Annotated in this window: 110 protein-coding genes and 1 pseudogene (2 of these 111 only partly in view); 30 read left to right on the forward strand and 81 right to left on the reverse strand. The window is 40.4% G+C overall.

Translation table 11 applies throughout. From position 1 onward, the window contains the following. The 4 genes from FPV17_RS10430 to FPV17_RS10445 form a co-directional block, all read right to left on the reverse strand. Window positions 1-824, reverse strand: partial view of a DUF2705 family protein gene (locus tag FPV17_RS10430; protein WP_144558946.1) — the 5' portion only. The gene continues 109 nt to the left of window position 1, outside the view; the window shows 824 of its 933 coding nt (coding positions 1-824); the start codon lies at window positions 822-824; its stop codon lies off the left edge, out of view. Next, window positions 821-1,738 (reverse strand): ABC transporter ATP-binding protein, encoded by a 918-nt coding sequence (locus tag FPV17_RS10435; protein WP_144558947.1) that lies wholly within the window; start codon window positions 1,736-1,738, stop codon window positions 821-823. Before FPV17_RS10435 ends, FPV17_RS10430 begins: the two co-directional genes overlap by 4 nt. Window positions 1,739-1,943: 205 nt before the next feature. Further along, window positions 1,944-3,044 (reverse strand): CdaR family transcriptional regulator, encoded by a 1,101-nt coding sequence (locus tag FPV17_RS10440; RefSeq protein WP_186370780.1) that lies wholly within the window; start codon window positions 3,042-3,044, stop codon window positions 1,944-1,946. A gap of 226 nt (window positions 3,045-3,270) precedes the next feature. After that, window positions 3,271-3,894, reverse strand: a complete 624-nt coding sequence (locus FPV17_RS10445) for a LysE/ArgO family amino acid transporter (RefSeq protein WP_144558949.1) — start codon at window positions 3,892-3,894, stop codon at window positions 3,271-3,273. Window positions 3,895-3,990: 96 nt separating this feature from the next. Here FPV17_RS10445 and FPV17_RS10450 point away from each other — a divergent pair, with 96 nt between their 5' ends. The 6 genes from FPV17_RS10450 (at window position 3,991) to FPV17_RS10475 (ending at window position 11,326) form a co-directional block, all read left to right on the forward strand. Next, on the forward strand, window positions 3,991-5,370 hold the full coding sequence (locus FPV17_RS10450; RefSeq protein ID WP_144558950.1) for an aminotransferase-like domain-containing protein: 1,380 nt from the start codon (window positions 3,991-3,993) through the stop codon (window positions 5,368-5,370). Between the two features lie 244 nt (window positions 5,371-5,614). Further along, entirely contained in the window at window positions 5,615-6,910 is a 1,296-nt protein-coding gene (locus tag FPV17_RS10455) for a hemolysin family protein (protein ID WP_144558951.1), read from the forward strand. A 188-nt stretch (window positions 6,911-7,098) separates the two neighbouring features. Further along, window positions 7,099-8,226, forward strand: coding sequence for an ABC transporter ATP-binding protein (locus tag FPV17_RS10460; RefSeq protein WP_186370781.1), 1,128 nt, complete (start codon window positions 7,099-7,101; stop codon window positions 8,224-8,226). A gap of 10 nt (window positions 8,227-8,236) precedes the next feature. Next, window positions 8,237-9,160, forward strand: a complete 924-nt coding sequence (locus FPV17_RS10465; RefSeq protein WP_437183325.1) for a carbohydrate ABC transporter permease — start codon at window positions 8,237-8,239, stop codon at window positions 9,158-9,160. Then, window positions 9,157-9,969, forward strand: coding sequence for a carbohydrate ABC transporter permease (locus FPV17_RS10470; protein WP_144558952.1), 813 nt, complete (start codon window positions 9,157-9,159; stop codon window positions 9,967-9,969). The genes FPV17_RS10465 and FPV17_RS10470 overlap by 4 nt, the downstream gene beginning before the upstream one ends. A gap of 40 nt (window positions 9,970-10,009) precedes the next feature. After that, on the forward strand, window positions 10,010-11,326 hold the full coding sequence (locus FPV17_RS10475) for an ABC transporter substrate-binding protein (protein WP_144560466.1): 1,317 nt from the start codon (window positions 10,010-10,012) through the stop codon (window positions 11,324-11,326). Between the two features lie 260 nt (window positions 11,327-11,586). Here FPV17_RS10475 and FPV17_RS10480 read toward each other — a convergent pair whose 3' ends face one another. The 7 genes from FPV17_RS10480 to FPV17_RS10510 form a co-directional block, all read right to left on the reverse strand. After that, window positions 11,587-13,296 (reverse strand): adenine deaminase C-terminal domain-containing protein, encoded by a 1,710-nt coding sequence (locus tag FPV17_RS10480; RefSeq protein WP_144558953.1) that lies wholly within the window; start codon window positions 13,294-13,296, stop codon window positions 11,587-11,589. A gap of 14 nt (window positions 13,297-13,310) precedes the next feature. Then, window positions 13,311-14,366, reverse strand: coding sequence for an ABC transporter ATP-binding protein (locus FPV17_RS10485; protein ID WP_144558954.1), 1,056 nt, complete (start codon window positions 14,364-14,366; stop codon window positions 13,311-13,313). Window positions 14,367-14,389: 23 nt separating this feature from the next. Further along, window positions 14,390-15,181 (reverse strand): ABC transporter permease, encoded by a 792-nt coding sequence (locus tag FPV17_RS10490; RefSeq protein ID WP_144558955.1) that lies wholly within the window; start codon window positions 15,179-15,181, stop codon window positions 14,390-14,392. A gap of 1 nt (window position 15,182) precedes the next feature. After that, window positions 15,183-16,007 (reverse strand): ABC transporter permease, encoded by an 825-nt coding sequence (locus FPV17_RS10495; RefSeq protein WP_144558956.1) that lies wholly within the window; start codon window positions 16,005-16,007, stop codon window positions 15,183-15,185. A gap of 26 nt (window positions 16,008-16,033) precedes the next feature. Continuing rightward, entirely contained in the window at window positions 16,034-16,969 is a 936-nt protein-coding gene (locus tag FPV17_RS10500; RefSeq protein ID WP_144558957.1) for a nucleoside hydrolase, read from the reverse strand. Between the two features lie 12 nt (window positions 16,970-16,981). Beyond that, on the reverse strand, window positions 16,982-18,028 hold the full coding sequence (locus FPV17_RS10505; protein WP_144560467.1) for an ABC transporter substrate-binding protein: 1,047 nt from the start codon (window positions 18,026-18,028) through the stop codon (window positions 16,982-16,984). 165 nt (window positions 18,029-18,193) lie between these two features. After that, window positions 18,194-18,544, reverse strand: coding sequence for a DUF2294 domain-containing protein (locus FPV17_RS10510; RefSeq protein ID WP_144558958.1), 351 nt, complete (start codon window positions 18,542-18,544; stop codon window positions 18,194-18,196). A 287-nt stretch (window positions 18,545-18,831) separates the two neighbouring features. Between FPV17_RS10510 and FPV17_RS10515 the strand changes: the two genes are divergently transcribed. The 5 genes from FPV17_RS10515 to FPV17_RS10535 are packed head-to-tail and all read left to right on the forward strand — an operon-like array spanning window position 18,832 to window position 23,475. Further along, the gene (locus FPV17_RS10515; RefSeq protein WP_144558959.1) at window positions 18,832-19,923 is read left to right on the forward strand and encodes an amidohydrolase/deacetylase family metallohydrolase; all 1,092 of its coding nucleotides are present in this window, start codon (window positions 18,832-18,834) and stop codon (window positions 19,921-19,923) included. Further along, the gene (locus tag FPV17_RS10520; protein WP_246117170.1) at window positions 19,913-21,004 is read left to right on the forward strand and encodes a DgaE family pyridoxal phosphate-dependent ammonia lyase; all 1,092 of its coding nucleotides are present in this window, start codon (window positions 19,913-19,915) and stop codon (window positions 21,002-21,004) included. Before FPV17_RS10515 ends, FPV17_RS10520 begins: the two co-directional genes overlap by 11 nt. A 2-nt stretch (window positions 21,005-21,006) precedes the next feature. Next, window positions 21,007-21,771: a 2-dehydro-3-deoxy-phosphogluconate aldolase gene (gene dagF, locus FPV17_RS10525; RefSeq protein WP_144558960.1), complete on the forward strand. Its 765-nt coding sequence runs from the start codon at window positions 21,007-21,009 to the stop codon at window positions 21,769-21,771. Beyond that, window positions 21,761-22,768 (forward strand): sugar kinase, encoded by a 1,008-nt coding sequence (locus tag FPV17_RS10530; RefSeq protein ID WP_246117171.1) that lies wholly within the window; start codon window positions 21,761-21,763, stop codon window positions 22,766-22,768. The genes dagF and FPV17_RS10530 overlap by 11 nt, the downstream gene beginning before the upstream one ends. 5 nt (window positions 22,769-22,773) lie before the next feature. After that, window positions 22,774-23,475: a GntR family transcriptional regulator gene (locus FPV17_RS10535; protein ID WP_144558962.1), complete on the forward strand. Its 702-nt coding sequence runs from the start codon at window positions 22,774-22,776 to the stop codon at window positions 23,473-23,475. Between the two features lie 76 nt (window positions 23,476-23,551). Here FPV17_RS10535 and FPV17_RS10540 read toward each other — a convergent pair whose 3' ends face one another. Further along, a complete protein-coding gene (locus FPV17_RS10540; protein WP_246117172.1) occupies window positions 23,552-24,931 on the reverse strand; it encodes an alanine/glycine:cation symporter family protein in 1,380 nt (459 codons plus the stop codon). A gap of 475 nt (window positions 24,932-25,406) precedes the next feature. Between FPV17_RS10540 and codB the strand changes: the two genes are divergently transcribed. Both codB and codA read left to right on the forward strand, forming a co-directional pair. Continuing rightward, a complete protein-coding gene (gene codB, locus FPV17_RS10545; RefSeq protein ID WP_144558964.1) occupies window positions 25,407-26,687 on the forward strand; it encodes a cytosine permease in 1,281 nt (426 codons plus the stop codon). Next, window positions 26,656-27,924, forward strand: a complete 1,269-nt coding sequence (codA, locus tag FPV17_RS10550) for a cytosine deaminase (protein WP_035398655.1) — start codon at window positions 26,656-26,658, stop codon at window positions 27,922-27,924. The genes codB and codA overlap by 32 nt, the downstream gene beginning before the upstream one ends. Window positions 27,925-27,946: 22 nt before the next feature. Here codA and FPV17_RS10555 read toward each other — a convergent pair whose 3' ends face one another. The 8 genes from FPV17_RS10555 to FPV17_RS10590 are packed head-to-tail and all read right to left on the reverse strand — an operon-like array spanning window position 27,947 to window position 36,166. Continuing rightward, on the reverse strand, window positions 27,947-29,431 hold the full coding sequence (locus FPV17_RS10555) for an AcpB/EbpR/MafR family transcriptional regulator (RefSeq protein WP_144558965.1): 1,485 nt from the start codon (window positions 29,429-29,431) through the stop codon (window positions 27,947-27,949). A 35-nt stretch (window positions 29,432-29,466) separates the two neighbouring features. Beyond that, window positions 29,467-30,114: a class A sortase gene (locus FPV17_RS10560; protein WP_060705762.1), complete on the reverse strand. Its 648-nt coding sequence runs from the start codon at window positions 30,112-30,114 to the stop codon at window positions 29,467-29,469. Window positions 30,115-30,142: 28 nt separating this feature from the next. Next, window positions 30,143-31,189 carry a WxLIP family cell surface protein gene (locus FPV17_RS10565; protein ID WP_210244255.1) on the reverse strand — a complete coding sequence of 349 codons (1,047 nt, stop codon included), beginning with the start codon at window positions 31,187-31,189 and terminating at the stop codon, window positions 30,143-30,145. Between the two features lie 54 nt (window positions 31,190-31,243). Next, window positions 31,244-31,996, reverse strand: coding sequence for a WxL domain-containing protein (locus FPV17_RS10570; protein ID WP_144558967.1), 753 nt, complete (start codon window positions 31,994-31,996; stop codon window positions 31,244-31,246). Window positions 31,997-32,021: 25 nt separating this feature from the next. Next, window positions 32,022-32,774, reverse strand: coding sequence for a WxL domain-containing protein (locus FPV17_RS10575; RefSeq protein WP_144558968.1), 753 nt, complete (start codon window positions 32,772-32,774; stop codon window positions 32,022-32,024). A gap of 15 nt (window positions 32,775-32,789) precedes the next feature. Next, window positions 32,790-33,119: an LPXTG cell wall anchor domain-containing protein gene (locus FPV17_RS10580; protein ID WP_186370782.1), complete on the reverse strand. Its 330-nt coding sequence runs from the start codon at window positions 33,117-33,119 to the stop codon at window positions 32,790-32,792. Then, window positions 33,112-35,865: a lectin-like domain-containing protein gene (locus FPV17_RS10585; RefSeq protein ID WP_144558970.1), complete on the reverse strand. Its 2,754-nt coding sequence runs from the start codon at window positions 35,863-35,865 to the stop codon at window positions 33,112-33,114. Before FPV17_RS10585 ends, FPV17_RS10580 begins: the two co-directional genes overlap by 8 nt. Continuing rightward, window positions 35,858-36,166, reverse strand: a complete 309-nt coding sequence (locus FPV17_RS10590; RefSeq protein ID WP_035398999.1) for a hypothetical protein — start codon at window positions 36,164-36,166, stop codon at window positions 35,858-35,860. The genes FPV17_RS10585 and FPV17_RS10590 overlap by 8 nt, the downstream gene beginning before the upstream one ends. 411 nt (window positions 36,167-36,577) lie before the next feature. Here FPV17_RS10590 and FPV17_RS10595 point away from each other — a divergent pair, with 411 nt between their 5' ends. Next, window positions 36,578-38,584, forward strand: coding sequence for a motility-associated ABC transporter substrate-binding family protein (locus FPV17_RS10595; RefSeq protein WP_144558971.1), 2,007 nt, complete (start codon window positions 36,578-36,580; stop codon window positions 38,582-38,584). Between the two features lie 15 nt (window positions 38,585-38,599). Here FPV17_RS10595 and FPV17_RS10600 read toward each other — a convergent pair whose 3' ends face one another. The 7 genes from FPV17_RS10600 to FPV17_RS10630 form a co-directional block, all read right to left on the reverse strand. Continuing rightward, the gene (locus FPV17_RS10600) at window positions 38,600-39,973 is read right to left on the reverse strand and encodes an aminotransferase (RefSeq protein WP_144558972.1); all 1,374 of its coding nucleotides are present in this window, start codon (window positions 39,971-39,973) and stop codon (window positions 38,600-38,602) included. 13 nt (window positions 39,974-39,986) lie between these two features. Next, window positions 39,987-41,216, reverse strand: a complete 1,230-nt coding sequence (locus tag FPV17_RS10605) for a Zn-dependent hydrolase (protein ID WP_144558973.1) — start codon at window positions 41,214-41,216, stop codon at window positions 39,987-39,989. Then, window positions 41,213-41,428, reverse strand: coding sequence for a hypothetical protein (locus FPV17_RS10610; protein WP_060705768.1), 216 nt, complete (start codon window positions 41,426-41,428; stop codon window positions 41,213-41,215). The genes FPV17_RS10605 and FPV17_RS10610 overlap by 4 nt, the downstream gene beginning before the upstream one ends. 17 nt (window positions 41,429-41,445) lie before the next feature. Next, window positions 41,446-42,858: a dihydropyrimidinase gene (hydA, locus tag FPV17_RS10615; protein WP_144558974.1), complete on the reverse strand. Its 1,413-nt coding sequence runs from the start codon at window positions 42,856-42,858 to the stop codon at window positions 41,446-41,448. Window positions 42,859-42,871: 13 nt separating this feature from the next. Beyond that, window positions 42,872-44,146, reverse strand: coding sequence for an NAD-dependent dihydropyrimidine dehydrogenase subunit PreA (preA, locus tag FPV17_RS10620; protein ID WP_144558975.1), 1,275 nt, complete (start codon window positions 44,144-44,146; stop codon window positions 42,872-42,874). Further along, entirely contained in the window at window positions 44,139-45,488 is a 1,350-nt protein-coding gene (locus FPV17_RS10625; protein ID WP_144558976.1) for an NAD(P)-dependent oxidoreductase, read from the reverse strand. The genes preA and FPV17_RS10625 overlap by 8 nt, the downstream gene beginning before the upstream one ends. A gap of 302 nt (window positions 45,489-45,790) precedes the next feature. Continuing rightward, window positions 45,791-46,489: a GOLPH3/VPS74 family protein gene (locus tag FPV17_RS10630; RefSeq protein WP_144558977.1), complete on the reverse strand. Its 699-nt coding sequence runs from the start codon at window positions 46,487-46,489 to the stop codon at window positions 45,791-45,793. 280 nt (window positions 46,490-46,769) lie between these two features. On the opposite strand from FPV17_RS10630, the gene FPV17_RS10635 reads away from it, so the two are divergent. From FPV17_RS10635 to FPV17_RS10640, 3 genes are all read left to right on the forward strand, one after another. Then, complete coding sequence (locus FPV17_RS10635; protein ID WP_060705770.1) at window positions 46,770-47,009, forward strand: helix-turn-helix domain-containing protein; 240 nt, start codon at window positions 46,770-46,772, stop codon at window positions 47,007-47,009. A gap of 249 nt (window positions 47,010-47,258) precedes the next feature. Further along, window positions 47,259-47,441 (forward strand): response regulator aspartate phosphatase, encoded by a 183-nt coding sequence (locus tag FPV17_RS22530; protein ID WP_186370783.1) that lies wholly within the window; start codon window positions 47,259-47,261, stop codon window positions 47,439-47,441. Between the two features lie 159 nt (window positions 47,442-47,600). Beyond that, a complete protein-coding gene (locus FPV17_RS10640; protein ID WP_144558978.1) occupies window positions 47,601-47,852 on the forward strand; it encodes a hypothetical protein in 252 nt (83 codons plus the stop codon). Between the two features lie 1,408 nt (window positions 47,853-49,260). Here FPV17_RS10640 and FPV17_RS10645 read toward each other — a convergent pair. Continuing rightward, window positions 49,261-50,679: an MDR family MFS transporter gene (locus FPV17_RS10645; RefSeq protein ID WP_144560470.1), complete on the reverse strand. Its 1,419-nt coding sequence runs from the start codon at window positions 50,677-50,679 to the stop codon at window positions 49,261-49,263. 622 nt (window positions 50,680-51,301) lie between these two features. On the opposite strand from FPV17_RS10645, the gene FPV17_RS10650 reads away from it, so the two are divergent. Then, window positions 51,302-51,673 (forward strand): hypothetical protein, encoded by a 372-nt coding sequence (locus tag FPV17_RS10650; RefSeq protein ID WP_035398028.1) that lies wholly within the window; start codon window positions 51,302-51,304, stop codon window positions 51,671-51,673. A 173-nt stretch (window positions 51,674-51,846) separates the two neighbouring features. Here FPV17_RS10650 and FPV17_RS10655 read toward each other — a convergent pair whose 3' ends face one another. From FPV17_RS10655 to FPV17_RS10670, 4 genes are all read right to left on the reverse strand, one after another. Beyond that, window positions 51,847-52,461, reverse strand: coding sequence for a DUF2306 domain-containing protein (locus FPV17_RS10655; RefSeq protein WP_144558979.1), 615 nt, complete (start codon window positions 52,459-52,461; stop codon window positions 51,847-51,849). Window positions 52,462-52,509: 48 nt separating this feature from the next. Beyond that, window positions 52,510-53,529, reverse strand: coding sequence for a DJ-1/PfpI family protein (locus FPV17_RS10660; protein ID WP_144558980.1), 1,020 nt, complete (start codon window positions 53,527-53,529; stop codon window positions 52,510-52,512). 86 nt (window positions 53,530-53,615) lie between these two features. Further along, window positions 53,616-54,221 carry a TetR/AcrR family transcriptional regulator gene (locus FPV17_RS10665; RefSeq protein WP_246117173.1) on the reverse strand — a complete coding sequence of 202 codons (606 nt, stop codon included), beginning with the start codon at window positions 54,219-54,221 and terminating at the stop codon, window positions 53,616-53,618. Between the two features lie 262 nt (window positions 54,222-54,483). Further along, on the reverse strand, window positions 54,484-54,789 hold the full coding sequence (locus tag FPV17_RS10670; protein ID WP_144558982.1) for a hypothetical protein: 306 nt from the start codon (window positions 54,787-54,789) through the stop codon (window positions 54,484-54,486). Window positions 54,790-55,006: 217 nt separating this feature from the next. Here FPV17_RS10670 and FPV17_RS10675 point away from each other — a divergent pair, with 217 nt between their 5' ends. Then, entirely contained in the window at window positions 55,007-55,615 is a 609-nt protein-coding gene (locus FPV17_RS10675) for a Type 1 glutamine amidotransferase-like domain-containing protein (RefSeq protein ID WP_246117174.1), read from the forward strand. Window positions 55,616-55,730: 115 nt separating this feature from the next. On the opposite strand, the gene FPV17_RS10680 is transcribed toward FPV17_RS10675, so the two are convergent. Beyond that, window positions 55,731-56,114 (reverse strand): hypothetical protein, encoded by a 384-nt coding sequence (locus FPV17_RS10680; protein ID WP_367614638.1) that lies wholly within the window; start codon window positions 56,112-56,114, stop codon window positions 55,731-55,733. Between the two features lie 652 nt (window positions 56,115-56,766). On the opposite strand from FPV17_RS10680, the gene FPV17_RS21910 reads away from it, so the two are divergent. Both FPV17_RS21910 and FPV17_RS10685 read left to right on the forward strand, forming a co-directional pair. Beyond that, the gene (locus tag FPV17_RS21910; protein ID WP_186370784.1) at window positions 56,767-56,931 is read left to right on the forward strand and encodes a hypothetical protein; all 165 of its coding nucleotides are present in this window, start codon (window positions 56,767-56,769) and stop codon (window positions 56,929-56,931) included. Window positions 56,932-57,034: 103 nt separating this feature from the next. Further along, a complete protein-coding gene (locus tag FPV17_RS10685; protein ID WP_144558984.1) occupies window positions 57,035-57,559 on the forward strand; it encodes a ClbS/DfsB family four-helix bundle protein in 525 nt (174 codons plus the stop codon). A 31-nt stretch (window positions 57,560-57,590) separates the two neighbouring features. On the opposite strand, the gene FPV17_RS10690 is transcribed toward FPV17_RS10685, so the two are convergent. The 6 genes from FPV17_RS10690 to FPV17_RS10715 form a co-directional block, all read right to left on the reverse strand. Further along, window positions 57,591-59,075 carry a glycoside hydrolase family 32 protein gene (locus tag FPV17_RS10690; protein WP_246117175.1) on the reverse strand — a complete coding sequence of 495 codons (1,485 nt, stop codon included), beginning with the start codon at window positions 59,073-59,075 and terminating at the stop codon, window positions 57,591-57,593. A 14-nt stretch (window positions 59,076-59,089) separates the two neighbouring features. Then, a complete protein-coding gene (locus tag FPV17_RS10695; protein WP_246117176.1) occupies window positions 59,090-60,925 on the reverse strand; it encodes a glycoside hydrolase family 32 protein in 1,836 nt (611 codons plus the stop codon). After that, complete coding sequence (locus FPV17_RS10700; protein WP_144558985.1) at window positions 60,926-62,530, reverse strand: ABC transporter substrate-binding protein; 1,605 nt, start codon at window positions 62,528-62,530, stop codon at window positions 60,926-60,928. An 18-nt stretch (window positions 62,531-62,548) separates the two neighbouring features. Then, a complete protein-coding gene (locus FPV17_RS10705; protein ID WP_144558986.1) occupies window positions 62,549-63,439 on the reverse strand; it encodes a carbohydrate ABC transporter permease in 891 nt (296 codons plus the stop codon). A 15-nt stretch (window positions 63,440-63,454) separates the two neighbouring features. Then, window positions 63,455-64,381 carry an ABC transporter permease gene (locus FPV17_RS10710; protein ID WP_246117206.1) on the reverse strand — a complete coding sequence of 309 codons (927 nt, stop codon included), beginning with the start codon at window positions 64,379-64,381 and terminating at the stop codon, window positions 63,455-63,457. Between the two features lie 153 nt (window positions 64,382-64,534). Beyond that, window positions 64,535-65,518, reverse strand: coding sequence for a LacI family DNA-binding transcriptional regulator (locus FPV17_RS10715; RefSeq protein WP_144558988.1), 984 nt, complete (start codon window positions 65,516-65,518; stop codon window positions 64,535-64,537). 220 nt (window positions 65,519-65,738) lie between these two features. On the opposite strand from FPV17_RS10715, the gene FPV17_RS10720 reads away from it, so the two are divergent. Both FPV17_RS10720 and FPV17_RS10725 read left to right on the forward strand, forming a co-directional pair. After that, window positions 65,739-66,626 carry a methyl-accepting chemotaxis protein gene (locus FPV17_RS10720; protein ID WP_144558989.1) on the forward strand — a complete coding sequence of 296 codons (888 nt, stop codon included), beginning with the start codon at window positions 65,739-65,741 and terminating at the stop codon, window positions 66,624-66,626. Between the two features lie 121 nt (window positions 66,627-66,747). Then, the gene (locus FPV17_RS10725) at window positions 66,748-67,506 is read left to right on the forward strand and encodes a class I SAM-dependent methyltransferase (protein ID WP_186370596.1); all 759 of its coding nucleotides are present in this window, start codon (window positions 66,748-66,750) and stop codon (window positions 67,504-67,506) included. A 48-nt stretch (window positions 67,507-67,554) separates the two neighbouring features. On the opposite strand, the gene FPV17_RS10730 is transcribed toward FPV17_RS10725, so the two are convergent. The 3 genes from FPV17_RS10730 to FPV17_RS10740 form a co-directional block, all read right to left on the reverse strand. Beyond that, the gene (locus tag FPV17_RS10730; RefSeq protein WP_144558991.1) at window positions 67,555-67,968 is read right to left on the reverse strand and encodes a hypothetical protein; all 414 of its coding nucleotides are present in this window, start codon (window positions 67,966-67,968) and stop codon (window positions 67,555-67,557) included. A 196-nt stretch (window positions 67,969-68,164) separates the two neighbouring features. Next, complete coding sequence (locus tag FPV17_RS10735; protein ID WP_144558992.1) at window positions 68,165-69,550, reverse strand: GntP family permease; 1,386 nt, start codon at window positions 69,548-69,550, stop codon at window positions 68,165-68,167. A 282-nt stretch (window positions 69,551-69,832) separates the two neighbouring features. Beyond that, complete coding sequence (locus tag FPV17_RS10740) at window positions 69,833-71,494, reverse strand: sigma-54 interaction domain-containing protein (RefSeq protein ID WP_246117029.1); 1,662 nt, start codon at window positions 71,492-71,494, stop codon at window positions 69,833-69,835. A gap of 171 nt (window positions 71,495-71,665) precedes the next feature. Between FPV17_RS10740 and FPV17_RS10745 the strand changes: the two genes are divergently transcribed. Continuing rightward, a complete protein-coding gene (locus FPV17_RS10745; RefSeq protein ID WP_144558993.1) occupies window positions 71,666-72,445 on the forward strand; it encodes a 3-hydroxybutyrate dehydrogenase in 780 nt (259 codons plus the stop codon). A gap of 155 nt (window positions 72,446-72,600) precedes the next feature. Here FPV17_RS10745 and FPV17_RS22125 read toward each other — a convergent pair whose 3' ends face one another. The 16 genes from FPV17_RS22125 to FPV17_RS10780 all read right to left on the reverse strand — a co-directional run bounded on the left by FPV17_RS22125 (window position 72,601) and on the right by FPV17_RS10780 (window position 87,492). Further along, window positions 72,601-73,062, reverse strand: a complete 462-nt coding sequence (locus tag FPV17_RS22125; protein WP_210244263.1) for a hypothetical protein — start codon at window positions 73,060-73,062, stop codon at window positions 72,601-72,603. Then, the gene (locus tag FPV17_RS22130; protein ID WP_210244241.1) at window positions 73,059-74,228 is read right to left on the reverse strand and encodes a hypothetical protein; all 1,170 of its coding nucleotides are present in this window, start codon (window positions 74,226-74,228) and stop codon (window positions 73,059-73,061) included. Before FPV17_RS22130 ends, FPV17_RS22125 begins: the two co-directional genes overlap by 4 nt. Before the next feature lie 3 nt (window positions 74,229-74,231). Further along, window positions 74,232-74,822: a hypothetical protein gene (locus FPV17_RS21920; RefSeq protein ID WP_186370597.1), complete on the reverse strand. Its 591-nt coding sequence runs from the start codon at window positions 74,820-74,822 to the stop codon at window positions 74,232-74,234. A gap of 12 nt (window positions 74,823-74,834) precedes the next feature. Then, a complete protein-coding gene (locus FPV17_RS21925; RefSeq protein WP_186370598.1) occupies window positions 74,835-74,993 on the reverse strand; it encodes a hypothetical protein in 159 nt (52 codons plus the stop codon). 39 nt (window positions 74,994-75,032) lie between these two features. Next, the gene (locus tag FPV17_RS21930; RefSeq protein WP_186370599.1) at window positions 75,033-75,227 is read right to left on the reverse strand and encodes a hypothetical protein; all 195 of its coding nucleotides are present in this window, start codon (window positions 75,225-75,227) and stop codon (window positions 75,033-75,035) included. A gap of 66 nt (window positions 75,228-75,293) precedes the next feature. After that, window positions 75,294-76,982: a hypothetical protein gene (locus FPV17_RS21935; protein ID WP_186370600.1), complete on the reverse strand. Its 1,689-nt coding sequence runs from the start codon at window positions 76,980-76,982 to the stop codon at window positions 75,294-75,296. Window positions 76,983-76,985: 3 nt separating this feature from the next. After that, complete coding sequence (locus tag FPV17_RS21940; protein ID WP_186370601.1) at window positions 76,986-78,278, reverse strand: hypothetical protein; 1,293 nt, start codon at window positions 78,276-78,278, stop codon at window positions 76,986-76,988. A gap of 12 nt (window positions 78,279-78,290) precedes the next feature. Continuing rightward, window positions 78,291-78,449, reverse strand: a complete 159-nt coding sequence (locus tag FPV17_RS21945) for a hypothetical protein (protein WP_186370602.1) — start codon at window positions 78,447-78,449, stop codon at window positions 78,291-78,293. Between the two features lie 39 nt (window positions 78,450-78,488). Beyond that, window positions 78,489-78,683, reverse strand: coding sequence for a hypothetical protein (locus FPV17_RS21950; RefSeq protein WP_186370599.1), 195 nt, complete (start codon window positions 78,681-78,683; stop codon window positions 78,489-78,491). A gap of 66 nt (window positions 78,684-78,749) precedes the next feature. Next, the gene (locus FPV17_RS22225; RefSeq protein ID WP_246117030.1) at window positions 78,750-80,201 is read right to left on the reverse strand and encodes a hypothetical protein; all 1,452 of its coding nucleotides are present in this window, start codon (window positions 80,199-80,201) and stop codon (window positions 78,750-78,752) included. 322 nt (window positions 80,202-80,523) lie between these two features. After that, the gene (ulaA, locus tag FPV17_RS10755) at window positions 80,524-81,885 is read right to left on the reverse strand and encodes a PTS ascorbate transporter subunit IIC (protein ID WP_144558994.1); all 1,362 of its coding nucleotides are present in this window, start codon (window positions 81,883-81,885) and stop codon (window positions 80,524-80,526) included. A gap of 20 nt (window positions 81,886-81,905) precedes the next feature. Then, window positions 81,906-82,172 carry a PTS sugar transporter subunit IIB gene (locus FPV17_RS10760; RefSeq protein ID WP_035397753.1) on the reverse strand — a complete coding sequence of 89 codons (267 nt, stop codon included), beginning with the start codon at window positions 82,170-82,172 and terminating at the stop codon, window positions 81,906-81,908. Beyond that, on the reverse strand, window positions 82,169-84,256 hold the full coding sequence (locus FPV17_RS10765; protein WP_144558995.1) for a BglG family transcription antiterminator: 2,088 nt from the start codon (window positions 84,254-84,256) through the stop codon (window positions 82,169-82,171). Before FPV17_RS10765 ends, FPV17_RS10760 begins: the two co-directional genes overlap by 4 nt. Window positions 84,257-84,462: 206 nt before the next feature. Beyond that, the gene (locus FPV17_RS10770; RefSeq protein WP_052008229.1) at window positions 84,463-85,299 is read right to left on the reverse strand and encodes a carbohydrate ABC transporter permease; all 837 of its coding nucleotides are present in this window, start codon (window positions 85,297-85,299) and stop codon (window positions 84,463-84,465) included. Further along, the gene (locus tag FPV17_RS10775) at window positions 85,299-86,150 is read right to left on the reverse strand and encodes a carbohydrate ABC transporter permease (protein ID WP_060706000.1); all 852 of its coding nucleotides are present in this window, start codon (window positions 86,148-86,150) and stop codon (window positions 85,299-85,301) included. The genes FPV17_RS10770 and FPV17_RS10775 overlap by 1 nt, the downstream gene beginning before the upstream one ends. Before the next feature lie 73 nt (window positions 86,151-86,223). Next, complete coding sequence (locus tag FPV17_RS10780) at window positions 86,224-87,492, reverse strand: ABC transporter substrate-binding protein (RefSeq protein WP_144558996.1); 1,269 nt, start codon at window positions 87,490-87,492, stop codon at window positions 86,224-86,226. Between the two features lie 272 nt (window positions 87,493-87,764). Here FPV17_RS10780 and FPV17_RS10785 point away from each other — a divergent pair, with 272 nt between their 5' ends. From FPV17_RS10785 to FPV17_RS10795, 3 genes are all read left to right on the forward strand, one after another. Next, a complete protein-coding gene (locus tag FPV17_RS10785) occupies window positions 87,765-88,802 on the forward strand; it encodes a LacI family DNA-binding transcriptional regulator (RefSeq protein WP_060705999.1) in 1,038 nt (345 codons plus the stop codon). Between the two features lie 164 nt (window positions 88,803-88,966). Then, entirely contained in the window at window positions 88,967-89,956 is a 990-nt protein-coding gene (locus FPV17_RS10790) for a Gfo/Idh/MocA family protein (protein ID WP_186370603.1), read from the forward strand. Between the two features lie 4 nt (window positions 89,957-89,960). Then, entirely contained in the window at window positions 89,961-90,905 is a 945-nt protein-coding gene (locus FPV17_RS10795) for an aldo/keto reductase (RefSeq protein WP_144558997.1), read from the forward strand. Window positions 90,906-90,964: 59 nt separating this feature from the next. On the opposite strand, the gene FPV17_RS10800 is transcribed toward FPV17_RS10795, so the two are convergent. The 17 genes from FPV17_RS10800 to FPV17_RS10880 all read right to left on the reverse strand — a co-directional run bounded on the left by FPV17_RS10800 (window position 90,965) and on the right by FPV17_RS10880 (window position 107,245). Further along, the gene (locus FPV17_RS10800) at window positions 90,965-91,153 is read right to left on the reverse strand and encodes a hypothetical protein (RefSeq protein WP_035397740.1); all 189 of its coding nucleotides are present in this window, start codon (window positions 91,151-91,153) and stop codon (window positions 90,965-90,967) included. Then, a complete protein-coding gene (locus FPV17_RS10805) occupies window positions 91,150-92,238 on the reverse strand; it encodes a Rap family tetratricopeptide repeat protein (RefSeq protein WP_144558998.1) in 1,089 nt (362 codons plus the stop codon). The genes FPV17_RS10800 and FPV17_RS10805 overlap by 4 nt, the downstream gene beginning before the upstream one ends. Before the next feature lie 205 nt (window positions 92,239-92,443). Further along, window positions 92,444-93,766, reverse strand: coding sequence for a TRAP transporter large permease (locus FPV17_RS10810; RefSeq protein WP_144558999.1), 1,323 nt, complete (start codon window positions 93,764-93,766; stop codon window positions 92,444-92,446). Continuing rightward, window positions 93,767-94,276, reverse strand: coding sequence for a TRAP transporter small permease (locus FPV17_RS10815; protein ID WP_052008225.1), 510 nt, complete (start codon window positions 94,274-94,276; stop codon window positions 93,767-93,769). It abuts the gene before it with no gap. After that, entirely contained in the window at window positions 94,273-95,304 is a 1,032-nt protein-coding gene (locus tag FPV17_RS10820; RefSeq protein WP_060705996.1) for a DctP family TRAP transporter solute-binding subunit, read from the reverse strand. Before FPV17_RS10820 ends, FPV17_RS10815 begins: the two co-directional genes overlap by 4 nt. Window positions 95,305-95,415: 111 nt before the next feature. Continuing rightward, complete coding sequence (locus FPV17_RS10825) at window positions 95,416-96,756, reverse strand: FAD-binding oxidoreductase (protein ID WP_144560477.1); 1,341 nt, start codon at window positions 96,754-96,756, stop codon at window positions 95,416-95,418. A gap of 29 nt (window positions 96,757-96,785) precedes the next feature. Continuing rightward, window positions 96,786-97,115, reverse strand: coding sequence for a Zn-ribbon domain-containing OB-fold protein (locus tag FPV17_RS10830; RefSeq protein WP_060705995.1), 330 nt, complete (start codon window positions 97,113-97,115; stop codon window positions 96,786-96,788). 1 nt (window position 97,116) lies between these two features. Next, a complete protein-coding gene (locus FPV17_RS10835) occupies window positions 97,117-98,256 on the reverse strand; it encodes a thiolase C-terminal domain-containing protein (protein WP_144559000.1) in 1,140 nt (379 codons plus the stop codon). Further along, on the reverse strand, window positions 98,253-99,737 hold the full coding sequence (locus tag FPV17_RS10840; RefSeq protein WP_144559001.1) for a class I adenylate-forming enzyme family protein: 1,485 nt from the start codon (window positions 99,735-99,737) through the stop codon (window positions 98,253-98,255). Before FPV17_RS10840 ends, FPV17_RS10835 begins: the two co-directional genes overlap by 4 nt. Window positions 99,738-99,749: 12 nt before the next feature. Further along, on the reverse strand, window positions 99,750-100,217 hold the full coding sequence (locus FPV17_RS10845; protein WP_052008224.1) for a PPC domain-containing DNA-binding protein: 468 nt from the start codon (window positions 100,215-100,217) through the stop codon (window positions 99,750-99,752). A gap of 21 nt (window positions 100,218-100,238) precedes the next feature. Continuing rightward, entirely contained in the window at window positions 100,239-101,012 is a 774-nt protein-coding gene (locus FPV17_RS10850) for an SDR family NAD(P)-dependent oxidoreductase (RefSeq protein WP_144559002.1), read from the reverse strand. A gap of 39 nt (window positions 101,013-101,051) precedes the next feature. Next, on the reverse strand, window positions 101,052-101,804 hold the full coding sequence (locus FPV17_RS10855; RefSeq protein WP_186370604.1) for an IclR family transcriptional regulator: 753 nt from the start codon (window positions 101,802-101,804) through the stop codon (window positions 101,052-101,054). Window positions 101,805-101,975: 171 nt separating this feature from the next. Continuing rightward, entirely contained in the window at window positions 101,976-102,425 is a 450-nt protein-coding gene (locus FPV17_RS10860; protein ID WP_035397735.1) for a hypothetical protein, read from the reverse strand. Then, a complete protein-coding gene (locus FPV17_RS10865) occupies window positions 102,409-103,215 on the reverse strand; it encodes a DUF3100 domain-containing protein (protein WP_035397733.1) in 807 nt (268 codons plus the stop codon). The genes FPV17_RS10860 and FPV17_RS10865 overlap by 17 nt, the downstream gene beginning before the upstream one ends. An 11-nt stretch (window positions 103,216-103,226) precedes the next feature. After that, window positions 103,227-104,105 carry an NAD(P)-dependent oxidoreductase gene (locus FPV17_RS10870; RefSeq protein ID WP_144559004.1) on the reverse strand — a complete coding sequence of 293 codons (879 nt, stop codon included), beginning with the start codon at window positions 104,103-104,105 and terminating at the stop codon, window positions 103,227-103,229. A 13-nt stretch (window positions 104,106-104,118) separates the two neighbouring features. Then, entirely contained in the window at window positions 104,119-105,570 is a 1,452-nt protein-coding gene (locus FPV17_RS10875) for an aldehyde dehydrogenase family protein (protein ID WP_144559005.1), read from the reverse strand. A gap of 163 nt (window positions 105,571-105,733) precedes the next feature. Next, window positions 105,734-107,245, reverse strand: a complete 1,512-nt coding sequence (locus FPV17_RS10880; protein WP_144559006.1) for a helix-turn-helix domain-containing protein — start codon at window positions 107,243-107,245, stop codon at window positions 105,734-105,736. A 263-nt stretch (window positions 107,246-107,508) separates the two neighbouring features. Here FPV17_RS10880 and FPV17_RS10885 point away from each other — a divergent pair, with 263 nt between their 5' ends. Continuing rightward, complete coding sequence (locus tag FPV17_RS10885) at window positions 107,509-107,937, forward strand: cupin domain-containing protein (protein WP_052008230.1); 429 nt, start codon at window positions 107,509-107,511, stop codon at window positions 107,935-107,937. Between the two features lie 43 nt (window positions 107,938-107,980). Here FPV17_RS10885 and FPV17_RS10890 read toward each other — a convergent pair. Further along, window positions 107,981-109,381: pseudogene (locus FPV17_RS10890) on the reverse strand (exosporium glycoprotein BclB-related protein); the annotation flags it as partial. Window positions 109,382-109,647: 266 nt separating this feature from the next. Between FPV17_RS10890 and FPV17_RS10895 the strand changes: the two are divergent. Beyond that, complete coding sequence (locus FPV17_RS10895; RefSeq protein WP_144559008.1) at window positions 109,648-110,244, forward strand: TetR/AcrR family transcriptional regulator; 597 nt, start codon at window positions 109,648-109,650, stop codon at window positions 110,242-110,244. Then, on the forward strand, window positions 110,234-111,343 hold the full coding sequence (locus FPV17_RS10900) for a DUF418 domain-containing protein (protein ID WP_035398238.1): 1,110 nt from the start codon (window positions 110,234-110,236) through the stop codon (window positions 111,341-111,343). The genes FPV17_RS10895 and FPV17_RS10900 overlap by 11 nt, the downstream gene beginning before the upstream one ends. A gap of 90 nt (window positions 111,344-111,433) precedes the next feature. Here FPV17_RS10900 and FPV17_RS10905 read toward each other — a convergent pair whose 3' ends face one another. The 5 genes in view from FPV17_RS10905 to FPV17_RS10925 are tightly spaced (at most 15 nt apart) and all read right to left on the reverse strand, a layout consistent with a single transcriptional unit that may run on beyond the window. Continuing rightward, entirely contained in the window at window positions 111,434-111,877 is a 444-nt protein-coding gene (locus FPV17_RS10905) for a hypothetical protein (protein WP_060705275.1), read from the reverse strand. A 15-nt stretch (window positions 111,878-111,892) separates the two neighbouring features. Further along, window positions 111,893-113,425 carry an ABC transporter substrate-binding protein gene (locus FPV17_RS10910; RefSeq protein ID WP_144559009.1) on the reverse strand — a complete coding sequence of 511 codons (1,533 nt, stop codon included), beginning with the start codon at window positions 113,423-113,425 and terminating at the stop codon, window positions 111,893-111,895. Then, on the reverse strand, window positions 113,422-114,249 hold the full coding sequence (locus FPV17_RS10915) for an ABC transporter ATP-binding protein (protein WP_144559010.1): 828 nt from the start codon (window positions 114,247-114,249) through the stop codon (window positions 113,422-113,424). The genes FPV17_RS10910 and FPV17_RS10915 overlap by 4 nt, the downstream gene beginning before the upstream one ends. After that, entirely contained in the window at window positions 114,246-115,232 is a 987-nt protein-coding gene (locus FPV17_RS10920) for an ABC transporter ATP-binding protein (protein WP_144559011.1), read from the reverse strand. Before FPV17_RS10920 ends, FPV17_RS10915 begins: the two co-directional genes overlap by 4 nt. Beyond that, on the reverse strand, window positions 115,219-115,343 hold the end of the coding sequence (locus FPV17_RS10925; RefSeq protein ID WP_144559012.1) for an ABC transporter permease. The gene runs 775 nt beyond the window's last position; only the last 125 of its 900 coding nucleotides appear in the window; the start codon falls outside the window, past its right edge; its stop codon occupies window positions 115,219-115,221. Before FPV17_RS10925 ends, FPV17_RS10920 begins: the two co-directional genes overlap by 14 nt.

Genomic DNA, 115,343 nt, shown 5'->3' on the forward strand with positions numbered 1-115,343 from the left:
GAAAGAGGCATCCCATCCATAACGTATTGACTTAGATCATTGACAAACGGCAAAAAGATAGCCCAATCGTAAAAGTCCAATAATATAATGTTTGCTACTAGTCCTAGAAATTGACCGGCAATGCTAATGGCAATGGCCATAATATCACTCGAAAACATAGCTGAAATAGCAAAAGCCAACGTAGCAAGTAAAATAGTCATTGGCATGTTAGAAAGAAATACAAGAATGGATTGAAGCCAGTATGCTCTTTCTCGCACTTCTCCATCGACTACGTATAGATGAACGATTTGATTATCAAAGCCGAAAAACAATGCCCCAATAAGAAAAGATGAAATCCATAGAACGGCAAGAAAGGTAAACGCGTAAATGAGTACGGCTACATATTTTGATAGCAGTACTTTTATACGCGAAGGTGGCCGTACAAGCAACAATTTGATTGTACCTTGTTTAAATTCTGAAGAGACAATGGTTGCGGCAATCGCAATAATAAATAAACTCACAAGCATGATGACGCCATTGTTATTCATGGTGAACATCCATACACTATCTGAAACCGCATAATTTGGAGGAATATCTTGTTCAAGTCGATAGTTTGCAAGTAAAATCTGTTGATCAGCAAACGGTTCTTCTTCTCTAAACTCTTCATAATAAGTAATATCTGATTGAACGGATGCGCGCCAATCTGAATCAAATTGAAGATAGGTAGAGGCATTATGCATCAAAATAGCGGTTAATAAGGTGAGGGCTACGATGAAAATAAGCATAATCCACGTACTTATGCGTGCATTTTGCTTCATAAGTTCATTCTGAATTAATCCAATCATATGTTGACACCTTCTTTATTTGTTAAATGAAGAAAGCGATCTTCTAGACTTTCTTTCGACTGGATCACTTCTTTCACATTGACTTCGCCGCTTAATTGACGAATAAATTGTGAAACCTCATTATCGTTGAGTAAGAGAGAGAGCTTGCTTTCTTGAATCACTGCTTGATGATCGAAGTTTTTGGCGATAGCTAACGCAGAATCGAGTTGATCCTCTTGAACGCGTACTTCGAAACTAGACTGTTTTTTTTCTTCATTGCCAACAAGAATCTCTTCATGAACCATTTTACCTTCTTGAATGATCGCAAATCGATCACACATCAACTCCATCTCACTCATTAGATGGCTGGAAACGAGAACAGCTAAACCTTCTTCCTTCGCTAATTTTCGTAAGTATGTACGTATTAAGCGAATGCCTTCTGGATCAAGGCCATTTGTCGGTTCATCTAGAATGAGTAACTTAGGGCGATGTATGAGTGCTTGCGCAATACCTAAGCGTTGTTTCATTCCTAAAGAGAATGTTTTCACTTTTTTATCAATAACGTTTGTTAGCCCGACAAGTTCAATTAATTCATTGATGCGATCATAGTCAATGGCTCCATTCATTCTGGCAAAATGGATCATATTCTTTCGAGCAGTTAAATGATTATACATCTCTGGATTTTCAATAATCACACCTACATGTTTAATTGCTTCACTATAAGAAGATTGTATACTGTAACCAGATATAAATAGATCACCACTAGTTAAAGCGGAGAGACCTACCATCATTCGAATAGTTGTTGTTTTACCAGCACCATTGGGTCCTAAAAAACCAAAGACTTCTCCAGCATTAACGGTAAAGCTAACATCTTGAACAATTTGTTTACCCCGAATTGTTTTGCTTACACTTTGAAGTTCAAGTATTGAATTCACTCTCTTACCTGCCTTTCGACTTCATTCAGCGGAACACATAAAACCATTATCTTCATTGTACTATGAACGGATTTATAAAACTGTATTTGTTGGATTATTTTAGAAAAAATTTAGAAATACAGCAGGATCACACTAGAGCACATAAATGGCACTTAATAGAAATGAAAAAAAGGAAGTACGAAATGACGTACTTCCTACACGATTACTATGTGGTCTGCTCCAGTTCTTTCATCCAAAGTGCGACTTGTAAAATAAGCGATTCGTTAAATGTTTTCGGATTATAACCTGTTCGGTTAACAATGGTATTCAAGCGATATAGAAGTGTATTTCGATGTAAAAAAAGTGCGTCGGCCGTTTTTTGAATGTTTAAGTCGTTTTCAAAAAACGTCTTAAGCGTTAACGTCTGGGTATCGTTTAAATCATTAAGAACGCGGCTTGAAAACCGTTCCCGTAACGCATGGTTAATTTGATGCAATAAAGCTTTGATCTCGAATTGACTAAAAGAAATAATCGCATTTGCTTTATCCGTCATAGTTAAGGCTAGTTCACAATCTGAATAGGCTTGATGAAACTGATTTAATTCCTCAAACGATAAACTATATGAAATTGTAAACGTTGTTTGTCGGTTTTGTAGTAATGATTGAAGTGATGTCATTTGTTTAACAGCGTGATCTTCATCCATATTTGACACTACAATAACTAATTGGTTCAGGCTAATAAATCCAGCAATTGCATGATGGTGACCAAATAATTGTTCAATTTTATCGATTAATTCTTGTTTTTGAATGGTCAGCTGATGTAGCTGTATAGCGACGGCTATAAAAGGTGGCAATAGTTGTACGTCGAGCATTTCTAATCCTTGTTGAATGGTTTTATAAGAGGGGCTATGGTTTAATAATTGATCAATGACCATCTCTTTCGTGCGTTGTTTCCATTCAAGTTGAGAAGTAATAAAGGCTTGCTGAATCATAAGCTCAGTCGTCATTTTGACAAGTTCACCAACTGCTTTTAATTCATCCGGGTTACCAGTTATACCAATAACACCAATCATGTCTTTGTTAAATAAGATTGGTAAGTTTATACCGGGTATTGCCCCTTCCCACCGATTCGCTTGTGTTGGATAAATGGTCAAACTGTTACCAGTATTTAGTACTTCAACAGCGCCGCCATGAACAGTATGTAATCGAGCAGCGTCCCGTGAAGCGATAATATAGCCATCTTTATCCATAATGTTGATGTTTCGATCTAAACGTATAGATGTTTCTTGAACGATGGCATTTGCTATTTCTTTCGTCAACATAGTCATGTCTCCGTCTCCCATTAGTCGCACCTTACAAAAAAAGGATAAAATCTAGCTATTTATTTGTATGGTACAGCTACATAGCAAAGGCGTCAAGCTATAGATAGCTAAACACAAAACCGAAAACGATCGGTGCTGTTAAAGGCAATTACGTTGTACGATTCACAATCATTGAAGAGAAGAGTGAAGGTAGGGCTAGCATAGCACAAGCTCATGCCTTTCCAGTAAAGAGCTAGAGCATGTTTTTTAATGCTTGAATCCCAAAATAGAGAGCGAGAAGCCAAATGCTTACAGCAGACGCTTTATGGATCCACTTCATATACTTGCCGTGTGTGTCCATTTGCTTCAGATGACTTCCTAAATAAGCTAGCAGCGTAAATGCCATCCATGAAACGAGTATACAAGCAGTAACAAAGCTTAGCTTTTCTACCCCAATTGAATAATGGGAAGCATTTGTTCCTATTACTGCAACGGTGTCTAAAACTGCATGAGGGTTTAACACTGAGATTGATAATGCAACGACAATTTGTTTTTTTGCTGTTAGTGGTTTTTTCTTTTTTTGAACCAACTTCTCATCGTGTTTCCATATGGACCAACCAATGAAAAAGAGGAACAGGACTCCAATAAGGTAAAGCAAAGGTTGTAAAAGTGGAATCGTAAAAACGAGAATGGATAATCCTAATGCTGCAACAATGATTAGAATGGTATCAGCTACTGCTGCGGTTAACACAGCAGGCAAACTCATTGTAAATGATGATTGCGACGCTCCCTGATTAAAAATAAATAAATTTTGTGGTCCAATAGGAATTATTAATGCACTTGCAAGAATAAAACCATGAAGAAATGCACTTAGCATTCGATCACTCCTTTTCGAAAGTGTATCGAATCATGTATAGTAAAAAAACAACCAATTGGTTGAAAATTAATCCAACCAATTTTGAAGGGGAAAGACATGACTTGGAAGCCGAACCGGACAGAAAAACGTACGCTTTTTGACCAGATAAGAGCCTGGATCGTTGAGCAAATAGAGGATGGACACTGGTCTAATGGAATGCGTCTGCCTAGTCAGCGTAAGCTAGCTGAACAATTTGGTGTCAATCGCAGCACCATTATTCAAGTTTTAGACGAGTTGAAAGCAGAAGACGTGATTGAAAGCCGACAAGGTAGTGGTGTGTATGTGAAGCCAAGGGGATGGGATTTTGTATTACGCCAACAGACGCTTGACTGGCACCAACGAATAAAGCAAAGTGCGTACAAAGTAAATGCACAAACAATCCAGCTTATAAACGAGTATGAAGCACTACCTACCACAGTGCGATTAGGGACTGGTGAATTATCTCCTGAACTCATTCCACAAACAGCTTTATTAAAATCGTTTAGCGAGCTCACCTTAACGAATCAAGAACTGGGCTATTCTGAACCCTTGGGAAGCCTTCATTTGCGAAACACTTTGACGAGTTATTTAGAGCGTCGAGGAATCGTGACAAAACCTAATAATATTTTGATTGTTTCTGGTGCGGTACAAGCGTTGCAATTATTATCTTTAGGTTTGTTAGAGACTGGTACATCGATAACAACAGAAGCTGCCTCCTATATACACTCAATTCCTTCTATACCAAGCGTCTCTTTTCAAGCAAGTAATAAGAAAACGATGTATTATACAATTCCGACGCTCTCCAATCCAACAGGGAAAATCCTTACTTTAGAGGAACGTAAACGGCTAGTAGAGCGTTGTAGTGTAAATCATATGCCAGTGATTGAAGATGACGTTTACAGCGAATTAACGTTTGACGGGGCGCCACCTGCTCTAAAATCGTTTGATCGAGCTGGACAAGTTCTTTACATTGGAAGTGTGTCTAAATGTATTAGCCCAGGCATACGAGTTGGCTGGCTAGTCGGTCCAGAATCGGTCGTACGCTATTTAGCCGACTTAAAAATGCAGCTAGATTATGGAACAAGTGCGATTTCCCAACAGCTAGTTGCTCAGTGGCTTAATTCTAGCTATTTTTATGAGCACATATACAATTTACGAGCTTCATTAAAAAAGCGGGCGGACTTCACTGAAGCGATTTTGCAAAAAACAGTAGGTGATATTGCCGAGTGGGAATCGTCTAAAGGCGGTTTTTATATTTGGTTAAGGATCAAACAACCTGTTGTCACAAAATCTCTGTTTTTAGCACTATTAAAACAAAACATACTGATTAATCCAGGGTATATATATAAGCCAAATGACTATCACTATGTCAGGGTATCGTATGCATATTGTACATTAGACGAACTTAAACGAGGGTTAATTATGTTAGCAAACGAAGTGAAAAAGCGATTCATCTAATTTTGGGATAGAAAGCAAAGGCTATTGGCTGAAACAAGTTAGATTAAAAACAAGAAATAAGGCTACACTAAAAGATATCTATATAGTAGAAGAATATGATTTCGCTACAAACCCTTTCTAGTCATCCATTTGTTTTTCGTGCAAGTAAACCCTTATTTAATAGCAAAAGGATCATGGAAGGGCCTATACGTTAAGCGATACGACACGATTTTTTGGAGGTGAACTCTCGTCTAGAGGGGCTTTCTTGGATATATCTACAGTCATTAACCTTTTAGGTGTAGCACTATTAATCATTCTTACAGCTTTTTTTGTAGCATCAGAATTTGCGATTGTAAAAGTAAGAAGTACTCAGTTAGAGCCTCATATTGAAGGTGGAAGTAAGCGCGCTCTTGCCGCAAAGAAAGTTACGAGTAATTTAGATGAATATTTATCTGCCTGTCAATTAGGGATAACCATTACAGCTCTTGGAATCGGACGCTTAGCAGAACCAACCTTTGAAAGGATGCTTCATCCGATTATCGGAGAATTGTCGACGAATGAAGCGTTCGTTACAACGTTATCCATCTTTGTTTCCTTTGCATTTGCTACATTTCTTCACGTTGTAATTGGTGAGCTAGCACCAAAAACCATTGCTATTCAAAAAGCTGAGCAAGTGACACTTTTTATCGGCCAGCCACTCGTTTGGTTTTATCGATTGTTATATCCATTTATTTGGGTACTGAACGGGTCAGCTCGATTACTTATCAAAGTATTAGGGTTTAAGCCGATGAGTGAACATGAAGTACATCACTCAGAAGAAGAGCTTCGCCTCATTCTTTCAGATAGTTTAAAAAGTGGTGAGATTAATCAATCGGAATTTAACTATGTCAGTAAGGTGTTCGAGTTTGATGAACGAATAGCAAAAGAAATTATGGTACCACGTACAGAAATGGTGACGATTTCTCTTGATTATACCGATGAAGACATTCTGTCGTTAATAAAAAACCATAGCTTCACACGATACCCAGTTATAGGCGAAGACAAGGATTCAATTGTTGGAATACTGAATGTGCGTGATTTTCTATCGTCTCTTCTTTCAAAAGAAGGAAGAAATCAGCTTGGAGAGATTGTTTATCCGGTTATTACGGTATTTGAAACGGTGCGTATCCGCGATATTTTAATTGAAATGCAACAAAAACATATTCATATGGCTATTTTATTCGATGAATATGGTGGGACAGCAGGTCTATTGACCCTCGAAGACATTCTTGAAGAGATTGTTGGTGACATTCGGGATGAATATGATGTAGACGAGCCAAACGTCATTGAAGAAATAGAACCAAACCATTACCGAATTCAAGGTCAAACGCCAATTCACGATGTGAACCAAGTGCTTGCACTCGATTTAGAGTCAAATGACGCAGAAACAATCGCAGGGTGGTTGTATGAACAACAGTACGATTTAGCAGAAGGAGACGAAATTCCCTACAAGGGCTATACGTTTATTATTCGGCATTTAAATGGCAATCAGCTTCACGAAGTGGATATTTTAAAAACGTAGTAGAAAAGAAGACCATCAATTAGGTGGTCTTTTTTATGTGAAGTTTATGAAGCTCTAGCAGGGAAGATTAAAAAAACACTTCATATATCCTTTACGCAAGGTTAATCTTTCGCTTGTAAAGTTACTTGTGGAGGTGGTCGTTACAATTATTCATGGTACAGTTGATTTCATTTTCAGGAGGTACATAATTGAAAAATCACGTAGAGCTGAATCAGTTGTGTAAAAGTTATGATGGGCAGACCTTTGTTATTGAAGATGTGGGAGTAACGATTCATGAAGGCGAGTTTTTTGTTTTAGTTGGCCCCTCTGGATGTGGCAAAAGTACTTTGCTACGAATGATTGCTGGCCTCGAAAAAATCAGCGCTGGGGAGCTTAAACTTTATGAAAAAATAGCCAATCATTTATCACCGAGTGAGCGCGAACTATCAATGGTATTTCAAAATTACGCCTTATATCCACATTTAACAGTGAAAGAAAACATAGTATTCGGATTGAAGGTTAGAAAAGTTAAAAAACTCGACAGGGAAGCGCGATGCATAGAAGCTGCTGAAATGCTTGGCTTAATTCCTTATCTAGATAGGAAGCCTAGGGAATTATCAGGAGGACAACGTCAACGCGTAGCACTTGCTAGAGCAGTTGTGAGCAAGACAAAGCTTTGTCTAATGGATGAACCTCTATCAAATTTAGACGCAAAGCTAAGAGCACAAATGCGTACAGAAATTCGTCACATGCAACAAAAAGTTGGGATGACAATGGTTTATGTTACTCATGATCAGGTAGAGGCGATGACAATGGGGGATCGGATAATGGTTTTACGTGACGGGATTGTGCAGCAAATTGGTTCGCCACTCGCCATCTACAACAACCCTGTTAACCGCTTTGTTGCAACGTTTATTGGCTCACCTCCAATGAATGTCTCGAGAGCTACAATTGATCGCGTAAATGGATCCATCTATTTTGCTGCAAATCAAGTAATTCAATTAACCGAATGTGAATTAAAGAAGCTTTCAGGAGATACCATCTTTGTTGGAGTGCGTCCAGAATGTATTGGTAAAAGAGAAGGGATGGAACGTCCGATTTCGCTTGAAGTAGAAGTAGATAGCAGTGAATTACTTGGAAACGAGACGGTGATCTCTTTTTCTGTTGGTGAATCTGTGTGGAAAGCAACGTGGTCTGGCCAGTGGAGACATCAGCAAGGAGAAAAAATAAGCATTTCGTTTTCTCAGGATAAATTGTTTTTATTTGACTGTGAGACAGAAGAAACGCTTCTTGCCCCTAGCTTTAGAGATGAGGTGGTGCATCTTGGACTTAGCTGAAAGTCGCCGAGTGAATCAAAAGATCAAACAGTTGCAACAGGAAGAGAAAAAAAGCCTATGGAAACGAACGGTCAATTATAGATTGGCATTTGTTTATTTACTACCATCGCTCATTATTTTTTCAGTATTTTTATTTTATCCAATGATACGCACGTTGTATTTAAGTTTTTTCCTAACAGACGCTCAAGGGAATTCATCATTGTTTGTAGGATTTGAAAACTACCTTTATCTCCTACAGTCTGTGACGTTTCAGAAGAGTATAAGTGCAACGTTATTATTCGTTCTGTATACAGTTCCAATCGGGATAGGTATTGCCTTTATATTAGCATTACTTGCAAACGAAAAAGTGAAAGGAATTGGGTTCTTTAGAACGGTTTTTTCCTCAACATTAGGGATGTCTGTAGCGGCTTCCGCCGTCATTTGGTTATTTTTGTTTCATCCTACGGTTGGTATGTTAAACACCCTACTTGAATTCATTGGGGTATCTGCAGTTCCTTGGTTATTAGATCCAACATGGGCTTTAATTTCGGTTGCTATTACTACGATTTGGATGAATACAGGATTTTCGTTTCTCATTTTATTAGGTGGATTACAAAACATCGACCAAAATCTGTATGAGAGTGCAAGAATTGATGGAGCTACATATTTCTATAAGTTAAAACGAATTACCATTCCAATGCTGTCACCGACACTGTTTTTCATTTTTACGATTACGTTTATTCATTCTTTTCAATCGTTCGGACAAGTCGATATTCTTACAGGTGGGGGACCAGCTCATTCAACGAATTTAATTGTGTATTCCATTTATCAAGACGCATTTATTAATTATCAATTTGGCACAGCTAGCGCACAAGCTGTGATGTTGTTTTCCGTCGTGTTTATCTTAACGTTTCTTCAATTTCATTTTGGAGAAAAGAAGGTGCATTATCAATGAAAATAACAAAACTTATTTTCTTATATGCCTGTCTTTCGTGTGCTTCGTTCGTTTTTTTCTTTCCAATTCTTTATGCGATTCTTGTTAGTTTTATGAATCATGTAGATGTAATGAATCGTGTTTTTGTTCCGACAGAATTAGAATGGCGTAATTATATTAAGGTGTTTGAATCGGTACCGCTACTCCACTATTTAAAAAACAGTTTTATTGTTTCATCTGCTTTAATGATCGGGCAACTCATAGTCTGTTCGCTATCCGCATTTGTGTTTGCCTTTATTCCCTTTAAAGGAAGATCGTTCGTTTTTGCTTTGTTTCTATCGACCCTAATGATCCCCTGGGAAGCAGCGATTATTCCAAACTTCTTAACCGTGCAGCAGTTAGGTTGGATAAATTCTTATTTGAGTTTAACTGTTCCATTTTTTGCACTTGCGTTTGGAACCTTTCTATTGCGACAACATTTTAAGACGATTCCCCATGAGCTCTATGAAGCTTCTCAAATAGAGGGATTATCGCAATTTCAATTCTTTTACAAAGTGGTGCTTCCTTATGCGAAAACAAGTCTGGTCACCTTAGGTATTTATAGCTTTCTAACAACTTGGAATATGTATCTTTGGCCAATGCTTGTAACAACGAATGATTCAGTTAGGACTGTTCAAATTGGGTTGAAGCAATTGCAGACAGTAGAGGTGTCAACCGATTGGGGTGTAGTGATGGCTGGGGTTGTCGTGGTCATTATTCCAACAATGCTCTTACTATTTATAGGTCAAAAACAGCTTCAGAAAGGATTAACACAAGGCGCGATAAAATGATGAAAAGAAGAAAGGTGAGGATTTCGTGAAGAAAGCAGCGATGTTTTTATCAATGGGGATTGGTGTTAGTTTTTTAACAGCTTGTGGAGGTATAGAGGCAGAGGAGACCGCATCGCAATCACAAGGTTCTGATGAAGCCGTTGAGGTGGAGTTTTGGCACGGTATGGCTGGTGGATTAGGTGATACGTTAACCGAGCTTGTTGATGTGTACAATCAATCTCAGGATGAAGTGACAATTGTTCCGCAATTTCAAGGAACATATGAAGAATTACTAACCAAGTTTCGTAGTGTAGGTGGAACACCAGATGCACCAGGACTTGTTCAAGTGTTTGAAATTGGGACAAAGTATATGGCGGAAAGTGGTCATATTACGCCAGTTCAAGAGTGGATTGATAAAGATAGCTATGACGTTTCGCAGCTAGAAGAGAATATCTTATCTTATTACACCGTAAATGAATCACTTTACTCGATGCCGTTTAACTCTTCTACACCAGGCCTTTATTACAATAAAGATGCTTTCGCAGAAGCTGGCTTAGACCCTGAACAACCACCTGAGACGTTTGCTGAAATCAAGGATGCAGCAGAAGTATTGACGAAAGAAGGTCAATATGGTTTTTCAATTTTAGGGTACGGCTGGTTTTTTGAACAGTTACTCGCAACCCAAGGCGCTGATTATGTCAATATGGATAATGGACGTTCAGGCGATGCGACAGAAGCAATGTTTGGTCATGATGAAGGGCTACGGGTATTTGAATGGATGAATGAGATGTATGAAGACGAGACGTTTGGTTATTTCGGACAAAATTGGGACGATATTCGCGCAGCATTTCAAGCGGAGCAAGTAGCGATGATTTTAGATTCCTCTGCAGGCATTAAAGAAACAGTGGAAACGGCGTCATTTGATGTAGGAGTTGGGTTTATTCCTTACGCTGATGAGCTAGATCGACATGGTGTAGTGATTGGCGGAGGATCGATTTGGATGGCAAGCGGAATCCCAGAAAAAGAACAGGAAGCCGCATTTGAATTTTTGAAGTATTTACAAACACCAGAAGTGCAAGCAGACTGGCATGTGAATACTGGTTATTTTGCCATTCATCCTGAAGCATACGAAGAAACGATCGTACAGGAACAGCATAACAAAATCCCACAACTAAAAGCGCCGATTGAGCAATTACAAGCAACGATTCCTTCATCAGCTACACAAGGCGCTTTCATGTCAGTGTTTCCAGAATCCCGTCAACAGGTTGTAACGGCGATGGAGAACATGTTTCAAGGGACGGAGCCGGAAGCTGCATTACAACAGGCTGTTGAAGGAACAAATCGTGCTATTGAAGTATACAATCGTTCAAATCAATAAAAAGTTTCTTTAGTGCAATAGTTTTGTTTACAGGAAAGAAGTTGTCGTGTATACTGAATGTATTCTCCCTTCAAAGAGATAAACTGATGAAACAAACCGCTAATATCACAAATGTTAGCGGTTTGTTTTTTCGTTCTTATGCCAATTTTTAGAACGAAAGAAAAGAGGATAACCATAAAAGTATACGTGCAAGAAAAAAAACGTTCATGCAAGTAACATGAACGTTTATAATTTCACTTACCATATTAAATGAATAAAAACTAAACAAACAGCGAAACAACTTTTCCTTTATTCACATCTATTAAGCCAAAGTCCGTTATTTTTAATGCTGGACTAACAGGGAGAGATAGGGTGGACACCGACATAATTGGATTATAATGTTTATAACCCAAAGCTCTCATGGATTCTACAAGCTCTTTCACATCCTGTCCAACTTTATCAAGAGGGGCTTCAGATAAAATGCCACCAACTGGAAGAGGCAGGAACGCTTTAACATCATTATTATGGGTAACGCAAAAGCCACCTTGTGCTTCAATTACGGTGTTTGCTGCTTTCACCATGTCTGCTACATTTGTTCCAATAACAAGTAGGTTATGGTTGTCATGAGAATAGGTTGTAGCAATGGCACCTTCACGAATAATATCACCAGTAATAAGCCCATGAGCCCGATTACCTGTTTTTTTGTGGCGTTCAAATGTTGCAATAAGGCGACAATCCGATTTTTCCCACTCAAGTATACCGTCCTGAACAGAAAGCGAGACATGTGTTTCTTTGGTGAATGTGGAGCCATCCCTTACATTCATGACCCGAACTTTTTTCTCCTCTGGAGTGTTTTCCGTCTTAATGATGAAATCTTCAGCAGTTAAAAGAGGCAAATGAACGCTCTTATAAAAATGTGCTGGGAATTGGTCGGGACGCACTTGTTGTTTTTCTTTCAACAGGGCATCAAACACACAAACCCCATTTTTATAGACGGCTGAGAAGGAGAAATGATTGTTTTCATTAACAATGCAAAAGTCAGCAATTTTTCCAACCGCAATCGCACCACGATCAATCATGTTCATTCGCTTTGCCGGTGTGGCAGTACAAGCATAAATCACATCTTCGTAGCGCATGCCTGCTTTTACAGCTTTTTCCGCAAGTATATTTAAGTGACCTTTTTCAAACAAGACATCTGTCATAATATCATCGGTAACAAAACAAAAATGTTCACTCACATCGTGAGTCATTACATAATCAAGTACGTCATCGGTCATTGATTTTTCTTGTATTTGAACGAACATACCAGCTTCAATTCTTGCTCTCAATCCATCAACCGTTTGGTGGGTATGATCGGACCCAATACCTGAAAGCAAAATTTGATCAAGATCAAGACCAGTCAATTTCGGAACATGTCCTTCAATTGGCAAAGTTGGATAGTGTTCACGAAAATGGTTTAACACTTGATTTGTCTTTGAATCTGGGTCATGAATGACATCGACGAAGTTCATTATTTCACCGAGGCACTGAATTTGCTCTGTAGCCATTAATTCATCCATTTCTTTTATGCCAATCTCTCCACCTGTTGTTTCAAGTGAGGTAGCAGGAACAGAGCTTGGAATAGCATATAGCATATCAACGGTACAGTAGTCACTTGCTTGGATCATCGCTCGAACACCCTCAATACCAAATACATTCGCCATTTCATGAGGTTCGGGAACAATCGTTGTTACACCGTTTTGTAGCAAAGCATATGAAAATGTTTCTGGTGTAACCATAGAGCTCTCAATATGAAGGTGAATATCAATTAACCCGGGTATAATAGATTTATTGTTTGCATCGATTATCGTTTTGGCAGTAAGATTTTTAAGCTCATCTTTTGAACCAATGGCAACGAATCGTCCACCATCAATCGCAAAATCAACCTCACGAAACTGCTTCGTATAAGTATTGTAAACCTGGGCATTCGTGACAATGGTTTCAATGTGCATATATTTCACCCTTCCTATTCTACTACGACAATTTTGTTCTCTGGAAAATAAAGTGTAACGTTTCTTCCAATTTCAAGTGGCTGTCTAATTGCGGCATTCACTGTGAATGTACCGAGTGCAGTTTCAACGGTACATTGGTAGCTTCTCCCAAGAAACGTACAAATCTTGACTGTACCAGGTACATAATTGACTTGCTCAGGTGAAACGGGCTCAAGCAGTAATTCAAGATCATCTGGTCGAATGGCGCCTGTCATACCAACTTTGCTATGCTCATGCTTTTTTACATGAAATGAATGACTTCCAGCAGTTAAAAGAAGCTTGTCACCTAGATCAGAACGATTGGAAAAGTGAATAAAGTTTTTAAAGCCTATAAATTCAGCAACAAATTGGGTCTTTGGATAACGGTAAATATGTGCGGGTGTATGCAGCTGTTCAATGACACCGTTGTTCATAATGGCTACTTGATCCGAAATAGAAAAGCATTCTTCTTGATCATGAGACACGTAAACCGTTGTGATTCCTAATTCTTGCTGAATTCTTCTAATTTCTACACGCATGCTTTCTCGTAAATTTGCATCTAAATTGCTAAGTGGTTCATCAAATAAAAGCAAATCAGGCTCAATAACGAGCGCTCGAGCAATCGCAACACGTTGTCTTTGGCCACCGGATAATTCTTTTGGAAAACGGTGTTCAAAACCGATTAAATTAACGACTTCAAGAACTTGTTTCACTCGCTTTTCGATCTCTTGTTTTGACTGCTTGCGTAATTTCAACCCAAATGCGATGTTGTCAAAAACGGATAGGTGGGGAAATAGCGCGTAATTTTGAAATACAAATCCGAAATTACGTTTGGAGACAGGTACTTTTGTATAATCTTGATCCTTGAATGTGAATCGACCTGCATTTGCTTCAATAAAACCAGCAATGAGACGTAAGGTCGTCGTTTTTCCGCAACCACTTGGACCAAGCAGTGAAATGAGCTGGCCTTTCTCAATTGAAAGCTCAAAGTCTTTTAAAATAGGTTGTTTCTGATACGCAACTGTAATTTGATCTAATGATAATAAAGTCATTGTGCATCCTCCATCGTTTAAACTTAGCGTTTTGTAAAGTGGGACAATCCAACTAACCGTTCAATTAAAAACATAAATACGGCAGTAAAGATCATTAACAGCACGGAAATGGCTGCTACAGTTGGATCGAAATAATGTTCAACATAGGTCAGCATTTGGATAGGTAAGGTACTAAGCCCTGGACCTGTTAGAAATACGGAAATATCGACGTTGTTAAACGATTCAAGAAACGCAATTAATACGCCGGCTATAATACCTGATTTGATGTTTGGAATAATGACACGAAAAAAAGCGCCAATTCGACTTGAGCCTAAATTCATTGCGGCTTCTTCAATGGAAAAATCAAAATTTGCCATGCTCGATGCAATGACCCGAATAATAAACGGAAGCATTAAAATGGTATGTCCAATAAAAAGAGCTGCCTCAAGAGGTAAACTGTAGCTTACAATTAAGTAACGTAAAAAGGTAAAGCCTAAAACAGTTCCCGGTATTAAAATAGGTGAGACAAAAATGGCGTTTAAGATTCCCTTGCCGCGAAAATCAAAACGACTAAGGGCATAAGCAGCAGGAATACCTAACAGTAACGCGCAAAGATTCCCGAGAAGGCTGACGAACATTGATAGCTTAAACGTATCCATAAAGGCAGATACCGTGAAAATGTTTTGATACCATTCAAGGGAGAACCCAGTTGGTGGGAATTGTAGCACGCTTGTTGGTTCAAACGATGCGACAAAAATAATCGCAAGCGGTCCAAGCAAGAACAGAAAGATACTAAAGGTAATGAGTCCGAGAGCAAAATGATTCTGTTGATTCATTTTAAGATCCTCCTGGGTTGAGCTTAGTTGCAAGTTTTTGAAAGATCCCTGTAATAAAGAATGTCAGGACGATCATAATGGTCGCAATCATGGCGGCCGTATTCCAGTCATTCAAAGTGATGGCATTTTGATAAAGGAAGGTAGAAATGACGCGCTGCTGACCACCGAGAAGTGCTGGTGTTGTATAAGCTGTAAAACTACCGACGAAGACAAGCGTACATCCTATTAATAATCCCGGCATACAAAGAGGGAACATTACCTTTAAAAAGGCTGTTGTTTTAGATGCACCTAAACTCTCTGCGGCTCGTATATAATCGGTATCAATATTTTCCATGACACCAACAAGCGTTACAATCATAAGTGGCAAAAATAAATGAACTAAACCAATTGCTACTGCGACAGGTGTATACAGAATGGTTAATGGCTCTTGAATCATACCAATAGATAGCAGAAAATCATTTAGTAGACCGTTTCTGCCTAAAATAATCATCCAGCTAAATGAGCGTACAATAGGACTAACAAGCAACGGGAAAATTGCTAGCATAAGCAGAAGGGCTTTTTTTGATCCTTTTACTCTAGAAACATAGTAGGCTACTGGGAACGCCAGCACGATACAGCAGAACGTCGTTAATAACGCAACGTAAAGCGTCGTCCATAAAATGTCTAAGAAATATGCGTCTGTTAAAAAATTCAAGTAGCCTGATACTGAAAAGTTTCCATCCTCAACAAAAGTAGAACTTATTGTGAGGACAAGCGGAATAAGCATAAAAATTGCTAAAAATAGCAGTCCTGGAAGAAGCAAAAGATAACGTCCAGATTGTTTCAATATAGCCACCTCTTTTTAAAAACGGTTTAATGTAAATGATGTTGAATGGTTGTCAAAAAGTAAGAGATAAATGCGTCTACATCTACCTTTAACGCGACGTGAACGTTCGGTTTTTCCTGCAAGCGATCTTGCAAATCACAAATTGTTTGACCATCACATAACCGACTTGTCGTTTCAATGTCTGTATAAAGAAATTTAGTTTCACAAAGATCCGGTCGAATGGCATATGCGACAGCAAGTGGATCATGAAGAGCACAGGCTGCTACACCATTGCGTTGTTCATACCGTTCGATATAATGCGCAGTGGACGTTTTTACAAAATGTTTCACTTTTGATGTTTGAAGAGAATCGATATGAGTACGGGTAAGCAATGCCTGTCGTGTAACATCTAGTCCGATTTGCGTTAATGATGTAAAACCTGCTTGAAGTACAATTCGAGCTGCTTCCGGATCAACATACATGTTGTATTCCGCGGCAGGTGTGATATTGCCATACGTAAATGCTGCTCCACCCATGTACACTACTTTGCTTAAGAGTTGCGGTAGATCAGGACATTTTTTGACTGCTAGCGCTAAGTTCGTTAAGGGGCCAGTCATAACAAACGTGACTTCTCCTGGATACCGACGTGCTTGCTCGATCATGAAGTCAGGCGCAAAGCCAGGACTTGGCAATGTGCTAGGTTCAACATCTTGGAGCGCGCCGCCAAGTCCATTTTCACCATGAACGGACTTTTCAAAGTGAGAAGGGCGTAAAAGGGGCGTTTCCGCTCCTTTTACAACCGGGCACATTTTTCCGACCAATGCTAACACGTTTAATGTGTTCGTTGTCGCTTGTTGGAGCGAAACGTTTCCATTCACTGTTGTAATGCCTAGTAATTCAGTGTCTCTATCATTTGCTGCAAGTAGAATCCCAAGGGCATCATCAATGCCTGTATCTACATCAAGTAAAAGCTTTTGCTTCATAAAAAAGTCTCCTTAATTCGCAATTTCCCTATTCCAACGATCAATCCACTGTGCCGATTGTTCATTGACAAATTCCATATCAAGTAGTTTTAATTCATTAATGGTGTCTTCACCATACGTAATACCTTCTGCTTCGTCCGGAGAGAGCTCAACGAGTTTATTAACAGGTGAATCAATTTTTGCTTTTGCTGAAGCCTCTTGAACTTCTTTGCTTAAATGCCAATTAATAAATTCTTCAGCTAGCTCTTTATTGTCACTGCCTTCAACAACATTTACCGTGTTCAATACCGCATAAGCGCCTTCAGACGGTGTAACAAACTCTGTTCCTGGTACCGCAGCAAGTAAATCTTTTAAATACATTTCCATAAAAGGACCTGCTACAATTTCGCCTTGTGAAAACATATTCACGAAGTCGGATGTTCGGTCATATTCTTTTACGACATTAGCTTTGAGTGTAGTTAACTGGTCAAAAGCGGCATCTTCATTAAACGTGTCTTCACCAGCAACGATGGATGCTGCATCTAAAAACATCGGTCCAGTAGTAGCTGTAATATTTGGTATTGTTATATTGTTACTCAATCCTTCGTCCCATAAATCAGACCAACTAGTGATCGGCGATTCAACTTCATCAGGGTTATAGGCAATGCCAAATTGACCAACGGTATATGCTGGGCCATACTCATCGCCGAGCGGTGCTTGAGCTAGTTCATAAAGGTCATCAATTGCAGGAATTCGACTACGATCAATGTTGGCAAAAAGACCTTCATCAATACCTTGTTGGGCATAATAATCAGAAAGATAAATCACATCAATAGTAGCTGTGCCTTGTCGGATCCGGTTTAATCGCTCTGCATTGTTCCCGATATCAACAACAATGTTTACATTGTGCTCTTCTTCAAATGGTGCATACACTTCTTCATTAAAGAAATCTTCCGCAAAGCCCCATGTCGATATGACTAAATCTGTTGGTGCCTCGCCTGTGTTGGATCCTGATTGGCCACACCCTACTAAAGCTGTGATAGCCGCCATACTTAAAGTGATCGTGATACTTTTTTTCATCATTCGTTCCTCCAATGGTTTTGTTTTATCAATAAAAAAAGGAAGACACACCTGTAGTAGCGTTATCGCTCAATCTACAGACGCATCTTCCTAGTGTAAACACGCAGAAAAGCAGTCATTCATCTTCATTTAGATCTCAAACCAGAACTTGTCCAATTTGTACATCTAATCCAATATAGGGTGATGAAAAAGGATATTCGTTACAGCCCATTGTGTATGTGCATCGTAATCCCGTAAAACCACATCTATGGCTTCTGGGAAATGACGATCAAGCTGTTCGGCAAGTTTCCGCTTATAAAGAAGAGAAAGATGAAAATCAACCTCTAATTTTAACGAAGGAACTTCACCTGCAAGCGCCATCGACCGAATTGCACGCTTATGTTTTGCTTGAATGGTAACCATTTGATTCGCGATGGTTACTTTTAAAAGCGTTGTACCAACGCCAAACAACTCTCTTGATACATCATTATAAAGCTGTGCAAGAAGTTTCTTTGTATCATTACTAGCTAAATTCATCGCATCACCTTTATATGAAATCTTGTTGTATCGTTATTGTACATAAGTTTATCTAGTTGTGCAACATGAATGTTCGGTTATGAGGTGTTTTTTTTTTATAAATAGTACGATTCACCATTTAACATGCAAAAAAGCGAACATTAAGGAGCGTTATCTGTAAAATTTTTGCTGTAATTCCCATACATTATAATGTTATTTACTTTGCAGAATCTTTTCTTTATACTGACTAGTAGATTGGCTTTTTTACGTACATGCACATAAGAACCTACAGATGAGGGGAGTGAAAAATGAAACAAATTATCCGCAAAGCGCGATTTGTTGATGACAAACCAAAAGATATTGTAATGGCAGACGGGAAGTTTGTGGCGATTGTTGAGGACTATCCTGGAGAAGGAGAAGAGGTGACATTTGAGGACGATGTGTACATTTCAAGTGGCTGGATTGACCTTCATACCCATGCGTTTCCTAGTTTTCCGCCATATTGTGCAGAGCCTGACGAGATAGGATATAAAACCGGTGTTACAACCGTAGTGGATGCTGGAACGTGTGGAGCAGATCATATTGAGGCGTTCTACCAGCTTGCAAACAAAAGCATAACAAGAATCTTCTCTTTTTTAAATATTTCTCGTGCCGGTTTATCTAGGACGGATGAATTGAGTGATTTGTCTCTTATTTCAGCATCTGCAATTGAACACGCTTTGGATAGCTACCCACGTTTTATTGTTGGGTTGAAAGCAAGGATGAGCGCCAGCGTAGTCGGAACAAATAATATTCAGCCACTTCTGATGGCAAAAGCTATTCAACAGCAGAAGCCGTTAATGGTACATATCGGTAGTGCACCCCCTTGCATTGATGCGATCCTCCATGAACTGAGGGAAGGAGATATTATTACACATTGCTATAACGGGAAAGCGAATAATTTATTTACGGAGGAAGGGAAACCGCTTTTATCCTTGCAGGCAGCACGAGACCGAGGCGTTGCACTTGATATTGGTCATGGTACAGAAAGCTTTTCTTTTGAAGTGGCAGAACAAGCGTTAAGAGAACATGTACAGTTTGACACAATTAGCACAGATATTTACGAACGAAATAAACAGCAAGGTCCTGTTTACGATATGGCAAGCACACTAACAAAATGTTTAGCATTAGGCTGTTCATTAAAAACAGTTATTCAGGCAGTGACAGAGGCACCTGCACGATTAATGGGTCGAGATGATATTGGAACGATAAAAGTAGGGGCAAAAGCAGACCTCACGCTATTTAAATTAGAGCGCGGCCGTTCCTACTCATGGATTGATTCGCACGGTGCTATACGACAAACAACCTACCATATTAAGCCACTAGCCGTTTATATAGGGGGAAACTATTTTGAACTTTGAACAACGTTTGAAGAGGGCAGTGAATGCAAGCGGTCGAATGACGATTTTAGGTGTGTCTACACTTTCTGATCAAGTGGTAGAAGCAATGAGGTATGGGGGCAAACATTACTTTGAAATGGCAGACTTATATGAACAATCAGGGAAAATGATTGCTAGTTATTGTCGTACCGAAAATGCGATGATTACAAATTCTGCATCTGCAGCGATAACCCTTGCAATTGCTGGCCTCATTACAAAAGAAAATCGTTATGCCATTGAGCACCTTCACAAAGTTGCTTCTGAACAAAAGAGTGAAGTCATTTTAATGAAAGGACATAACGTTGATTACGGTGCCCCCATTGAGACAATGATTTCATTAGCTGGTGCGCAAGTAAAGGAAGTCGGTTATGCAAATGGTTGTCGAGCATCTCTTATTGAACAAGCCATAACAGAGCGAACGGTGGCCGTTTTATTTGTGCAATCGCATCATTGTGTTCAGAAAAATATGCCAACTATTAGTGAGGTTCAGCAAGTATGCATAGATAATCAAATTCCATTTCTTGTCGATGCAGCAGCTGAAGATGGCATTGATCAATTTGCAGATTGCTGCGACCTTGTCGTTTTTAGCGGATCGAAAGCAATTGAAGGACCTTCATGTGGCATTCTTGCTGGTAAAGAACCCTTTCTTTCCTATGCGATACAACATCGCTCGTTTATTGGGCGAGCGATGAAGGTAGGAAAGGAAACGGTATTCGGTTTATTAGCAGCATTAGAGGCGTATGGTTCAAAAACGATGTCAATAGAGGAACAACGACGCGTTTTACAGAAATTGAATTCGTTAGATTCATTGCCTGGTGTTCGCGTTGAATTTATTGAAGATCCATCAGGCCGGCCGATAACGAGGCTCCGATTGTTTATTGATTCAACGAAAGCAAAATTAACTGCATTGGAACTTGTTCATGCTTTAAAAACAGGACCAGTTCCAATTTATACACGGGATTATCATGCTAATGAGGGGCATATTGATTTGGACCCGCGTCCTTTACTGAATGGAGATACAGAAACCATTCGAAATCGTATAAATACGCTATTGGGGGAGTAGACATGTCTAATTTTTACCGAAATCGGGTTTGTTTGAACGTATTAGCAAGTGATCTTGAGAACGCTGAGGCATGCTACCAAGCCGCTAAAGGTCACGTATTTATAGGTGTTTTATCAAAGAACTACTCTTCTGTTAAAGAAGCGGTAGAAGATTTACGTCAGTATGGAGATAGTCTCGATAATGCCGTTTCCATTGGTCTAGGTGCTGGCGATCCTCATCAGTGGAAAGTCGTTGCCGACATCGCGCGTTCATTCAAGCCAAAACATGTGAATCAAGTATTTACTGGTGTTGGCTATACGCGATCTGCTCTGGACAATAAGACAACGATGCTAAACGGGTTAGTCTCACCTAGTGGAACTCCTGGTATCGTATGTGTGTCTACAGGCCCATTAAGTGCCCAAGAGGAACCAGCAATGATTCCAATCGAGACTGCAATTGCTATGCTCAAAGATATGGGCGCGCAATCGATTAAGTTTTTTCCAATGAACGGTCTAGAAACGATTGAAGAGTATAGAGCTGTGGCTAGAGCTTGTGCGCATGCATCATTTGCTTTAGAGCCTACTGGGGGTCTTGACTTAACGAATGTTGAGGAGCTTATTCGTATAGCACTTGATGCCGGCGTTAAACAAGTGATTCCTCATGTATATTCGTCTATAATCGATTCGCAGACGAACCAAACAAATGTAGCACAAGTTGAAACGCTTTATCAAAAGGTGAAAGCAGTAGTAGATACGTTTTATGAAAGGGCGGAACAGGTTGAAAGCTAAAATACTTGCATTTGGAGAAGTGATGATGCGGTTAGAAGCACCAAACTATCGAACAGTAACGCAGACGAGGAGCTTGGACTTTGCTTTTTCAGGAACAAGCGTAAATGTATTAAGTGGATTAAGCCATCTAGGTTACCAAACTGAATTGATGACAACCTTGCCGGAAAATAATATTGGCTACGCAGCAGCGTCGTACATTCGTTCACTCGGTGTAGGAACCGATGCGGTTTCGTTTGATGGTGATTATATTGGGATGTATGTACTTGAAAAAGGCTTTGGTCACAGAGGCTCTGAAGTGACATACAGCAATCGTTCAGAAAGTGCTTTTTGTCAATCATTGCAAACTAACTATTCTATTGAGCACTTACGAACAGGGACACATATTCATTTTTGTGGAATTAGTCTTGCGATAAATAAACAAATTCGAGAAGTGACGTTACGTATCGCGGAAGAAGCGAAGGCACAAGGCTTAACTGTGTCATTCGATTGTAACTTTCGACCGAAACTATGGAAAGGCGGTTACAAAGAAGCCCGGCCAGTGTATGAACGAATGCTATTAGTAGCAGATTATGTCTCAATGACAGAAAAAGATGCTGTATCTATACTTGGTATGCAGACAACAGCGGTTCAGCGACAAGAGCAAGTGGACGCTTTATTACCAAAAGTAGCACAACGGTATTCTATTTCGGCAATTGCTGGTACAATACGTGAAACGAATGCTTCTGCTTCTACGTTACAGGGCTTTCTTGTGCAAGATGGACGTGTAGATTTTTCAACAGTACACACCGTTGCCATACTTGATCGTATAGGGAGTGGTGATGGATTTTTTAGTGGCTTTTTAGCCGCAATATTCGAAGGAAAGTCTTCTAGTGACATAGTAGAATGGGCAACTGCTGCTGGTGTGCTTGCACATACAACGTACGGTGATTCGCCAGTTACGACTCGGAGAGCAATAGAGAAACTTCAACTGAATCAGCATATCGATGTAGAAAGGTAGTGACTATGAAGCTAGTAAAGAAAAAAGGGCCATTGTATGCACAAGTAAAAGAGATTTTAAAAGAGCGAATTCAAGATGGTATTTATCCAGTGCGGTCTTTAATGCCATCAGAGTCTTTTTTAGAAGAAGAATTTCAAGTAAGTAAAATCACGGTTCGAAAAGCGATGGAGCAACTAGCGCAAGAGGGGTATGTGCAAAAGCAAAGCGGTGTTGGTACTACAGTTCTTGATAACCGAGCGTTTATCAAACTTTCTACTGGTCAGCCTTTTTCTGCTTATTTAAAACAGGAAGGAAAGCATGTCAGAAAAGAAGTTTTAGGAATAACAGTTGTTGATCCACCATTCGAATTGACACATCTGAAAGGGAAGGTTCGTTGCATCCAGCGGCTCTACTATTTAGATGACAAACCATACATTGTGTTTGTGCATTACATCCCAGACTCATTTAATCTTCCTAACGTGGCTGGTGAATACGAAGGCTCTCTGTATACATTGTTGAGAGAAGCAGGGGTTTCATTTAACCGATTTCAGGACACATTTGGGGTTGGGGTTGCGAACGTAGAAGTTTACCGCTCTTTAGGTATAGAGGAGATTCCTTTACTTAAAAGGACACGCCACACATATGACTTAGATGAGCAACTGGTGGAATATTCTATTGCGTATTATCATACCGAAATGCAAGAGTATGTAATGGATCTTCATCTGTAGAGAATCAGTTTTACCATGCCCATTATAAAAAAAACTGCGCTCATTATCGAATAATATAATGGGCGCAGTTTTCTGTTTAACTTGCTTTTTGTTGTTTTTCGTCTATTTTTTCTTGCTTTCGAACTTCTCTAAATTTCTTCGTTTCACTAACGATGACACCTGATAAGAAGAGGAGTCCAATTAAGTTCGGAATGGCCATTAAGCCATTGAAGATATCGGCAATATTCCAAACAATGTCTGATTTTGTACCGGCTCCAATAAAAACAATGGCTACAAATACCACTTTATAGATAATGGTATTTTTGTCGCCGAACAAGTAGCCAAAACATTTCTCCCCATAGTATGACCAACCAATAATCGTGGAGTACGCAAACAAGAGAATGGCAAACACCACAATATAATTGCCGTACCCTGGAAGAAACTGCTCAAACGCCTGACCAGTTAATAGACTTTGGACATTTGCAACTTCATCATCCGGAACATCAACATACAGCTGACTCATAACAATCGTTAGTCCAGTAATGGTACAAACAATCATAGTATCAAGAAACGTTCCTGTCATAGATACGAGTGCTTGCCGACCTGGGTAATCGGTTTTGGCAGCAGCGGCAGCGATTGGAGCAGAACCTAAGCCAGCTTCATTGGAAAACACACCACGCGCAATCCCGTAACGAATGGCAAGACCAATGGTACCACCTAGTGCAGCATCTGTGTTAAAAGCAGCTTCAAAAATAATAGCAAATGCTTGAGGGACCAACGTAATATTGGATACAATTATAATTAATCCACCTAAAATGTAAAATAAAGCCATAAACGGTACAAAAATAGCAGTGACTCTACCAATTCCTTTAATGCCGCCTAAGAGAACGAGGGCCGTAACTAACATAAGCACAAACCCTGTAATCCAAGGGTTAATACCAAAATTATCAGCTAATGAATTGGACACCGTATTTGATTGAGTCATATTTCCAATCCCGAATGAAGCAAGAAATCCAAATAGTGCAAAAAGAACGGCTAGCCACTTCCAGCCTAAGCCTTTTTCTATGTAGTACATCGGGCCACCAGAAATTTCACCTTTATGATTGACAACTCGATATTTAACAGCAAGAATGGCTTCACCGTACTTCGTTGCCATCCCAAAAAAGGCAGCAACCCACATCCAGAATAGTGCGCCAATCCCACCTAATAAGATAGCAGATGCAACCCCGGTCATATTCCCGATCCCGAGCGTAGCCGCCATGGCTGTCATTAATGATTGGAAGTGAGAAATATCTCCTTTATCTCGACTATCCTTTTTACTTCGACTAAACGTTAATTTCAATGCATAAGGTAAATCCCGTACTTGTAAAAAACCTAAACGAAATGTTAGAAAGACACCTGTACCAACAATTAAAAGTAGAGTCGCAGGACCCCAAACAATATTATTAATGCTTTCCACAATAGCAGCAAAACTCACAAACATCCCCCATTTCTTTCCTCTACAGGATAGTATAAATAGAATATACATAGTTTAGTGAACTTTTGTACGAAAGTCTATCACAAAATTTTCAGGAAATGTTAAAAACATTAGACAAACTGTTTATCTAAGGTCTTTACAGTAATTATTTTTTTCCTATTAAATGAACATTTTAAGCAGTAAATCTAAGTCTACTAGTATCGCATCACAAGTTAGCATAGCTAACCTTTGAAAATAAACCTTGACGAAATGAGTCGTATTTTGTAATAATAAAGCTAATTTAATCATGGTACCTTTAAACCAGTCCAGAGAGGCTGACAAGGACAGCGGATGTGCGTTCCCATTATGGGGACGTATAAGTTCGTCGAAGCGTTTTAAGCATAGGCGCTTTCACGACCAAAAAGGCTAATTGTCAGTTACGTGACAATTAGCCTTTTTTTCTGCTTTGGTATCAGAAAACTTGGAGGTTAGAACAATGGAAAAGCAAGATCAAGAGTTTTCATGGCAAGAGGTTCCAAAGACAGAGCGAAAGCATTTTCTTAAAACACTGGCTGTTATGCTGGGGTTCACATTTTTTTCGGCAAGTATGTTAGCAGGTGGACAACTTGGCATCAGCTTGACCTTCTCCCAGTTTATCGTCGTCGTGTTAGGCGGGAATTTATTACTTGGATTCTATACAGGCGCGCTTGCCTATATTGCTGCTAAAACAGGCCTTTCCACCCACTTATTAGCAAAACATGCATTTGGTGAAAAAGGGTCTTACTTGCCATCGTTTCTCTTAGCCTTTACCCAAGTAGGGTGGTTTGGTGTTGGCGTTGCCATGTTCGCGGTTCCTGTAGCCCAGGCGATGAATTGGAATGTCTACGTACTTATTTTTACATTTGGCTTAGCGATGACGGCTTCAGCGATTTTCGGGATAAAAGCACTTGTTGTCTTAGGCTTTGTAGCGGTACCGGCAATTGCAATTCTAGGGGGCTATTCCGTTACACAAGGTGTTCAAGATGCTGGAGGTGTCCAAACATTGTTTGCCTATGAACCTACAGCAACAATGGCCATTTCAGCTGCATTGGCGATTTGTATCGGTTCTTTTATAAGTGGAGGGACGTTAACACCAGACTTTGCTCGCTTTGCTAAAACAGCCAAGCAAGCCGTTAGCGCGACAACGATTGCGTTTTTTCTAGGGAACTCACTTATGTTTTTATTTGGTGCAGTTGGCGCAATGGTATATGGTCTTGCAGAGGTATCGGAAGTCATGTTTTTACAAGGGTTAATGATTCCAGCCATACTTGTACTAGGTTTAAACATTTGGACGACGAATGATAACGCCTTATATGCATCTGGGTTAGGGTTTGCCCATATAACGAAACTGCCGAAAAAATTCTTTGTTATTTTGAATGGCGTTATTGGAACAGTGTTGGCCATGTGGATGTACAACAATTTCGTTGGCTTTCTCACCATTCTTGGTGTGGCTATTCCATCCATTGGTGCGATCCTAATAGCCGATTACTTCTTTATTCATAAGCGACATTACCCAATACTTGCTGAGATGAAAGTGAGAGCTGTTAATTGGATTGCCATTGTTTCTTGGGCAATAGGTGTCACTATTGCCCAGCTAGCTCCTGGCATTATCCCTTTAAACGCGTTAATTGGTACAATGATTGTATACATCGTTTGTACAACTGTAATGAACACAGTAAAAAAGAAAAAGGAATTGGTGATGACACATGATTATTCAAAACGCAACATTGCGCAATAGAAGTGGACGCTGGCAAATTGATATTCAAGATGGGAAATTTCATCGAATTACTCAAGAGCCAATCCAAGTAGATAACAGAGAGGTTCTTGATGTTGCTGGTTCGCTTATCTTACCACCATTTATTGAGCCGCACATTCATTTAGACACAACAATGACAGCGGGTGAACCTGCTTGGAATGTCAGCGGAACGTTGTTTGAAGGGATTCAACGCTGGTCAGAACGTAAGGAATTTCTTACGCATGAAGACGTGAAGGAGCGTGCCACAAAAGCGTTAAAATGGCAAGTAGCTCAAGGAATTCAATACGTGCGAACTCATGTTGATGTAACGGACCCAAATTTAACGGCACTAAAGGCATTGCTCGAAGTAAAAGAAGAAATGGCCTCTTATGTCACGCTTCAACTTGTTGCGTTTCCTCAAGAGGGGCTTCTTTCGTTCCCGAATGGAAAGGAATTAGTAGAGGAAGCACTAAAAATGGGAGCAGATGTTGTAGGCGGAATTCCTCATTTTGAGTTTACGAGGGAGTATGGCGTAGAATCAATGAAACATACATTTGATTTAGCTGAAAAATATGACCGACTGGTCGACATACACTGTGATGAAATTGATGATGAACAATCACGTTTTGTAGAAGTTGTGGCTAAAGAAGCGTATGAAAGAGGACTTGGCGAAAAAACAACAGCTAGCCATACAACAGCAATGGGTTCCTACAATGATGCGTATACCTCTAAATTATTTCGGTTATTAAAGATGGCCAATATTAATTTTGTCTCAAACCCGTTAGTAAATATCCATCTACAAGGTCGGTTTGATACCTATCCTAAGCGAAGAGGATTAACTCGCATAAAAGAATTAAAAGAAGCAGGTCTAACCGTTTGTTTTGGGCATGACGATATCTTTGACCCATGGTACCCACTTGGAACAGGAAATATGCTACAGGTGCTTCATATGGGTATTCACGCTGGTCAGCTAATGGGGTATGAGGAAATCGTTCAATCCATCGATTTTATTACAACAAACAGCGCAAAAACCCTCCACATCCACGATGATTACGGCGTTGTAGAAGGGAATTCTGCTAACTTCATTGTCATTGATGCAGAAGATGAGTATGAAACCATACGTAAACAAGCGACCGTGACGCACTCTTTTAAAGAAGGGAAACAAATTGCCCAAACTACTCCATCTGAGTCCGCTCTTTTTATTAACAAAGAAGTAGAGCGCGTAACGTTCAAAAAATAAGGTATTTAAAAATGCAAACAGCTTATCTCCTTGTCATTACAGGGGGGAGCTGTTTGTTTGCGTTCAACCGATACCAATATGCACTTGCACAGCGGTCGTAAATTCTGCGCCAATCTCCATCAGTAGGAGGGGAATGCACGTATAAGATATTATCAGTGGACCCCCTTACAAAAGGCATATCCGTTAAAATAAGTGAATAGCGATCTTCACTAACGCTTTTATTCTGAATCGTGGAAGTCGAAATTTCGAGCTGAAACGGAACGTAACTCATAATTTTCTCTGCTAACGTTTCTTCATAAATAGGACCTTCTCTCGACAAAATAAGAAGTTGTAAAGCTGGTTGAAGTTTATCAATATCAACGAAAGTATAAAGCATAAGCAAATAGCGTGAGTGTGCAGTTGGCGAACGTTTAAACCCGTTGTTTTCAGTCTCATTTGCAAGTTGATGAACGATACCACTCAATAAAGGATGTTGTTTGGTGATGGCATTCGCGTAAATCATATCTTTATAATGTAGGAAATTAGTTGCGTGATAGTCATAATGACAATAAAGCTGTAATAAATGCCCTTTAATATGATTCATATTTTCTTTGTTTAATGCGTCCGGGAATAACGCGTCTAACTTTTCGGTGAACATGACAGTGAATAACCATGCTTCAGTCTTTGATTTTTGATGAATGTCAATGTTCTGCTTAACTATTTCAATTGGATGATAATGACTTGGTGAATTGACAATCATCATTAACAAGAAATCTTCTTCACCTTCTCGATGCTCTTCAGGAATTCCATTAAGAAATAAATCACACTGACTGATCAGCTTCTCTTTAATCGTCGCTGGGAAGGGAATGTCATAACCAGGACTATAAAAGCCGTTTAATGTTCGATAGTGTTGAATAGCGAGATGATAAATGTAGGTTTCCTTTTGTACTGGTGACAATTGAAGCGAGAGAGTCTCAACAATACGATCAACTCGTTTCTCTATCATCGCTTTTTGGAAAGAAAATGGCCACATTAATTTGCCTGTTATTTCAATTAAGAGCGAAAAATAAAAATGGCGAATCTGCCTTTCATCACCATGAATTTGTAAAGAGCGCAAGTCAAACGATAGTTGGAATCGTTCAAGCCATTTTTTAAAGTGTTTAAGCTTTCGAAAAAACGTGGCACGACTAATGTATTGCTCCTCCACAAACGTTTTGGCGGATGTGTTTTTTGAAATGACACTTAAAAAGAAACAAACCATGTCATCTTGAATGTAGTATTGATGAAGCAGTTGCTTCAAAAAAGCATCATCCTTACCTTTTAAATGCATGGTTTCGCTGTCAACATATTCGATCGTCATATCCGTATGCTTGCGTTCCATTTCGTTCTTTAATTCGTATAAAGCGGCATCAACAGTACGTAATGAACAACTCAATTCATCAGGGAGTGCCTTTCTTTGAATGTATTCTTCCGTACTTAACTTATAGATTAGCTTAACTAACCGGTCTATTCGTTTATCGATTAACATCGCATAGTCCCTCTACCAGTTTGGTCATTTTTTATTTATCTAAAGAATTCTTTTCCTTCTTCGTAGGTTGTTTTTGATATGAGTTTTGCCCTTACCATAAATCGCTCTGTCGTTGGTCTGCTAGTATCACATGTAAAGAGTGTTAGAATTGGTTCCTCTGTCGGCAAGAGATAATGGGTGTCAAGCTCAGAAATGATGTTTGTTTCGACAACAGCGTACTGGTAAATCTCTGTTTTATTTGTGATATAAATATCCATGCTAGGCTCAACGTGAAGAAGTGGACCAAATAGTAATGTTTGTTTTGACAAATGATGTCCAAATAGAACATAGTTTCCGCTTCCCATAGGTTGTTGATCAGTAAGTGTAGCGGCTCCAGCGAGTAAATGTTCGTTCGTCAACCCGCCAATGATCGGGAGGGATAACTGAACGTCTGGTATTGAAAGCGCTCCAGCGATTGGGAGGTCGTTTTGTTGAATTGCTTCTCGCATTACTTCAATGAAAGTAGGACGCTCTACGGCTGTTGAGTCAATGATAGGTGCCGTATGCTCATGGTCATGTAACGATTGGGTTGAAAATAGTTGCTGTGCTGATGCAATGCGTTGCTCAATAAGGTAATCTCTAATAAAAGGGGAGCAAATTAACACCACTCCCATCGTGAGAAGAAAGACAATACTAATGAGCATAAAACACTTTTTAAATCTTTCGTTCATATTAACTTGCCGAAGCACGTTGTTTATCCATCGCTTCGTGTAATTGTTTTTTATGCTTCTTCCGCTGGTAGTAAAGAATAAGCAAGAATGCAATCACAATGCAAGCAATGCCAAGTGCAACATAAAGCCACGTATAGTCAGTAGCTGGTATCGAAACGTCTGTTTGGTTAAGTGCTTCCGCTTGTTCTTCATCAATCGTAAACGGTTCATTCCAATGCCATTCTTCTCCCATTGAGCTTGCTGTTAACTCGATCCTATAATCACCTGCTTCAAGGGGTTTACCTTCAAGAGGGATTGGATAGGAAAAGTGTGAGTTCGGCGCCATTTGCATACCATCTGTTTCGGATTCAAGAACGGTCTGGTTCGAATCGTTTTTAATGACTGCTTGAACAGCCAATTGATTCATATACATCGGCTTCGGGTTTTGAATATCCGCCATAATGACATTTCGAGCATTTAATTGATCTGCATATACATCGTGGAGAAGCAAATCTGGTGTGATTGGATTTTCGGTTTGTTGCAACACAATCCCGACGACGTAAGCATACTGATTATTAATTGATAAACCTTGTTCAGTTGATTCTTTATTCTCTTCCTCAACTGTCTCTTGCAGCGTAACCCCGCCAGCCATTACGCCATCAAACGAATCGTCTGGCATGGTAATGTCGAGCGGAAGTGTATATTCGCCGTTAGCCGGAACAACAATTTCTTCCTCGGTAGTCACCAAATCTTCCATCGGGTATAAAAGTGACTCGTCCAATTCTTGATCACCATTTCCATACTCAACAACACCATTTACATTTGTAGATGCGGTACCAATATCAGGGGCAATAACAACATCATTGTCTGTGTCATTACGAAGAAGAATCTCGACGGTTTGTTTGGCGCCTGGATCCAGCTGTAAATGAAAGTATGTTTTACTTGAATCCATTTGATTATCAGGGATAATCGTCGTAACAGAGAAATTAAACTCCGAGGCTTGTGCCTTAAAAGGCATCATGACCAAACACGTAAAGGTGATCAGCACAACAAAGCGTAGTAATTTCATCAAACCTTCCTTTCTTGAAGAGAGGGCATGCACATACTATGCATGCCCAAATCATTATTTACGAGATATGTCTTCATTTCCTGGTGTATCGGATAATGTCCACGTTAATGTTGTTGAATAGTTTTTTGCATACTTTGTGGTCGAACCAGGCACTTCTAAAGAAACGCTGGAATCTGCATTCTCACTCGTTCCGAAGTGATACGTATACGTACCTGCGCCTTCTCCTTTGCTCGCTTGAAGCGGGGAGCTTTTGACTTCAGGTGTAAGAGTAAATGATTCTTCGGCATGAGATGGTTTTGATGAAGCAGCAATGGACTTTACTGCAGCATGATTGACCGTAATTTCTGCACCATTTAGCACTTCGTTATCTACTGTTGCAAACTGACCGTTTTGAACAACTGACAACGTCCAACCACTTTCCGTTCCCCGATTATCTGTCACTTGGACGTAGAGAGGGCTAACCTTGTCAGAATTTCTAAATGTTTGTGGAGCTGCGTAATAGGTTTCTGTCGCTGAAGTAATCTTATGCTCGCCAAACTCAAAAGATGACGCATAATCGATACTTAATGGTCCTGGTGTACCAGGATTTGGTCCTGGACCTTCAGGATCCGTTGGATCGATTGGCTCTACAGGCGTTTCTGGGTTTGGATCTTCTGGATCTACAGGAGGCGTAACATCCTCATTTGGAACGAATTTTATTTTAGCGTTTGTATCATATGTGGAACTAGTATTTGCAAAAGCCGTATTCCCCGTAGTAATAAGTGCAAATGCTAAAGCAGTAATGGTTAAAACCTTCATTTTTTTCATCATTTTTCTCCGTTTCTACTATAAATTAGTTGTTATTACCTGGTACATCTGACAATGTCCACGTTAATGTAGTGCGGTATTCAGTATTATCTTTCGGTGTAACACCAGGAACAAATAATTCAATAGCTGGTGTAATAACGTCGCCGCCTTCTAACGAAGTAAGACCTCCAAAATGATTGACCCATGTACCAGCCCCGGCACCTTTTGCTGCGGACATCACAAGTGTAGAGGCACCTTCAGGATCCAATTGAAACGAATTCGTAGCGGTTGGCGCCGTCACATCGTTAAGCGTGCCTTTTATAGTTGGTTCGCTAAAGGAAATAGAAGCACCTGTTAATGTAGTGTGTTGTGCGTTTTCATTTTCAAATTGTCCATTTTGTTTCACGTGCAAAGACCAACCAGCATTTGAGCCACGATTATCTGTAATTTGGACATAGTTAGAAACAAAGCGGCCATCGCTTAGCTCTTGTGCTTTTGCAGCATAGACACGATCTTTCGTAGAAATTTCGTTTTCCCCAAAATTTAGACTAGAAGCATAATCAATGCTTAAAGGACCTGGAGTACCGGGGTTAGGTCCGGTTGGGTCAGTTGGGTCAATTGGGGTAACCGGTTCTTCTGGATTAGGGTTTTCTGGATCAAGTGGCTCTGTAATGTCTTTGTTCGGAATAAACTGCACAGAACCATTCGAATCATATGTACCTCCGTTTTCTGCCTTTGCTAGGCTACTAAACGATAATGTAACAGCGGCAATAACAGTGAATAAGAGAGCTTTTTTCATTTCATTTCCTCATTTCTAATATGATAGGTTTGTTTTTTTAACATGCTTTATCAGTACAAATGCAAGAAGGAAACATCCGACTCCGCCTAAAAGAAATAGAAGAGGAGGTTGATCTCCAGTCTGTGGTAATACATCTAAAATAGGTGCTTCATTTCCTTCCTCTAATGGCTGCTCTGGGTATTCACCGAAAAAACCAACACCAGCATCTGTTTCTGTGTTTGCCATTGCTATGCTAGGATTAAATAGAAAAAAGAGACATATAAGCAGTCCAGTAAGAACAAGAGGGGCGTTACGTTTAACGTCATCACCCCCTTTCAATAAGAGGTGCCTCATGTGACTATTCATTGGCAGGTACATCCTGTAATGTCCATGTCAATTCTGCTTGATAGGATTGATCCACTCTGGCTTTCCCTGGAGATACGTCAAGAAAGAACCCTGCCTTGTTGCCGCTCTCTGTCCAACGGTCGGAAATGACATCTTCAAATCCGTTTGTTATACGTCCGGAAGCGATGAGAGAGGCATTCGAACCAATTGTCTGCTGATTGCCGTTTTCGATGTATAGGAGAGTAGCAGAAAGTGCTTCTCCTGTGTTACGGTCTCGAAACGCTTCTTTTTGTTTTACCGATAACGCCCAATGTGTTTTTAAATGACGTGTGTCTGTAATTGTTAGTTTGTTTTCTGGAACCACTTCTCCAAAGTATTGCTGATGACTAGATGATACGACTTGAGTACCAAAATCGAGATGTGGCGCCACAAAGGATAAAGCGCCATCTGTAATCGTAATAGGCACTTGAATGACCTTGTTTACTCCGGAATAAGTGGTACTCTCAATTTTCACACCAATGGTATACGTACCTGGCACTGATACATCAGGTAGCGCTTCTGCTAGGCCAACAACACGAGCAGCTTGATGTAATCGAGTTGGCGTAATACGCATGTTCTTTACGAAACTACTTAAATCCCACGTAGAAGGATCTGTTCCTGCGTGAAACGTTTGAGGAACGGGTTCTCCATCAATCTGAACGGCTTTTAACGTGATGCTCGATTCATTCGTTGATACTTGCCCTTGAAACGCGCCAGAGCTAGCTACAGCAAAGGCTTGATTTGCTAATGGTCCTGTTGCTCTGTCGTCTACTTTCACGCGAAACGTAAGTGTTTTTGAACTAGCCACTCCTATATTTCCTGCTTGAAAGGTAAGTTTCTGTCCATCTATACTAGTTGGCTTATCTTTTGAACCGTCAGCTACATACGTAAGGCCAGATGGAAGACGATCTTCCACTTGTACATTTTGCCACGTTGCACCCAGCCCATTTTCAGCGGGATTTTGTAGTGTAATTTCATATTCAAGAGTGTCACCTGGGTAAGCTGAACTATCTCTTTGAAAGTTTGCTTCACCAGACGTCAGGTTACGGACGCGCTTTTCGGCTCTTGGGCGTTGAGGTAAATCTGCATAGGCAATCGCATAGACGCCAACCTCTTCACCTGTTGCACCTGTAAATCCCCAATAAACACGGTTGTTGTTAAATACATTGCGATAATCAGGGATGGAATAAGTAGTTGTTTGACCAGCAAACGAGTACGAAAGCCTTCCACCAAAATTTGATGTTTTCTCCCATTTAACAGTAAAAGACTGCCAGTTATTATTAATAATCGTTCGATAGGTTATATTGGAATGAACCATTCTAGCATTTTGTGTTCCAAAAATCCCTCGGTCGATCACAGAAGGATTAACCACCGCTGTATGACTTTGATTCTGTAAGCCTCGATCGCTATAATCGCCATTATGATACGTATCAAATTCAAAAGAGAGCGCATTTTGAATAAATCCTGTATATGAACGTTCTCGAAGTGTCCCATATGCACCAAGCGATTCCCCACGTTGTCCAATTGCCTGTAAGCCTCTAGGATCATTGTGCATCGTAAACGTTAAGCCGTCTGCGATTTGCCTTTGGTTCGGATTCGCACCATTGATATATAGGTGCATGGTCGTTTGAAAGGATTGGTTTAAATCAATCTGTTCGTTAAACCACATCGCCGAAGATTTATTTCGCGTTCCATCTGCGAGCACACGCACGTTTGAATTACGGTGTTGTGCCACGTTACGATCACCCGCATACGTAAACAAATCTGAAACGTTTGGCCCTCCTACAGGCGGTAGTGGGATGGTGCTGACGTTTGCAAGGTCTACAGATGAAGTTGTGAACCGTTCTTTCACAGCATTTAATTGGCTTTGTAAGTCATCAGTCACATCGTCTTGTTGTGGTTGCTCATTTGATTTTTGCTGAGGTTCATCTTCATGTCTGTCGGTTGCTTCTTCTAACTCCGGTTCTTCTGGTTGGTCTACAGGATCAACGCTTTTGTCATCATCCGTTTCTTCCATAACTGGAGGTTTCTCTTCATCGGTAGTACCACCGGTGTCATTTGTTTCATCTAATGTCGGTTCACTTTCTTTATCTTCACCTAGATTTTCTGATGCTTCTTCTTGTTCTTCGTCGATAATTGGCTTTTCTAGTTCTTCTTCTTGTTCTTCGTCTGTTTTAGACTCTTCCTGGTTTTCTTGGTGTTCAGGATGATCAATGTCTGTAGGTATGTCGCTCTCTTGATCCGCTTCTTCATCATGTGAATTTTCGTTTTCATTCTGTTCGTTAGCCTCACTGATATGTACAGTAACGTTTTTAAAAAGCGATTTTTCATCATTCGTTATGGATTGTACGGAAATATCATAAATTCCTGAGTGCATGGCACGTAAAGTGAATTTCCTGACTTCTTGATTGGCTTGAAAGACAAGTTGATTCAACTCTTCATTGTATTCAATGTGTTCATCATCATTTGACTGCTCCCAAGTTAGTTGATCTGGTAATGTAAGTACCCAATTCTTTTCTTCTGAATCATTGATATGAATCGTAAAAGGCTGCTCCACAACTAAATCTTCTTCATTCTCAATGGAGAATGGGGCAGGAGGTCTGTCTTCATCTGCATGGACAAGAATTTCTTGAAAAGGAATAGAAGCAACGATTAACAAGACTGATAGACAGATATAAAAGAACTGTCGTTGAAGCAACCGGTTGGTAAGAGGATCACGATTACACATATGTTGTTTCCTCTAATGAGTTGTGAATGAGATAATCGTTTTCCTCAAATAGCATTGATCGAACTTCTTTCAAAAAATGAATTTGAGCAGGGGATATTGTTTCGAAATTCATTAAGTCATGGCGCAAATAATTTAAATGCCATAATCGATCAAGCTCTTCTTTTGTTCGTTTTTCATGAAAAGTTTGTAAAGCAATTTCAAGTACATCACGTGCAGGAAGGTGAGCAGCAAGACTTAAATCTTTCCGCAACCGTTTATCTATTTCATGTAATAATCGATATGCTTTTACATTTGTACTCATATAACCATCTCCATTTCAAGACAATAGAACTAGGAACTAATCATCATCATACGCTATTGTCTGTCAGAAAATGGTCTCTATTTTTACACTGTAATGGAAAAAAATGATACATGACACCCTTATATATTAGCCTAAAGCTAAAAAAATAAAAATATTTATCTTAGGAAAATAGTAATGTTTTAACAAAATATAATTTAAAATCTGATAGTTATGCACTCAGGTGTTTTTTTATGTAATGGCAACAACAGAAGAAGCATGCTGATCAGCGCGGTTTAATTGTAAAAGTGCGCCTTCTTATGTTGTTAAATTATTATAAAAAATACATTTTTTTATTATCGACTGTTTAACAATCTGCTATGATGAAAAGAGTTCGTTTGCTTTTACAACAGAATAATGAGGAGGCACGGTGTTATGAGGTATCAAAAAGAATGGTTTGCAACAGCAATGCTCTCGTTTATGGTTTTAAGTTTGCAACAACCAGCTTTAGCGGAGGGGCCAAATGATCCAGCACCTGTTTTACAACCAAATCAGCCTAATGGTAAAACCGTTTTATTCGACAATAGCCACGGTCAAACGGCTGGTCAATCTGATTGGGTAATTGATGGAGCGTTTTCTGATTTTGCAGATGCGTTAGTGGAAGAGGGATATTTAGTGAAGGAGCATCGTGGGACAGAACCGTTGTCTCTAGATGACTTAAATGATGTTGATGTCTTTGTCATACCAGAAGCACAAATTCCTTTTAAAGCGATTGAACAAGATGCGATTGCTAGTTTCGCGGAAAATGGTGGCGGCGTTTTCTTTATTGCCGATCACTACAATGCAGATCGGAACTTGAATCGCTGGGATTCAAATGAAATTATGAATGGTTGGCGGAGAGGCGCTTACGAAGAGCCAACAAAAGGAATGAGTGCAGGTGAAATTGAAGCGATGGAAGGGGTAACAAGTTCAGATTGGTTAAGTGATGAATTTGGTGTTCGCTTTCGTTTTAACGCCATTGACAATACAGCCGGAGATATCATCGTTCCTGTTGAAGAATCATTTGGTATTACAGAAGGAATTGAAGAGGTGTCTATCCACGCAGGGTCAACAATGGCAATTATGAATGAAGAGATTGCTAAAGGGATTGTCTACTTGCCAGAAGGATTAACAGAGCAAGCAAATTCATGGGGACCTGCTGTTGATCAAGGTGTTTATTTTGGTGGTGGAATAGATGAAGGTCCGTTTGTAGCGATTGGCAAAAAAGGAGACGGGAAGTCTGCTTTTATTGGTGATTCTTCTCCCGTAGAAGATAGCACCCCAAAATACCGTAATGAAGAGCACGGCGGAGTGAAGCGAACGTATGACGGTTTTATCGATCGTGATAATGGACCACTTCTTGTGAACGTTATTCATTGGCTAGCTGAACAAGAGGACTACCATACATTTGCAGAAATTGATCTTCCGCTCGATGAGCCTTCGCCTATATTAGAAATGGAGACACCTGAACACTCAACAGAGCCGCAGGTTGAGCCATGGAGAGCGCCACAAACAGGTTATCTCTGGTATGATCGCACAACATTTGCGAATGGCTCTTACGGTTCCGACGTAGCACCTCCAGTTGACATTTCCTATCAAGTGGAAACACCTGCTGTATTACCAGCAGATGGGACACCGTTTCAAGTAACAATTACGCTAACGAATATGCAGCCCAATCAAGTGATTGCGAATGCAGATATGCAAGTCTATCTTCAAGGTGGAACAGCGGTCTCGCAAATTCAACGAGCTGACGGCTCATGGCCGAGCGGGTATGGGTATCAATCCGTTGGAACACTTCGAGCGGACGGAACCGGTAAAGCGGAGATGCGTGTAACAATGCGCCTTGGCAATGGAGTAACAGAAGGACCAGCAAACATTCGCTTACGTGTCGGCGCTGGTAATAATGTAGTGACGAAAGCAGTCACAATCGGTTCAGCGGAAGAGGAGGAACAGCCACCTGTCGAGGAAGCGGCGTTTACTTTAATGTACCCAAATCCGATGCCTTTAGATGGTTCGACTTTTCCAGTTGAAGTGGCACTAACGGGGCTCACACCAGGGCAGACTATTTCAAACGCACAGCTTCAAGTTTATATTGCAGGTGGACAATCTATCTCGCAAATTCAACGAGCTGATGGTTCCTGGCCTACAAACTATGGCTACTTTAATGTCGGTGATGTTACTGCGAATCAACAAGGTCGAGCGAGTAAAACGGTGAACATGCGCTTAAATAAAAATACTCAAGCAGATCTAGGGAGCATTCGTCTACGTTTAGGTAGTGGTAATAACGTACTTACAGAAACAGTTACACTTCAGGCTGTTCAACCGACAAGCTTTTTAGCTCCTCGGTTTCACCAATATGTTGACCACTTCCAATCGGTTGATGGAAACATAAGCTCATCATAAAACAAAGAAGCGAGCTCAATAGGAGCTCGCTTCTTTGTTTGTCTCTGAAAACACTTCGTTCAGTGTTTTTACCAAAAACGTTAAATCATTTTCGGTTGATGTGAGTGGAGGGGCTATAATGAGTACATTTCCTCCCGAAGGAACTGTATCGCCGTTTTTACCAATAATGAGTCCTTTTTTCTGACAGGCAGCCACAATCGCTTTTACCGCTTCGTCTAGGAGTGGTTCTTTTGTTTGTTTATTTGCCACGAGTTCAATCCCATATAAAAAACCGACACCACGTACTTCACCAACGAACGAGTGTGATGCGAGCTCACGAATCCGTCGAAGAACGTTTTGTTCTAGTTTAGCTACTCGGTTCACAATGTGTTCTCGTTCAATAATCTCAATTGTTTTTAACGCAACGGCACAAGATGCAGGGTGACCCCCGTATGTGGAGATATGTCGGAAATGACTGGTTGATCCATTTGTCTTAAATGATTGATAAATTGATTCATGTACGCAGGTGGCACCAAGAGGTAAGTAGCCTGCGGTTAGTCCTTTTGCAAGTGTTATGATGTCCGGGTAAAAGCCATCCCCATGCATGTAGCCAAATAATTTTCCAGTACGTCCGAAGCCAGATACAACTTCATCTAAAATAAGTAAGACGTTGTGCCGTGTACATATCTCTCGAACCTTCTTGTAATAGACATCGGACTGTGGATGGATGACACCACCACCAGAAATAACTGGCTCCATAATGAAAGCAGCAATGGTCTCTGCACCTTCCCATAGAATCGTTTGCTCAAGGTACTCAGCGGCTCGAAGGTCATCTTCTTCATAGGAGCCAAAGCTACTTCGATAAGCATACGGAGGAGGGATGTGTACAAACCCTGGAACGTTTACATCATACTTGATTTTTCGATTTGCTTGCGCCGTAGCTGCCAGCGCACCAAGAGAATTTCCATGGTAAGCGCGGTAGCGAGAGATAATCTTTGTTTTTTCTGGATTACCTGATTGCTTATGATGTTGGCGTGCGATTTTAAATGCCGTTTCGTTCGCATCTGAACCACCATTTGCAAAAAACGAACGGTAGCCACCACCAAGAAGCTCACTTAATTTTTCTGCTAAATCAATTGCCGGTTTATGACCAAAAGAAAGAGGAAAGTATGCTAACGATTTCATTTGGTTAGCTGCAGCTTCAATAATCTCTTCCTGACCATGTCCTAAATTTAAGCACCATAATCCTGAAACCCCATCAAAATATCGCTTTCCAGTAGTATCTATAAACCAAGAACCTTTACCAGATTCTGCGATTAGTGGTGTTCCGTTCCCTTGATACGGCTTCATCCCATGCCATAAATAATCTTGATCTTTCTCACTATAGCTCTTTTTCGTCTCTGCTTCCACGTAACGAACCTCCCTACAGTTTATTCGTTAGTTTATAAATGGTTTCCAATAGGACGCTGGCACCATTTGCGCATGCCTCCCACGAAGTATATTCATTTTCAGCGTGACTAATACCGCCAGCACTCGGAACGAAAATCATCGCCGTTGGTATGATCCCGGCAATAAATTGAGCATCGTGTCCAGCGCCGCTTACCATTCTTTTGTAAGAATAGTGAAGCGCTTTTGTAGATTCTTCTACTTGTTCAACAATTTCCTCATCAAACCAAACGGTATGTCGTCCCCATAATTTTGTTGCTTTAGAGGGGAGAGGGGATTCATTAGTAATATCGGTGAGAATGGTTTCTACTTGTTTAACAACGGCTTCGTCTTTATGCCTTGCTTCAATGGAAAAGACGACTTTGTTTGGAATGACCGTATGAATATTGGGAGAAACCGAAAAGCGGCCAATTGTATAGACTAAATCTGAATCAAGCTGAGCCAATCGGTCATGAAGGATGTTCATACAGTAATTTGCAGCCGTAAGAGCATCTTTCCTCAATGACTGAGGTGTGGTTCCAGCGTGATTGGATTGACCAGTAATCTCAATCTCATAGCAGCACATGCCTACAACACACTCGACAACACCAATATCAAGCTGAAGTTGTTCCAAAATGGGTCCTTGTTCAATATGAAGCTCAAGAAAAGCAGCGGCTTGGTTTAGACGATGTGCAGGAGATCCTTTAAAGCCTGACAATTCAAGGGCATCTCCGAACGTAACGCCAGATTGATCAATTTTTTTAATCATTGTACTTACATCGAATTTCCCTGCTACTATACCGGATGCCATCATGGATGGTTCAAATCGTGCGCCTTCTTCATTTGTAAAGTTAATAATGCCAACAGGCCGATTTAATTCGACGCCTTGATCAAGGATGACTCGAATCACTTCTAACCCTGCTGCGACTCCCAGGACACCATCAAAGCGTCCGCCTTTTTTTACAGTATCGAGATGCGATCCCATATAAATAGGTGGGTGATCCGGATTTTTTCCTGAGAGCAGGGCATACATATTGCCAAGATCATCCCATTGAACCGTTAATCCTAAAGCCTCGCATTGATCTTTAAAGTACGTTCGCGCTTGAATATCTTCTTTTGATAAAGCTAAGCGGGTAACGCCTTTGTTTTTCGTCTCACCAATTTTGGCAAAATCACGAAGTGTGTTCATAAGGCGATCACGATTAATACGAAGGTTTCCTGTCTTCATGAGTCATCACCTTTTTGCTGATGAAAAAAGAGGGTTGATGCATATTTACGTGCATTTGCATTACCAATTGTAAGCATTTCGTGTTTTTGATCATTTGAAAAGGAGATATCAGAACCGTTCAAATGATCGATGATGGTATTAATTTTTAACCCCTCCGCTAAAAACGCATCAATTTGTTGTCGTTCGTTTTCGAAGTGAAAGTGTTCTGCCATAAAAGCCACCTCCTTGTCTAAAGTTCGACTCGATCATTTGAAAGCGTATTGCCATAACGTGCTCGTTTTATAAAGACACCATCTCCCGGTAAACCAACATAGGAGCCATTATGAATAATGACTTGCCCCCGTGACAGTACAGTGCGAGGAACTCCTTTTACTTGCATTCCTTCAAATGCATTATAGTCAACCGCTAAATGATGCGAGGTAACCGATAATGTTCGCTCCACACTTGGGTCAAATAAAACAAGATCTGCGTCGGCGCCAACAGAGATACTCCCTTTCTTCGGGTACATCCCAAATAATTTTGCTGCTCTTGTTGAGGTGATATCAACAAATTGATTTAAGCTTATTCGTCCTTTTTCAACGCCTTCTGAATACACAATACTCATGCGATCTTCAATAATCGGACCACCATTTGGAATTTTAGTAAAATCGTCTTTGCCTAAACTTTTTTGACCGTCAAAGTCAAATGAACATTGATCACTACCAATCGTCTGCAATCCACCTGTTTTTAACGCATTCCATAGCGTATCTTGATGTTCTTTCGGGCGAAGGGGAGGTGACCAAACGTATTTTGCCCCTTCAAAATCTGCTTTTCGAAGCGCCTCTTCATCAAGCACCAAATATTGAGGGCACGTTTCTCCCCAAATATCCGCACCTTGTTTGCGTGCTTCTTCAATTTGTTTAACTGCTTCAGCACATGTAACGTGAACAACATAGAGCTGTGATCCTGCTAATGCTGTTAGTTGACAAGCCCGACCTGTCGCTTCGCCTTCTGCTTCTACCGGTCGGGTCAGTGCATGATAAATGGGATCGGTTTGCCCTTTGGCAAGTGCCTGTTTCGTTAAATAGTCAATCACATCTCCATTTTCTGCATGAACCATGACGAGAGCACCTAGCTCTTTTGCTTTTATTAACGTTTCAAATAACGTCGCATCATCTGCTTGGAAAACATTTTTATACGCCATAAATACTTTAAAGGACGTAATGCCTTCATTAGAGATAACAGAAGGGAGTTCCTTTAACACGTCCTCGGTCATTTCACCAATCATTAAGTGAAAACTATAGTCAATCGCCGCTTTTCCGGCTGATTTGTCGTGCCATGTTTGGATGGCTTTTTTTAACGGTTTTCCTTTTTCAGTTAAACAAAAGTCAACTATAGTTGTGGTGCCGCCAAATGCAGCTCCAATTGTACCTGTTTCAAAATTATCTTTTGTTACCGTACCGCCAAAGGGCATATCTAAATGAGTGTGGGGATCAACACCACCAGGGAAAACAAAACAACCTGTGGCGTCAATGGTGTCATCTACATGTCCAAACGTTGCGGCGCTACCGATGCCAGCTATTTTTTCGTTTTCAATCAATACGTCTGCTTGATACGTATCGGATGCCGTTACGATCGTCCCGTTCTTAATCACTTTTTTCATAAACGCTCACTCCTTAAGATTGAGGGGATTTCATTGACGCCAGGCTGCTTTGGCGATCATTCCATGACATAGGAGGCAGGCCATTTTCTTTCACGACCATATCAATTGCGCCGTCCACTGGGCAAACGATGGAACATAGATTACAGCCTACACATTCGTCTTCGTTTACTTTTAAGTATGGAGCTCCTTTTTCGTCGACAAATCGTTCTATACATTGATGGGCTGTGTCTTCACATGAAATGTGGCACTTATTACAGTGAATACACACATCCGTATGAATAGACGCGACCACTTGATGGTTGAGATTCACATTGCCCCAGTCAGAGTAACGCTGTATCGATTTACCGGTTAAATCGCGAACAGAGGAAAGCCCCTTGTCGTCTAGGTACGTGGAAAGACCGTCAATCATGTCTTCTACAATTCGAAATCCGTGATGCATTGCCGCTGTACATACTTGCACATTGGTCGCACCCATTAACAGAAATTCAACAGCGTTTTGCCAATTGGCTATACCGCCAATCCCGGAAATCGGAACCGTCACACGTGGATTTCTGGCACAGTCACCTAACATGTGAAGCGCAATTGGTTTGACGGCAGGCCCGCAATAGCCACCGTGCGTTCCTAGACCATCGACATTCGGTACCGTTTGCCATGAGTGAATGTCGACTCCAGCTAGGCTGTTAATGGTATTGATTAGGCTAATAGCATCCGCACCGCCTTGCACAGCAGATTCCGCGGTTACGGTAATGTCTGTAATATTTGGCGTTAGTTTAACGATCACAGGTGTTTGAGCTACTTCTTTCACCCATTCCGTTTGTTTCTGCACGAGCTCTGGCACCTGACCAGACGCTGCGCCCATACCACGTTCGGCCATACCGTGAGGACAGCCGAAATTTAGTTCTAAGCCATCTACACCAACAGCCTCTACTTTTTTAACAATTTCATGCCATTTGTCTTGTTTTGGCTCGACCATTAATGAGGCGACGATCGCATGATCAGGAAACCGCTTTTTCGTTTCCTCAATTTCACGTAAATTGGTTTCAAGAGGACGATCAGAAATTAATTCAATGTTATTAAAACCTGCTACACGCTGACCATTAAAGTGAACAGCGGCAAATCGGGAGGTTGAGTTGATAATTGGCTCCCCTAACGTTTTCCACACGGCGCCACCCCAACCTGCTTCAAATGCACGCTGAACTTGATAGCCTGAATTTGTTGGAGGTGCACTGGCAAGCCAAAAGGGGTTAGGAGAGGAGATTCCAGCAAGGTTGCTGTATAGATCAGCCATAATGTGCCTCCTTTCGAACGTCTGTTAGAGTTCGATGAATCGAATACGCCGTTTGTTTTCCTTGTTCAGCTGCAGAGACGACCATTGCTTCACCTTGTCCATCACCGAAGATGACGTCGCCGCATGCATATACACCTTCAGCAGTTGTTTTAAACTGCTCGTTAATCGTGATTATCCCATTCTTTGTGTGAATGTTAGCCTGATCAAGCCAACTGTAGCGCGATTGCCCAATTGCACGAACGACAAAATCAGTTGGGATGACGGTAGTATGACCACTTGGAATCGGCCGACGCCGTCCATCTTGATCTGCTTCTCCAAGTGTCATTTGCATACATTCTACTCCAGTTACAGATCCATTCTCATCAAGAAGAATGCGAGTAGGAGAGTGAAGCCAGCGAAATTCAACGCCATCCTGCTTGGCAAAGGTATATTCAAAATCATAAGCCGTCATTTCATCTTCTGTACGACGGTAAAGGATTTTTACATTAGAAGCTCCTAGACGTACAGCGCATGTTGCCCCATCAATAGCTGTATTCCCAGCTCCAATCACGACACCATTTTTTCCGGAAAAATGAGTCGCAAGATCATCGGTTTTTGTTGCCTTCACAAAATCAATGGCGTCATAAACATCTTGTGCGTGTTCTCCCGGGATGCCTAAAGTAGGGACGCTCCCCATTCCGATCGCGAGAATAACTGCATCATATGAGCTTTTTAATTCATCAAGAGTAATGTCTTCGCCGACACACGTATTTGTTTGTATCGTAACACCGAGAGACTTAACTTGTTCGACCTCCCAATAAGAGATTTTTTTTGGTAAACGAAACGACACAATGCCATACGTATCTAAACCACCAGCTTCTGACTCTTTTTCAAAAATGGTAACACCATGGCCGAGGCGAGCAAGCTCTCGTGCAGCAGATAAACCAGCTGGTCCACTGCCAACGATGGCTACACGTTGATTCGTTTTTTTGCCTGCTTTAAAAAGGATTTTCTTATTATGAATAGCCCAATCCGTTGCAAATCGCTGTAATTTGCCAATTGAAATCGCTTTAGAAGAATGGTTCAACACACAAGCACCTTCACACAGTTCCTCAGTAGGACAGACTCTGGCACAGCTAGCTCCTACAGGATTAGCTTCCATTATGGTTCGAGCAGAGCCAATTAAATTGGCAGTCGTAATTTTTTTAATGAAGCCGGGAATGTCAATACCTGTGGGACAAGCGGTAATGCAAGGAGCATCGTAGCAATACAAACAACGAGTTGCCTCATCTATTGCTTCTTGGCTAGAGAGTGGGGGTTCCACTTCTTCAAAATTCACCTGTAACTTGTCTAACAAATGCATGGAAACGCCTCCTTTTTTTAGATCGTAACGAAATGCTGCATAAAGCCGTTGCTGACTAAGTTTATCCACTTACAATAAAGATGAAAAATTCAAAATTCAACAACAGTGTTAGATTATATGTTACAAAACGTAAAAAATGAGTTGGAAGACAAGCCTCCTTTCAAAGAAGATAGGGAAGTGAAAGAACATCATGAGGGGATAGGGTGACGTACACCCTGACAAAGAGGTGAATATACTCATTTTTAACATAAATAGGGAAAGAAAGCTAGAGAAAGACGCGTATAAGAGACAAACGTCTTTCTCTACGCGTCAGATGAAGAGGAGGTTGTTGAGGTAACGACTGCCGTTGCAATCGCCATTGTTATCGATGTATCAATAAACTCTGTTGCCATCTTAACGGATTTTGATAATGGAAGGTTTTTGTTCAAATGTTTAACTTGCTTTTCAATCTTTTTTGCTTCATTACGATCCGTAAATACAATGTCTACTAGCTTACTTGATTGAAGAAGAGAGAGTAACATTAGGTGTCGCTCTTCATTTTTGTTTAAAGGTTCTTGTTGATTTGTTTTCTCCAAAATGGTTACTAATCGTTCACGAACGATAGGGATTAAATTCTCTTGTTTGCATTCGTAAGTGAATGATGGAAATAGTCCTAAAATATACTTTTTGTTCACAGTCAAAATAGTACTGTCTTCAAGCTTTCGAGCAATTGTATGCTGGATGTTATCTAGTCTTGATGGCAATGCTGTAACCCAGTATTCAGGCGTTTTTGGCTTTGAGTTGTCCATTAACATAAGGGTCTCCTCTAATAGAGGATCTGCGGCTTTCTTAGACAGTGGAACAATTTTTTTATGACGGACTTCAATAAGGGAATCGAGCAGCAGATCGGTAAGGATCGCTGCAGCTAGGCCATAAGAAAGTGAAGCGGCTGAGCGTGCGTATGGTTTCTTTTTATGGGGGTCAAGGGATAAAACAAACAGTTGTTCAGCAAGTAAATGCATACGTATCAATCCTCCTACTTTTCTTACGACCAAACAGGTAAATACGTTTCACATTTTTATGAAAAAAGCCTACTCTGTAAAAAATAAGATGCCGACACAAGTAACGAAAGCAACGCATATTAGCTGCCAAAAGAGAAAGAACTTTTTCTATTTTAGGGTTTTCGTTATAGATAAAATAAATTATAATGAAATGAATAATTTTAACACAGTGTTACAGAAATCGTGAATATTCAATCTTCACGTAATTATTAATGATTTGTTTGAAAAAAGGGGCTCTGGAATGAAAAAGATGAGTAATGAGAATCTTAACCAAATGGTCGAGAAGATGGTTGAGATGAGAAAAATGTTAGGTATTAGTAGAGTTGAGTTAGCAAAAAGAACTGGTTTAAATCAGACCCTAATCAGAAAGTTAGAAAGAGGAATGGATAGAGCACATGTCGATGATTATATGATGATAATTGATACCTTAACAATGGAAATGCTTGTTCGAGACCTTTTGCCGAAAGACAGGAAAGGATAATAATTGTAGGGTTAAACTCTTTTTAAAACGAAGGAGCGTGTTTTTCATGCGAGAAACGTTTGTATTTAAAGATGGAGTTCATAGCAACTTTGATAAAACATATGAATTTTATATCTAAGATGCCATCATAGGCATCTTATTTTTATGTTTCCCAATATGCATCAATATATTGGGAAACACGTTAAATTCGACAAATCTTAAATTTAATATGGTGAATTTATTCTAGTAAGTTAATAATAGGTAAAGTAGGTGAACCTTATACACAAAAAGATACCATCTTCAAAAGTTGGTGCAAAAATTGTAGAGTGGTATAGCTGTATCCTCTCAAGCTCTTACACAGAGGCTACGTTACTTAAGCACGAAGTAGAACAAATGCTTAAGACAATGGAAGAAGATGATAAGATACTAGCTTATTTTTCTTTAGTTGAGTAAAGACACAACAACATTCTTGATAAGAGTAGTAAAAGTGAACCCCTCGATGGTTCATTCAAATTTGTTGAGACGAAAATGGATCATTACTTAAAGTATTTATATTACTTTATTAGTGGCCAAGACGAATTTAACAATCAGAAGTATAGGACTTCCATAAAAATGTTTAGAAAAGCAGAGCGTTTATTAGAGTATGTAAAAGATGAAACAGAAGAAGCAGATTTCTTAGGTTACATGGGTTATGCATATTATAGAATAAACCAATACCTTCTCTCATTATCGTATCTAGAACAAGCTGAAACAGCTTTTAGACGATTAGGAGTAATTAATAATGCTGTTAACAACAAACAGGTAATAGGCGCAATTTATGTAGAATTAAAGCAAATTTTTTTCAGTCTCAAAACTAAAACATAAGGCTTAGTTAAGTTTTGAGACATTTTTGTTGTTTCTGTTTAGGTTCTTGTAATTAGGAGTATGCAATTCTATAAGAATGTAGAGTAAGAGGTGTGAATCTTAAAAAGGATTCCCCCTTGATAAATTTATAAGTTTACATAATATACATTACAGGAACTTAATAATAAATAAAAAATCTATCTCAATACTATAAGTATTCTTGGGTTTTGAGATGGAATTTATTTTCGTACTTTTTTACTTTTCTTTTAGATACACCAAGAACAATATTACGAGGAAGAATTTTTATAAAGTCCATCTTAGTATAAACTACATCATATATTTAGTGATAAAAGTTAGCAAATAGTTGTGACTGCAAAACCATGAGCGACTCTCTTTTTATTCTTACTTTTAATGAAAACATACATAAAAATCAGCATTAATGCTCGGATAACTTTACGATCTTTACTAAACATGTTGTGGAAAATAATTCGTGAGATATAGAGAAATTTAGTCAAAAATCATACGAACGATGCCCCTAGCCTCTGGCTCCCCAGTTTCTGTATTAACAGCTTTTAAATTTTTTTTACTATATCCCTTGAAATACTGTTCATTCTTTACTACGGTTTAATTAAACAATTGTTTAAATACAGTGTTATACACTTACCTAAAAAGGCTAGTAAACTTATTTAAGGACTACACTATCTGAGTAAGGAGCGATCTTTTTGTCTAATAAAAACCATCTAGTGCTAGGAATAATCGTTTCTATAGTTATCATTTGTGTGACAGTATTATTGATAACGAGAATGTATGTTAATAGCAAAGAAATCGAGTCAGCAAGTAAAGAATGTGTAAATAACAATGGAATCGTGCAGGTGGATAAGGGTTTTTTAAGTTTGACTTATTCCTTTTCCTGTTCGTCAAGATAGCACGGTTAAAAAAACAACAATCATTATTTTCCTCAAGTAAAAAATTGTTTTGTGAGAAAGGGATAACTGAGAATGTGTAAACACTAACTGTTTATTGTGGTGTTTAATGATGTTTATTGCCCTTTCTCATCCTTTATTGTCCGTGTAGTCCCTCTTCTTCCTACACAACTCTTACTTTCATTCAACTTCTCTGTTCCTAGTGAGCCTGAGCATAGCCCTTTTTATGATACACAATAGCAGTAACCATACATTATTTATGAATTCAAACCAAGAATTATCTTCCACTGATCCTGATTTGTAAAAGCGTTTGGATACCTCATGGGAATTAACCCTTCTCCCTCCCCCATCCATATTAAAATTAATGGCGATAGGGTCACTGTTGTCATGTAATTTAAATAATAATCTTGCTTAATCTTCACTTTAAAAAAAGCAGCTCCTTTGGAGGAAGCTACCTTTTTTACGGTTCATGTAACCAGATCATAAATTGATATTGAAAGATCAGTTTATTGTTTTTTATTGCCGTAAGTACTTCTGCGTACTAGGAATGCTAAGACAACTGCTGCACAAGCAAAATAGAAGCCAGTTGAAAAGCTTAACTGGGAACCAACGGTCATGGCTTCTACAGTATCAAGTTCAGTCGGGTTACTAATAGTTGATAAGAAATTCTGTTGACCATTTTCCATGATCGCAATAAATAAAGCTGCACCGATCGCTCCAGATACTTGCATTAATGTATTTGCGATAGCTGTACCATGCGGATAAAGTTTAGCTGGTAATTGATTTAATCCATTTGTTTGTGCTGGCATCATAATCATTGCGACGGAGACCATTAAGAACACATGTTGAATGATGATGACCCACATTGGTACACCAGGTGTAGAAAATCGATAAGTGAACACTGTGATTGCTAAAAGAATGGTACCTGGAATTAAAATTGGACGAGGTCCGAATTTATCAAAAAGCCGCCCCATAATTGGTGACATTGCACCATTAATTAATCCACCAGGCAGCATCACTAATCCAGTAGCTACAGCTGTAAACGCAAGAGCTCCTTGCATGTACACGGGAAGAACTAGCATCATGGCAAACATGGTCATCATCGTGAGCATAACGAGTAGAAGACCAATAAGAAACATCGGGTAGCGGAAGACGCGAATATCTAGCATCGGCTTTTCTAGTTTTAATTGTCTCCAACTAAATAATGCGAGTGAGGCAAATCCAACAATTAAACATGCTAAAACCACAGGATCAGTGAAGCTAGCATCTCCTTTTCCTGCTGAACTAAATCCGTAAACAATGCCACCAAACCCTAGAGTTGAAAGGATAAATGACCATATATCGAGCTTTGGTTTGGACGTCTCTGTTACGTTTTTCAAGACTTTTATACCAAACAATAATGAGAAAAGCGAAATGGGAACGACAAAGTAGAATAACCAACGCCAAGATAGATTTTCTACAATTAATCCTGATACAGTCGGTCCGATTGCCGGAGCAAACATAATAACAAGGCCAACCAATCCCATTGAAGCTCCGCGTCTTTCAATTGGTATAACGGATAAGATGACGTTTGTTAAAAGCGGAATCATAATTGCTGTGGCAACTGCCTGCGTAAGCCGCCCTATTAACAAAACGGAGAAAGTAGGACTAATCCCCGAAATGACTGTACCTACTGTAAACAATGTCATGGCTGTAATAAACAGTTGCCGCGTAGTAAACCGCTCCATAAAGTAAGCTGAAATCGGAATCAGAGTTCCAATGATTAACATATACCCTGTTACCAACCATTGAACAGTACTATAAGCCACATTAAAGTCAGACGAAATGGCGTTTAACGCTACATTCAAAATGGTTTCGTTTAATATTGCAACAAATGCTCCAGATAGTAATACGGCTAATAGTGGTACCACCTTTATTTTTGGCATTTCTTTCTTTACGTTTAACTGTTGTGACTGTTCTAGATCCACCTATATTTCCCCCCATACTTACAATGCAATACGATACGGTATCGTTTCCCAACGTATCGTACCACCAAAATAAATGAAACGCAATCGTTTCGTATTTGTTTTTTTAGTAAAACTAGTAAGCTAACTAGAAATGAGATGTTGAGGGAAACCGGTGGATTTATCTCGAAATGAGGTTATCATGAAGTAAGAATTTGATTCCTTAAGGAAAGTTAAGATTTGAACTTCTATGATTTTTCCTATTATGTAATTGAGAGCTTTTGCCGTCTGTTTTGGAGACGAATTTTTCACTTTAAAAAATGTAGCTACTATACGTTCCTTCTACTGTACGTGCGTTTATTTGTTTCTTGTCATTTGGATATGTATATCCATTCAAATAGTCTTTTATGATACTCCCTCCTATAAATGAATTCTAACCTATTCTCTTCTGGATCATGTAAGCGGATTTTCACATGTGCATAGTCTAACGAAAGCCTCTGTATGCTCAAAACCAAATACCTCTCTTCCTATAAACTCTTTCTGCTTCAAAAACACTTTAATCTGTTACTAATGTGCCGATATATAGTAAGGAAGGAGGTGAGAAATGTTGAAAACCATACTTAATTTAGCTAAAAAAATGATAGATGGGGTAGATCGTAGGTATTTAATAAAATCGTACATTTTTGGCGCTTTCATTTTCTTTATGTACTTATATGTTCAAATGAACACTGGAGACTTTCAATTCATTGTTTTTATGTTCTTTTTAATGAACTTTTTATTATTTCCATTTGCTACAGTAGTGTGGGATGACCTTATTGATTTACTTATCTCGGGAAATATATTCATTTTACCTTTAGTATTTGTGATACCTTGGAAAATTTTTAAGATTATTGTTTTGTACATGTTTGCAATCGTTATTGCTCCAATTGGATTAGTATATATCTATATTTCAAACGGCTATTATAAGAAAACGTAAGGATATATTTTCAGTACCTTTTAAATAATTTTTATCGTTTCTATTAAAAGTAATTGAATACAGTCATGTATCTTCAAATCCGTAACTTGTTTTAGCGCCGATTAGCTAATGGCGCTAAAACAAGAAGTTAAATTTAGTGGTCTCAAAAAATGATCTCTTTATCCAAACCTTATTTAGATATTCGTTTTATGGATTAACATTTCTGAGATCACTAAATTAAAAGTAAATGACGACCACACTGCAAGAGTATAAGCAACTCCGTAATCAACTCCCAAAGCATTATGAAAAATAGCTACAACAACGTATATAGTTAAGTTAGCATATGTTAACATAAAACTTCGAAGCATCCATTTTCTATGATGCCTAATTTGCTTTTTTTTAATAAAGAGATAACCCTTTATTGTAGTAACGAGCCAGAGTGTGTTGAGAGTAAGAAAACCAACAATACTAAAGAAGCCACCATTGGCAAAAAAGGATACATAATATCCAGGTATCATGTTTAAGAGTATAGATAGAATGTATATTTTTCCGTTCCAACGGTGAAGGAATGGTGTTTTGTTTCTTACTCGTTTAGACAAACCTAACGGTCCCGTAATTAAAGCCACAATCGCTAAAAGAATATGAATTTGGATCATAACCTTCCAGAGGTTTACGTTAGCCAATTTAGCTTCTTTGTTCCCTAAAAACGTGGTGAATTCTGGATCAACTATGAAGTTTTTTGACGCTGTATGAAGAATCCACATAAAAGCTATAACGGATAAGGTGATAAGAATTGTTTTTCGATTCATATACAAAAGCTCCATCTGCAAATAATTTGTCAAACCTACGATCCGCTATCACCGAATTCGTTTTCCAATAAACTTTGAAGATATTAACCCAGCTTTTGCTACTCCTTTTAGCTGATCTTCTGCCTTGTTGACCTCAAATTTTAGTTTTAAGGACATTGGTTTTTTTACTTTTTGTGTCCAAATTATGCTTTTGTTTTTCATATTAATGTCTTCGAGATTGGATACGTTCGTTTGATCTGATTGATCAGTGGCTGTACCTGTCAATACTCCGTCTTTATTAAGTATAAATGTGTAAACAAATTGCATTTTACCGACAGGTGTTGATATGGACACTTCCCAGTCACCCAAGAGATCACGCTGATTTAAATGTTCGCTTTTCTCATCTTGATTAAAAGCTTTTTCTGCCTGCGTAGATGGTGATAAGATTGGTTTTGCTCCTTCATTTTTCCATACTGTACCTCTTTTTTCGTATTGAAAAAATTGCTCAACCTCATGCGCTATACGTGGACCAAGTTCCCTTTCAACTACATAAAGAGCTAAGTCCAATCCTGAAGTTACTCCCGCACCGGATATGATGTCTCCATCATCTACTACTCTTGCATTTATTGGAATGGCTCCGGTAGCAGATAACAAGTCCATTCCCATGTGGTGAGTGACGACATGGCGCCCCTCTAATACCCCAATCATAGCCATAATTAATGAACCACCACAAACAGTGGTCACTAGAATGTCTGGATCATTAATCGCTTCAATAATTTGATCTCTAAGTCCTGTTTCAGAGGCTCTCTTTAATTTTATCGGCACAGAATTCGGATCATTTTCAACTATACTAACACTCCCAGAAGCCCCAGGAATTAAAACGATCCCTTTTTTTGATAAATCTAGCTTATTGCTTACAGTAAGGGGATAGTTATTAATTCCACTTAAAACATGTTCTTCATCATCAGATCCTACAAATTCAACCATGATTTCCTCGGAAGTATACATTGAAGCTGCACTAAATACTTCATAAGGAGCAATGGCGTCTAATAAATCTACCCCTTCAAACAAGACAATTTGAATATTCATTGTGGCACCTCTTAATAAATAAATTTAGACCGAACCGTCCGGTCCGTTTTGATTATAGCAGTATTATGACGAGTAATCCAATGTTTTTATAATTTTATTGACTGATTTGTAAAACCATTTAAGAGAACCTTCACATACGTTATATTGGAATAGATGTGTTCATTGTTTAATGTTAACCTGCTAGTCATTATCGCCCCTTCCATTGAAGAAAGAATATAAGATGCTAGTGAGTTAGGGTCTGTTTCCTGCGAAAATTCTCCACTATCTTTTCCTTCACTAATAATTCCTGATACAAATTGACTCATTTCTTGAAAGGCTATCGACATGATTTGTTTTAGTTCTGGAAAAGTCGAATCACTTTCAACAGCTGTATTAAGCAATGGACAACCCCCTTCAATTGGTGGATTGTGGACAGCATCTAAATAAATTTCTGATAGAGCGATAATTTTTTCTGTTGCAGTGCTTTTTCCTTTAATAGCATTCTGCATGTATGCCCATATAATTGTCCCGGCTTTCTCATATGCAGCTAAAGCAATGTCATTTTTATTTTTAAATCGACGGTATATAGCTCCCTTAGGTAAGGAAGTAATATCCATAATATCTTGTATAGATGTTTGATGAATTCCTTTTGTATTAAATAAATAGAGTGATTTATCGATAATTATGTTGTACGTATCATCTTTTTTACTCATAGTAACTACCTCCATAATAATTATTTTCATTCTCTCGAGATAAATTTAATTCATTCTGCTCAATTTTGACCATTGATTCCTACTGTTACAAGTATACAATAGTTTGATCATGTTAACTAAACAATCCTGCCTTTATTGAAAAAGCTGACATTCGATTTATTTTTAACCCTATTCCTTTAATTTTTTTACCTTAATCGTTAAAAAAAGCAAAAACCGATAATGGCTTCTGCTTTAAGCTTATATTGACTGTTAAGAAATGGACTTAGTTTGATTCATTTTGGCAAACGATCACTAATACTTGTCCTGAATCAATAGTGTCTCTTAGAATGTTGGCTTGCTCTTCATTAAAACCACAACTCTTCAGTGAATCTTCTAAACTATACATATCTCCGTCGTATTCTACGTTTCCTTTTGGTAATCCGTAATTTTCATGTTTTTTTGTTTGAGTCTCTTTTGGAAAAGGTGCAATAACTTTAATTTGGGATGCATCATATTTCTGTTTCATTTTAACAACAGCGTTATATGCTTTCTCTTCACTATTGAAATCTCTAAACATGGGGTTCTGCATTCTTTTCACCTCCATATTTAAGATGGACTTATAATACCATTCCCATTTTTATTTTTCTTTAAAACTAAAAAAAGATCCTTTAGAGAATTTGAAATATACTTAACTTTTAAGTATCCCTTACCTTCTACAACACAATAGTTGATCAGACAAACATCTTTTACTATAATGAGATCATACGTTCTTGCGAAAGTCAAACACTTAAGGAGTTTGATCTACTATGAAAATGTTCTTATCGTCATCATTTGCAGATGTAATCGATTTATTGAGTGAATTTATTCATGAAAATCCCCGTGGAAAGGTCGTAACGTTTATTCCGACTGCGAGTACTACTGAAGCGATTACGCACTATGTAGATTCTGCAATAGCAGCATTTAACGATTTAGGTATAACGATAGAAATGCTTGATTTATCGAAGTGCGCAACTTCTGAAATAGAAGAAAAGTTGTCTAAGAATGATTACATCTACGTATCTGGAGGCAATACCTTTTATTTACTTCAGGAACTACGTAAAACTGGTTCGGACAAATTAATTATCGATCAGATTAAAAAAGGAAAACTATATATCGGTGAATCAGCTGGTTCCATCATAATGGCTCCCGATATTGAATATGTGGCATTTATGGATGATAAGACCAAGGCATCCGATCTTACACGATTTACAGGTTTAAATCTAATTCGACAATATCCTATTCCTCACTCTGGAAATAAATACTTCAATGAAGCAGTGAAAAAGATCATTGAGTGCCATGAGTCTAAACTAGACCTTTTACCCTTCACTGATGACCAAGCTCTTTTAATTAGTAATGACGATCTCATTGTTCGATGATCATTCCTGTTCCTTCTTCGTCCAACGTTTCTACTTTATGTACTTATCTAAGCGAGTAATTAGGTGGACTTACTTTATGAATTATGATGTTAAAAGAGCTTTTTATTGTCTAATGCTAATGCTCTTTTAACAGTAAATTGAATTCCGCTCCTTTTGGATACAAGGTTGTGTATTTTTCATCCTCAGGGTGTAAGCAAGCAATTTTTACTCCATTAAGAAGATTGTTCGTCTTAAGCTCTTCTAGAATCGTTTGTGTTGCCTTCTCAACATCTATAACATAGTTAAAGATGTTAGCTGTTCCACTACCTATATCTTCGCCATCACAAGCACCCTTTCTCGTCCAACCTAAACATTCATTTAAGAGATCTTCAACATCATGACTCTTTTTCCTCTCTTCAGTATCGCCAGTATCTCCAATAGTCCCATAATGAATGACGAGCTCCTTCCCGTCTTTCCATACTTCCCAATCCAATTTTTCAACATCAATTTGTTTCATCATTTTTATCACGTTTGAACTCGTCCCTTAGTTTATTTTAGATCCATTATACAGTGAAGTCTCAATCATTAGTTTTGAAATTTCCAAAAAAATGCCCGATCAGGCTCGCTTTGTCCAAGCTTTTCATTTGTAGTATGGAACAGATAAGAGATAGCGAAGTGGCTATGCGCTAGTTTCGAGATTTCGGTTCTTTACTTATCACTGATTTAAGTAAAGTAATCTCTGCCCTCTTTAAACGTCTGTTGAGTTTTTTTTCAAAATCTTTAACAAGAAGAAATAAACTCTCTTTGTTTGTCTGTCCCATACTCGCCTCCTTTTGCAGGCTAAGTAAATCATATGGGGAATATTGGTTACATTCAAGCAAAAGGTCGTTTCGCGCGTTGTATACGTCTTCCGTTAAACGGAAAATAGGTATAAAAGTTGATTCTAGATTTATTCTGGTGTCATGCAGTAAAGGCTATTGCTCAATTTATATACGAAACTCATTGTTATGTGCATCTATGTTTTCGGTCTTTTTTTAGCAACATTTCTTTGGTATCATTTAAGAAAGGGTAAATGATTATCGAGTTAGCGACCATATTCTACACTGTATAAATGTTTTTAGATACAAATGTAACGTTTACAGACGTGATACTAAAGGTTTAGGTGATTAACAATGGAAGGTATACAATTAGGCATTTCTCTTTTACTGATGATTGCGTGCATCGTAGCTTTCTTCGCCTTAATAAGAGTCATTGCGAATACACTTTTCCAAGAGTTCTTTTTTAATCTTATGAAAAAAATGATTCAAGTCTATCATAACGTTATTCGAAGTCGCTAATGCTTAGTAAGATTTTGTATGAAGAGCTTTCTTGCCTTCTACTCTGTTATATTTTTAGAATAGTTAAACGATTAATGATTGTTAAAGAAGGGTGGTTAGATGCATGAACAAAAAAGAAAGGTTACTAGAAGAATGTGAAACAAAGTTAGATGCACTATTAAAACGGATTGATTCGATACCGGCAAGAAAAAGGTCTTTATCAATAGAAACAGACGCACGCGATAAAAATTTTCGTGATGTGGTAATGCATGTTTATGAATGGCAAGCGATGCTAGAGCGATGGTATTGTGAAGGGATGGATGGCGACACCCCCTCTATCCCAGCGCCTGGCTACAAGTGGCACAACCTTGCTTTACTTAATCAGCAAATATGGACAAACTACCAAGACGTTTCTCTAAATCACGCATTAAAAAAATTAAGATTAAGTCATGCAAGAGTGATAAGCTTAATTGAACGGCATACCAACGAAGAGTTAATAACAAAAAAGACCTTCAAATGGACAAAAACAACAAATCTTTATACATATTTCGCGGCAAACACGTTCCAACATTATGAGTGGGCATTGAAACAAAGTGAAGTCATTGCTGTGAAAATTGAAGAAGATATAAAAAGAAAGAAAATAAAGTAGCAAAGCGGCATTTCGCCGCTTTGCTTTTTGGTTAAGTGACAACGGTTTTTAATAAGTAGCCTACGCTCTCTTCAAGCTGGACGTTGCCATTTAGCACAAATAATTCTGCTCCTATACTTGTTTCTTTCGGATAGATGCGACTAGTAAGAACGGTTTCTCCATCATTTAGAAAGACTTCAATGGAAGAGCGATCTAAAAAGAGTTGTATGCGCACCTGTTCATTCCACGAAACAGGTGCTGTTCTTTTTCCTGTAACCCCCTCTCCAGATTGTGATCGATCGAGAGTAACAGTCTTTGTGTTGGAATCAAAGAAAAGCACGGTTTCTTCACTTCCGTCTTCTGCTTGCGCGAGTTTCAAGCCAAACCCTTCTGCCTTGGTTTGGTTAAGATTAATGGTGACTACTAGTTCGATTTTCTGTCCTTTGATTGGAAGTGCCCACTTGTTCGCAACGTTTGTAGACGGAAGTTTAATTTCTTTCTCTCGTAATGCTACTAATTCTTCTACCGGCTTCATGTAAAGATGTCCGTTTTTTAACACTAGCTCTCTTGGAAGTGTTAATGCACCAGCCCAGCCCTCCTTTTGACTTGGCATTGGTGATTCCCACATATCCATCCAGCCAATCGCAATTCTCCTGTTTTTCCCATCTTGAAAGGTTTGAACAGCATAAAAATCGTGGCCGTAATCAAGTTCTTTAAATGAACCTCTTTCAAATTGATTTTTTTGATAATGACCAACGAAATATCCAGTTTGATGATGGTTATGATAGCGGTCGCCTTCTGCTTCAATACCTTGTGGCGAAAGCAATAGAACGTGCTCGTCACCTAGTGGGAAGAAGTCGGGACATTCCCACATATAACCTTCATTTTCACCGTTGTGCTTAGCTAATACCCCCTCATAGGACCAGGTTTCTAATTGATCAGATTGATAGAGCAGCACTTGACCGCATCCCTCTTCTGTTGAGCCAACAACCATCTTCCAGCTTCCGTTTTCTTTCCACACTTTTGGATCGCGAAAATGATGCTGCATGCCTTCGGGTTGTTTTGGAATAACTGGATTTTGGCTGCTTTTATCAAAACGAACGCCATCCATACTACGAGCCATATTTTGATTTTGATAAAACTCATCTCTTTCCCTGTTTATCACATTATGGCCAGTATATAGTAAGGTGAGGACACCATTGTCATCAACTGCACTGCCGGAAAAGCAACCACTTTGGTCGCAGTGATCTCCTGGAGCAAGTGCAATTGGCAAATGGTTCCAGTGGACTAAGTCATCACTTACAGCATGACCCCAGTGCATTGGGCCGTGCGTAGGATCATAAGGGTAGTGTTGATAAAACACATGGTATTGATTGTTAAAATAAATAAGTCCGTTTGGGTCGTTCATCCATCCCGATGGTGCCATTAGATGGAAGCCCAGTCGATAGGTTGCTTTTGATAAATCTCTTGTATGAACATAGTCGGTTGCTTCTTTTACGCGGTCAGCGTGGTTTTTTATTTCTTTAACATGCTTCAAGAGTACAGGTCCTCCTATTTTGAAATGTAGAGTCGGATTGTTTTTTCTAGTTCCTGTGAATCATTTGTTACAACAATCTCTGTGACTCCTTCGGTTAAAGCTTTAATGACTACTCCCTCATTGGTTTCGTCCATAATGTTCACGATGCTACTATTTGTGCTTTTCCACGTTAAAGTTTCAGCACTAGCATCTTCGAATTCGGGCTTGTGAGCAGCAAATAGCGACAACTGCTCCCCTACTTTCAAACGAGCTTGATCAACATTTGTCACAAGTCGCTCAAATGTTCCTTCTTCTGGTGGCTGTCTCCATACATTATGAAAATAGGTAAATGTAGATTCTGACACATGTATGCTACCGCCATCGGCATACCATTCAATTCCATCATTCGTAGGATCTGTGTAAATAAGAGAGGTAAAAACGATTTCACCATCATTTATGAATAACTCAATAGATGACTCATCAACTAAAGCGGTGAGTTTCACTTGTCTCCTACTTGCTTTATAATCGGTTTCATATCGTCTTCCAAATGAAAACTGTTCACCATTTCGATCAATAATTGTCTCTAAACCAGCGTTTGTTCGATCAAGAAAGATTTTATTATAAGCAGCATCAATACCAACGAGTGATTCAATTCCGTCTCCATGCCGTAGCCGCAAGCCAAATTCAGTTAATTCATCCCATGTAACGGTTGCTTCATAGCGATAGGTTGTTCCTGAAACTTGTAGTGGTAAAGCCGTCTCTTCATTCACATAGAAGGGCTCGATCTGCTCCTGTTTAGCTGATAGTTCATCTAGCCAACGAATCGGCTGTTGAGTAAGGCGGATCTGCCCTTGTTGATTTGTAACTAAGCTCAATTCTCTTGGAATGGACATAGCACCCATCCAAGGGTCAGTTGGTGATTGATATGGATAGCGCCAGTTTGCCATCCATCCAAGCCAAATGATTTGATTGTCTTCTGTATTTGAAAACGTTTGTGCCGCATAAAAATCTTGGCCGAAGTCTGTGAGTAGAACTTCTTCTGGATCATGATCGTTTGTAAATGTAGTGCCATCAAATTCACCGATAAAGTACTGAGCTGTCGAACCATTTGTTTCCTCGTTGTCCCCTACACTCACATGGAGTACCCACTTCTCATTTTCGCTATCCCCATCTACTGGTAAGCGGAAAAGATCAGGGCACTCCCAGACAGCAACGTGAGAACCTTCTCCATCACCAAAGCGACTGGCGTACGTCCAATCGATTAAATTTTCCGATTGATAAAACGTAACCGACTTATCTGTAGACACGACCATCACCCATTGTGACGTCTCCTTATGCCAAAATACTTTTGGGTCTCGAAAATCTTTTATACCCGGATTTTCAATAACCGGATTTCCATTATACCGCTCCCACGTTCGTCCATGATCTTGACTGTACGCAATTGATTGAGCCTCACCGCCCTCTGTATTCGTGTATATAGCAACAAGTCCGGCTTTTCCTTCAAATAAGCCAGAAGAATCTTCGTGATCAACAACGACACTCCCAGAAAGTGCTTGCCCGAGTTCATCGTGTTCCAAGGCAATGGGCATATGATTCCAGTGAAGTAAATCGCTACTTATTGCATGTGCCCACGTCCCGTTTTTTTGATGAAACAAATGGTATTCTCCTTCATAATAGACCAGTCCATTGGGATCAGCTAAATTTCCAGTTGGAGTTGAAAAATGAAACTGTGGTCGATATGGCTCTGTATAATACGTTCTGTCTTCACTTAATGAATGAAGCATCGGATCAACTTCCTCTCCTTTTACTGTGCAGCCCATTAGAAAAAATAGGGGAAGGATAAGTGTCATTAGTCGCATAGGTTTACCCACTTAGTCAGCAACCTGACTATGGAAACGATCAAATGCCTCTTGTCGAATGGACATAACTTCTTTAAGTCCCATGTCGTCAAGCTGACTCACATACGCATCCCACTCATCTTCTACGCCACCCTCCATCAGCCAGCGGGCATAATTTCGATTCACTAAGTCCATAATATCGGTTTCAATGTAATTTAATCGATCCAACTCTTCTTCCGTCATAAATACATTTGGATAATTTTCCTCCCAAATGTACTCACGATAATAAGTTTCAATATCTTCTAAACGTTTCTTGGCTCGTGGTTCCATATCAACTACGGTACCAAAGTGCTCTTCAAGAACGACGGATGGCCCCATTGGTGCTACCCGCTCTCGGTATTCTCCCATCGTTGTTCCTTCTGGCAAATCGATGTTTACAAGCATGCCATTTTCATCTTCTTCATAAATCTCACCAATTGGACCCCAATTGATTTGGGCGGACAACTTTGGATCATAAAGTTGATCAACCCATCGCATGGTTAATTCCGGATTTTCATTCGCAGATGTAATAACAAAGGCACTTCGATGATGTTCTTGATGGTTCGATCGACCATACATGCGATGACCATTAGGTCCCTCTAGTGGTCCGAGTAGTGTGTAATCATCTGCACGATCAAGACCGACAACGGATTCAATTTCCCAGAACAAGAAAGCGCCAAGTGGGTTTGGATCTTGCTTTCCTTTAGCGAGAAATTGACCCGTATCTTGAGTGAACACTTCCTGATCAATAAGGCCCTCTTTAAACCATTCATGAAAATAAGCAATTGCTTCCTTATACTCTTCTTGAATAGCAGTAAAAATAACCTCTTGGTCTTTGACGACAAGCTTATTCGGATTATCAGGAAGGCCAAAAGCCGCGAAAAAGTCCCCTAAATAGCCTTGAAAGCCATCATTTGGTGTTAAACTTAACACTTCATCAGCAGAACCACTGCCGTTTACATCCTGATCTTGAAAGGCCTGTAATGCTTCTTTCAAATCATCCAACGTAACGGGTTGATCAAGGCCTACTTCATCTAACCACGTTTGATTAATCGCGGTAAAATTTGCGAATGGAACGAGGCCTATTTCTTCTACCCTTGGCAATGAATAAATATGACCGTCTGGCGCAGTTAAAACAGCAAGCAATTCAGGGCGAGCGTCTAATATAGATTGTAAATTGGGTGCATATTCTTCAATTAGTCCCTCTAAAGGGATGATAGCTCCATCTCTGCCGTATCGAACGAGGTCATAATCGCTAAAGCCTGCGTTGTAAAAGGCATCTGGCAAATCATTACTGGCTAGCATTAAATTCTTTCGTTCCACATAGCCATCACCCGGAATGTTATTCCAGTTAATTGAGACATTTGTTTCTTCTTCTAAACGTTGAAAAATGGTCATTTCATCAAAATCTGGTGCAAGAGTAGATTTTGGTGAAACAAAGGTTAAGGAAACATCCACTCCTTCATCTACTAGCGGCAACCCTTCTTGATGAAAGTCCACTCGTTCTGCATTAACATTTTCGTCTCCTGTTGTCTCGCTACCATTACAGGCTACTAGCGCAAGTGTTGCCACACATGTGAAGCCAATCATTTTTTTCATCTTCTTATCCCCCTTTTATTACCCCTTAATGGAACCGATCATGACGCCTTTCACAAAATACTTTTGCAAAAATGGATATAAAATTAATAGCGGAATTGATGACACGATAATAACACCATATTTAATTTGCTCCGCTACCGCTAACTGCGCTTGATTAGACTCAATATCGCCAATCATTTGACTAGATACTTCACTTTGTATAAGCAAGTTGCGCAAAATTAACTGCAATGGATACAATGAATCATTATTTAAATAAATTAGCGCATCAAAAAACGAGTTCCAATGTGTGACAACATGAAAGAGCACCATTACGGCGATAATTGGTTTTGAAAGTGGAACCACAATCTTAGAAAAAAATTTCAAATCGTTGCACCCATCGATTTGTGCCGCTTCTAACATGTCTTTAGGAATAGACGTTTGGAAAAACGTTCTGCAAATAATGACATTCCATAGTCCTACCGCATTTGGAATTACCATTGCCCAAATGGTATTCACCATCCCAAGATCACGAACAACTAAATACGTTGGGATCATGCCTCCATGAAAAAAAAGCGTGATAAGTAGAAAAATCATTATGACGTTACGACCAACTAAATCTGTTCGAGAAAGTGCGTAACCAGCCGTTATTGTTAGCGTCACACTAATAGCGGTTCCAAGTGATGAGTAGAGAAAGGTATTTTTAAATCCATTCCAAATACCAGGGTCACTGAAAATACGTTCATAACCATCAAATGTGATCCCCTTTGGCAAAAAAAGTACATCTCCAGCAAAAATACGATTGGGATCACTAATAGAAGCGATTAAGATAAAATAGAGCGGATACAAAACAAGTAGGCAGCCAAGTGTTAAGAGCGTGACATTCACCGCATCAAATGCTTTGTCTCCCATTGTTCGATTTAGTGGATTCATAGTTTCAGCTCCTCTCTACCACAGGCTATTTTCTGACACTTTGCGTGCAATTTGATTTACCGTAACAAGTAAAATTAAATTAATGACGGAATTAAACAAACCAACCGCCGTACCAAAGCTGTATTGGGCTTGTTGGATACCTACTTCATAAACGTAGGTAGCAATAATATTCGATGATTCTTTATTTAAAGGCGTTTGCATTAATAGCGCTTTTTCAAAGCCGAGATTCATTAAATTTCCAAGAGCTAGAATGAGCATAATAATGGATACAGGCATTATGGCAGGTATGTCAATGTGCAACACACGCTTGAACTTACTTGCACCATCCATGACAGCTGCTTCATGTAGCGACGGGTCAACACCTGCAAGTGCAGCAAGATAAATAATGGCTGCAAACCCCGTTCCTTGCCATACTCCTGAAAAAACATAAAGCGTTTTAAACCATTCTGGGCTAGCCATGAAATTGATCGGTTCTCCACCAAAAAGAACGATGAAGTGATTAATCAATCCACTTGAAGGTGACAAAAAAACAAATAGAATCCCGACTAGTACGACAACAGAAATGAAATGAGGAGCATACACAATGGTTTGAATAAAACGACGGTACTTTGTACTAATGAGCATGTTTAACATTAGAGCGAGAATGATAGGCAACGGAAAGCCAACTGCTAATTCATACACACTCAGCACGAGAGTGTTTTCTATAATTTCCCAAAATTGATAAGATTGAAAAAATCGAACAAAATGATCCCACCCTACCCATTCGCTACCCCATATCCCTAAGCTCGGTAAATAATCTTTGAATGCAATTTGCAACCCGTACATTGGATAATATTTGAATACTAAGAAATAGAACAGCGTTGGTGCAAGCAATAAGTAAAGTTGCCAATTCCGAAGCAATCGTTTATGTAACCGCGGTTTTCTAGTCTTAATAGACACAATTCGAGGTTGCTTTTGATAAGTTGCCACCGCATAACCACCTTTCTACATCATTAAAAGCGTTTTCATAAATCGATTTTATGTCAACCGGTTTCATATGTCAACCGGTTTCATAAAAAATAAAAAAGAAAACCACATTAAGCGGTCTTATTTTCACTATGCACTCGTTCCTTTTCGTAATAACACATGATGTACAAGTTCTTGGTTAGGCACTTGAGTAGTACCTTCGATTTGAAGTAGCAAATGATTAATTGCTGTTTCTGCCATTTTGTTTATTGGTTGCTGAATGGTTGTTAATTCTGGTGCAATTTCTCTTACAAATTCACTACCATCGTATCCGACTACTTTCAGGCTATCTGGTACAGTTATCCCTCTTTCTCGTGCTTCACGAATAACAGCTAAGGCAATACTATCGTCGCTTGCAAATATACCGTCAATGTCTTGTTGCTCATCAAACACAGTCGCAACTGCTTTTGCTGTCGCTTCTTGTTTTAATACCGGTTTAATTTCATAGGTTAACACTGGCAAGTCTTGTTCCTTCATCACATCTTCATAGGCTTTTCTCCGAAGGTTCGCTGGTGTTTCGAGGTCTAATGGACCATTAATATGGATAATTTTTTTACAGCCACTCTTTAATAAATGAGTTGTTGCAAGTACGCCACCTTCATAGTTATTAGAACTGATAACAGGAATTCGTTTCGATAAATAATGATCAAACGCAACTATTGGCAAATGGTGATCATCGTAATCAATTAAACCGCGATTATAAGTGCAGACGATAACGCCATCTACTTGGTTGCGTCGGAGCATCTCCCAATAATTCCGCTCTTTTTCTACATTAAATAAGCTATTGCATAGTAAAACCTTTAATCCTTTTTCTGCACAATGGTGTTCAATTTTAGCGGCTAACTCACCATAAAAAGGATTGCTAGTTGTTGGCACAATCACTCCTATGATGTTAGATCGTTTGTTATAAAGGGAACGAGCAAGATCATTCGGCAAGTAGTTTAATGCATCCATTGCTTTATATACTTTTTTCTTTGTATCCTCACTAATATAGCCGCGATTATTTAGCACACGAGAAACAGTTGTAGGTGACACACCTGCTGCATGTGCTACGTCACTTATTTTTGGTTTCATTTTGTTCTCCTCTTGGCACCTATTTACTTTATTATTAACATTGTAAACAAAAGAAAGCGTTAGTCCAACTATTAGTTCACAATTAAAAGAGAGAAAAGCTACAAAATCTTTTAAGTTGTTAAAATTGACTATATTCCTTCAAAAAAATATTGGTTTTCAATACTTTAGACGGGGTATATAAGACTTAAAATAGACATTACCAAGGAGATAAAGTTCGATAATGAATCATACAAACGATAGGATAATGACTACCCTACTAAACAACCTAGCCATCATTCAATTTGATACCAATCGAAAAGTATTGTTTTCAAACCAATTATTCGCCGATACAATGGGTTATACAGTGAATACCATGATAGGAAGAGCACATCATGAGTTCTGCTTTACAGACTTTGCACAAAGTCAGGCTTACAACGATTTTTGGGAGAGCCTATTAAACGGAAAAAGCTTTCAAGATAAAATTTTAAGGCGGCATGCTAATGGAGAAGGCCTATGGTTAGAAGCAACATACATGCCCATAATCGAAAATGGAGAGGTTCGAAGTGTGATGAAATTTGCAACAGACATCACTACCCGACAACAAGGCATTGAGCACTTCGCTGAAAAGTTAGGAAAAAATACAGAAACAATGAATGATAATGCAGAAAGAATGATTGCAAGCAATGAGCTCATTCTCGATGACATGCAAGAAACAGTCGCTCTTTTAACAAATATGGGTAAGACTTTGCAGACATTAGAAGAAAAAGCAAACGTTATTAATAAGATTTCATCTATGATTGAAGAATTTGCGGTTCAAACGAATGTACTTTCTTTTAATGCAGCGATTGAAGCGGCTCATGCTAAAGAATACGGTAGAGGCTTTAACGTTATTGCTGATGAAATTCGTAAACTATCAAAGCAAATCGATCATTCCATTCAGGATATTCGGATGAATTTGTTTAACACAACAAAAGAAATAAAAAGTATTTCTAAAGGGACGATGGGAATTATAGAGCGTTCGACAAAAAACCAAAATAAGTTGGAAAACTCGCTTTCTGATTATCGTAGCTTGCTAGTTGAAATTGAAGACATCAATCGTGGAACAAAAGATCTGATGAAAGTAATATAGGTGAGGCGATCTTCATAGATCGTCTTTTTGTTTGTAAGTATTTCAGCATGTTGTTAGAACATGCTGAATTGCATAAATTTTTATGGTAGACTTGTTAAAACATTACTAGGAGATGAATGAAATGACAAAATGGAATTCCACTCTCTATGATGATAAACATAAGTTTGTAAGTCAATTTGGTGAGGACTTGATTTCTATTCTCGACCCACAAGAAGGAGAACATATCCTGGACGTTGGTTGTGGAACGGGTGATTTAGCTAACGAGCTCTCAAAAGCAGGTGCAATCGTTACAGGTTTTGACTCCTCTGCAGCTATGATTGAAACCGCAAAACGTAAGTATCCTCATATTTGCTTCCAGTTACAAGATGGTGAGGAAGATCGATACCTGTCACAGTTTCATGCTGTGTTCTCAAATGCAGCAATCCATTGGATGAAAAATCAGCGACAAGTGGTACAAAATTGTTATAATGCCCTGCTTCCAAAAGGACGTTTTATTGCTGAACTTGGTGGGGCTAACAATGTTGAATCCATTCTCTTAGCCTTAGAAGAGGCGTCTAAAACGCTCTCAATTCCTTACGAAAAATCCTTACTTCCTTGGGTGTTTCCTACAAAAGAAGAAATGACTGTCCATCTTACTGAGGCTGGCTTTCATGTATGGAAGATGTCGCATTTCTATCGCCCCACACGGTTATCCGGAGAGGAAGGAATTTATAACTGGCTGAATATGTTTAGTACAAGCTTCTTCAAGCATCTTACTAGTGAAGAAAGAAATAGACTCTTTCGTGAATGTGAACGTCTTTTGCGTTCTAAATTGTATAAAGAGAATGGCTGGGTAGCAGATTATTGGCGTTTACGTTTCGTTGCACAGAAACTTACTTAACACTCAAACATATGTATTTTCTAACAAGCCACTGAATAAAAAAATGACTCAATAGTAGTCTGAAATAATCAATTTCTCCAAATATTCCACCGGAGCATTTGGCCTTGTTTCTGCTATTTTATAAATTAATTTCACTGCATGAAACAATTGATTTTTCAATAACTTTTCGTCGACAGTCGGGTAGTCTATTAGTTGAATTAGTTCATATACTAGTACGGAATGCTCTAATAATGTAACCAACGCATACGTCTCATTATGTCTATAGCGATTCATATAAGTAGCGCCTACATAATACTCCATGAATAGCGTTACATTGTTATTGCATATGTACGTAATGACGTCATTTTCAAAAACCTTAGCTGTACGATCTTCATTGAGGTAAAAAGGAATATTGTTTAATAATCGTACTCTCCGTTCAATAATAACCACTCCAAACACATTGACTGATTCGCCAAAAAACAAAACACCTTATGCCATTCCCCCTTCCCCTCTTCCCGACTTCATAAGTTTGTAAACGCTTTTGCACGATTTTAACATGAACGTTTTCTGAAGAGTGACCATTAAGAAAACCCAAGTCCAATGTTACTAGATGATGGGCTTGGGTTTACATGTACTTCAATAGGTTTATCATGAGAGAATTCGTTTTCCATTTCCAATGTTAAATGAATAGAGACACAGTGATCGCTAATAAAAAGACAATAGCTGTTTTAAAAATGGTAAGCACGAAAATATCTTTATAAGATTGCCGGTGCGTTAGTCCTGTAATGGCAAGCAGTGTAATAACGGCTCCGTTATGCGGCAATGTATCCATGCCTCCTGAAGCCATGGAGGCAAATCGGTGCAACAACTCTGGACTTATTCCCATTGTATCCGCTACTTGCAAATAGTAAGAACCCATTAATTCAAGTGCAATCGACAATCCTCCAGAAGCTGACCCTGTAATACCAGCAAGTACGTTAACTGCAATTGTTTCTGAAAGTATGGGATTATCGCTTGCTCGAAATACCCATTCTGAAATGGCACTAAATCCAGGAAGCTTACTAACAACATTCCCAAATCCAACTTCCGACGCTGTATTAAAGATAGCTAACAACGCACCAGTCGCTGCCGTTGTTAGTCCTTGAGCTAAAGTCAAACGTATTTTTTTCATATTAATTAGCATGGCTGCTAAGATACCTATAGTAAGTGCAATGATCAATGACCAGTTAGAAACAACTGTTCCGACGTCACCAATGCCATATGTATTCTCTAACATGGAAGGATCATACCAATTACGAACAGATAAAGGTGTTCGACTAAAAATAAAGTTAAAAATAATGACAAGTAGAAGCGGTACGATTGATAACCAAAATGAAGGTAGTGTTTTTTCATCAATTGGTTCTGGTTCATTTTTATGATGACTGCCATAGCCTTCCCCTTGAGCAAGGGCTTTCTTGCGTTGACGTTCTAACCACCACATACCAATGCTTAAAATCAGTAAGGTGCATGTTAAGCCAACGAGAGGTGCTGCATATGCATCTGTTCCAAAATAGCTTGTCGGGATAATATTTTGGATTTGTGGTGTTCCAGGCATAGAGTCCATTGTAAACGTAAATGCTCCTAGAGCAATGGAGGCAGGTATTAAGCGTTTTGGAATAGCAGCTTCTTTAAATATTGCAGCGGCAAATGGGTAAACGGCAAAAGCCACAACAAAGAGCGAAACTCCTCCATAAGTCAATGCTGCGCATGCAAAAACAACTGCAAGAATTGCCCTTTTCTGACCGAAAGATCGAACAATGCAATGAGCAATCGAAGCTGCCGCCCCCGTCATATCCATAATTTTTCCGAAAACAGCCCCTAATAAGAAAATCGGAAAAAAAGTTTTGATGTAATTTGCGGCATTCGTCATATATGTTTCTGTGTAGCTTGGTAATAATGCCCCTCCTGATAATACAACGGCTAACAATGTAACAAGCGGCGCAATAATAATAACAGGGTATCCTCTATACGCTAAAAAAATGAGTAGACCAAGTGAAAGTAAAATGGCGACAATATCAATAAACATACATATAGCTCCTTTCTTGTATCGTTATGAAAGCGTTATCAAAAAACGATTAGCTTCTTCCTCATTCTTTTGCAAAAATCATGCCAACGATCTTATTAATCCGCACTTGTTTTAAAAGCTTATTTATAAGCAAATCTGTTCTGTAATTGACTTCTTTTTCCGATGCTGTGTTCGATTAGCCGAACATATAAAACGTTCCAATTCTATTATTGTTCGAGAATTGGAACGCCATAGGAAATCTAAAAAAACCGTCCTTCTCATTCGAGAAAGCGGTTCTGACGTTTATGGCAACTGGTGTTTAGCAAGCTTTTCATAGAGCGTCGTCCGGCCAATGCCAAGATGTTTAGCTGCTTCAGACTTATTGCCTTTTGCATTCTTTAAGCTTTGTACAATTGCTTCTTTTTCCGCATGTTCTAACTGAGTTGCTAAAGGTCGAATGTCCGCACAATGCCCCTGCTTTCGTTTCAATTCTTTTGGGAGGTAAGTTGGTGTAAACCAATCCCCAGGGTTCATTAAAGTTAAAGCGCGTTCCACGATATTTTCTAACTCACGAATATTCCCAGGAAACTGGTAGTTTGTCAACAAATGCATCGTTTGAGAATCAACTCCTTTACTAGTCACCCCCAATATCGCCTCATATTTCGCTAATAGAAAATGAACAAGGTGTTCAATATCTGCCTTGCGGTCACGCAAAGCAGGTATTTTAAGTTCAATTACATTGAGACGATAATACAAATCAAGGCGAAACTCTCCTTTTTCTACAAGTGTTTGAAGTGATTGGTTTGTAGCAGCGACGACCCGTACATCAACTGATTTCGTCGTTAGACCACCTACACGTTCTACTTCTCTTTCCTGAAGAACACGAAGAAGTTTGACTTGCATATGTAGCGGAAGCTCGCCAATTTCATCAAGAAAAATAGTCCCACCGTCCGCCATTTCAAACTTTCCGAGCTTGCCGCCTTTTTTCGCTCCTGTAAATGAGCCCTCTTCATAGCCAAATAACTCAGCTTCAAGTAAGTCGTTCGGAATAGCAGCGCAATTTACTTTTACAAAAACCCCCATAGATCTAGAACTTGCCTGATGTATAGAGTGGGCAAAAAGCTCTTTTCCTGTACCGCTTTCTCCTAGTAAAAGAATAGTTGCCTGTCCTCTTGCGGCCTTCTTCGCCTCTTCTATTACATCTACGAATGCTCTACTTTCTCCAATTAAGTGTTGAAAAGAATAAGATGCTTTATTTCGATCTCGGAATTCACCTTTGTATTTACGGACCTCTTTCTCTAATGCGTTTAATCGACGAAAAAGCGCTGTAAATTGTCCAATGTTTTTAAATAATAACTTTCCAACTGCCCCAACAAGCTTTTCGTCCTGATACATGGGTGTTCGAGTAACGATGATATAATTGTTTCCCACCTTTTGTAGTTGAGCGGTCTCTTCTACTCCTGACTTTGCCACTATGTGCATACGGGTATTTGGAATTACCTCTGTAACATGTTTTCCAATGGACTCAGCCTGATTGATCTCAATAAAATCAGCATATGCTTGTGAAAATACTTGAACATAGCCATCTTTATCAACCATTACCAACCCATCGTATGTATGTTCAATCATATTAAGAAGGTTGCGCTCTTGAGCCTTTTCATTTGAAGCGGTTACATTCTTTGTGATGCTTAAAATATAGAGTATACTTTCTACTCCTTTTATAGATATCGTTTCTTTTTGAACATTTACACTATCCCCCATCTGTTTAATTGCTGCACATATATGAGGAATCCATTCTTTTTCAAAAGAAGAGTGGTTACTTGCTCGGTAGTCATTCAATACTAATAGTTTTTCAGCAACAGTGTTAGAAGCGATCAGCGAAATGTCATTACGGACCACAAAAACAGCTGTCCATTCATGGTCGCTACCGCATTCTAATAAAGTGGCTAATTGTTGACGATCCATCTCTCTCTTCCCTTCTTCTACCTCACTTGTCCCAAAGAGTATACCATACAGCTATCTTTTAAAAGCACAGCCTATAGTTTTTTAGAACCTAAATGTGTATTGGCATAAAATTTGCATGGACACTACAGAGGATCTAGTTACTATATGGACAGTTACTTAGGAGGTAAAAACATGAAGAATAGCGAACAAGTTGTGGTAATTACAGGGGCAGCCAGTGGTATTGGCTTTCAACTTGCTCAAAGTTTTGCATCAAACGGAGCAAAAGTCGTGTTAGCAGATCGTGACGAGACACGCGTCAAACAAGCAGCAGCTCAATTGGTTGCTAAGGGTTATACAGCCCACCCTATTGTTGTCGATGTGACAAAAGAGGAAGATATTAAGCAAATGATTCAATTTACTGTAACACAATGCGGACGTTTAGATGTCTTGGTTAATAATGCAGGGATGCAGCATATTGCTCCTCTTGAACAATATGATACAGAACGCTATCGACTTCTCCTTTCAATTATGCTAGTGGGCCCATTTATGGCTATAAAGCATGCCATGCCTATAATGAAGAAACAAGGGTACGGACGAATTATTAACATGTCCTCTATTAATGGGATAATCGGCTTTGCCGGAAAAGCGGCTTACAATAGTGCTAAACATGGTATTATTGGCTTGTCTAAAGTAGCTGCCCTTGAATCTGCAGAGTGTAACATTACTGTAAACTGTATTGCTCCTGGTTATATAGATACGCCACTCGTACGAGCTCAATTAAAGGATCTAGCCTTTACTCGTAAAGTTGATGAAAAAAGAGTATTAGAAGACGTTATTTATCCACTTGTTCCGCAGAAACGGTTAATCACAGTTGAGGAAGTTGCAAGTATGGCGATTTATCTATGCTCCGAAGCAGCAAAAGGGATAACTGGTCAAACATTGGTTATTGATGGCGGCTACACAGTTCAATAAAACATCGTCACTAAGTAGACGCAGTTTTAATTCTTTAAAAACCATTCCATTCAGCTTTTATAAAAAACCCACAGTATTTTACCGACTACGTAAAAACTGTGGGTTTAAATTTTTTATACAAAGATTTTTTACAATGCCCTATACATAAAACAATTTTACGTAATACGGTGCACAGACCAAATGGTTCCAGCAGGTACAAAAGTACCGATGCTTAAATTAATAGTCAAACCACTTGAAACATAAAACACCCCTAGGACATCACCTGCATTGAGTTGAACGTCTGTAACAAGCGTGACTTCACCACTCCCCAATATAACTCGGAGTGTCAATAATAGTAATATGTTTACATCAAGTATAGGAATTAGTCCTGTAGTGATAGTTGTTGGATTTGGCGAGATTCTTTGAATGGTAAAAGACGGATTAACTCCTGTTCCTATCTGAGCGGCTAATGCAGCCGTTGTTCGGTAATTAATGATTGACTTAATCGAATACCTACCAGTAGCAGGAACTGTATAATTTCCTGTTACCGGATCAAATCCCGTACCTGTATAGAATGGACTATCTGTCGTCCATGCTGTAAGTTGACCAGAAGCACTTATTGTTGCCGAGCTTTTCACAGCAGAAAAACCGAACAATGAAACATTTGGACCAGTAGCCCCAGTAACACCGGTGGCTCCAGTAGGACCTGTAGTACCAGTGGCCCCAGTAACCCCGGTAACGCCAGTAACCCCGGTAACGCCAGTAGCGCCAGTAACCCCCGTAGCACCAGTAGGTCCAGTTGCTCCAGTGACTCCAGTAGCTCCGGTAATGCCAGTGGCCCCAGTAACGCCAGTAACCCCGGTAGCACCTGTAATGCCAGTAACTCCTGTGGCTCCAGTAACACCGGTAACACCCGTAGATCCAGTGGCTCCGGTAACTCCTGTAGCCCCAGTAACTCCTGTAGCTCCGGTAATCCCAGTGGCACCCGTAACACCAGTAGCTCCGGTAACTCCTGTAGCCCCAGTAACTCCTGTAGCTCCGGTAATCCCAGTGGCACCCGTAACGCCAGTAGCGCCAGTAACCCCAGTGGCACCTGTAATGCCAGTAACACCAGTAGCTCCGGTAACTCCTGTAGCCCCAGTAACTCCTGTAGCTCCGGTAATCCCAGTGGCACCCGTAACGCCAGTAGCCCCAGTAACCCCAGTGGCTCCGGTAACGCCAGTAGGACCTGTAACCCCAGTAGCTCCGGTAACTCCTGTAGCCCCAGTAACGCCAGTAGCTCCGGTAGCACCTGTAATGCCAGTAACTCCTGTGGCTCCAGTAACACCGGTAACACCCGTAGATCCAGTGGCTCCGGTAACTCCTGTGGCCCCAGTAACACCTGTAGGACCTGTAATGCCAGTAGCACCAGTAACCCCGGTAACTCCAGTAGCCCCAGTAGGACCAGTAATGCCAGTGGCACCAGTAACCCCGGTAGCCCCAGTAGGACCAGTAATGCCAGTGGTCCCAGTAACACCTGTAGGACCTGTAATGCCAGTAGCACCAGTAACCCCGGTAGCCCCAGTAGGACCAGTAGCTCCAGTAACACCGGTGGCTCCAGTAACACCCGTAACTCCAGTAGCACCAGTAATCCCAGTAACACCGGTGGCTCCAGTAACACCCGTAACTCCAGTAGCTCCAGTAATCCCAGTAACACCGGTGGCTCCAGTAACACCCGTAGCTCCAGTAGCGCCAGTAACCCCTGTAGCTCCGGTAACTCCAGTAGCCCCAGTAGGACCTGTAGGACCAGTAATTCCAGTGACACCAGTTACTCCTGTATCACCAGTAGGACCCGTAGGTCCAGTGGCTCCAGTAGGTCCTGTAACTCCTGTAGCACCAGTAATGCCAGTGGCACCAGTAACACCGGTAACTCCTGTAGCACCAGTAGGACCTGTAGGTCCAGTGACTCCAGTAGGACCAGTAGCTCCTGTGGCCCCAGTAGGACCTGTAACACCGGTAGCACCAGAAACGCCAGAAACGCCAGTAACGCCAGTAGGACCTGTAACCCCAGTAGCTCCGGTAACTCCTGTAGCCCCAGTAACTCCAGTAGCTCCGGTAATCCCAGTGGCACCGGTAACTCCTGTGGCTCCAGTGACTCCAGTGGCTCCGGTAACTCCAGTAACTCCAGTAGCCCCAGTAGGTCCAGTAACACCGGTAACTCCAGTAGCTCCGGTAACCCCAGTAGCACCTGTAGATCCAGTAATACCAGTAGGACCTGTAGCCCCAGTGACACCGGTAACTCCAGTAACACCAGTAACACCGGTAACTCCTGTAGCTCCAGTAATGCCAGTAGCTCCGGTAATCCCAGTGGCACCCGTAACGCCAGTAGCCCCAGTGGCTCCGGTAACTCCAGTAACACCTGTAACTCCTGTTACTCCAGTAACCCCAGTGACACCGGTAGCACCAGTAACCCCTGTAGATCCCGTAACTCCAGTAGGACCTGTAACCCCAGTAGCACCTGTAACTCCTGTAGCCCCAGTAACTCCAGTAGCTCCGGTAATCCCAGTGGCACCTGTAATGCCAGTAACACCAGTAGGACCTGTAGGTCCAGTGGCTCCGGTAACTCCTGTTACTCCAGTAGCCCCAGTAACACCGGTAACGCCAGTAGCGCCAGTAGCCCCAGTGGCTCCGGTAACGCCAGTAGGACCTGTAACCCCAGTAGCTCCGGTAATCCCAGTGGCTCCGGTAACGCCAGTAGCCCCAGTGGCTCCGGTAACGCCAGTAGGACCTGTAACCCCAGTAGCTCCGGTAATCCCAGTGGCACCCGTAACGCCAGTAGCGCCAGTAGCTCCAGTAGGACCTGTAGGTCCAGTGGCTCCGGTAACTCCTGTTACTCCAGTAGCTCCGGTAATCCCAGTGGCTCCGGTAACACCAGTAGCCCCAGTAGCACCTGTAATGCCAGTGGACCCAGTAACACCTGTAGCCCCAGTAACTCCAGTAGCTCCGGTAATCCCAGTGGCACCCGTAACACCAGTAGGACCAGTAGGTCCAGTAACCCCGGTAGCACCTGTAGATCCTGTAATGCCAGTAGGTCCTGTAACACCTGTAGCCCCAGTAACGCCAGTAGGACCAGTAACGCCAGTGGCTCCAGTGGTACCAGTAACCCCGGTAGCCCCAGTAACACCAGTTGCTCCAGTGACTCCGGTAACTCCTGTAACACCAGTAGCCCCAGTAATGCCAGTGGCTCCGGTAACTCCAGTAGGTCCAGTAACCCCCGTAGGTCCAGTGGCTCCAGTAGCACCAGTAACCCCGGTAACTCCTGTAACCCCAGTAACTCCTGTAACCCCAGTAGCCCCAGTAATGCCAGTGGCTCCGGTAACTCCAGTAGGTCCAGTGACTCCTGTGGCCCCAGTAACGCCAGTAACTCCTGTGACACCAGTAGTACCTGTAATGCCAGTGGCTCCGGTAACGCCAGTAGGACCTGTAACCCCAGTAGCTCCGGTAACTCCTGTAGCCCCAGTAACTCCAGTAGCTCCGGTAATCCCAGTGGCACCGGTAACTCCTGTGGCTCCAGTGACTCCAGTGGCTCCGGTAACTCCAGTAACTCCAGTAGCCCCAGTAACGCCAGTAGCTCCGGTAATCCCAGTGGCTCCGGTAACGCCAGTAGCCCCAGTAGGTCCAGTAACACCGGTAACTCCAGTAGCTCCGGTAACCCCAGTAGCACCTGTAGATCCAGTAATACCAGTAGGACCTGTAGCCCCAGTGACACCGGTAACTCCAGTAACACCAGTAACACCGGTAACCCCAGTAACACCGGTAACCCCAGTAACCCCAGTAGCTCCAGTAGCACCTGTAATGCCAGTGGACCCAGTAACACCGGTAACCCCAGTAACCCCAGTAGCTCCAGTAGCACCTGTAATGCCAGTGGACCCAGTAACACCTGTAGCCCCAGTAGCCCCAGTAGCACCTGTAATGCCAGTGGACCCAGTAACCCCGGTAGCACCAGTAGGTCCAGTAGGTCCAGTAGGTCCAGTAGGTCCAGTAGCCCCAGTAGCTCCTGTAGCACCTGTAGATCCTGTAATGCCAGTGGCACCAGTAACACCAGTAGCCCCAGTAGCCCCAGTAGCACCTGTAATGCCAGTGGACCCAGTAACACCTGTAGCCCCAGTAGCCCCAGTAGCACCTGTAATGCCAGTGAACCCAGTAACCCCGGTAGCACCAGTAGGTCCAGTAGCTCCAGTAACACCGGTGGCTCCAGTAACACCCGTAACTCCAGTAGCTCCAGTAGCTCCAGTAATCCCAGTAACACCGGTGGCTCCAGTAACACCGGTGGCTCCAGTAACACCCGTAGCTCCAGTAGCGCCAGTAACCCCAGTAGGACCTGTAGGTCCAGTGACTCCAGTGGCTCCGGTAACTCCAGTAACTCCAGTAGCCCCAGTAACACCGGTAACTCCAGTAACACCAGTGACCCCAGTGACCCCAGTAGCACCAGTGACCCCAGTAACCCCGGTAGCACCTGTAGATCCTGTAATGCCAGTAGCTCCAGTAGGACCTGTAGCCCCAGTAATTCCAGTGACACCAGTTACTCCTGTATCACCAGTAGGACCCGTAGGTCCAGTGGCTCCAGTAGGTCCTGTAACTCCTGTAGCCCCAGTAATGCCAGTGGCACCAGTAACACCGGTAACTCCTGTAGCCCCAGTAACACCGGTGGCTCCAGTGACTCCAGTAGGACCAGTAGCTCCTGTGACACCAGAAACGCCAGTAGCTCCAGTAGGACCTGTAACACCGGTAGCACCGGTAACTCCAGTAGCACCTGTAATGCCAGTGGCCCCAGTAACACCCGTAGAACCAGTAACCCCGGTAGCACCAGTAACGCCAGTAACACCAGTAACACCCGTAACTCCAGTAACTCCAGTAGGTCCAGTAGCCCCAGTAGCCCCAGTAGGTCCAGTAGCCCCAGTGGCTCCAGTAACCCCAGTAACTCCAGTAACCCCAGTGACCCCAGTAGCACCAGTACCCCCAGTAGCTCCTGTAACTCCAGTAACACCAGTGACCCCAGTAACACCGGTAGCTCCGGTAACTCCTGTAACACCAGTAGCCCCAGTAGCACCTGTAATGCCAGTGGACCCAGTAACACCTGTAGCCCCAGTAGCCCCAGTAGGTCCAGTAGCCCCAGTAGGACCTGTAGGTCCAGTGACTCCAGTGGCTCCGGTAACTCCAGTAGCTCCTGTGATACCAGTAACCCCAGTAACCCCTGTAGCCCCAGTGGCACCTGTAGATCCTGTAATGCCAGTAGCCCCAGTAATGCCAGTGGCCCCAGTAACACCGGTAGCACCAGTAGGTCCAGTAGCTCCAGTAGCTCCAGTAACACCGGTGGCTCCAGTAACACCCGTAACTCCAGTAGCTCCAGTAACGCCAGTAGGTCCAGTGACTCCAGTAGCTCCAGTAACGCCAGTAGGTCCAGTGACTCCAGTAGCTCCAGTAATTCCAGTAACACCGGTGGCTCCAGTAACACCCGTAGCTCCAGTAGCGCCAGTAACCCCGGTAGCCCCAGTAGGACCAGTAACCCCAGTAGCGCCAGTAACTCCAGTAGGACCAGTAACCCCAGTAGGTCCAGTAACACCCGCAACTCCAGTAGCGCCAGTGGCACCAGTAGCCCCAGTAATGCCAGTAGCTCCGGTAACTCCAGTAACCCCAGTAACACCTGTAGGTCCAGTGGCTCCAGTAGGACCTGTAACTCCAGTAGAACCAGTAACTCCAGTAGGTCCAGTAACACCGGTAACTCCTGTAGCTCCAGTAATGCCAGTAGCTCCGGTAATCCCAGTGGCACCCGTAACGCCAGTAGCCCCAGTGGCTCCGGTAACTCCAGTAACACCTGTAACTCCTGTTACTCCAGTAACCCCAGTGACACCGGTAGCACCAGTAACCCCTGTAGATCCCGTAACTCCAGTAGGATCTGTAACCCCAGTAGCACCTGTAACTCCTGTAGCCCCAGTAACTCCAGTAGCTCCGGTAATCCCAGTGGCACCTGTAATGCCAGTAACACCAGTAGGACCTGTAGGTCCAGTGGCTCCGGTAACTCCTGTTACTCCAGTAGCCCCAGTAACACCGGTAACGCCAGTAGCGCCAGTAGCCCCAGTGGCTCCGGTAACGCCAGTAGGACCTGTAACCCCAGTAGCTCCGGTAATCCCAGTGGCTCCGGTAACGCCAGTAGCCCCAGTGGCTCCGGTAACGCCAGTAGGACCTGTAACCCCAGTAGCTCCGGTAATCCCAGTGGCACCCGTAACGCCAGTAGCGCCAGTAGCTCCAGTAGGACCTGTAGGTCCAGTGGCTCCGGTAACTCCTGTTACTCCAGTAGCTCCGGTAATCCCAGTGGCTCCGGTAACGCCAGTAGCCCCAGTGGCTCCGGTAACGCCAGTAGGACCTGTAACCCCAGTAGCTCCGGTAACGCCTGTAGCCCCAGTAACTCCAGTAGCTCCGGTAATCCCAGTGGCACCCGTAACACCAGTAGGACCAGTAGGTCCAGTAACACCGGTAGCACCTGTAGATCCTGTAATGCCAGTAGGTCCTGTAACACCTGTAGCCCCAGTAACGCCAGTAGGACCAGTAACGCCAGTGGCTCCAGTGGTACCAGTAACCCCGGTAGCCCCAGTAACACCAGTTGCTCCAGTGACTCCGGTAACTCCTGTAACACCAGTAGCCCCAGTAATGCCAGTGGCTCCGGTAACTCCAGTAGGTCCAGTAACCCCCGTAGGTCCAGTGGCTCCAGTAGCACCAGTAACCCCGGTAACTCCTGTAACCCCAGTAACTCCTGTAACCCCAGTAGCCCCAGTAATGCCAGTGGCTCCGGTAACTCCAGTAGGTCCAGTGACTCCTGTGGACCCAGTAACGCCAGTAACTCCTGTGACACCAGTAGTACCTGTAATGCCAGTGGCTCCGGTAACGCCAGTAGGACCTGTAACCCCAGTAGCTCCGGTAACTCCTGTAGCCCCAGTAACTCCAGTAGCTCCGGTAATCCCAGTGGCACCGGTAACTCCTGTGGCTCCAGTGGCTCCGGTAACTCCAGTAACTCCAGTAACTCCAGTAGCCCCAGTAACGCCAGTAGCTCCGGTAATCCCAGTGGCTCCGGTAACGCCAGTAGCCCCAGTAGGTCCAGTAACACCGGTAACTCCAGTAGCTCCGGTAACCCCAGTAGCACCTGTAGATCCAGTAATACCAGTAGGACCTGTAGCCCCAGTGACACCGGTAACTCCTGTAACACCTGTAGCCCCAGTAACGCCAGTAGGACCAGTAACGCCAGTGGCTCCAGTGGTACCAGTAACCCCGGTAGCCCCAGTAACACCAGTTGCTCCAGTGACTCCGGTAACTCCTGTAACCCCAGTAGCCCCAGTAATGCCAGTGGCTCCGGTAACTCCAGTAGGTCCAGTAACCCCCGTAGGTCCAGTGGCTCCAGTAGCACCAGTAACCCCGGTAACTCCTGTAACCCCAGTAACTCCTGTAACCCCAGTAGCCCCAGTAATGCCAGTGGCACCGGTAACTCCAGTAGGTCCAGTGACTCCTGTGGCCCCAGTAACGCCAGTAACTCCTGTGACACCAGTAGTACCTGTAATGCCAGTGGCTCCTGTAGCCCCAGTAACGCCAGTAACTCCTGTGACACCAGTAGTACCTGTAATGCCAGTGGCTCCTGTAGCCCCAGTAGGACCAGTAACCCCAGTAACACCAGTGACTCCAGTGGCACCAGTAACTCCAGTCGCATCGTTACAATACCTACAATAGGTGCTGAATAAAGATCCTCCATTGGTTGCTGTTCTATTAAATTGGGCAATGCTTGAATTTATACAATAGTTAGATTTAGATATTCTTCTCATCATAAACAGCCCTTATATAGATATATTTTTATATGTAGGAAAAAAAGGCTTACTAAATGTTATTCAAAAGTTATGTAATTGTGTATTGTTTGAAATGAAGTTCCTACGATTTTAAGTTTTTAGGGCTAATAAAGAATGTAGCCCTCTTAATAAAAAGTATATTTTCTTGCGAAGTTAAATACGAAAAGCCCAGATAATTTCATATCTGGGCTTGAATCTGAACGATTATATTGTAAAAAAGAGAAGGCCACTTTAAGAGTGGTCTGTCCTAGTTGGTTTTTTTCTCGTTTTTATTCCAATTAAGAAGAATGCTGCAATAACTGCTAAGACGATAACGGTAAATGCAATAGTCGAGTTTAGTTGTTGGCTAAGTATGCCAAGTGCAATTCCTACTACTCCAAAGTCTGAATCACCAAACGTTGTACTTTGGAATCCAAGATCACCGAGGACAGGTAATAATAGAGCTGGTAAGAAACTAATAAAAACTCCGTTTACCATAGCCCCAATAATTGCTCCGCGTCTTCCACCAGTAGCATTCCCGAAAACCCCAGCTGCTGCACCTGTAAAGAAATGAGGTACTAGCCCTGGTACTATTACTGCTAAACCAAAGAGTGGTAGAAACATCATACTTATTAAACCAGCAGCGAAACTAAACAAAAACCCTATAATAACAGCGTTGTTTGCAAATGGGAAAACAGCTGGTGCATCAAGTGCTGGCTTGGCATTTGGCACAATTTTGTCGGCAATCCCTTTAAAAGCAGGGACAATTTCTCCGAGCAACATTCTAACACCTGTAAGAATAATGTAAACGCCAGCAGCAAAGGCTAAAGCTTGCATAAGAGAAAACACAAGAAAGTTTTGTCCGCCACTCAACTGTGATTCAATGAATTCACTTCCCGTAAATAATGAAACGACAAGGAATAAAATGATCATCGTTAAGGATACTGCAACAGTGGTATCTCTTAAGAATCCAAGTGATTTAGGTACTTTTATTTCTTCTGTTGATTTTTCTTTATTGCCAAACCATTTTCCGATCGTTGCAGAAGCGTAATAGCCGAATGAACCAAAATGGCCAACAGCAATATCATCAGAACCTGTGATCTCACGAGTGAATGGTTGAAGCATAGCCGGCAGAAGCACCATTAGTGATCCTAGAATGATAGCGCCAAGTACGACCATTGGTACTCCAGCCATACCAGCAGTAGTTAAAATAACGGCTATTAAGCAAGCCATAAACATGATGTGGTGTCCAGTTAAAAAGATGTACTTAAAGGGTGTAATACGAGCAAAAAGAATATTTGCCATCATACCGAATAACATAATCATCGCTGTTTCAGTCCCAAATGCATCTTGCGCGATGGCAACAATTACTTCGTTATTTGGTATGACACCGTTTACATTGAACGCATGATTAAACATCGCACTAAATTGATCTAATGATTGTGTAATGACCATGGCACCTGCTCCTAAAATAACAAAGCCCAGTACGGTTTTTAAGGTTCCTGACACTACATCGGCAACTGCTTTTCTCTGAGCAAGTAAGCCGATGAGTGCAAAAAGACCAACGAGTAGTTCAGGAGTGCCTAAGAGATCATTCATGATGAAATCAATCATTGGTGACGACCTCCTTTAACTTATACATTTTGATTTAGTACTTCTCGTAATTCGTTTTTATCAAGTAAGTTTTTTAGTCCCACTACGTTTCGTGAACCATCCCTTAAATTTGAAACAATCTCTTCTGATCCAATATATACATCTGCGTTTTCTGTTTTAGCTGTTGTTAAGTCCGTGTGGGACACATCTGCTTGTTTATCTAAATCCTTTAGAATTTGCTTTGCATTCATTTCAACAATCATTGAACTTCCTAGTCCATTTCCACATACGACTAATACTTTTTTCATTGTTCTTGTCCTCCTTCATTCTCCTTGTGAAGAATGGTTTCAATTTGTGAAGCTGATGTACTTGCCAAGATCTCTTGAACGTTCTCCTGTTCTGAAAGCAACTCTGAGAGTTGGGATAACGCTTTAAGATGAGTCTCATTATCGATTGCCGCTAAAACAATGATTATTTGTGCATTGTGCTTGGCCTCATTAGAAAAAGAAACAGGTTCATTTAGTTTCAACATACTAATTCCAAGCTTTTTAACGCCCTCTTCTGGTCTTGCGTGCGGCATCGCAATAGATGGCGCGATTACAATATAAGGGCCGTTTGTTGTTACATTGTGAATCATGGCATCAATATAGGACTCATCAATATATTCGTTTCGCAATAGCGGCTGAGCAGCTATTGTAATTGCTTCCTGCCAAGAAGAAACGTTTGGCTGGACCTGAATCATGCTCTTGTCTACTATCTCCTGTAACATCGGTTTATACACCTCAAGTCTCAATCTAGATGGACGAAAGAATGGTTCTAATTGACGAATTAGCGCATTTCGATCGTGTATATCAGCATTTTTCTCAATAATTTGCAGAACGCTTTCAAAATCAGACTGCTTTAAGCGTTCAGGATCCATAAAGCTTTGTAACTCACGGAAGATATGTGCCTTTTCGTGATCTCCAAGAATTGCAGGAACATAAATGATTGGAATGAGAGAATCGCTTATAAAGGTTGTAGAAAATGCGAGATCTACTTTCCTATCGTACTTATTAAACATACGTACCGGAATATACGTAAGAAATTCTATCTCGGGTAATAAGACTTCCAATTGCGAGAAAAGCATCGACGAAGCAGCAATTCCATTCTCACAAATCACAACCGCCTTATATGCTTTTTTTCGATTTTCCCTTTTTCGGTTAATCCATCCCCCAAAGTGCATTGCAATAAGCGCAACTTCTTCGCTTGGAATTGGTCGCTTCATGTACTCTTCGAGAGGTTTTAAAGCTTGTTCAGTCAATGTATAGATTTCTTTAAGCTGGTGTTCAATTAATGGTAAATACCGATGATTGAGTTGTTCATTATATTTTAATCTGTAATAGGCCGGTTTAATGTGTGCTACTAAATTCTTGTATAAGCGGTCTTTTTCTTGAAAATTAACCCCACTATGATATTCAAAGCGTTCAATGATCTCTTTCGTTAACGTAAGCACATCAGTTTGTTCATCTTGTCGATCCCGGGTATGAATATCCGTCACCCGTGAGCTTAACAGCCGAATCACAAATAAAATGCACTCAGGTTGCTTCAATAAACGAAAGCCTTGATGAGCAAGACGTTCAGACATTTGTTCTACAACCTTGTAAGCCTGTGAATGAAGAAGTACTTGCTGTTCCTCTACTTCTATCCATAGCTTGTTAATTGATCGATAAGACAAAAAAAGAATTGATAGCTTTAAAGACATTGCTACTTGTTCATTAAATGTTAGTGATAACGTTTGCTCCAGACGTTCAATTTCTTTACGAAGCCGTTGTTCTATATTGTCTATTTGAGGTTCCACTAGATTAAAAAGCAACGTTTTTACTTCATTAAGCTCCTCACCAGCAATAACATAGACAACCGTTTGAATCACTCGCCATATATCAGAATCAGCTCCGTCTATACGATAACCATCTTGTTTCGAACGAATCAGTTCAACCTGATACTCATTAAACAGCCTTGAAACGGCAGTTAGATCTTTAAACAATGTTCCGCGACTCACTTGAACGAGATCCATCAATGCTTGAGCCGTTGTATTTGTTGGCCTGAGCAATAAACTGGCTGCAATGATGTAGTGCCGTTCTAGTTGAGTGAATCGATAATCCCATTGATTTTTTAACGCGATTAAATTAGCTAACCTAGTCTTCGTGTCAAAAGATAAAGATATACCTTTACGATATTCGCGTTGGATTGGATGTACTTGATTTTCTAACAACCAATAATCAATTTCATTAAAATCATTATAAAGTGTACGTTTTGACACGCCGAGACGGGCTGCTAATTCAGCCGGATCGATCGGTGTTTTTGCAGAGTGTAGATAGGATAAAATGGTTATGCGTCGTTGATCAAGAACCACAAAGATTGCTCCTTACAGAATATAATTTTGCACATTATCTCATAACCTAAATGGAGTATAAACGGAAACAATCAAAGTGTTAATACGTTTTACCGAACAATAAGCGTACAATTCAATTGTGAAAAACTATACGCAGGTTCATGTAGTACTATTATGGACAAAAAAGAGAATAACATGAATGGTTATTCTCTAAAAAACAGATGAGTTTATTTTAAAGCACTACCTAGCATGCCCGAAATAAAGTGCTTTTGCATGGCGAGGAAAAAAATAAGAATTGGAACGGTTGCTATTGTGATCCCCATCATCACTTGACCGTAATCCGTATACGATACCCCACTTAACGTTGAAAGCGCTACTGGGAACGTATACATATCTGGTGTCCGAATGGCGATAAGCGGCCACATAAAATTGTTCCATTGAAACATAAATAGGAAAATCGATGTTGCAGCTAAAGCTGGTTTCATTGATGGTAACACAATTTGCATAAAAATACGCCATTCCCCTGCACCATCTAAGCGTGCTGATTCTAATAACTCTGTGGGAAAAGATAGAAAGTTTTGTCTCATAAGAAAAATGGCGAATGGGTAACAAAGTTGTGGCGCAATTAATGCAAAATACGTATTCAATAAATTGAAATTTGCCATCATCTGAAATAAAGGAATTAACGTAGCTTGATACGGTATCATCATTGATAGTAAAAAGACTGTGAAGATAACATTTCTTCCTTTAAATGAAAATTTTGCAAATGCATAAGCGGCTGTCGTACTAATCGCTAACGCAAGCACGACATACAAACCTGCTACGAATAGTGAATTAAATAATACTCGCCAAATGCCGACATTATTATCTAAATTTCTTAGATTCTCCATAAAATGACTACCAGGTATAAAAGTCGGTGGACTCGCAAACATGGAAGAAGATGGATTCGTTGCACCGATAAACATCCAATAAAATGGAAATACTGAAATAATTAAAAAGACGAGTAAAAAACCATACATACTTACTTTGCCTAACAAATGTTTCCGTCCAGTTTTTGTTTTCATTATTTATCACCTGTTACTTTAAATTGAATAATAGATAAAACCGCCACAAGCATCACAACTACATAGGCTACTGCACTTGCATAGTTAAAATCGAAATATTCAAATCCATTTTCATAAATGTACAAGCCTAAAGTCATTGTTGAGTTAGCTGGACCTCCACCTGTAAGGTTAAAGGGTTCATCAAATAACTGAAGTGTGCCGATTGTTGATAGAATTCCCGTAAACAAAATGACTGGTTTTAAACTTGGAATTGTGATGGAAAAGAACTGCCTTATCTTCCCTGCGCCATCCATTTTAGCTGCTTCATACATCTCATGGGGAATATTTTGTAAAGCAGCGAGGTAGATAATCATGTTATAACCTGTCCATCGCCATGTCATAGCAAGTACAATGGAAATCTTAGCCCAAGTTCCATCTGTTAACCATGGAATAGCAGACATTCCGAAATTTGTAATCAGTTCATTTATAAGCCCATTATCTTGTAATAGAACTGAAAATAATAATGAATAGGCAACTAACGACGTGACGGCTGGTAAAAAGAACGATACTCGAAAGAAGCCCTTTAAACGCAACAGTTGACTATTTAACACATTTGCCAAGATCATTGATAAAAGTAGCATGAATGGCACTTGTAAAATGAAAATGATAAATGTATTTACGAGTGCCGTCTGAAAGATCGAATCATGAATCAGTCGTATGTAATTGTCAAATCCAGTAAAGACATAGCTACCACCTTCGAATTTTTGAAAGCTAAGTACGATGGAAGCGACAATTGGATAAGCTGTAAAAAGTAAAAATAAAATAACCGCTGGTGCTAAAAATACATAGGGGGTTGCCTTAGATCGGTTCATGACACAGCCCTCTTTCTTTAAAATCGGTGAAGCAACGTACATAACTTCACCGATTCTGTTTTTATAAAATTACTTAATTCATTCTGTTTTGTAACTGTTGCTCGGCTCGTGTCATCACATCTGTTACATCGGCTCCATTCGCGGCATCAGACTGCGCCGTTTCTGTTTCGTCTCGAGCGATGGAATAATTACCTGTATAATTTACAGAAGGAATATCATCCATCATACTAGCGAAGAGCTCCCAAATAGCTTGATCTCCGAAGTAACTAATTGGAGAAGTGAATAGATCATTGTCATAAATCGTATTAAGAGAAGGAAACAGTCCGTTCTCCATTGCAGTTAGCTGAACATCATCAGAAGTAGAAAAATATTCCATAAAATCATAAGCAAGGTCAGGATTAGCCGTTTGTGCTGAGATCATGTAATTGCTTCCTCCTAAGTTAGAAGCCCGGTTGCCGCCAGCTTCCATTGCCGGTAGTGGGAAAACTCCCCATTGTCCTTCTAAATCTGGCGCCTGCTCTGTTAACGAACCTGTTAACCATGCCCCGGTTGGTGCTGTAGCAACAGTACCATTGGCCAAGCCTGTTAACCATGCATCCCAACCTACTAAATTTTCATTCAACCCTTCTTGATGTAAGCGCTGAATGACTTCCATCGCTTTTATCGACTCATCGGACGCGAGAGCAACTTCTTCATTCTCATCAAAATAAAATGTGCCTTGCTGATTTAACATCATACGGTAGACACCATCATCATTACTGATGTCAATACCAGTTAACGCAACATCCAATTCGTCTCGCAATGTATGACCAGCTTCAATAAAATCATCCCATGTTTCAATTTCGTCTGCATTAATACCAGCTTCTTCAAACAAGTCTGTTCGATAAAATATACCAGCTGGACCCGCATCAAAAGGAAAACCATACACTCCGCCGTCGACGGTTAGTAATTCCGTTTTAAAGGCAGGAAATTTGTCATTGTGAGCTTCTTCAAAATCATACTCAGAAATGTCTAAAAAAGCGTCTTTAAAATTTGAAAGATACCCTTGAACTCGATCATCTTCAACAAGCATAATATCAGGTAAGCCTTCTCCGTTTGCCTGAAGTCCAGTTGTAATTCGCTGATAAACATCTGGTGTTCCTACTTCAATAATCTCCAGGTCAAAATCTGGATGATCTTCTGCGAATTGAGCAGCTGCTTCTTCAAGTACAGGGATATTAATATTCCAAGCCCACGCGGTTAGTGTTTGATCATCTGATGTTCCGTTACTCCCTGACCCTCCACAAGCGGATAAAGAAACAAGCGCTACTAGTGATGATGCATATAATAAAGTTTTTTTCATGTTCATGCTCCTCTCAATATGTATGATGCGGTCGTGCATTTTGGTATCGCTTACAATTACAGGCTTACCTACTCTTTTTTTGAACTATTTAAGAATTCAACCGAAAGAAACCGGTTTCAGTTAACTTTAAAAAAGAAACTCTTTTTTGTCAACAAGCAATTTTCACTTTCTGTTTTTTTCGTAATAAATGAAAAAATGAAGCTTCACTTTGACTACACTCGAAAACAATTCTATACTTCTAATAGAAAAATGAGAAAGGGAAGCGATAACGAATGTTGAAGAAAGACGGTGTGACAATTTACCGGATTGCCAAAGAAGCAAATGTTTCGCCTGCCACTGTATCAAGGGTTTTAACTGGAAGCGCAAATGTTAGAGAACCAGCTAAATCTAGAGTCTTAGCGTTAATTAATAAATACAATTTCAAGCCAAATGTAATGGCACAAAGTTTATATTTAAAACAATCAAAAATGCTAGGCATTATTCTTCCAGATATTGATCACCCCTTCTATTCGATGATTGTTAAAGAGCTTGAGAGGCAAGCCCTTGAAAAAGGTTATACGTGTTTATTGTGCAATTCCATGCAAAATTTCTCTATTGAGCAAGCTTATTTAGACAATCTGATTTCACGCCAAGTTGACGGGATTGTTTTTCTAGGAGGTCGAATTAATCAAACCCACCCTACAGAAGAACTTCGAGCAGGAATGATTGACGCACTAAAACATGTCCCTATTGTTTTTGTTAATGGCAAAATGGAAGGGGTAGACGCTCATACAATACGAACAGATGAAGCCAGTGGTGTTCGGCGTTTACTTGAACTACTTGCTCACCACGGTCATCGAGAGATTGGCTTATTAGGGGGTGAGGTTGGGGTTTCATCCACAGATGAAAAGGTGAGTGTTTTCCTAGAAACCATGAAAGAAAAAGGATTAATCTTTAAAGAAGATTGGATTCATAGTAGCGGTTATAGTATAGAGGCTGGAGAAAAAGATGCGACACACCTCATTCACCTTGACGATAGACCAACAGCTGTCTTATGTATGAATGATTTTGTTGCGATTGGAGCCATAAAACGGTTCAGAAAGTTTGGATTAAAAGTTCCTGGTGATATTTCTGTAACGGGCTTTGATGATACGTATTTAGCTGAACACTTCCCTCCTGGTGTGACGTCGGTTAATCACAATTACCAAAAGCTAGCGAAAAAAACCATAGAGACATTGGTTGGTTTGATTGCACATGAAGAACAACAAAAAGAAGCGATTATCCCAACATATGTGACAGTAAGAAATTCTTGTGAAGAATGGCAACACTAGCTACTTTTCGATGCGTTACCATTCTTCGCACCTTATTTTCGAAAAAATACTTTTAAAAGATTGACAAAAGTTCAAAATCGATATACCTTTATTTGAAACCGGTTTCTTTTTGAGGAGTACTTTTTTAGAAACGATACATAGTTCGTTAAAGGAGATGAATGATTATGTCAAAACAATTAACTTGGGGCATTCTTGGAACCGCTACCATCGCAAAACAATCAATGATTCCTGGTATTTTGGAATCCAGTACAGGATCTATTGGAGCAATAGCAAGTCGATCTCTTGATAAAGCGCAAGCTTTCGCTTCGGAATTCTCCATCCCAACAGCATATGGATCATATGAAGAATTAGTTGCCGATCCTTCTATAGACGCGGTATACATTCCGCTACCAAATCATCTACATAAAGAATGGGTAATCCGGTCCGCTGAAGCAAAAAAACATGTATTATGCGAGAAACCAATTTCATTGAATCGATTAGAACTTGAGGAAATGAAACGTGTATGTGAAGAAAATGGCGTGTTATTACTTGATGCCTTTATGTATCGGTACCAAGAACGCTACACACAGATTAAAAACCACATTAAGAATGGTGATATTGGCGAACTAAGAGGAATTAGAAGCTCCTTCTCGTTTAATAATGCTGGGGCACTTGATAACTTTCGCATGAAGAAGGAATTCGGTGGAGGTAGTTTATACGATATTGGTGTATATCCACTTAGTTTGGCACGTATGATTTTCGAAGAAGAACCAGAGGCCATTACGGTTCACTCTTTTTCTCCAGATTCCCATAACGGTGTCGACATGTCAGCAGCAGGGTTAGTTGAGTTTAACAATGGACGCTTTCTAACTTTTGATTGTGGCATGTGGGCAGCCTACCGCAATGACGCTGAACTACTTGGCTCAACAGGTCGCATTCTTATTCCCGATCCTTTTACTGGTGGTTTAGAAGGATTTCAGCTTATTCAAGGAAGTGAAACGCGTCAAATTGATGTAGAAGATACTAACCATTATGCAAAGCAAGCTGATTATTTCGCTCACGTCGTATGGGGTGAAACGGCCAATCGCTTTGGCGTTGAGGATTCTCTTGCAAATATGCGTTTACTTGATGGAGCGCTTGAATCACAAGAAAAACGAGAAAGAGTGGTGTTGTAAGACAATGTTAAAAACAATTCAACTAGAGGGGCTATCCTCCCCTGTGTCCTCTCTCATTATGGGATCTGATTATTTCACCCCTGAAAACCAAGACACAGCTAGCCAAATGATAGAGAACTATTTACGTATCGGTGGTAACACAATTGATACGGCGTTTATTTACAGTGGCGGATTAAGTGAACAAGCAATTGGAAATTGGTTGGATAATGGAAACCGCGATCGCGTTAATATTTGGACAAAAGGTGGTCACCCGAATCAAAACGGGCACACCATTACTAAAGCAGCGTTACAGGAGCAACTTAAAATAAGTCTCGACCGATTAAAAACCGATCATGTTGAACTATATGCCCTCCATCGTGATGACCCTACTGTTCCTGTTGGCCACATTTTGGAATGGCTTAATGAGTTTGTCGAAGACGGCTATATCTCTACTTTTGGTGGATCGAATTGGGAGACTTCTCGTTTGGAAGAAGCAAACCAGTATGCATCAACACACGGGTTACGCGGTTTTTCATTTTCAAGTCCAAATTTAAGTCTTGCAAAGGCAAAAGAAGCTTATTGGCCTGGTTGCATCAGCTTAGATGCTTCCGCCATTAAATGGCACCAGCAGTCAAATATTCCTGTACTATCATGGTCATCTCAAGCTAGAGGATTTTTTACAGGTCGTTTTGATCGAAACGATTTTTCTAACGAAGATCTTGTACGTGTTTTTTATAATGATGACAATTGGAAACGATTTGATCGTGCAGCAGAGCTAGCGGATAAAAAAAGCGTAACGACTATTGAAATCGCACTGGCTTATGTATTAAATCAATCATTCCCAACAGCTGCTATTATCGGGCCTCAAAACAAAGAAGAGATGGTATCTTGTGCGCAAGGGGCAAGTATCGTATTGTCAGAAGACGAAATTAATTGGCTTAACTTGGATGTTGCTACACACTCTTCTTAATTCTTAGAAACTAAGTGACAATAAAAAGGTACAGAAGGAGACCCTTCTGTACCTTTTCTCTAGAATTCTTGTTTCGGTGCAGACTGAGAGTGAACAAGATCATATTCAACTTCTTGTTTTGGAGGAGACTTTTCATCTACACTATAGTATCCAAATTCTTGTTTTGGGCTAGCATCAATGCTTCCTGATGGAAGTAACAAAGACACTACGATCAACATAGACGTAAAAAAGACGGACATTTTCTTCAAGTTTGATCAACTCCTAGTATAGTTCGTTTTCTTGACATTTCGAGTGCATATTCAGAAAACACTAAAGCTGTTTCGAACTTGTCTTGTTGTTTAAAATGATTTGCTATTTCCTCGCCAAGCTCTTGGCACTCAAAGTAATTTTCTCCTGATTCCAGTTTTCGTAAACCTTCCTCTATCAGAAGTATATCATTATTGAGGTATAATCCACGACAAATTAAGCATTTAGCTACTATCTCCTCTGATTGGTGCTGTGTAGCAACAGCCTCTAATTCTTCTAGACCACCTTTGTATTGACCCGTTCTCATGTACAGATGAGTTAAATGATACTGTGCTTTTAAGGCTAAGGGCGATGTGGAGAATGCTTCGTAAGTAAGCGCTTCTTTAAAATAGAAAATCGCTTCATCAAAATGTGTTAGCATAATGCGATTCGCACCCATGTTATATAAGTTCAATGCATAGGTATATGGGAATGGCGTAGATGCTTTCAAGATTTCGGCATAGAGTCGTTCTGCCTCATCGTAACGTCTTAGCTCTGTATTGATTGCAGCTAAGACTTGTTTGCATGTAATTTCATTCAGTCGATACGTGTCGTTTTTTTCGAAAAACTCTAATGCTTGTTCCATATAGGAAAAAGCAAATGTATATTGATCGATTCGATAATAACTGATACCTAATTTTTGATAGAACTCTGCTTTTTCTGCAGAATCATTGACTTTTTCGATTAAACGTTCTGCTATTTTATAAGTACGAATGGCTGATTTGTAACGTCCATGCATAAATTCTGCCTGTCCTGAAACGTAATAATACATAAAGCGTAAGTAATCATCTGTCTCAACACAAACATCGTATAAGCTGTCTTCATCGACATTAGCACCTTGTTCCTGTCTATTTCGTAGTAATTGAAATCGAAAATCAATTAACTGATAATAAGCCAACATTTTGTCATCTGGCTCCATTTGTTTAACGAGTGCATCTACATCACTTTTTAATTCTTTTGCAGATTGAAGATCACCACTAATCATACAACTATGCCATTGCACTAGACTTTCTCCAACGAGCTCTGCTGATAAGACGTTCAACATCATCCCTCTTTTCAAGTTAGTTAAACGATTCATAAATAGTTTACAATTTTTATAATAGAAAATATACCCTTTTAGTAAAGGTACACGAATCTTCCATAATTTTATACTCCTTTATTTAGAACAATGTTATCGCCTCCATTGAGTTAAAAGTTAAAAACGCCTTTTAAGGGCGTTTTAGGTTAATGCTTAGTGTAAAAAACGTAAAAAGCTATACCCCTAGTAGATCTGGTAACGCATTTGAAAAGATTGGGAAATACATTACGAGTAATAGAACAACAATGCTAGCTACTAGATAAGGTCCTATACCTTTAACAATGCTTTCTGAAGAAACGCCAGAGATTCCACTTGCCACAAACAAGTTTAAACCGACAGGTGGTGTAAATAAACCAATAGCAAGGCCAACCGTCATCATAACACCAATGGTGGTTGGATCTACTCCTACTTCAAGTAGGACAGGCATCAGTAACGGTATAAAGATGTAAAACGCAGAAATGGTATCAATAAATGCCCCAACAATTAACAATATTACTGCAACAAGAAGTAATAGAAGCAAAGGGTTTGTTGTGATTTGCAAGATGCTTGATGTTATGGTAGTGGCTATTTTTTGAGTTGTAATGATGTATGAGAATAACGAGGCAACTCCAATTATAAGCATAATAACCGCTGATTGAACAGAAGCATCTACTAAAATTTTTGGAATGTGCTTCAATTTCAATTCTCGGTAGAACAAGAAACCGACTAGGAGAGAATAAAAAACTGCAACGACGGCCGCTTCCGTTGGAGTGAACATGCCAGAATAAATTCCACCTAATATAATGATGGGGATCATCAGCCCTAATAATGCTTTTAGAAAAGCTTTCGTTACTTCTATAGCTGGTGCTTTTTCAATTGTAACAGCCGCCTCTCCATTGTCCACTTGCCGTTTTTGGTTTCGTTTATTTACGATCATACTTGCTATGAGTAAACTTATAGCAAGCAACACCCCAGGAACAATCCCGGCGATAAACAATCGCCCTATTGAAATACTAATAATGTCACTGGCAATCACGCCAAAAATAATAAACGCGATACTTGGCGGTAGAATGATGCCCAACGAACCGGCACTAGCCACCAATGCAGAGGCAGAGTTTGCTTTGAATCCGTTTTTTACTAAGGCTGGTATCAAGATAGTCCCCATTGCTGCAACAGTGGCAGGACCTGAACCTGATATGGCTGAAAAGAAAAATGCTGCTACAATTGTCACGATGACAATGCCATTTTTTCGATGGCCGAATGCTAAATAGGCAAAGTCGATTAACCGACTTGATATGCCTGAATATCCCATAATAACACCTGCTAACACAAAAAACGGAATGGCTAGTAATGTAAAGGACGAAATGGAAGAATACATTATGCTCGGCAACAGAGCCAGAGAAGATATCCCTGAATCCATGAGCAATACAATCACAGCTGCGATACCAAGAGCAAATGCTACCGGCAGATTCATAAAGATTAAAAGGAAAAAAAGAACAAACATTAGCGCTGTTAGCATTTACATCTTCAACTCCTTTGAATCTGCGTCTGTTTTTGGTAGAGGTAGCTTCTGATCTCTTTTTAATCGAATGACCATCATTTCAACCGTTCGTATCATGCATAATAGCGAACCTAAAGGAATCGCCCCAGTGAAGATCCACTGTGGGATGTTTAATGCCGGCGTCACTCTACCTCGTTCCATTTGATTGAACACGAGTTCCATACCGAAGAAAAGTGTTAAAGATAAAAAGAATAACATGAGCAAACTAGTCAAGATCACAAGAAATCGTTGAATAGATGGATTGAATTTAGTGAAAAAATAATGGAACCCAAAATGGGATTGGCGTCTTATAGCAATAGAAGCACCTACGAATGTAGCTAATACGAACAAATTAATGGTGATCTCTTCTGCAAATGCAAAAGATGTATCAAAGAAATACCTTGAGAGGACGTTTGCAAATGTGATACATGCCATCCCTGCCATAGCAATCATCACAATCGTATTCTCTATGAACGCTAAGAATTTCACCCTTCATCCACCTCACTTCCATTTGCTTCTTTTAAGAACGTGTTTAAATGTCTATCTCCCCAGACCTCTCTAAAATGATCGTAAACGTTTTGAGAACTTTCTCTAAACTGTTCAATTTCATCATCAGTTGGATAATAGATTTCCATTCCCTTTTCCTCTAGTTCGGCTATTTGAGCCTCTTCTTTCTGACGAGTTAAGCTAATTTGATAGTCGTTCGCTTCACTTGCGACTTTTTTTATGAGGTCTTGATCTGAATGGGATAATGAGTCAAATAAGTCTTTATTCATACCGAATACAAGTGCATCATAGACGTAGTTCCACATTGTCATGTACTTCTGTACTTCTATTAGACCTGCTGAATAGGTAACATCTACTGGATTTTCTTGACCATCAATTGTTCCTTGTTGTAGCGCTGTATACACTTCTGAAAACGCCATTGTAATCGGGTCTGCTGATTGGCTCCGGTAAAGATTCGTAAAGACACCCATACTTGGTACGCGAATTTTTAAATGATCGAGGTCGTCAGGATTCCTTATGGGACGAGTGTCATTTGTAATTTGTCTGAAACCACTCTCTCCAAAACCAAGAGGCTCTACCCCTCTTTCTCTCAACATTTGATTAATAATCTCCCCGCTCTCTCCATTCAATACACGCTCTGCATCACTAAAGTCATTGATTAAAAAAGGTGCACTTAAAACTCCAAATCTAGGATCAATGCCTGCATAGATAATACTAGAGTTGTAAGAAAAATCTTTTAATCCATCCATTAGCTGTTCAACGCCAGCTTCAGGGTTTCCAGCAGATAATTGTTCATTTGTATAAACATCGACTACGAAACGTCCATTACTTTCTCTTTCTAAATCCTCAGCGAATTTTATTGCTCCTGCATACCACGTTGAACCTGGCCCCACCGTTACCGTCATTTTCCATTCGTACATTTCTTCAGCTACCGATGCATTCGATGTGCACCCTCCTAAACCAACAAGCAAAAGAAGAAATAAGCTTTTGTTTATGATTTTCTTAACCATCTCGACCTCCTTCTCAACACCTTTATTAAAGCGCTTACATAAAGGACGATCTCCGGGTGGAGACCAAAATTAGTTCTTTCCCTAATAGGAAAAAAGCTATTTATGGAGCAATTAAATGAAAATGTTCTTATTTGGATTAAACAAATTAGTTGGATCCAAAGCTCGCTTTATGGATTTCATCACACGTAAGGCGTCACCATGCTCCTCTTCTAAATACTTCACTTTTCCGACACCTACCCCATGTTCACCTGTACATGTTCCGTTAACCTGTAAGGCAAAACGAACGATTTTTTCGTTATATGCAGCTACATTGGCTAATTCGTTTGAATCATGTGGGTCAACTAACAATAGAGCATGAAAATTGCCATCACCTACATGTCCGACAATGCCGGCTTCAATGTGATGTTCTAAGGCAGTCATTTGTGCATGTTTAATGGCCTCAGCAAGGCTTGAAAGAGGAACACAGACATCTGTCACCATTAATTTCTTTCTTGGCTCACTATGTGAAAAGGCGTAGGCAACATTGTGTCGTGCATGCCATAATGCACTTCGTTCAGCGTTGTCTTTAGCATAATGAAAATCAGTGCTATTATAGTCACTCATAATGCTTTCACAAAATGCCAAATCATGCTGAACCGATTGTGGATTCCCATGAAATTCTAAAAACAACGTAGGGCTTAGAGGGAATTTCGTATCGTTATGCTGATTGACTTTCATCATGGAAATCTCGTCAATGAGTTCTATTCTAGCTACAGGGATTCCAGCTTGTAAAACAGCCGTGACTGAAGAAACAGCGTCGTGAAGAGATGGAAACTGTACACGACCAGCCACGATCTTTTCTGGAATGCCATAGACCTTTAACGTCATTTCTGTATAACAACCGAGTGTCCCTTCAGCTCCGACAAATAAATTATTGAGATCATAGCCGGAGGATGATTTAACAGCTCGATTTCCACTATGAATAATAGTCCCATCTGCCAAAACGACTTCAAGATCTCTAACTTGATCTCGCATCACACCGTATTTGACTGAATTCGTTCCACTTGCATTGGTTGAGACCATCCCCCCAACAGTTGCATTTGCGCCAGGATCTACAGAGAAAAACAAGCCGTATTTTTTTAATTCTTGGTTTAGTTGATCACGAGTGACACCAGGCTGTACGGTCACTAACAGATCTTCCGGATCAACGGACAGAATCGCATTCATTTGGCTAAAATCAATGACAACTCCTTTTTGATAAGGGATTACATGTCCTTCTAAACTTGTGCCTAAACCGTAAGGATAAATTTTTTCATTAAAGCTTGCGGCTAGTTTTACAATTGAACGTACATCCTCTTTAGACTGAGGATAAACAACAACGTCTGGCAATGATGGCTGGTGATAGGATTCATCACTACTATGAAGAGAGCGCTGTGTTTCGTTGAAATACACGTTTTGCTTGCCTACTTTCATCACCAATTCTTCAATAAACGGGGTTGATTTTAATGTTCCCACGTCACATCCTCCTTTTTAGCAATGTAAGCTCCGTCTGTTACATCCACTATCGAAACAGTGTCACCAATTTTAATATCTGTGTTACTGCATCTAGCAGACAATCGCATGCCCTTTCGTATGTCAATACATACAATCACATAGGGAGAAAGGGCTTGCAGTTTCTCTGGAGCTGCGTAGATCGTTGTATGAGAATAAACAATACCTCTACCCTCTATTCGTTGTTCAACTTGGTTGTCACTTAAACATTTTGAGCAATAGAGCTTTTGCTCAAGCCATTCATGGTGGCAATCAAGGCATGCGTAGAGAGGAATGTTCATTTTATGCGCCCTCCTTCTTAAACAGATGAACGAGGGAATAAGCACCTGTACCACCAAGGTTCTGTGCTAAACCAATCCGTGCTCGTTCCACTTGATTGCACGCTTCACCCCTTAATTGGCTTATAATTTGTACAATTTGTGCAATACCCGTTGCTCCGATAGGGTGACCTTTTGACAATAAGCCGCCGCTAGTGTTTACAGGAATTTCTCCTCCATGTTCTGTTAGGTGTTTTTCAATTGCTTCAAAGCCAGTTCCTTTCTCAAAAAAACCGAGTTCTTCAATGGCAATGATCTCAGTCATCGAGAAGCAATCGTGCAATTCGACTACATCCACATCTTTCGGTTCTAAAGAAGCTTGTTCATATGCCTGTTTCGCTGCCTCATACGTGGCTGGTATTCGGGTTAAATCGTTCACTTCTTGCATAATGGGTGTGCCTGATGCTTGACCTGAAGCAATGATCTCTACTCCGCTATTCCTGTTGTTCTCGATGACTACAGCAGCAGCTCCATCTGATAGTGGGGAGCAGTCATATAAGCCAAGGGGATCCGTAATCATTCGAGCATTGATAATTTCTTCTAACGTCAACTCTGTATGAAATTGTGAAAGAGGATTATGCAATGCATAATTTCTGTTTTTGCGGGCAACCATGGCTAAGTGCGTTTTTGTTGCGCCATACTCATACATGTAGCGATTGGCTACAGCACCGAAGTAACCTGGAAACGTTAATCCAGTGTTTGATTCCATCGTGCTGTTGTCCATCGCATAATTAATCGCTGTGATGACTTGATTCGTATGAATATGTGTCATTTTCTCGCCACCAACAACGAGTATGGCGTTGTACTCTCCTGCTTTGAGTAATTGATAGGCTTGCCGAAACGCAATTCCACCTGAAGCACATGCCCCTTCTGTTTTCATAGAAGGGATATTGCCTAAACCTAACTCAGATACAAGAATGCTTCCTAAAATTTCTTGCTGTTCTAAAGGTCCTCCCATGAAATTACCAACAATAATGGCGTCAATCTTTGGTCTACCGGCATCAATAAGTGCTTGCCGAGATGCTTTTAAAAGCAAGGTTTTCAATGAATCATTGCATTTTCCAAATGGGGTCATGCCTAAACCAGTTACAGCAACACGAATCATCCTTTCACCCCTTCTTCATACAATTTTTTTAATTCTCTTCTTAAAATCTTTCCATATGGGCTCTTCGGTAAGGATGGAACAATCTTAATATGTGCTGGTTTTTTATAGCTTGCTACGTGTTCTTTACAGTGAGTCACCAGCTGACTTTCTTCAACAGTAACGCCATTTTTCAAGACAACATGGGCATAAACCGACTCACCCCACTTCTCATTCTCGACACCAAAAACACAAGCTTCTTTCACTGCTTTGTGGAGATTAAGTACCTCTTCCACCTCTCTAGGGTAAATGTTCATACCGCCGCTAATAATGACGTCGTTTTTTCGATCAATTAAATGCAGATGTCCAAAAGGATCGACCCAACCTAAATCCCCTGTATAAAACCAGCCATCTTTTATAGCGTTGTTTGTTGCCTCATCATTTGCCCAATAGTTATCCATTACTAGAGGACCCTTACATGTAATTTCTCCAACCTCGCCTTGACGAACTTCATTTCCCGTTTCATCCCGAAGAACCATTTCCACCATCGGACCAACCGCACCACACGATGATAAGTAATATGGTAGTTTGCTTTTTGGCATAATAGTAATGGCCATCGGTGCTTCAACTAATCCATACGTCTCAGCGAATATGGGACCAAGTTTGTCGAGAGCCTCTTGCAATTTTTCTGAAGCAATTGGTGCCCCTGCCATATTTATTGACTTTAAATAGCGTAGCTTTTTAGGCTCAAAAGCCTCATCTTGAACCATCAAATTAACAATGGTTGGAACCATAAATATAGTTGTGACTCTCTCTTTTTCAAGCTGATCTGCTATGGATTTTGGATCGAATTTGTCGAAAATGACTTGCTTAAGCCCGAAGAATAAAGCACATTGCGCTAAAAAATTACTACCGTGAGTTAAGGGTGCTACATGACCGACAACATCTTCATAGCCTAACTCACAAGCCATTATAAGCGATTGTGCAGAGGCAATAATAGCACGATGAGATAATACAGCTCCTTTTGGTCTGCCTGTCGTGCCCGATGTATACATAATAGCAAAAGCGTCCGTGTCTAAGACAGAACAATCTGGGTATTCAGAATGAACATTAGCCAATAAGGACTCATATTCATTCTCAAACGTTACAATATCTCCTCTATAGTCAACATTCATGAGTAAGGAGATTTCACCAATAATTAATTTCGCCTTAGCATTTTCTAAAATAAATTGTATTTCTTTTGGATGAAGTTTCGTATTAATTGGTACTTTAATCAGTCCCGTCATGGCTACAGCAAGATCAATAACAATGTGTTCAACTCGATTTGCTGATAAAATTCCAATTCGGTCTCCCTTTAGTAATCCTTTAGATGTGAAAACTGAAGCGAGTTGACACGACTCTTCTTTTAACTGTCGATACGTTAATTGACGTCGTTTATCAACAACAGCTATTTTTTCTGCATGTTGCGTGCATGTTTGTTTCGCCAACTGTGAAAGCGTTATCAAAATAGCACCTCCTTATGTCGATTTAGAAGTAAACGAGATGGTTTTGTAGTTTAAAGCAGCATTGTATTTACGTATGGCGGTCACATCATGTGAGTGGATGAGCGTAAATTCAACAGTTATGCAAACTTTATTGTAGCCCCTTAGGAAATGACCAGCATGAATACTTCCGTCCATTCGCTCAACAAGTCCATGTAAATGCATATCAAGATCACCGCTCTCATCTTGACAAATGAAGCCAGTCGCTTGGATTAACTCAACAGGTTCATGAATAGTGAATGGGTCCGCATAGCCGTCTGGTCTATTTTTTTCATTTACTTTAAAAACGGTGAATCCTGTTTTATCTAAAGAACCAATACACGTAACCATACCTGAATGAATCTGATGTTCTTTACAGATGGCAAGAATCCCGTCCATTAAATCATCTCCGACACCTAATGAACCATATAAGACTTGATTGTTCGTCGCTATTTGAATACTCATATGTGTATCCTCCCCAGAACGTTATCCAATGGCAGAACCTCCACAAACTTTTAATACTTCTCCTGTGACATAGTCAGAGTAAGAAGAAGCAAAGTACACAACGGCACCGGCAATGTCTTCTGGATTGCCCATACGATTAATGACTTGATTACTTAATGGATAATCAAGGTCCTTTGTAATTTCAGTTTTAATTGGTCCTGGTGCAATACTATTGCATGTAATGCCAAGTTCACCGACTTCTTTCGCAATCCATTTTGTTAGCGCAATAACACCGCCTTTTGAAGCTGCGTAGGCAGGACCAGACCGGGCTGATTTTTTCCCGTCGTTATAGGATAAAGGGCCGCCCATAATCCCTGAAATAGAACTAACATTAATAATTTTACCGTGTCCTTGCTTTTTCATATAAGGATAAATAGCTGCTTTTGACATAAGGAATGTTCCCCTTAAGTTTGTATTAATGTCCCGATCCCACATCTCCTCTGTCATCTGTTCAAGATCTAATCTTGAGCATGTACCTGCATTGTTGACAACAATATCAATGGATCCAAATCGTTCATAAACGTCTTTCATTAATTGTTCAATAACTGCATTATCTTTTACATCAAGACCCACACTCATCACTTCACTGTGACTAAATTCTTGAAGCTTCCTAATTGTCGCTGATGTTTCCTCACAATTTAGTAGATCCACTAACACAACATGGGCACCTTCTTTAGCGAGAGCGATTGCAGAGGCCGCTCCAATTCCTCGAGATGCACCTGTAATAATCGCTACTTTTCCTAACAATGTCGTCATGTTTGTTCATCCTCCAATTTCACTTATTAGTTTGTAAAACTAGTCACTCCAACCAAGTGTGTATGAAATTTTTCTTGCATAATTGACTAATTGATCAATGATCATTTGTGTCTTCTCTGGATCTAACCGTATCTCTACACCAGCAACACTTAATGCCGCTACCACCGTTCCTGTCGAATCATAAATTGGTGCCGCCATCCCTTTTAAACCAATCAAATATTCTTGATTGTCAATGGCATATCCATGCTCCCTTATGGAAGCCAATTCGTCGAGTAATGCTTGTTTTTCTGTAATGGTGTAATTCGTCTTTTTTTCAAGCTGCACACTGCTTAGATACGTCTCTAGAAGCGATTCATTTAAGTGAGCTAAAAAAAGTTTCCCCGAAGCGACAGTATAAGATGGCACTCGATCTCCAGGGCCTAGAACAATTCGAACCGTCTGTGAGCTTTCTACTTTCGACAAGTAGGATACGGAAAAATTGTGGAAAGTAGAAATAAGCACACTTTCACCCGACGTTTTCGCAAGCGCTTCCAAAAAAGGGCGTGAATCGCCTACAAGGTCGTAATGATTTTCTGCCATCTTTCCCAAATCAATAAACTTGTAAGACATGCGATACTTATTAGTCGGAAGCTTTTCAATAATACCACTCTCAAGTAATGTAACTAAAAATCTGTGTAAAGTGGTTTGATTAAGCCCTAACGCTCTAGCTAACTCAGTTGCTGTTTGTGGCTCTTTACATAATGATTCAATAATATCAAATGCTTTACCCAAACTTTTATTTTGATACTGCATCTCCAACACTCTTTTCGAATAGTGAATACTTGTTTTCTTTATATGAAAACCATAATACATTCCTATTTATCTGTCAATATAAAAATTCTGATTTTTAAAAGATCTAAACAAAGCCTGTAACACATCATGTGTTACAGGCTTTGTTTGATTTCACTTTTCCGATGAAAGCTATTAAATAATGCCTTGAAAGGTTAGTACGATTTGGGCAATCACAGCAGAGCCAATCAATGTTCCAAATAATACACAAGTTGAAACGACCATTGCTTTCCATCCCATCGTGACGAAATCTGTCCAGGATCGTCCAATTGCAATTCCGGCATAGGCTAAAATGGGTGTAGCAATGGATAGTAGATTGATTTCATTTGTAAATACGCTAACACTTTCTCCCCAAGGGGTTTGAGGAAGTGATGCGACGATTCCTATGGCGATGACATACACTACACTTGGAACGTTTAACGGAATCAGCTTACTCAGTAACTGCCCAAGCCCAGCAATAAGAATTAAAATAAGCATCCCCGCCATAGATTGTAACGAAAACATCCCGTCTCCGATTACATTACCGACGTAAGCGACCGAACCAACTACAAACATTAAAAGAAAGTATTCATGCAGATTTTTCATTCTTTTTTTCCTCTCCGCCCTTCCATTTTTTGAAAATCGTATAGAGTTTCTCGGTCATTGGTAATGCAATAAACATGCTAACGAATAAGCCTGTAGAATAGGTTAGTAAATTACTTGCTCCTGCGAAGGCAACAATTTGTGGTTCTAATTCTGGATATAGACCTACAAGTGATCCAACAGCTGCTGCCATCATACTCCCACTTCCAACGCCAGCCGCCATTGCTAGACTAAGAGGATGAAGAGGAGTGAAACTTGCTAGAAAACCAGCTATTAAGCCGTAAAACATGGCGCCGAACACTGTACCAAATATATAGACTGTGGTTACTCCTTTTCCTTCAGGTGATTCAAATCCATATTTGTCATAAATTAATCCTAAATTTGGTTCGCGGCCAACAGAGTGTGTCATACCTATCGCTTCACGCTTCATATTAAATAGCAATACGGCGATTGGAAGAGCTAAAAAAATCGTACCAAAATTCCCCACCTCTTGTAGCAACAGAGCTGGACCTGCTGCAATTAAATCCGTCAAGCCAGGCCCAATGGTTACGCCAATTTTTGCAATGAGTAGTGTTACACTTAACGTAATAATCGGTTCAGCATGTTTGGATTGTTTTTCCTTCACCAACGGAGTGAAAAAAAGAAGTAAACCTATTACAATAGCAAACAACATAGGAAGCAGCATAATAACGCCGGGACCAATCTCGATACGAATGGTACCAATGGCTTCTGTAATAAGGACGACTCCTAGCACTAAGAGGTGGAGTCGCCAATCTTTAATAAGATCCATCATCGCCTTCTAACCTACCTCCTTACTTCGTTCGCAATGAGTGAATAAACAGCAGTTGAATCAAGCGAAGCTTTTTTTTGTTGCAACGCTAAGCGGTAAAGCTGACTCACAATAGATGATACAGGTTGCGGGGTAGTCGATTGATTGGATAGTTTCATATAAAGTTCCAAATCCTTCGCCATATGGGCCAAAGAGAATAGGACGTTATCAAATGATTCGTCTTTTAAATTTTCACCAAATACTTCCATAGCACGGGAATGTCCTGAGCTCGCCTCTAAAACAGAAAATAATGTTGAAGCTTTGACCCCTTGCCCTTCCGCTACAACCATCGTTTCACTAAGTAAGCTAATCATGCCTGCGACAATCATATTATTGCAAAGCTTAACAGTTTGTCCTGCACCAGAGGAGCCTATGTATCGAATTTCTCCTCCTATTACCTTTAGATAAGGCAAAGCAGCTTCATATGCCTCTATTTTTCCACCGACCATCACCGTTAGTGTTCCAGCTTGGGCTCCAGCTGGTCCCCCGCTAACAGGGCAGTCTAGAAAATGAACACCGTAAGAACTTGCTTCTTGCTGTAAACTCTTCGCTGTATCCGTGTCCGACGTCCCTACATCGAATACAAAAGTATTCGGCGAGAGGTGAGCGAAAAGTCCGTCTTCTCCACTTAAACTTTCGACAAGGAGTTTTGGAGTTGGCAATGAAAGAAAAACCGCACGAACATCAGCTGCAAATTCCTTCGTATTAGAAACAAAATGAGCGCCTAACGCTTCTAAATCCTTTTGAACCTTGCACATTGGGTCACTCACATAAACCGTATAATTAGAAGATAATAAGTTTTGAACCATACCAGTACCCATTGCACCACAACCAATCATTCCAATAGCTGTCATGATTTTCCTCCTTTTAAGATTTAATGTAAACTGCTTTCGTGTCTAACCAAAAATCGAGTGCTGTACTGCCTTGTTCGCGTAAACCAATACTTGACTGTTTCTTTCCGCCAAAGGGAAGCTGATTTTCATAATAATTAGATGGGATGTTCACATGAACAACGCCAACTTCAATTTGTTGAATAAATGCTTGAGCTTTTGCTAAATCATTTGTATAGATAGATGAAGACAAACCAAACGATGTATCATTTGCAAGTTGAATCGCTTCTGCATAGGACTGAACAATCATTACCGCTACCACTGGACCGAAAATTTCTTCTTGTGCAATGGCCATATCACTCGTTACGTGACTAATAACAGTCGGAGCAACAAAATAGCCTTGATCAAGCCCGTTTTCAGTGAGACGTTTACCACCACATTCAATTTTTGCTCCTGCTTCTTTTGCACTCTGAATATAGTGCAAATAGGTATGCAGCTGTTTTTCGTTGGCAACAGCACCATTTTCAATTCCTTCATCTTGACCATAACCAACGCGTATTGCTTGAGCGGCTGCTTTGAGCTTTTCTAGCACGACTTCAGCAATCTCCTCAAGCACGATTACCCGGCTTGTTCCTGTACAGCTTTGGCCGTTGTTATACATACCACTAATCATAATGCCGTTAATAGCTTCATCAAGATTGGCATCTTCTAAGAGAATCGTCGCATTCTTGCCGCCTAGTTCGGCTTGCATTTTACCGCCGCGTGCTGATACAGTCTGTCCGAGTTTTAGTCCAACTGCTGTCGAGCCGGTAAACGAAATCGCTTTTAATGAAGCATTTTCGCCCATTTCTTTGCCAACAACGTCTCCATCACCAAAGACCAAGTTCAATACTCCTGCCGGCATACCTGCACGCTCAAATAATTCAACTAACTTAATTGCAATACGAGCCGTATCATTTGGTGGCTTGTAGACCACTGTATTCCCTGCAAGCATAGCCGGTGCTATCTTATATACACCTATACCTAATGGAAAATTGAAAGGAGTAATAACCCCCACTGCTCCTAATGGTTCTTTAATAGTGTATGTAAAATAATTCGGATCAATGGAAGGGAGGGTTTCTCCTGCTAAGCGATTTGCCGCACCACTAAAATGCTTTAATGCTTGAATGGTAGCATCAACTTCCTTTTCAGCTGCTGTTACAGTCTTGCCTACTTCTGTTGAAATTAAGAGCGCTACTTCCTTTTTCTCATCTTCTAATAAGCGTATAAGTCGATAAAGAATGTCTACACGCTGTATAGGTGTAATAGAGCGCCAAAATGGAAAAGCTTCTTCTGCTACTTTAATAGCAGAGCGTGTATCATATACAGTAGAATTGGGAAAATAGCCAAGAATTTCGTTTGCCTTTCCAGGGTTAATACTTGCAAAGGTTTTTTCACTTTCTGAAGGAATCCATTTTCCTCCTATATAATTATGATAAGTGCTTGTCATATCGGTTTCACGACCTCCTAAATCAAGTTACACTTATCGTAATATTCAAATTAAATAAGGTGAATAGAGATTGTCACAAAGATGTTCATGGTTATATATGAAGACCCACATTGCATTTAAAGGCACTATCACTTATAGCTTCCAACAATTTATTCATTTTTTCTTACAATTTACATAATTTAACTGCAGCAACTAAGTTTAGCCAATCCTCTTCAACTTCAATGGATTTATAAGAGAGATCTTCGATTTTTTTTAATCGCTGGTATAACGTGTTTGGATGAATATACAGGGCGTCTGCAGTTTCTTTTCGATTTCGATTTTGATGAATAAACATTTTTAAAGTTTCCAATAAAATGGGATACTCACGTAAAGTACCGAGATGATCATAGATAAAAGAACGTCTATGCGTCCCTTCTATTTGCGTTAAAAGTCTATCAAGGCCGAGTGTCGGATAGCGATTTATTTCTCCCCTTTCGGCTAATGCCCATGCATTCATCGCTTCTTGAAAGAGTTGCTTATAGAGTGCTACTGGTGCAACACGACTTATCCCTAATTTATCACTGTCACTCTTTACGAGCTTAGACAATAATGTCTCCTGGATGGTTTGTTCTTTTTCAAAAAACAGAATCCAAAATTGATCATACGAGATAAGTTTCCACTGCTTTGAAAAGGACGGTAAAAGTGACTGTATAGTTTGATGATGACTAAACAAATCTTGCTCTTGCTTTTTCAAAACAACGCTAGTCACTGGAGTAGTAGAACTCATTCTCCAAAAATCTTCGTCAAATTGATTGTTCGCTAATACGCTCTTGAACCGTTCCTCTTCCTTTGCTAACTTGGTCGTCAGATGTTTCTCATCATAGACCATAAGTATTTCAATGGCATTAGCTGCTTCTTCGATATAATAAAGCCCCTCAACGTTAGGCTGCTGTTTCATTAATAACCAGCCTCTATGAGAATAGTGACTTTTTATTGGAAAGGAAGCATACCCCTCGATCACATTCTCATTGTAATGTACGGAACGATCCTGTAATAAACGAGATAATAGCTGTACAATTCTATCCTGATTACCACCTTCGTGAAGAACTTGGTAAAAATAATTTTTTGCCTCTTGTTTTAATGTGTACGTATGAAGCTTACGTTTATGGTGTTCGAACTTCTCTTCTTTTTCTAAGGCAATAAGCGCATATTCTAGTAACTCTGATACAAGGTAAAGATCTTGTAATGTGAATGAAGACAACGGTTGACATCGATTCACCGTTATCGTGGCAAAGCATTCTCCGTGAAGAATTATAGGGATGCTCATAGAGGTGTAAACAGTCTGATAAGCGACCCCCTCAAGGTAATATTTTCTATTTATATCTGAAATATTTGACATTGCTTGTTCTACTTCTGTTGGTTTCAAAAAAAGTACCGGAGTTTGTTCGTTATACACCGATCCCGTTATCGACTCACCAGGAGAAAAGGCTACCTGATAAAGCTGTGGTGAATGATTCCCCATACTGCTTTTCAAGCGTAATACATGGCTTTTTTTGTCGTATGTATAGATTAACACCATGTCTGTGTCTTGAATAACCGTTGCCACTGCACTAGTCAAAATATGAAGAATCTGATCGAGTCCTTGAGCTTTCATAAACGCTCGTCCAGCTTTTCGTAGCTCATGCTCATTTCCCACTTTACATTCCTACCTTCCTTAGTTTATATAAAGATATTTATTTATTATGACGGATTACTGCTACAACATCTACTGCTTTTCAAATAAGACTTAAAAGTTAGATTCCGTGTTTGCTTCCACTTACTGCTTATACAATTCATTGGTTACTTGAACATTCCATTAGCCCATCTCATAGTATGAAAGAAAATAAACGAAGGAGACGATGAACTGTGCATAACCACCATAGAACCTTAGCCTACCCTTATTTTCATCAACATTATAGGATGGGAATGCCTTCATACCATTATCAAGCAAGGACAGACTTCGGAAATTCACCTTTCACTGTAAATATATCAGAGGCTTCTAAGCAAAATCAGTATTATCGATCGGCCATTTGGACGGGAGAACATTTACAAGTGACCTTAATGAGTATAAATGTTGGCGATGATATTGGCCTTGAAATTCATCCAAATACTGATCAGTTTTTTCGCGTTGAACAAGGACAAGGTCTTGTCCAAATGGGTAGTAATCCAAACAATCTTCACTTTGAATCAGTCATATCTGACAATAGTGCCATTATGGTTCCAGCCAATACATGGCATAATATTATTAATACTGGCCCCGTTCCGCTTAAATTGTATTCCATCTATGCTCCTCCTCATCATCCCTTTGGAACCGTTCAGCCTACAAAGGCGGATGCAATGGAAACATAAAAGAAAAGGAGTAGTGTTTAAAAACATTACTCCTTTTCTTCTTTTAACTTATAGACAAGCCAGCACTCGCATACCCTGCTACAGTATTTAATAACGTAACTCCTGCCGCAGTAGCCGAAAAGACGATTAATAATCGATCTCCTGTTGTTACAGGGATAGATAAACCTGTCGCATTACCTGTTGAAATTGTCCCAAGAGCTAGCGCTCCCGTTAACGCTGGCGCTAAAGTAACCGAGGCTCCCGGTATTGCCGTAAGGGTGTTCGTAGCCGCCGGCCCTGCAGATCGAAAGACTTGTGCAGTTATTGTAACCGTTGTTCCTATTAATGTTAAGGCAACAGTGGTACTAAATAATGCGGATAAAGAGGTAATCACACCGTCTCTTGGCACTAAAAATGCAAAGTTTAACAATGTGCCTGCTGCTCCAGTTAAATCAATCGTATTGCCACCGATTAAACTTAATCCAGTAACGGAGTTTCCAAAACCGACTAAGCTCGTTGTTCCGACTAAACCACCTGCAATTGTTGTTAATGCCGTTGGTAATCCAGATGCAAATGGAACGATTGCACCTGCACCAGTAACTCCAGTAGCTCCTGTTACCCCTGTTACTCCAGTTAATCCAGTAGCTCCAGTTGCTCCGGTTACCCCTGTTACTCCAGTTGCCCCAGTAGCTCCTGTTACCCCATCTAATCCTGTAGGTCCGGTTACTCCCGTTACTCCAGTCGCTCCTGTTACCCCATCTAATCCAGTAGGTCCAGTTACTCCAGTTACTCCTGTTACTCCAGTAGCTCCGGTTGCTCCTGTTACCCCATCTAATCCAGTAGGTCCAGTTACTCCAGTTACTCCTGTTACTCCGGTTACTCCAGTAGCTCCGGTTGCTCCTGTTACTCCATCTAACCCCGTAGCTCCGGTTGCTCCGGTTACCCCTGTTACTCCAGTTACTCCTGTTACTCCGGTTACTCCAGCTAATCCCGTAGGTCCAGTTACTCCTGTTACTCCAGTTACTCCGGTTACTCCAGTTAATCCAGTAGCTCCGGTTGCTCCTGTTACTCCATCTAACCCCGTAGCTCCGGTTGCTCCTGTTACCCCATCTAACCCCGTAGCTCCGGTTGCTCCTGTTACCCCATCTAACCCCGTAGCTCCGGTTGCTCCTGTTACTCCAGCTAATCCCGTAGCTCCGGTTGCTCCCGTTACTCCATCTAACCCCGTAGCTCCGGTTGCTCCTGTTGCCCCTGTTACTCCATCTAACCCCGTAGCTCCGGTTGCTCCTGTTACTCCATCTAACCCCGTAGCTCCGGTTGCCCCTGTTACTCCAGCTAATCCCGTAGCTCCAGTAGGTCCGGTTGGTCCAGTTACCCCAGTTAGACCACCTGCCGGTCCAGTAGGTCCAGTAGGTCCAGTAGGTCCGGTGGATCCAATTAAGTTAGGATCACCACCGTTTGTAGCTGTTCTCATGAAATATTGAATGTTCGAACAAGGGTTGCCAAAATTGTATCTTGAGAATTTATACTTCATAATACCTCTCCTTGAAAACCTTTTTCATCTATCTTTATGAACATTTGGTTTAAGTGGAACACCATGAGCCTAATTTTAGTCCGTTTTTCTCTTTTTTCTGATGATAAAATAATAAATAAAAAAAAACGGTTGCAAAAAGAGTATACCTCCTCTATTATTTACTTACCGGTAGGTAAAAAATAGAGGAGGGTTTTTTTATGGGTAATAAAGAACAAACGTATCAAGATATTATGGAGACTGCTTTTAAGATGTTCTCAAAAAAAGGCTTTGATCAAACGAGCTTAACCAATATTGCTACAGAGGTAGGCATTTCGAAGCCAGCGATTTACTATTATTTTAAATCGAAGGACGAACTGATTAAAACGTTGTTTGACACACTCGTAAAAGATATTCAATCCTTTACGTTAATAAAGGTAGAAAACATGACTGCTCAAAATGTCAAAGAACTGCTGTACAATGTTGGAGAAAAGGCGATCAATCGTCAAGAAAAAGAGCGCTCGTTTAATCAACTGTTTAATCATTACATCTTGCTTGCTTCACGTGACGCTTATTATGCAGATCAACTTGTTCGCATTCAACAGTATTTTTTCAATACCTTTTATGATGCGCTCATACGCGCAGTCCAGATTAATGCGATTAAGGATGAGACGATTTTGATTAAATCACAAATACTCGCTTTACTTTTTGATAACATTACAAATTTCATCTTAACTGGTTTGGAGCTAGACTATAAAAAAATTTGGAAAGAAGCTGTAGATAATACATTAAGAGGTATTGAATATCATGAGCAATAGTCATCATACTCGATTAGACGGTCTAGACTTAGCTCGATCATTAGCGATGTTCGGCATGCTTATTATGAATTTTATCGTTGTTACAGGTGCACAAGGGAATGGACACTTCCTATTAGTGTCCATGACAAACTTAGTCGAAGGCCGTGCAGCAGCAACCTTTGTCACATTAGCAGGCATCGGCATCTCGCTTATGACAAAAAAAGCTCGAGTCACTTCAGATCTACGGTTGCGTAAAAACAGTAAGATTTCTTTAGTGAAACGATCTCTTTTCTTATATATAGTTGGCATGCTTTTATACACACTTGGATGGGACGGCGACATCTTGCATTATTACGGTGTATATATGGCATTCACTGTGCTTATTCTTTTCTCATCACCAAAAATCATAATCACGATTTCAATTGTTCTTGCCGGTATTGCTCAGTTTTATCAAATTTTTTTCGATTACATGAATGGATGGCATCCTAATCACCCATTTCTAGCCTATCTCGATTTTTGGACGATAAGTGGGTTTCTAAGGAATTTATTTCTAAATGGCTACCATCCCGTTTTTCCATGGATCTGCTTTTTAATGATTGGCTTGTTAATTGGAAGATTAAACTTACGTGACAATAAAACTAGAAATACGATACTTCTTTTCAGTACAATTTTGTTTGTTATTTCGGAACTTTTGTCTCGTCTACTTATTTCTTTCACTACAGACACCTTACTTGATGCGACGAGCGCAACATTTCTATTTGCCACTGGCCCACTTCCTCCAAATCTCTTTTATTTACTTTCTAACACGGCTACAGCACTTGTCATCATCGTTTTAGCCTTATATGTTGCTGAAATCTATGCTGGCAATTGGTTTATTCGTTCTCTTATTTTTACTGGGCAACTAACCTTAACTCACTATGTTAGTCATGTGGTCATCGGCATTGGACTTCTGCTGACCTTTGATAAAGTCGTTCTATTTAATGGGTTTGAAAGCCAGCCTCTTTCCTTTACGGTTCTTTACGCTTGTGGCTTTTTCGCAGCAAGCATTCTTTTTTCTACTTACTGGCGCTTACAATTTAGCCGTGGTCCTATTGAAACAGTCATGCGCAAATGGACATAAAAAAATGATAAAAAGCCACCCTGAATCGTTATGCACAATTAGGGTGGCTTAGCTTTGTAAATAATGAAGCCTTTAAGTCCTGTTTATTCTTTAATTGTCCAGGGTCGCATGAAGGATACGGATACGAACGCTCTTGTCTTCAGTTTGCTCACTAAAGATGTTCCAATTAGGGGAAAGCATTGACGTAAATTCCTGCAGTTGTTCTTGGGTTAAGGTGATCCCATCAAAACGTGATTCTGTCATTTTGTAGTCCGTACCTTCTACTAACCCATACTTTAATCGAAGCAAGCGTTTAATTCCAAAATTAGAAACAAATTTAATTCTATAGCCGGTTCGAATAGCTTGTTGGATCTGAATAGCGTTTTCAGTAGAAGCTTGAACGAGATCATTATAGTCAAACGTTTGGTCAAATGTATTTAATGCTTCCGTGTCTTCGTTTTTTAGAAGCTCTACCAGCTTTTCATTTTCCATTCCATTGGCTCGGAGTGTTTCAATCATAAATGCATTCCATTGTGACAAGGCTGGTAACGTCATTTTTTTTCGTCCCTTCTATTCCGTTTTTAATTCAATATCATTAATATCATACAGCTCGTCCAGCCTTGGTGTATAATCTAAACGATCATTAACACCGTAGCGTCCTTGAAGTTGGAATAAGTAAACAGCTCCACGATCTTCAGCTAGTATCTGTTGTACTTCCTGATACTGTGCAGTTCGCTCAGCCTCATCCATATTATATGAAGCCTCTTCTAGCAATTCATCAATTTCTGGGTTGGTATAAGGAGCAACGCCGCCATCTTTAAAAAATTCCAGTACGCTACCGTCAAACATGTCATTTCCCCACCCTACAAAGATCGCCTCATCTAATTCATCATTAAACAAACGGTTTGCAAATTGACTTTGTTCAATCAATTCTATGTTTGCAGTAATGCCGACATCGGAAAGCATGCCCCCAACCACTTCAGCCATTTCTGTGTAGTAGTTATTTACAGACATATTAATTGTAACTCCGTCGTCGTAGCCTGCCTCTTCTAAGAGTTCTATTGCTCGATCAGGGTCGTATTCATACGTATCGTATAAAGATTCATCCGCACCAACATTTCCTGGTGTAATATGAGTACGAGTTGCTGTTGCACTTCCATTTAAAATTTCATCAATGATTACTTGGTTTTCAATTGCTAAATCAATGGCTTCTCGTACAGCAGGATCAGCAGTAGGCTCTCCTTCTTCATTCGAAAGCCAAAGTTGGATGACCCGTTGAATTGGCTCAAGCGCTACATGCGTCCCTTCATTATTATCAATTCGGTCCATATCAGCTGTTGGGATGTTAAAAGCAATATCAACCCCATTTGTTAAAAGCTCTGACACTCGAGTGGAATCCTCTGGTACAACGCTAAAACGAACACGCTCCCAGTTTGGTTCCCCTTCAAAGTAGTCTCCATACTTGCTTAATTCTACTGCCTCATCTTGCTGCCAACTTTCGTATTGGAATGGACCTGTCCCTACTGGCGATTGGAAAAAGCTTTCTGCTCCAACCTCTTCAAAATAGTCTTTTGGCAAGATACTTGCAGCTGGAATAGAGAGGCGATTCAGTAGCTGTGGGTCAGGCTCTGCTGTTGTAATTCTCACTGTATATTCATCTACAACCTCAACCGTTTCAATTTGATTAAACGTTGAATGTTGCTGAAGCGCTGTGTCATTCGCAACGCGTTCAAGGGAAAAAGCAACGTCGTTGGCAGTAAAGCCATCACCATTATGAAACGTTACGTCGTCACGAAGAACAAACTCCCACGTTGTTTCATCAATTGGTGTCCATTCAGTTGCTAAGTCTGCAACGATTTCACCTGACTCATCTCTTTGTACAAGTTTACTGTAAAGATTAATCAATACAGCCGATGTTGTAATAACACTGTTGTTATGCGGATCAAATGTCGTTATATCTGCTGGATTTGCGACCGTTAAAAGTTCGTAGCCATTAGCTTCTTCATTTGTTTCAGGAGTGTTAGCATTATCTGGATCATCAAAACCACATGCAGACAAAGCAAGAATAGAAAATAATGTACTTGAAAGAAACGCTTTTTTCATTTTTTATTAACCTCCGATGGTATTGTTTTGTGCCGATCTCTTGGGTGCGACGCTGGAACAGCTTGTAATAACAACTTCGTATAGGCTTCAGTTGGCTCATGAAATATTTGTTCAGTTTGCCCGATTTCGATGAGCTCTCCATTCTTCATAATGGCAACCCGATCACTAATATGGTTCACAACAGGTAATCCATGGGCAATAAAAAGGTACGACAATCCGTGATTTTTCTGTAGCTCTTTTAACAAGTTTACGATTTGTGCTTGTGTTGATACATCTAATGCAGAAACCGCTTCATCGCATACGATGATATTTGGTTTTAATGCTATGGCTCTAGCTATACTTAGCCTTTGCCGTTGACCGCCACTAAATTCGTGAGGATAGCGATTTAAATGCTGACTACCGAGGCCCACTTCTTCAAGTAAACCGAGTGCACGTTCTGTACGATCATTAGTCGATAGCCCTTGGTGAATCGTTAACGGTTCCGTCACAATTTCCTTTGCTCTCATCCTAGGATTGAGTGAAGCATACGGATCTTGAAAAACAGCCTGTACGTTGGCTTTCATCTGCTTTTGTTCACGTTTCGATAATGCGCTAATCTCTTTTCCTTTGAAATAAATAGAACCACTAGTTGGCTCAATCAGCTGCAAAATCATTTTTGCAATGGTTGATTTGCCAGAACCTGACTCACCAACAATCCCAAGGGTTTCACCTTTAAACAAGCTAAAGCTGACGTCATGAACCGCTTGAATAGTCCCTTTCTGACGTTTATTGCTAATGGAAAAAGTCTTGCTCAGTTGGTTCACTTTTAATAACGGTTCGGTCATTCAATTCCCTCCTTTTTTACATGAATACAACGTGCAAAATGGTTCGTCGCTTTTTCTTCTAGGTCGGGAACTGCTTCTTTACATGCTTCCGTTGCCAGTGGGCATCGTGGGTGAAAGGAACAACCGATTGGCAGGTTTCCAATGTTTGGCGGATTTCCTGAGATGACACGTAACCGCTCGTTTTTTGTATCGAGGGTCGGCATCGCTTCCATTAATCCAATTGTATATGGATGCTTCGGTCGATCAAATAACTCGTGTACCGTTGCTTCTTCCACAATTCGGCCAGCATACATCACAAGAACGCGATCAGCCATTGTTGCTACAACGCTTAAATCATGGGTAATAAAAACAACACCTGTCCCATTTTGTTCATTTAGTCGTTTAATCAATGACAATATTTGTGCTTGTGTTGTCACGTCGAGTGCCGTAGTAGGCTCGTCTGCTATAAGCAATTTAGGATCACATGCTAGTGTGATAGCAATCATGACTCGCTGGCGCATGCCACCTGACAATTGATGTGGAAACCGTTTTGCTGTTTCTTTTGGATTAGGAATGTCTACTTGTGTCAATAAGTCAATAGTCTTCTCTTTAATTTTTACTTTTGATAATGATGGATGATGAATGGTTAAAACTTCTGCAATTTGAGACTGGATCCGTAACATAGGATTTAATGAAGACATTGGCTCTTGAAAAATCATCGACATTTCGCTCCCACGTAATAATCGTCTTTCCCTCGCAGATAATGTATTTAGCTCTTGCCCATCATAAATAATAGAACCACTTACTGTAGCATTTTTTCTCAATAACCCCATAATGGATAAAGAGGTTACACTTTTACCACTTCCTGATTCGCCAACAATGGCGACAACTTCACCAGAATTGACATGAAAAGAAATGTCTTTCACGACTGTTGTATCCCGTTTCCCTGCACGAAAAGAAGTCGATAAATTCGTTATGGAAAGTAAAGCGTTATGCCGCTTCATTGTCGCCCCCTCCTTTTTTCAAGCGTGGATCAAGATAATCACGGAGCCAATCACCGACAAATGTAAAAGCGAGAACCGTTATCGTGATCGCAATACCAGGAAACGTAGCAA

This window comes from Shouchella miscanthi (assembly GCF_007725405.1).
GTDB classification, from domain to species: domain Bacteria; phylum Bacillota; class Bacilli; order Bacillales; family Bacillaceae_D; genus Shouchella; species Shouchella hunanensis.

Excerpts from the sequence above, each read along its gene's own strand:
- FPV17_RS10440 (WP_186370780.1), bottom strand. The coding sequence starts at position 3,044 with ATGACTATGTTGACGAAAGAAATAGCAAATGCCATCGTTCAAGAAACA.
- FPV17_RS10445 (WP_144558949.1), bottom strand. The coding sequence starts at position 3,894 with ATGCTAAGTGCATTTCTTCATGGTTTTATTCTTGCAAGTGCATTAATA.
- FPV17_RS10450 (WP_144558950.1), top strand. The coding sequence starts at position 3,991 with ATGACTTGGAAGCCGAACCGGACAGAAAAACGTACGCTTTTTGACCAG.
- FPV17_RS10470 (WP_144558952.1), top strand. The coding sequence starts at position 9,157 with ATGAAAATAACAAAACTTATTTTCTTATATGCCTGTCTTTCGTGTGCT.
- FPV17_RS10475 (WP_144560466.1), top strand. The coding sequence starts at position 10,010 with ATGTTTTTATCAATGGGGATTGGTGTTAGTTTTTTAACAGCTTGTGGA.
- FPV17_RS10480 (WP_144558953.1), bottom strand. The coding sequence starts at position 13,296 with ATGCACATTGAAACCATTGTCACGAATGCCCAGGTTTACAATACTTAT.
- FPV17_RS10485 (WP_144558954.1), bottom strand. The coding sequence starts at position 14,366 with ATGACTTTATTATCATTAGATCAAATTACAGTTGCGTATCAGAAACAA.
- FPV17_RS10490 (WP_144558955.1), bottom strand. The coding sequence starts at position 15,181 with ATGAATCAACAGAATCATTTTGCTCTCGGACTCATTACCTTTAGTATC.
- FPV17_RS10500 (WP_144558957.1), bottom strand. The coding sequence starts at position 16,969 with ATGAAGCAAAAGCTTTTACTTGATGTAGATACAGGCATTGATGATGCC.
- FPV17_RS10505 (WP_144560467.1), bottom strand. The coding sequence starts at position 18,028 with ATGAAAAAAAGTATCACGATCACTTTAAGTATGGCGGCTATCACAGCT.
- FPV17_RS10510 (WP_144558958.1), bottom strand. The coding sequence starts at position 18,544 with ATGAATTTAGCTAGTAATGATACAAAGAAACTTCTTGCACAGCTTTAT.
- FPV17_RS10515 (WP_144558959.1), top strand. The coding sequence starts at position 18,832 with ATGAAACAAATTATCCGCAAAGCGCGATTTGTTGATGACAAACCAAAA.
- dagF (WP_144558960.1), top strand. The coding sequence starts at position 21,007 with ATGTCTAATTTTTACCGAAATCGGGTTTGTTTGAACGTATTAGCAAGT.
- FPV17_RS10535 (WP_144558962.1), top strand. The coding sequence starts at position 22,774 with ATGAAGCTAGTAAAGAAAAAAGGGCCATTGTATGCACAAGTAAAAGAG.
- codB (WP_144558964.1), top strand. The coding sequence starts at position 25,407 with ATGGAAAAGCAAGATCAAGAGTTTTCATGGCAAGAGGTTCCAAAGACA.
- codA (WP_035398655.1), top strand. The coding sequence starts at position 26,656 with ATGATTATTCAAAACGCAACATTGCGCAATAGAAGTGGACGCTGGCAA.
- FPV17_RS10555 (WP_144558965.1), bottom strand. The coding sequence starts at position 29,431 with ATGTTAATCGATAAACGAATAGACCGGTTAGTTAAGCTAATCTATAAG.
- FPV17_RS10560 (WP_060705762.1), bottom strand. The coding sequence starts at position 30,114 with ATGCTCATTAGTATTGTCTTTCTTCTCACGATGGGAGTGGTGTTAATT.
- FPV17_RS10565 (WP_210244255.1), bottom strand. The coding sequence starts at position 31,189 with ATGAAATTACTACGCTTTGTTGTGCTGATCACCTTTACGTGTTTGGTC.
- FPV17_RS10570 (WP_144558967.1), bottom strand. The coding sequence starts at position 31,996 with ATGAAAAAAATGAAGGTTTTAACCATTACTGCTTTAGCATTTGCACTT.
- FPV17_RS10575 (WP_144558968.1), bottom strand. The coding sequence starts at position 32,774 with ATGAAAAAAGCTCTCTTATTCACTGTTATTGCCGCTGTTACATTATCG.
- FPV17_RS10580 (WP_186370782.1), bottom strand. The coding sequence starts at position 33,119 with ATGAATAGTCACATGAGGCACCTCTTATTGAAAGGGGGTGATGACGTT.
- FPV17_RS10585 (WP_144558970.1), bottom strand. The coding sequence starts at position 35,865 with ATGTGTAATCGTGATCCTCTTACCAACCGGTTGCTTCAACGACAGTTC.
- FPV17_RS10590 (WP_035398999.1), bottom strand. The coding sequence starts at position 36,166 with ATGAGTACAAATGTAAAAGCATATCGATTATTACATGAAATAGATAAA.
- FPV17_RS10595 (WP_144558971.1), top strand. The coding sequence starts at position 36,578 with ATGAGGTATCAAAAAGAATGGTTTGCAACAGCAATGCTCTCGTTTATG.
- FPV17_RS10605 (WP_144558973.1), bottom strand. The coding sequence starts at position 41,216 with ATGAAGACAGGAAACCTTCGTATTAATCGTGATCGCCTTATGAACACA.
- FPV17_RS10610 (WP_060705768.1), bottom strand. The coding sequence starts at position 41,428 with ATGGCAGAACACTTTCACTTCGAAAACGAACGACAACAAATTGATGCG.
- hydA (WP_144558974.1), bottom strand. The coding sequence starts at position 42,858 with ATGAAAAAAGTGATTAAGAACGGGACGATCGTAACGGCATCCGATACG.
- preA (WP_144558975.1), bottom strand. The coding sequence starts at position 44,146 with ATGGCTGATCTATACAGCAACCTTGCTGGAATCTCCTCTCCTAACCCC.
- FPV17_RS10625 (WP_144558976.1), bottom strand. The coding sequence starts at position 45,488 with ATGCATTTGTTAGACAAGTTACAGGTGAATTTTGAAGAAGTGGAACCC.
- FPV17_RS10630 (WP_144558977.1), bottom strand. The coding sequence starts at position 46,489 with ATGCATTTACTTGCTGAACAACTGTTTGTTTTATCCCTTGACCCCCAT.
- FPV17_RS10635 (WP_060705770.1), top strand. The coding sequence starts at position 46,770 with ATGAAAAAGATGAGTAATGAGAATCTTAACCAAATGGTCGAGAAGATG.
- FPV17_RS10640 (WP_144558978.1), top strand. The coding sequence starts at position 47,601 with ATGTTTAGAAAAGCAGAGCGTTTATTAGAGTATGTAAAAGATGAAACA.
- FPV17_RS10645 (WP_144560470.1), bottom strand. The coding sequence starts at position 50,679 with ATGCCAAAAATAAAGGTGGTACCACTATTAGCCGTATTACTATCTGGA.
- FPV17_RS10650 (WP_035398028.1), top strand. The coding sequence starts at position 51,302 with ATGTTGAAAACCATACTTAATTTAGCTAAAAAAATGATAGATGGGGTA.
- FPV17_RS10655 (WP_144558979.1), bottom strand. The coding sequence starts at position 52,461 with ATGAATCGAAAAACAATTCTTATCACCTTATCCGTTATAGCTTTTATG.
- FPV17_RS10660 (WP_144558980.1), bottom strand. The coding sequence starts at position 53,529 with ATGAATATTCAAATTGTCTTGTTTGAAGGGGTAGATTTATTAGACGCC.
- FPV17_RS10665 (WP_246117173.1), bottom strand. The coding sequence starts at position 54,221 with ATGAGTAAAAAAGATGATACGTACAACATAATTATCGATAAATCACTC.
- FPV17_RS10670 (WP_144558982.1), bottom strand. The coding sequence starts at position 54,789 with ATGCAGAACCCCATGTTTAGAGATTTCAATAGTGAAGAGAAAGCATAT.
- FPV17_RS10675 (WP_246117174.1), top strand. The coding sequence starts at position 55,007 with ATGAAAATGTTCTTATCGTCATCATTTGCAGATGTAATCGATTTATTG.
- FPV17_RS10680 (WP_367614638.1), bottom strand. The coding sequence starts at position 56,114 with ATGATGAAACAAATTGATGTTGAAAAATTGGATTGGGAAGTATGGAAA.
- FPV17_RS21910 (WP_186370784.1), top strand. The coding sequence starts at position 56,767 with ATGGAAGGTATACAATTAGGCATTTCTCTTTTACTGATGATTGCGTGC.
- FPV17_RS10685 (WP_144558984.1), top strand. The coding sequence starts at position 57,035 with ATGAACAAAAAAGAAAGGTTACTAGAAGAATGTGAAACAAAGTTAGAT.
- FPV17_RS10700 (WP_144558985.1), bottom strand. The coding sequence starts at position 62,530 with ATGAAAAAAATGATTGGCTTCACATGTGTGGCAACACTTGCGCTAGTA.
- FPV17_RS10705 (WP_144558986.1), bottom strand. The coding sequence starts at position 63,439 with ATGAATCCACTAAATCGAACAATGGGAGACAAAGCATTTGATGCGGTG.
- FPV17_RS10715 (WP_144558988.1), bottom strand. The coding sequence starts at position 65,518 with ATGAAACCAAAAATAAGTGACGTAGCACATGCAGCAGGTGTGTCACCT.
- FPV17_RS10720 (WP_144558989.1), top strand. The coding sequence starts at position 65,739 with ATGAATCATACAAACGATAGGATAATGACTACCCTACTAAACAACCTA.
- FPV17_RS10725 (WP_186370596.1), top strand. The coding sequence starts at position 66,748 with ATGACAAAATGGAATTCCACTCTCTATGATGATAAACATAAGTTTGTA.
- FPV17_RS10735 (WP_144558992.1), bottom strand. The coding sequence starts at position 69,550 with ATGTTTATTGATATTGTCGCCATTTTACTTTCACTTGGTCTACTCATT.
- FPV17_RS10740 (WP_246117029.1), bottom strand. The coding sequence starts at position 71,494 with ATGGATCGTCAACAATTAGCCACTTTATTAGAATGCGGTAGCGACCAT.
- FPV17_RS10745 (WP_144558993.1), top strand. The coding sequence starts at position 71,666 with ATGAAGAATAGCGAACAAGTTGTGGTAATTACAGGGGCAGCCAGTGGT.
- FPV17_RS22225 (WP_246117030.1), bottom strand. The coding sequence starts at position 80,201 with ATGGAGGATCTTTATTCAGCACCTATTGTAGGTATTGTAACGATGCGA.
- ulaA (WP_144558994.1), bottom strand. The coding sequence starts at position 81,885 with ATGATTGATTTCATCATGAATGATCTCTTAGGCACTCCTGAACTACTC.
- FPV17_RS10760 (WP_035397753.1), bottom strand. The coding sequence starts at position 82,172 with ATGAAAAAAGTATTAGTCGTATGTGGAAATGGACTAGGAAGTTCAATG.
- FPV17_RS10770 (WP_052008229.1), bottom strand. The coding sequence starts at position 85,299 with ATGAAAACAAAAACTGGACGGAAACATTTGTTAGGCAAAGTAAGTATG.
- FPV17_RS10775 (WP_060706000.1), bottom strand. The coding sequence starts at position 86,150 with ATGAACCGATCTAAGGCAACCCCCTATGTATTTTTAGCACCAGCGGTT.
- FPV17_RS10780 (WP_144558996.1), bottom strand. The coding sequence starts at position 87,492 with ATGAAAAAAACTTTATTATATGCATCATCACTAGTAGCGCTTGTTTCT.
- FPV17_RS10785 (WP_060705999.1), top strand. The coding sequence starts at position 87,765 with ATGTTGAAGAAAGACGGTGTGACAATTTACCGGATTGCCAAAGAAGCA.
- FPV17_RS10790 (WP_186370603.1), top strand. The coding sequence starts at position 88,967 with ATGTCAAAACAATTAACTTGGGGCATTCTTGGAACCGCTACCATCGCA.
- FPV17_RS10795 (WP_144558997.1), top strand. The coding sequence starts at position 89,961 with ATGTTAAAAACAATTCAACTAGAGGGGCTATCCTCCCCTGTGTCCTCT.
- FPV17_RS10805 (WP_144558998.1), bottom strand. The coding sequence starts at position 92,238 with ATGATGTTGAACGTCTTATCAGCAGAGCTCGTTGGAGAAAGTCTAGTG.
- FPV17_RS10810 (WP_144558999.1), bottom strand. The coding sequence starts at position 93,766 with ATGCTAACAGCGCTAATGTTTGTTCTTTTTTTCCTTTTAATCTTTATG.
- FPV17_RS10820 (WP_060705996.1), bottom strand. The coding sequence starts at position 95,304 with ATGGTTAAGAAAATCATAAACAAAAGCTTATTTCTTCTTTTGCTTGTT.
- FPV17_RS10825 (WP_144560477.1), bottom strand. The coding sequence starts at position 96,756 with ATGAAAGTAGGCAAGCAAAACGTGTATTTCAACGAAACACAGCGCTCT.
- FPV17_RS10830 (WP_060705995.1), bottom strand. The coding sequence starts at position 97,115 with ATGAACATTCCTCTCTACGCATGCCTTGATTGCCACCATGAATGGCTT.
- FPV17_RS10835 (WP_144559000.1), bottom strand. The coding sequence starts at position 98,256 with ATGATTCGTGTTGCTGTAACTGGTTTAGGCATGACCCCATTTGGAAAA.
- FPV17_RS10845 (WP_052008224.1), bottom strand. The coding sequence starts at position 100,217 with ATGAGTATTCAAATAGCGACGAACAATCAAGTCTTATATGGTTCATTA.
- FPV17_RS10850 (WP_144559002.1), bottom strand. The coding sequence starts at position 101,012 with ATGACGACATTGTTAGGAAAAGTAGCGATTATTACAGGTGCATCTCGA.
- FPV17_RS10855 (WP_186370604.1), bottom strand. The coding sequence starts at position 101,804 with ATGCAGTATCAAAATAAAAGTTTGGGTAAAGCATTTGATATTATTGAA.
- FPV17_RS10860 (WP_035397735.1), bottom strand. The coding sequence starts at position 102,425 with ATGAAAAATCTGCATGAATACTTTCTTTTAATGTTTGTAGTTGGTTCG.
- FPV17_RS10865 (WP_035397733.1), bottom strand. The coding sequence starts at position 103,215 with ATGATGGATCTTATTAAAGATTGGCGACTCCACCTCTTAGTGCTAGGA.
- FPV17_RS10870 (WP_144559004.1), bottom strand. The coding sequence starts at position 104,105 with ATGACAGCTATTGGAATGATTGGTTGTGGTGCAATGGGTACTGGTATG.
- FPV17_RS10875 (WP_144559005.1), bottom strand. The coding sequence starts at position 105,570 with ATGACAAGCACTTATCATAATTATATAGGAGGAAAATGGATTCCTTCA.
- FPV17_RS10885 (WP_052008230.1), top strand. The coding sequence starts at position 107,509 with ATGGGAATGCCTTCATACCATTATCAAGCAAGGACAGACTTCGGAAAT.
- FPV17_RS10895 (WP_144559008.1), top strand. The coding sequence starts at position 109,648 with ATGGGTAATAAAGAACAAACGTATCAAGATATTATGGAGACTGCTTTT.
- FPV17_RS10900 (WP_035398238.1), top strand. The coding sequence starts at position 110,234 with ATGAGCAATAGTCATCATACTCGATTAGACGGTCTAGACTTAGCTCGA.
- FPV17_RS10905 (WP_060705275.1), bottom strand. The coding sequence starts at position 111,877 with ATGACGTTACCAGCCTTGTCACAATGGAATGCATTTATGATTGAAACA.
- FPV17_RS10910 (WP_144559009.1), bottom strand. The coding sequence starts at position 113,425 with ATGAAAAAAGCGTTTCTTTCAAGTACATTATTTTCTATTCTTGCTTTG.
- FPV17_RS10915 (WP_144559010.1), bottom strand. The coding sequence starts at position 114,249 with ATGACCGAACCGTTATTAAAAGTGAACCAACTGAGCAAGACTTTTTCC.
- FPV17_RS10920 (WP_144559011.1), bottom strand. The coding sequence starts at position 115,232 with ATGAAGCGGCATAACGCTTTACTTTCCATAACGAATTTATCGACTTCT.